This window comes from Mucilaginibacter litoreus, assembly GCF_042676805.1.
Lineage (GTDB): Bacteria > Bacteroidota > Bacteroidia > Sphingobacteriales > Sphingobacteriaceae > Mucilaginibacter > Mucilaginibacter litoreus.
Genome location: NZ_JBHTHZ010000014.1, coordinates 572458 through 687800, shown reverse-complemented (window position 1 = coordinate 687800; position 115343 = coordinate 572458). Strand labels below are relative to the sequence as shown.

Sequence of the window (115343 nt, the reverse complement as noted above, 5' to 3'; positions counted from 1 at the left end):
CAGTGAAAACAGGATGATAGCATAATACTCAGCAATATGGTTGCTGATGCGTTCAAAATATCCTTTGGAAAGCAGTAATATCAATATAGTTGAAATTATACTGATTACCGAGAATGCAACAGAGTAATTATTGTATAACAGCATGCCGCTGTAAATAGGTTGGGCATTGTTATTCCATTGCATAACCGATGTTATGAGCGCTGCTAATAGGCCTAAAACTGCTACAGGTAATAAAGCTTTCTGAGCTTTATATAAACCCAGGTACAAAAGCACTATGGGTAAAACAGATATGATAATTATAGTTAACATATAAAAATTCTAAAAACCAAATTCTAAATCCTAAGTAAGAACTATAGTTTATTTTCTTTTATCTTTTCAAGTATGGCACCAAATATTTTGGTTAATTCTATTGTTTCTTGTATCAAAGCTTCTCGTTCAGTTTCCATGAACACTCCCAAATCGATCAGCTTTAACCATAAACGGCTTTCCTTAGCCTCTTTTCTGCATATCTTAATCCGGTGAGCATAATCGTTACGACTAAAACTTTCGTTTGCTTCTATACAATTAGCGGCAACAGATCCGGATGATCTTATAAGTTGCTTATAATATTCTATATTATGTATCGACCTATCAATCCCTTTCAAAAACTCTTTACAATGCTTAGCAAAGTCAAATGTTCGCTCTTCTAAATCATATTTTTTTGTAGGAGCATCCATTAATTAGAATTTAAATCTTGGGATTTAGGATTTCATCTTTTTAAAATTTCCCGGCTGAAAATTTAGCCGATACTACGTTCATCAAATTTATAACAGACGCTTCTGATAGATGTAAAAGCGGTTGAGGGTAAACACCAATAATTATAATCAGTGCGCAAATAATACCCAATACCAGTTTTTCCGAGCCATGTATATCAGTAAAGGTTGCTGTTAACTCATTTACTTCCCCCTGCATTACATGTTTGTACATGCGCAGCATGTATACTGCACCAAAAATGATGGTTAAGCCGGCAACTGCGGCAAATACTATTGTGTAATTATAAACACCTTTCAGCAACAGAAACTCACCAACAAAACCGTTGGTCAATGGTAATGCTATGGTACCTAAAACAATAATTAAAAATGCTATTGAAAACTTCGGAGCTACTTTAGCAATACCACCCATTAATGTGGTGTCGCGGGTGTTTAAACGACGACTGATGATATCCCATATAAAGAATAAGCCAACCACGTTAATACCATGACTAACCATTTGTATCATGGCACCTTGTAATCCCTGTAAACTCCAGGCAAATATACCAGCTGCTATCAGGCCAACGTGTGCAATTGATGAATAAGCAACCAGGCGTTTTCCATCCTTTTGTTTAAAAGCTATTATGGAAGCGTAAACAATCCCGACTACCGATAAAATTAACACCAGGTACTGCCATTGCATAAAACCTGCAGGTACATTTGGTATCAACCATCTGATTACACCATATATACCCATTTTAAGCATAATACCTGATAACATCATGGTACCTGCCGAAGGTGCTTCGGTATAGGTATCTGGCTGCCACGTATGGAATGGGAATATCGGCATCTTGATAGCAAAGGCAATAAAGAACGCCCAGAAAACCCATGATTGTTGTTTCAATGTTAAGGTTACATCGTAAAACGCCTTGATATCATACACCTTATTACCAGTTTGCAGGTAAAGGTAAATGATACCTAACAACATAAATAACGAACCGGCAAAAGTATAAATGAAGAATTTGATGTTGACACGTATGCGGTTTTCGCCACCCCATAAAGCGCAGATAAAGTAAATAGGTATAAGTGCCGCTTCCCAACCTACATAAAATAAAAATCCATCTAAGGCAGTAAATACTGTTAGCAAGCCTGCCTGCATAAATAAAATCAAAGCATAAAAAGCCTTTGCATATTTATATTGATGTTGGTAGGTGGTTAATATGATAAGCGGGACAAGCACAGTGGTTAGTAGTACCATAACCATACTTATGCCGTCAATACCGGCGCTAAAGTAAACGCCAACCTGTGGTATCCACGGAACATCAATAGCATATTGTACTGATGCATCCGGCACAAAACCTGCAACAAAGGACAAGGCCAAAGCTAACTCCGCAACAGAAAAAAACAATGCAGCGTGTTTAGCAAAATCATTTTTAAAAAACAGCACTAAAATGGCTGCAACAATCGGTAAAAAAAGTAAAATGCTAACCGTCATTTTATAACTAAACGCGCAGGCGCTATATTTTAATTAAACTGTATACTAAAATGGCAATAATGCCTACTACCATCATAAATATGTAGAAACCTACGTTACCTGTTTGCAGCAGGCGCAGGCCTTTACTTGTTTCAATTGTTCCTTTTCCTAATCCATTTACAAAACCGTCTATACCTAATTGCTCAATCACACGATATAGAAAACCAGATAAGGCGTCGAGCGGCTTGCGGATTACTTTATCATACAATTCATCAATATAAAATTTGTGGTATGAAAGATTGGCCAAAGCCGGGCGCTCTTCCTGATCAGATACGGGCACATGTCCACCTTTTACATATCTGCTGTATGCGTAGCCTAAGGCCAGCAGGGCAATCAATGCTGAGGTACCCATTAATATCCATTCGGTATTGTGGCTCAGTTCATGTTCGCCCAATAGTTTCGCAGAACCTTCAAACACCGGTGCAAGATAAGCGCCCAACTCATGGTGGCCTCCCATAACAGATGGTACACCAATGAAACCACCGATTGCTGAAAGTATAGCCAGGATAATCAAAGGGATAGTCATGCTGGCTGGCGACTCGTGCAAATGATGTTCTTGCTCGTGTGTACCTCGGAATTTTCCCCAAAAAGTAAGATACATCATCCGGAACATATAGAATGAGGTTAAACCCGCAGTAATAACTCCGATTACATAAAATACGGTACTGTGCGTAAAGGCCGCAGCCAAAATTTCGTCTTTAGAGAAAAACCCTGAAAATGGCGGGATACCTGCTATAGCAATAGTGCCTATCAGCATGGTTATAAAAGTCACTTTAATGTTGCCTTTCAAGCCACCCATCTTGCGCATATCCTGTTCGCCGCTCATTGCGTGTATAACCGAACCCGCGCCTAAGAACAATAAAGCTTTAAAAAATGCATGTGTCAGCACGTGGAAAAACGCACCAGTGTATGCACCTACACCTAACCCTAAAAACATGTAGCCTAACTGCGATACCGTTGAATAAGCCAGTACTTTTTTGATATCCGTCTGGCTAAGGGCTATAAGCGCTGCAAATGCCGCGGTTGCAAGACCAACAATGGCAATAACATCCATAGTAGTTGGCGCCAGGGTAAACAATATGTTAGAGCGGGCTATCATATAAATACCGGCCGTAACCATTGTTGCCGCATGTATGAGCGCAGATACAGGAGTGGGGCCGGCCATTGCATCCGGCAGCCAGGTAAACAATGGTAGCTGGGCCGATTTACCAACCGCGCCTACAAACAGTAATAAAGTTATTAAAACAATAGGAGCACCGCTTGATACCGCACTAACCGCTTTAGGGAATATATCTGCATAGGCAACGCTTCCAAAGGTGTTCATTAAAAGGAAAATGCCTAATAAAAAGCCTAAATCACCAATACGGTTCATTATAAATGCTTTTTTTGCAGCATCGGCATAGCTTGGGTTGGTATACCAGAAACCGATAAGCAGATAGGAGCATAAACCTACCCCTTCCCAGCCTATAAACATTACTACATAGTTGCTGCCCATAACCAACAGCAGCATGAAGAAAACGAACAAGTTTAAGTAAGCGAAAAATTTGCCAAAACCAGCATCATCATGCATGTAACCTGCAGAATACAGATGGATAAGAAAACCTACTCCTGTTATGATCAGCAGCATTATTGAGCTTAACTGATCGATGAGGAAAGCCATCTGGATATTAAAATTACCAACGCTTATCCAGTCAAAAAGGTTAACATTTACTGGTACCCCGGTAGATTTAACCTGGAAAAATGTAGCGATACTTAAACCAAATGATGCTAAAACCAGCAAACTGCCTATGAAGCCGATTACCCCTTTGGAAAAGGTATTACGACCCAATCCGTTGATAATAAAACCGGCTAAGGGTAGTACAGGAATAAGCCAGATGAATTTGTCCATTTATATTCTATTTCTCGCGTCCTTGCTCAGTTTCAATCAATCTATTAAAAGATTGGTTCGTTACCCGCACGACGCGTATTGTTGTTCTCTCTTTAAATCTGAAATCGTAAATCCAAAATCAAAATTTACACTACCATTTCAGCCTATTCAGTACGTTAATATCAATCGAGTTAGTATTTCTGTATATCATTACTATGATAGCTAAGCCTACAGCAACTTCTGCCGCTGCCAATGCCATAATAAAAAATACGAACACCTGGCCGGCTGCATCACCACGATACACGGAAAATGCAGTAAGCAGCAGGTTTACCGAATTAAGCATCAGCTCAACCGACATGAAAATAACTATAGCATTACGTCGAAGTAAAACGCCCATAACACCTATCGAAAAAATTATAGCGCTTAAAAGTATGTAGTGGTTAAGCGGAACCGCTTGAATGGTATTTGTTAAACTTTCCATCAGATGGTTGCTTTTGGTTCTCTTTCTTTAGTTGCAAGTAATACTGCGCCTACCATTGCCGATAACAATAATACCGACGACACCTCAAAAGGCAGCAAAAACTCGTTAAATAATACCTTCCCCAAATTTTTCACCAAACCCAGGTCCGGATTTTTTAATACTACAGGGTCTGATACGCCTAATGATTTTAAAGATGATATTAAAGCAACGGCTAAAATTCCGCCCCCAAATATCGCCGCTATCTTTACCATGAAAGGTTTAACAGGTTCGGCTTCCTTATTCAGGTTAATCAGCATCAGCGTATATAAAAACAACACCAGTATGGCACCCATGTAAACAATAAAGTTTACGATTGCCAGAAACTGGGCGTTCATTAAAATGTAATGAATGGTGAAAGTAAAAAAGGTAAGTATAAGGTACAGTATGCTATGCACCGGGTTTTTTGCAGAAATAACCAGTATTGAAAAAAATATGGATAAAAACGCGATGAAGTAAAATGTACTCATATTAATATTACATATACCTTGCCTTGCTTAAAGCTGGGCAAAGGTATAAAACTTTGTTTATTGATTTAAAGGTGCCTCTACTAATTTATCCTTACCGTATATAAAATCTTTACGCAGGTAATCTGCCGGAACAATATCCCCATCCAGGTAGATAGCTTCTTTAGGGCAAGCTTCTTCACACAAACCGCAAAAGATGCAACGTAACATATTGATCTCGTAAACTGCTGCATACTTTTCCTCGCGGTACAAATGCTCTTCGCCTTTCTGGCGCTCGGCAGCTATCATGGTGATGGCTTCAGCCGGACATGACAGTGCACATAAACCGCAGGCTGTACAGCGTTCGCGGCCCTGTTCATCACGCTTAAGCGAATGCATACCACGAAAATTCTCTGAAAACTCCCGCTTTTCATCCGGATAACTGATTGTCACCGGCTTGCGGAAAAAGTGTTTTATGGTTATTGATAAACCGCGCAAAATGGCAGGCAGATATGCCCTTTCCCAAAAATTGAGCGGCTTAACTTCTAATTGTTTCTTCTTATTACTTAATGATTCCATTAACTAAAGTCCTACTTATTTAAAAAAAGTAATAAAAACGCCTGTTAAAACGATGTTTGCAATAGCCAATGGTATAAGGGTTTTCCAGCCCAGGTCCATTAACTGATCATACCGGAAACGCGGGATAGTCCAACGGATCCACATAAAGAAAAATATAAACAGGAATATTTTTATGAACAATGCCACCACCCCTAATATGGCTACAAGGTTTGGCGAGTGTATCATATCCATAAACGGAAAGTTATAACCACCAAAGTAAAGTGTTGCCATTACTGCCGATGAAACAAACATGTTAATGTATTCTGCAAACAGGTAAAAGCCCAGTTTCATGGATGAATACTCGGTATGGTAACCGCCTACCAGCTCTGTTTCGCACTCCGGTAAGTCAAAAGGTGTACGGTTTGTTTCTGCAAAGGCGCATACAATGAACAGCAGGAAGCCTAATGGCTGCTTAAATACATTCCAGGTGAAATAGCCATCCGCCCAAAATCCATGCTGTTGTTTAGCGATCTCGCCAAGACTCAAGGTCCCGGTAACCATCAATAAAGCAATGATAGACAAGCCCATTGAGATTTCGTAGCTGATGTTTTGTGATGCCGCGCGGATAGCTCCCAACAAGGAGTATTTATTGTTAGATGCCCAGCCACCTATCATAATGCCGTAAACACCTAATGATACTACACCAAAAATGTATAATATACCAACGTTGATATCAGTAACCTGCAAAGGTATTTGCCTGCCTCCAATTTCAAGCGTTGAGCCCCACGGAATAACCGCAGAACCAATACAAGCTGTTAAAATTGCCAGCGATGGGCCTACTATAAAGAGAAAGCCTGTTGCATTGGTAGGAATGATCTCCTCTTTTAAAAACATTTTACCACCGTCGGCAAGGGGCTGTAAAATACCCCATGGACCGGCCCGGTTAGGGCCCAGCCTATCCTGAAAAAAAGCGGCAACCTTACGCTCTGCATAGGTAGAGTACATGGCTACCACCAGGCTTATCGCAAAAATAATTACGATCAATACAACTTTTATAATGAGGTCTGTCAATTCCATTACAGGCGTGTCTCCCTTTCAAATTGTTCTTTATTTGCTTCCTGCAATACCGGGTTGGTTTTAACTACCGGCAGCGGTTTTAGCGTTTCATAGTGGTTGGCAGCAATAACCGACTTGTTTGATATGTTACGCGGGCCTTCAATAACCCAGTCTGCTGTTTTCTTTTTATCAAAGCGGCAGGTATTGCAAATGAAATCCTCTACCTCGCCATATTCATCTTTGCGGCCGGTAACACGAAGCACGTCTTCGCCTTTATACCAAAGTGTAACTTTGCCGCAGCATTTATCACAATCGCGATGTGCTTCAACCGGTTTAGTAAACCAAACACGATTTTTGAAGCGGAAGGTCTTGTCTGTTAATGCACCAACAGGGCAAACATCAATAACATTTCCACTAAAATCGTTATCAACAGCTTTTTGTATGTAAGTTGATATTTCTGAGTGGTCGCCCCGGTTAAGTATACCATGTATGCGATGGTCTGTTATCTGGTCGGCAGTAAAGACACAACGGTAACACAATATGCAACGCGTCATGTGCAATTGTATCTTATCGCCTATATCAATCTTTTCAAACGTACGGCGGTCAAATTCGTAACGGGTTTTTGCAGCGCCATGCTCATAGCCTAAATCCTGTAGGTGGCATTCACCGGCCTGATCGCATACCGGGCAATCCAAAGGGTGGTTAATAAGCAGCATTTCTACAACACCTTTTCGCGCTTCAATCACTTCCGGCGAGGTAATATTTTGCACTTCCATCCCATCCATTACTGTAGTACGGCAGCTGGCTACCAGTTTTGGCATAGGGCGGGGGTCTTTTTCAGATCCTTTGCTCACTTTAACCAAACAAGTACGGCACTTACCGCCACTACCCTGCAATTTAGAGTAATAGCACATAGCAGGCGGAACAATATCACCACCTATCATCCTTGCGGCGTTCAGGATGGTGGTTCCCGGCTCTACTTCTATAGGAAATCCGTCTATTGTAACTTTCATTGACTTCTCGTCCTTTATTTCTTTCGTCTTTTAAGACGACTAATTCATTATAATGTAATTGCGAGCGGCAGGGCTGCAATCTTAGCATATGTGAATGTCCTTTGAGATTGCTTTGTTCCTCGCAATGACATCATTTATAATTTTTGACTAACCTGCAGCCGTTTCTAAAACAGGTAGCGGGTCTGCATAATGAGCCAAACCGTAGTTACTTGTTAAGGCAACTGCAGGGTTGGTTACATGCCATTCAAATTCATCCCTGAAGTGGCGGATAGCGCTGGCCACCGGCCATGCTGCTGCGTCACCCAATGGACAAATGGTATTACCCTCTATCTTTTTACTTACATCCACCAACAGATCGATGTCGCTCATTTTACCATGGCCAAATTCCAGTCGATGAAGTACTTTCTCCATCCAGCCGGTACCTTCGCGGCAGGGTGAGCACTGTCCACAGCTTTCATGATGATAGAACCTGGCGAAGTTCCAGGTATTACGTACGATACACTGATCTTCATCGTAAGCTATGAACCCGCCCGAACCTAACATGGTACCTGTAGCAAATCCACCGTCTGATAAGGACTCGTAAGTCATTAAGCGGGCTTCGTTGTTAATAGTCTTTAGTATCAGGTTAGTTGGCAAAATTGGTACTGATGAACCACCCGCAACAACAGCTTTTAAGCGTTTACCATTTGCAATGCCCTGGCAATAATCATCACCATAAATAAACTCTTCAACAGGTACACCCAGCTCAATTTCATAAACGCCGGGCCGTTTAAGGTTACCACCGGCAGATATAAGCTTAGTACCAGTACTGCGGCCTATGCCAATTTTTGCATACTCATCTCCACCAATATTTATGATAGGTACAACTGCAGCAATAGATTCAACGTTGTTAACTACTGTAGGGCAGCCATATAAACCTGCAATTGCCGGGAACGGTGGTTTGATCCTCGGGTTACCACGTTTCCCTTCCAGCGACTCCAGCAATGCGGTTTCTTCACCGCAGATGTAAGCACCGCCACCTGGCTGTACATAAAGCTCCAGGTCGTAACCAGTGCCTAAAATATTTTTTCCTAAAAAGCCCGCGTTTTTTGCTTCGGCAATGGCTCTTTCAAGTATACGTATCTGCGGCATCATTTCGCCACGCAGATAAATATATGATGTATTTGCACCCAACGCGTAGCTCGCTACGATCATGCCCTCAATCAATAGGTGAGGGATGTGTGTCATTAAGTACCTGTCTTTAAATGTTCCTGGTTCAGATTCGTCGCCGTTGCATACCAGGTAACGTGGCACACCTTCCGGCTTAGCCAAAAAGCTCCATTTCATGCCGGTGGGGAAACCGGCGCCGCCACGTCCACGTAAACCCGACTTTTTAACTTCTTCCACCACATCCTCAGGCGAAAGACTTTTAAGTGCTTTTTCAACAGAAGCATAGCCGCCTTTTGAACGGTATACATCAAAAGTGTTGATGCCGGGTACGTTTATATGTTCTAATAAAAGTTTGCGTCCCATTAGTTATTCGCCTTTCCTTTTAAATCGCCAATCAGCTGATCAACTGATTCGGTAGTTAAATTTTCATAGAAAGTATACTCAGGGCCTATTTGTAATACAGGGCCATAACCACATGCAGCCAGGCACTCCACGCCCCGCCAGCTAAATAAGCCATCAGGAGTAACTTCGCCTTCTGGCACACCAAGCGTTTTTTCTATGTGGTCCATTATTTTACTGGCACCAACAATTTCGCATGGGCCTGTACGACATACCTCAAGCACATATTTACCTTGCGGCCTTAAAAAATACATAGTATAAAAAGTGGCCACCTCATAAACCTCAATTGGTTCTATATTGAGATATTCGGCTACTTTATCCATCGCCGGTGCGCTAACCCAGCCATATTCAGCCTGCACCAGGTGAAGTACTGGCAACAATGCAGATTTTTGCTTACCCTCCGGGTAACGGCTAACTATCTCGGCAAATTTGTTAAGCAGTTCCGGCGAAAAAGTTACCGGCGCATCAGTATGTTGTACACTAAGCATCTAATTCTCCGGCTATAATATTTAAACTACTCATGTTAATAATCGCGTCAGACAAAAGCATACCCTGGCTCATTGGCGCATACATCTGATAATTGATGAAGCTTGGCCTGCGGAAATGCAAACGGTAAGGTGTACGCCCTCCATCGTTAACCAGGTAAAAGCCCAGTTCACCGTTGGCGCCCTCAACTGCGTGGTAAACCTCAGCTTTAGGAGTTTCTACCTCTCCCATCACTATTTTAAAGTGATAGATCAGCGCTTCCATATTGTTATAAACTTCCTGTTTAGGAGGCAAATAAAACTCAGGTACATCCGCGTGAAAAACGTCTGAAGGCTCTTTCCCAATTTTATTAAGCGCCTGTTCAATTAAACGGATACTCTGCCACATTTCCTCGTTACGTACCAGGAACCGGTTATACACATCGCCATTTTCACCTACAGGTACTTCAAAATCAAATTCATCGTATGATGAATAGGGTTCCATTGCGCGCACATCGTAATCTACACCGGTAGCTCGCAGTATAGGGCCGCTCCAGCTGTAGCTTAAAGCAGTTTCAGCAGTTACCGGGGCAATACCTTTTGTTCGGTCAACAAATATGCGGTTTCGGTTAAAAAGCGTTTCAAACTCTTTTAAAACTGCAGGGTAATCTTTTACAAATTTGCGAATCTTGGCAAAGGCAATATCATTGAAATTACGTTCAAAGCCACCAATACGGCCGATGTTGGTAGTCAGTCGCGAGCCGCAGATCTCTTCATAAATCTCATAAATGTTTTCGCGCCATTGCATCATGTAGGTAAAGCCGGTAAGGGCGCCGGTGTCAACACCCAAAATGGCATTGCATACAATATGGTCGGCAATACGGGCAAGCTCCATCACAATGATGCGCATATAGTCTACCCGTTTTGGCGTTGTAATATTTAAAAGCTTCTCAACCGTCATGTGCCAGCCCATGTTGTTAATGGGCGATGAGCAATAGTTCATACGGTCGGTAAGCGGGGTTATCTGGTAAAAAGGGCGATGTTCAGCAATTTTTTCAAAGGCCCGGTGTATGTAGCCAATGGTCGATACTCCGCTTACAATTCGCTCGCCATCCATCTGCAGAACATTCTGGAACACACCATGTGTTGCAGGATGTGTAGGGCCCAGATTGAGCGTAGAGTATTCACTTTGCGGATCGTTATCGATATATACGGGATGGTTCTGCATTTCTATCTTCCGAAAAAGTAATCTTTTTTATCAACGCGATTAGGGTCTTCAAGCGGGTACTCTCTCCTCATCGGGAATACGGTCATATCATCAACGTTCAATATTCGCCTTAAATCCGGATGGCCATCAAATATCACCCCAAAAAAGTCGTAAGTTTCCCTTTCCATCCAGTTAGCGCCATCCCAAAGGATTGTTGCAGATGGTATGTGCAAATCGTCAATTGGCAAATAAACTTTAACACGTAAACGTGTATTTGTTGCCAAGCTATGCAAGTGATAAATTACACCTATCGGGTTTTCCCTTTCAGGATAATGTATGGCGGTAAGATCAGTCAGAAATATGAATTGCAGCGCAGCGTCTGTCTTAAGATAAGTCAGCACTTCTGTAATTATTTCCCTAGTTGTTTCTACGGTAAGCAATCCAAAGTCGGCACCGGTTTGTACAACCTGGCCCGAAAATTTTTCGCTAAGTTTTTGTAAAAGCTCTTCGTTAGCTATCTTACCCATTTTATTGTATTCCGTATTTAGCAAGTAAGGCCTGATACTTAGGCTCGTTTCTGCGTCGTAAAGACTCCGTTTTAACCAGCTTTTGTATATTCATAAAGCCATCGATAATTCCTTCCGGACGCGGAGGGCAACCCGGCACATAAACGTCTACAGGTATAACCTCATCAATACCCTGCAACACCGAATAGGTATCAAATATGCCACCGCTTGAGGCACAGGCACCAACGGCCATTACCCAGCGCGGTTCGGCCATCTGCAAGTATACCTGCCTGAGCACCGGAGCCATTTTTTTTGATATTGTACCCATTACCATAAGCAGGTCGGCCTGGCGTGGTGAGAAGCTTAAGCGCTCGGCGCCAAAACGGGCAAGATCGTAATGTGAACCCATGGTTGCCATAAACTCAATACCGCAGCATGAAGTGGCAAATGGTAGCGGCCACAATGAGTTGGCACGGGCCAATCCTATAGCCTTATCAAGAGAAGTAGCGAAAAATCCCGATCCCTCAACACCAGCAGGAGCTTCAACTATTTGTATATCACTCATTAAATTTTCCTCGTAATGAAGTTTTAACCAGTTAACACTGATACGCAAATTTACAATAAATACGCTGTAACAAATACACTATGAGTACCAGTGCAACATATTTAGAATCAGTCTAAACTAATCCCAATCCAAAGCTTTCTTTTTTATAACGTAGATGAAGCCTGCAAGCAGTGTGGCCATAAAGATAAACATCTCTATCATCCCGGTTTTACCCATATCCCTGAAATTTACAGCCCAGGGATACATAAATATTACTTCAACATCAAATAACACAAATAATATGGCTACCAGAAAGTACTTAATTGACATTGGAGTACGGGCGTTACCAACTACTTCAATGCCCGATTCAAATGGTGTAAGCTTATCTTTCGTTTTGCGCTTAGGGCCAATTTTATGCGTTACAAACATTGTTGTAACCACAAAACCAATTGCTACAAGCATTTGAAAGATAATAGGCAAATAGTTAACGGGTAAACTTTGAGCTTCCATGCTGCAAATATATTAAATGCGACATATAATACAAAAGCCCCGCATGCGGGGCTTTTGTATTACAAATTTATATCTGTAAGGATTATTTCCCTTTGGCGCCTCCGCCTTTTCGACTGAAATAAGCAGCGGCCTGTTTATTTGCAGGATCATACTCCCGTGCCTTGTTATAATTCTCAGCAGCTTTGGCATCATCTTTTTCTTTAAACTCATAGATAGTTCCAAGATAAGCGTAAGCTTCTGCCAATCCCCTTTTGGTCTGATCGTCAGGCGTACCACCTTTTTGAGTTACAACTTCTATATATTTTTCATAGTACGGTTTTGCATAACCTACTATATTATTGCGGTCTTTATCTTTTAACTCGTTAACACGGGCACGATAAAGATATGCCATAGCAGTTGTTGGCGCTTTTTGGATAACATAACTTAGGGCAGAATCCGCTTTTGTTAAAACCGAATCTGCATTTGGCGATTTTTCGTCATAGCCATAGTAATAGCTGATTCCTTCATAAAAATAATCAGTCAGCTTTACACCTTTGCCTTTTTCCGTATACTTTTTATACGCGTCTCCTGCTTCAACATATTTTTTCTGGCCATAAAGCGCTTTTGCTATTTCAGCATAAACATCTACGTTACTTGTATCCAGTTCAGCTGCTTTACGTAATGAGGCCACGCCTAATGAATCCTGCTTAGACTCGATCTGCAATTTACCCAGGTATACATAATCGCGAGGGATAATACGTTTTGGGTCTGCTTTGGTGATCCAGGTATTCATCGCTTTTAACCCGGCAGCATAATCTTTATTTTCATACGCTGCATAAGCTAAATAGCGGTATACTTTTAAATTTTGAGCGGCATCTTTAGAAAGTGCTGCGGCTTCGGTTTGTAAGGTCTTATAATCACCAGATAGTAACAAGAAATCTGCAAAACGTAATCGCGATTCAAGTGACATATCGGTTAATGACAGATACTTTTTATACTGATCTGTTGCTTCTTTGATTTTTGCAGAAGCCATCCTTGGGTCTGAAAAAGCCCAGCGCACATCTGTTTCTGCCCATTCACGGTATGCAGGGCCATAGTTAGGGTCAATAGCTAACGCGGCTTTGTATTCATTCTCTGAGGCCTCAAAATTATTTGCATACTTCCAAATAACGCCGGTAGCCACTTTAGCATGAGCCAGTTTTGGATCGAGATCCAAAGCTGCCTGATAGTTACCAAGCGCTTCGGTATTTTTACTTTGAGTACGGTATGCATCACCTAACGCAACTAAAATTTGAGCATTCTTTTTATCAACATCTTTGCCTTTTGTTAAAACAGCTATAGCGGCGTTAGCATCTGCAGCCGGAACTTTGCCATCAACATCATTAAGCAAATAAGATTTGCCTACATACAGGTATGGCTCGCCTTCTTTGCCGGCCAGCGAAACTGCCTGGTTGAAATTGGTGGTAGCGGTACTTCTATCTTTATTCTGTAAAGCTACAGCGCCCAAACCTGCATAATTTAAAGCTGATTTAGGGTTAACAGCAATCCCTTTTTGAAATATTGTTTTTGCAGAATCCGGATAATCCTGTAAAACGTATACCCAACCATAATAAAAGAAATTTTCATCTTTATTAGCCTGGGTAACGGTTAAATTTTTAAGCATCGACTTTGCTTTTTCATACTGCTCGGCGTCGATCGCTTTTTTGGCATCAGCCAAACTTTGTGCGAAAGCAGATGAGCCTACTACCGTCAGCGCAAGTACGATCTTACTGATTTTACTGATCATTTTCATCTTAGTTTATGTATGTGTATATAGTTAGTGTACTATGTTAATTTCCCGCTGAGGTATTGAATCAGGCAGTAATCCTGATTTTAAGATAATTCTTTGTCCACGTTCGCTTGCTAAAAACGAGGCAAAGCCGGCACCTAAACCTTTGCGGCCGCTGCAATCAACAATATATAGTGATCTGCTCAGCGGATATGTATGTTGGACAAGGGTTACCTGCGATGGTTTAAAATACTCGTTAGGTGATGTTTTGCTATTTTCATCCTTTACACCTACTAATTTTACTTTATTAACCGCCTCCGCATAGTCCTCATCCGGATCATTAAGCCAACTAAAGCCGGTTATCCCAATAGCATTATTATGTGTACTAACGTATTTTATAACCTCTTTATTTGACTTCAATGCATAAATATTCTTCGCATTTAACTCATTATTACCTGATAATTGCTTCAAATATCTTACCAAACTCGAGTTAGGGTTGTCAAACACTATACTTTTATCGACGTTTGATTTACCATTCAGCATTGCTTTAATTTCACCTACTGAAATTGTAGTATCAGTTGATGCCTGATTGACAATTATAGCAACAGCATCAATGGCAAATTTGTTTATATCTGCAGTTAATGCTCTTCTTTTTAAAACTCCTAATTCGGCTGTATCCAGCTCACGCGCTAATATAGCAACCCTCACCTTGTCATTCAGCAGATCCCCTATAACCCCTGTTTCCGGCTTATAGGTAATAACCGGGTTAGCTTCGGTAAATAATCCTTTAAAAACAAAAAGTTCTTCATTTACAATCGGCGAAAACGATTCGTCTGCTGTAAAAGGTGCAGTGCCTGTTGTAAACCCATCAAGCTTCTTCCCACTTTTAGTTGAATTGCCCTGATTGCACCCTTCTGTAACAAGAAATAGTGCAAGCGCATACACCAAATATTTAAGATTGGTTTTCATTAGGCTTTTTGTTTAAGTAGCGCGAAAATCTAAGTACTGCGTACAATAATATTATCGAGCCAAAAATAGTACGGCGGGATTGGGGCATATCTAATGGAAAATTATCCCAAAAAATGATCATTAAACCCAATGCGATAAAACATATAAATGCGGTAACGCCTAAAATAAGCAAAAACCGCCTTTTGGGCGATTTTTGCTGTTGATTGTTATCTGATAACATTTATTTTTACTCCTCTGCTAATGCAAAGTTTACAGGTATGCTGTATTGTACACGTACCGGACGGCCGTTTTGAATACCAGGTTTCCATTTAGGAGAACTCTTAAGTACACGGATAGCTTCTTCATCTGTACCGCTTCCTAAAGAACGGATAACTTTTATGTCAGTCAATGATCCGTCGCGCTCTACCACGAAAGTCAAAACTACACGACCCTGAACGTTATTTTCACGGGCAATTGCCGGATAACGCATGTTCTTTTGCAGGAATTTACCAAAAGCGCCCTCACCACCAGGGAAAGTAGGAGCTTGTTCTACTGCCTGAAAGATTTGGTTGGGGTTTTCTTCCACAACCTGTTTCACATCAGAGTTACCTACAGGTTCCTCAATTCTGATCTCCTGGTTGGGGTCACCCTTTTGGTCTTTCGGGCCAGGGTCGGCAACCTCAAGTTCTTTAACGGTTGGCGGTTCTTTTTCACGCACCTCGTTATCCGGTTTTACTACCGGAGGCGGAAAACGTACCTGGTCAACCTTTGGTTTAGGTGGCTCTGGTGGTGGTGGTGGTGGTTTTTGTTGTTCATTTACCGGAGGCGGAGGTAAAACCACTTCGGTCACCTTCACTTTTTCAGGTGCCTTAGGGATAATACCCTCAATTGCATTGATGATTGTTTTTAAGGATATAAGAAAAACAAATACTACTACGCCTATCAGAAGCGCCCTGTTAGTATGACGAGGGTTTTGCTTTCTTAATTCATAAGCGCCGTATGCTTTATTACGACCTGAAAAAACAACGTCAATCCATTGTTGGTTTAATATATCTAATTTTGATCCAAACATTGTTATAACGTTAGTTTACTGTTAATAATCAGTTAGTAGTTACCATCACGCTTCAGAAGCTCAACTTCCTGAGGCAGGATGTCGCCTATAGAGTATGACTCTATGTTTGCTATCTTCATTTCGTCCAAAGCGTCAACCAGGTTTTTATAAGTTGATTTATCGCTTGGCTTGATAAGCACAAACATAAATTTACCCGTGCTCTGCTTTACTTCCTGAGCTTTTTCTATAAGGGTTTTACGCAAACCGTTTTTGCCATAACCCTCAGTAGTAGGCTGGCTTTTTCCAGGCTCGCCTATAAACCACTCAAGTTTATTATTAGCGCCAAGCAACAATGTCATAGATCGCGAAGCGGCAATTGGTAACTGATCTTTTATAACTTCATCCTTATCAGGCATGGCTATATCCATAGCCTTGGGTTTTGCCAGCGTGGTGGTAAGCATAAAGAAGGTAATCAGTAAGAATGCAAGGTCAACCATTGCGGTTAAATCCACACGTGTCGAAGCCTTTTTACTTCTTACTTTTCCGCCCTTTTTCCCCCCGCCGGAGGAGGTATCTAATTCTGCCATTTTACTTTAGTTTTTTGGTGCAGCACGCAGCGACGTAATTAAATTAAATTTGTTTATTTTTTGTTTCTGCAAAACAGTGATCAGATCTTTAATAACCGGATACTCTTCTTTACTATCTCCTTTGATAGATACGTATAAAGCTTTTTCATGCAATGCACGTGCAGTTTTACGGGCTTCACGGATCCAGTCTGACAGCTCGTTACTATTTGTGGTATCGCGCGGTATGCCTGGCTGCTGATATTCTTTACGCTGATCTACATCGAGCGCTAAAAATTGCTTCAAACTTCCAATTGGTACGCCAAATACAGGTATACCAGAAAATTTCTCCTGCTCCTCTGGCGTAAAATTGATTTTATACTTCTCACCCATCTGAATTAGCGTTTGCTTACGGATGTCGTTACCATCAACACTAAAGAACACTTTTCCTTTACCAACAGTAAGCACAAGCGTATTGTCGTCCGGAACGGGCTGTTCAATTGAAGAAGCAGGAATGTCAACAGGAACCGGATCTTCTGTCCTCGGTTTTGCAGTTAATATGAAGAAAGTAAGCAACAGGAAAGCTACGTCGCACATGGCGGTCATATCTATTGAGGTGCTCTTTCTTGCGACTTTTACTCTTGGCATTTTAATTCCTTTGTTTTAATAATGTAAATATAAAGACTTTATTTAAATAACCAAATTAAATTTGGTTAAATTTTCTCTAAAGAGAACTTTATTTTACGATTATCTGTTTTTGTGTGATGCAGCAAATGTTTGAACGATGCTGAAACCAGTTTCGTCGATAGCGTAAGTCAGTTTGTCAATTTTTGATGTAAATATGTTATACATTACAATTGAAACAGCTGAAGTACCGATACCTAACGCTGTGTTGATAAGAGCCTCAGAAATGTGAGATGAAAGCTCGGCCTGGTTAGGAGCACCTGATGCAGCCAGAGTTGCAAATGCACCGATCATACCGATTACCGTACCTAACAGACCGGTTAATGTACCGATTGATACCAGGGTAGCTATGATAGTTAAATTTTGCTCTAACATTGGCATCTCTAAAGCAGTTGCTTCTTCAATGTCTTTCTGGATAGCTAAAGTTTTTTGATCTACGTCAAGATTTGGTTCAATTTCCATTTCACGGTATTTTTTCAAACCAGATTTGATAACGTTCGCTACAGAACCTTTTTGCTTATCGCATTCTGAGCTTGCAGCATCAATGTTGCCTGCGTTCAGGAAAGATTGAACTTTTCTAACGAATGCATCTACGTTACCAGTACCAGATGCTTTACCGATAACTACGAAACGCTCGATTGAGAACACGATAACCATTAACAGGTAAGACATGATAATAGGTACAATTACACCTCCTTTGTGTACAGTACCGAACATATCTACTGGCTCATTAGCAGGATCGCCGCCTTTGTAATGGCTTGGGTGACCTAAGATGAAGATGAATATACAAATTGCCACTGCCAAACAGATTGGAATTACCAAAGTTGCAAATGCGCCCGATGCACTTGAGCTTTCTTTTTTTACAGGAGTAGTTGGTTTTGTTGGTGCGTTTGCCATTACTTTTTAATTTTTAGTTTTCGTTTGTTGTTTATAATATAAGTTAATAAAAATGTGTGCGCAATAAGCGAAAAACAAAAATAGAATTTCTATGAAATAAAAAAACTATTTATGCATTTCTTTATAATAATTTAATATACAGCCCAAAGCGTTTTTTAAAATGGTGATTACATAACGCTTTAAAGCACAAAAATTGTCTATTCAACAGACAATTTTTTACAATAAAACCGATAATTTTTAAAAATAGCAAGTTATAACATATAAAAAGTGTGTAACTAAACTGATATAAATCAGTCTAACACCGCTTTTAACCTACTGAACCTACTCATTTTAAACACATAATAATAATTGGCATATTCTGTAAAAAAGGTAACAAAATTGGGTAACAACTTGTTTCACTTTAATAAAATTGTTTATTCAGTTGAGTTTGATAATCAGCCTCCGGCTTTTTTCACCTTATAGCCGTCTGTTAGAAGCATATTTAATACTTTATCCCTGAAATCACCCTGTAAAAGTATCTCATCATCCTTTACAGAACCACCAGTGCCACATTTGGTCTTAAGTTTTTTTCCAATTATATCCAGATCAGTGTTAGCACCAACAAAACCACTTACGCGTGTAACCAGCTTATTGCCCTTCATTCTGTCTAAATAAATCTTAAGGTTTTGCTGCTGCGGGGGCAAAGTTGTGAGTCCACTGCTGCTTTCTTCCTGAAACTGAAAATCAGGGTCAGTTGAATACATTATACCATTATAGCTTTTTTTTGCCATAGCCTTAATATTTATACAAACTGCCAACTATTACTTTTAGTGTATGCGGTACAATATTAATATTGATATCGATACCAGCCGACTGTGGTTCGCCATCCAGATGTATGGGGCCGGGTTGTGTGCGTACTATATTAATATTACGGCCTTTTATGATTTCTACGAACTTAGACCTATCGGCCGTTTTAGTAAACATCCTTAACCCCATCTCTGGGAAACGCCATAGCGGAAAAGGCCTGATGATACAAACATCCAGTAAGCCATCCTGTACAGATGCCTGTGGCGATACATGAGCATTATTGCCATACTGGGATGAATTGGCAATACTTAACATAAAGGCTTCGCGGTTATAATACCGGCCATCTATTTCAATTCGATAACTTTGCGATTTATACCGGGCTATCTCCTGCAACGAAGATTTAAAATAATTAAAAAAACCGCGTTTCTCGCTCCCATGTGCAAATACATGGCTGATGTGAGCGTCAAAACCCATCCCCGCCATATTAAAAAACCATTGCCCGTTTGCTTTTCCAGCATCAATAGTTACAATGCGGGCGGCATTCATGGTTTTAATGGCGCCCTGTGCATCCATAGGAATTGATAAAAACCGAGACAAGCCGTTGCCCGAGCCGTATGGAATAACACCTAAAACGGTATCAGTTTCTGCAATGGCCGATGCTACCTCGTTAACGGTGCCATCACCTCCAACCGCAACTACAACATCATACTCCCCAACAGCTGCCTTAGCCAGGTCATGTGCATGAAATATACCTGTTGTAAATTCAACGTCATATTCAAAAACATTTGGGTCAAGGTAGTCCTCTACTATTTCCGGCACGCCATCCTTCTTTTTACCTCCCGACACCGGGTTTATTATAAATAAAGCTTTCCTTTTCAACTATATATGTTTGAGCCGCCAAAAGTAAATGTTTTTCGGCTTTGTGGAAAATTGTTTTATTTTTGCCACCCGAAAGTGGACTGATTTAATGCCCATAATAATGGCTGGATTGCAACCACGTAAAAAAGTGCTAACCCATGCTCTCCTTTTACAACGTTTCAAATAAATCCTTACCTTTCGGCTTAACGTTATTATATAAAATAATATGCCATATTTATTTACATCAGAGTCTGTTTCCGAAGGACATCCTGATAAAGTTGCGGATCAGATCTCAGACGCGTTAATTGATAACTTCCTTGCATTTGACCCAGAATCAAAGGTAGCCTGCGAAACATTAGTTACCACCGGGCAGGTAATTTTAGCTGGCGAAGTAAAATCAAAAACATATTTGGATGTTCAGAAAATAGCCCGTGACGTTATTAACCGCATAGGTTATACCAAAGGCGAATATATGTTTGATGGTAACTCTTGCGGAGTTCTTTCGGCTATTCATGAGCAATCACCGGATATTAACCAGGGGGTTGACCGTAAATCTAAAGAAGAGCAGGGCGCGGGCGACCAGGGCATGATGTTTGGCTATGCCACCAGCGAAACCGACAATTACATGCCATTAGCTTTAGATATTGCACATGCACTATTGGTTGAACTTGCTGCTATCCGTCGTGAAAACAGTGATATTAAATATCTGCGGCCGGATGCTAAATCGCAGGTTACTTTAGAGTATAGCGATGATAACCAGCCTCAGCGCATCGATGCGATAGTTATATCAACCCAACACGATGATTTTGCTGAGGAAAAAGCAATGCTTGATAAAATTAAAGCGGATATCATCAATATCCTTATCCCAAGGGTTAAAGCTAAGTATCCAAAATATGCGCATTTCTTTACCAACGATATAAAATATCACATTAACCCTACAGGTAAATTTGTAATTGGTGGCCCTCATGGCGATACAGGCTTAACCGGCCGTAAGATCATTGTTGACACGTATGGTGGCAAAGGCGCGCATGGCGGCGGTGCATTCTCGGGTAAAGACCCATCAAAGGTCGATCGTTCTGCAGCGTATGCAACCCGCCATATTGCTAAAAACCTGGTAGCAGCCGGCCTTTGCAGCGAAGTGCTCGTACAGGTATCATATGCCATTGGTGTTGCACAGCCAATGGGTGTATATGTAAATACTTATGGCACTGCCAAGGTTGAACTTACAGATGGCGAAATTGCCCAAAAAGTAGGGTCAATTTTTGATATGACACCTTATGCTATTGAAACACGCTTTAAATTGCGCAATCCTATTTATAGCGAAACAGCCGCTTATGGCCACTTTGGTCGCCCGAACCAAACAGTTACAAAGTCATTCAATGCGCATGATGGCAGCGTAGTGACCCGTGAAGTAGAACTTTTCACCTGGGAAAAGCTTGATTATGTCGACCACGTTAAAAGCGCTTTTGGATTATAATTAATTAACCAGTAATTTTACGAAAGGCGCATTCTAAGATGCGCCTTTCGTGTTATAAATCCAACCCAAAATGCCAAACACCACGCTAAATAAAGCTGCATCACCCGCCCTCGTAGCTTTTGCTTTTTTTAGTATCTATATTATATGGGGGTCTACATACTTGGCTGTTATTTACGGGCTAAAAAGCTTTCCACCTTTTATTTTGGTTGGCCTGCGCTATTCTATCGCCGGAATCATACTCTTTGCATGGTGTAAATTTAAAAGAGAAAGCCTGCCTGAGTGGAAATATCTTTGGCGGCATGCTTTAAGCGGCACAATGATGCTGGTTGGGGGCACCGGCATGATAGCCTGGGCAGAGCAATACATCAGCTCTGGGCAGGCAGCTATATTAGTAGCAACAGAACCTTTGATATTTTTACTGGTTGATAAAAAGCGCTGGCCCGAATATTTTTCAAATAAATATATACTAAGCGGATTGATTATTGGCTTTACCGGTATATTCTTGTTTCTTAAACTGGGGGTTACCCAAACCAATACATCAGCAATAGCCATTATAGCCAGCGTAGTAGTTATTTTCAGCGCGCTGATATGGGTGCTTGGTTCATTGATAACAAAAGATAATAAGGGCAATAGCTCTACCGTCATGAATACTTCTGTACAATTAATAGCCGGAGGAATTGCATGTGGCATAATTGTGGTGTGCAAAGGTGAATACAAAAGTTTTTCTTTTAATCATGTGTCGTTTGAAGGTTGGGGCGGTTTAATTTTTTTGATTGTAATGGGCTCTTTGGTCGCCTACTTGTCATTTGTATGGCTTATAACTATAAAACCGCCAGCAATTGTGAGTACACATACTTATGTTAACCCCGTTGTAGCCGTTTTTTTAGGTTGGTTGCTTATTGATGAGCCTGTAAACCGCGCGCAACTTTTAAGTTTGCTCATTATACTGGCAGGGATACTTTTAGTGAATATACCGGGGTATTTAAAGAAGAAGCAAGGTGTACAAACCGGGTAACATAATCAGGAACAAAAATATAGTCTTGTTTGTAATGTAAATAAATGCCATTGAAATGAAAGATCAGGACTTTAGAGAACTACATCAGCCCTTGCACGTGCCGGCACATTATGATCAATCTGCGCCCCTGAAAGAGAATCTTGCTTTTGCGCTTGCAGATTTAGGTGAGGGCACTGCTGATGAAGTAATAGCACATTTAAAAAAATTATCCGGCGACAATGACACGGTTGAAAGTGATCATGCCTGCGAGTTACTTGAGCTTTGGTATAAAAACGGGATGGTTACCGTTAATGAAGAAGTTAAGCCTCGCAGATATAATCTGCATAAAATAACCCAGGCAAATACCGGTAGTGTAAATCCGAGGTTAATTGCACCTGGCCTGGATTGAAAATAATTAATGTATATACCCCGCTTTCGTTAATCGTAGGCCAGTTTATTATCTTTACGGTATGTATCACCCAAAAGAAAACCCCTGGCAAATTAAATCGGAAGCAGAGATATATGATAATCCATGGATAAATGTTACCGAGTACCAGGTAATCAATCCATCTGGCAATCCGGGAATTTATGGCAAGGTACATTTTAAAAACATCGCAATTGGTATTATACCTCTTGATGAAGAAATGAACACTTACCTGGTTGGGCAATACCGGTTTACTCTTAACCAGTACAGCTGGGAAATACCCGAAGGCGGCGGAGCTTTAAATATCGACCCGCTTGAGTCGGCCAAACGTGAGTTGCTTGAAGAGACCGGGCTTAAGGCATCTGAATGGAAAGAGATACAACGTATGCATCTCTCTAATTCGGTTACTGACGAACTTTGCATAATTTATTTAGCAAAAGGCCTGCAGCAGTTTGAGGCAGAGCCGGAGGATACTGAAGACCTGATTGTAAACAAAGTGCCCTTTCAGGAAGTATATCAAATGGTATGTAATGGCACTATTACCGATTGCCTTGCAGTTGCTGCTATACTAAAAATACGTTTAATGCAGTTAGAGAACACTTTATAAACGAAACGCTTAGCAAATTCTTAAAATTCTTTAAATTTGCCGGTTCATTATGAGAAAGTTTTTAGGATACATTCTGTCTCCGTTTGCTATTGCCGTATTCTTTTTATTTCTGTTAATATTTCATCCGTTACAATGGCTGTGCTTACATCTGGGTGGTTATTCGGCCCATAAACGCTGTGTTGACATTCTAAACTTTTTTCTGATCACCTCTGTGTATATATTAGGCAATACAGTAACTTTTATAAATAAGCAAAATTTGCCTGCAGGCAGGCCAATTATATTTATGGCTAATCATCAAAGCTTATTTGACATACCGCCGATGATTTATTTTTTGAGGAAATATCATGCGAAGTTTATTTCTAAAATTGAACTTACCAAGGGCATCCCCTCAATTTCATACAACCTTAAACATGGCGGCGGCGCCAATATAGACAGGAAAGATCCACGCCAATCAATCATGGAACTATCCAAATTTGCTACCCGTATGAAAGAAAACAACTGGGGCGCAATGATCTTCCCGGAGGGCACACGCTCTAAAGATGGCCGCGTTAAACCATTTCAGGGGGCAGGAGTGGCAACACTCTTAAAGAAATGCCCCAACGCTTTACTTGTCCCGGTTGCTATTACAGATAGCTGGAAGATGATTCGTTACGGTTTGTATCCTCTTAATACTTTTACAGCTATGAAGTGGGAAGTACTTGAACCTATTGAGCCCGCTGCCGGTACTGTTGACGAACTGGTTAAGCTTGCCGAAGAACGTATAAGAGCAAGGGTGGAAAATATGGAATAGCTATTTCATGACTGATTAATTCAGCACTCCTGAAATTAAATAAGATTAAAACCTTTACATTTCAACAGATTGACTTAAAAGATGCCGAAACAAATCCAGCATGAATATTAGCTATTTATTGGCATCTGTTACTCTAGATCTGCAGCGGCAAATGTATTACCCTGCTTCACATCTCCCGTTTCGTAACCTTTTTTAAACCAGTACATGCGCTGTGCACTGGTGCCATGCGTGAAGCTGTCTGGGTGCACTTCGCCCTGGTACTCCTGCTGCAAACGATCGTCGCCTATTTGGTGCGCGGCATTAAGTGCCTCTTCAATATCACCGGGGTCAAGTACATTTTTTAGATTTTTTTCGTAATAGGCCCATACACCCGCATAAAAATCGGCCTGCAGTTCCAGCTTCACCGAAAGTTTGTTGTATTCGGTTTCGCTCAGTTGCTGACGCGCCTGCTCCATTTTGGCGGATAGTCCCAACAGGTCCTGTACATGATGCCCAACTTCATGCGCTATCACATAAGCCTGCGCAAAATCGCCTGCTGCACCAAATTTGTCAGAAAGCTCCTTAAAAAACGACAGATCGATATACACTTTCTGGTCGCCGGGACAATAAAATGGTCCGGTTGATGACCCTGCCTGCCCGCAAGCGGTATTAACTGCGCCTTCAAAAAAATGAAGGGTAGGTTCATCATAGCTGCGCCCCATATCGCTGAAAAGCTTGTTCCACACATCTTCGGTATCGGCAAATACAACCTTGGCAAATTTCTTTTCGCGTGTATCAGGGACAGCCTGTTGATTGTTTTCCTGCGGCGCACCGCCAGACTGTACACCGTTTAAAATAGCGGATGGATCAATACCCGTAAAAAAGTAAATTGCGGCTGCTATTATACCAACCACGCCACCACCTAAGGCAAGCCCGCGCCCCCCGCCGGCGCTGCCGTCTTCTGTATTACTGCTTTCTCGTCTGCCAAACCATTGCATAGTATCTGTATTAAATTAGCTTTTAAACATCAAAGCCCAAACGTTTGTTTGGGCTTTGATCAGTCTTACCATATTTGTTTATCGCTCAAGCTTAGGTATGCGAGTAGGTGTATCCTGTCCGGCAATAATCGACTTGGAGCTTAACGCTATTGCCCTTATCGTAGCGGTTATATTTTTAACATCAAGGCTGCTGAATTCATCCTTAACTGTATGATATAGTTTATCGGTTGGTATCTGGTCGGTAGATATGGTATGCGCTGGTACGCCCACAGCGGCAAGGGACGCATTGTCGCTACGATAGAACAGGTTTTGCTCTGGGTATGGGTCTGGATAAAACTTAAACGCAGTACCTTCCAGGTTGCGCTGTAAGATTGGACCAAAGTCTGAACGTTCAAAACCGGTGATAAAAGCGGAATTTTCTCCAAATTTAGCGGCCTTGCCAATCATCTCAATGTTAAATAAGGCAATCACCTGATCGGGATTAATCTTTTCGGCAAAATATCTGGAGCCAAAACCACCAATTTCTTCTGCAGTAAACGCAACAAATACCAGCGTGCGGGCATTATTGTTTAACTTTTTATAATACTTGGCCAACTCAATTACGGCGGTAGTACCAGATGCATCATCATCTGCACCATTAGCTATGCTATCGCCTTCCATCGGCTTAATAATACCAAGGTGATCATAATGCCCGCCAAAAACCACATACTCATTAGGTTTTGACTTACCGGGGATAACACCAACTATATTGCTTAACGGCAGTTCCTCTGTTTTTACCTCACAGCTTACTTCAAATGTCTTCGGTTCGGCTTCGCCAAGTACATAAACCGTAGGTTGCGTTTGCCCGCCGCTGCTTATGCTGCCTTTAACAGCCCTTTCACGAAAGCGCTTGAAGAGATCGGCCATTGAAGCATTGAATATTACCAAAAGTTTTTTTCCACTACGCATAGCGGTACCCAACTGCATACGATAGTTTTTCTCGTCTGTCAGGTTAACCACTTTTATGGTAGTATCACTTTTCCAGCTAAAGGCGGCGCTGGTGTTAACGGCCACTTTTTCATCAGAAACTGTTTTACCATCAAACACTACTTTAGGGTTAACTGGCGTTACGCGCGTTTGCGAAAATGTTTGCCTGTAACCTTTATTACCGGGCATTGGCGCTAACCCGGCAGCTTTAAATTCGGCTTCGATAAAACCGGCTGCTTTTTCAATACCTGGCGTAAATGTGCCCCGACCTTGCATATCATCGGCACTCAGGGTTTTAATCACACGTTCAACATCGGCCTCTTTGATCAGTTTATTTACATCCTGGCCAAAACTTGTTCCCGGTGCAGCAAATAGTGCAGCCGCAATCCATACTTTGATCTTCATATTATTTTACTTTTGAGGATAACCACTTGCTGCGGAAATCCTTTTGTTGTTGGGTTAATTCTTTACCGGCCTTTTCATAGGTTACAACCTGCAGGGCCGGGCTTTCTTCCAGCACTATTACAGCTTCATGGTCGCCGGTGCGATTTTTATAGTTTACAGTTAGTTTATCGCCCGGCTTTTTATCTTTCACCATATCAGCCAGTGCCGATTGATCTTTTATTTCTTTGCCATCAATTTTTATAATGATGTCATCGGCATCCAAACCGGCTTTGTAAACAGGCGTATTTGATACAGTTGAACCGGTTATCATAAAACCTCCGTTGGCCGGGCGGCCTTGTATACGCCCCATCCAGCCTTTCCCTGGGGCAAACTTTTGTAATATCAATCCGGCCTTATCCAGCAAACCGGCATAATCGTTTTTCTTAACGCCGTAGATATAGTCGTCAAAAAAAGCCTTGGCGAATTTTGGATTTGTTAGTCTGCCCAGTATGTTTTGCAGATCCGGAATAGTATAGGGCTTTTCGGGTTTGCCATGCGCCAGCCATACCTGCCTCATGTAATCATCAAGCGTCAAATTAAATTCAGCCCTCAGACGCAAGTCTAGCGCAAGGGCAGTAGCACCTCCGTAATAATAATAGCTGGTAATAATATTACTGTAATTGGTAGCATCAATAGCTACCCCGGCGTCAACAAATACAGCGTAGCGGCTCATTTGAGTAGGCGGGTACTTACCTGGCGCAGGAGTGGCCAGCACCGAGTTAACCAAACCGCCAACTGTACCTGTATAATCATCAATTGAATTAATACCGGCGCGCACCAGCAGCATTTCGCCGTAGTATTGTGTAAACCCTTCTGCAAACCAAAGCTCGTTACTCATGTTGGCATGCTCAAAATTAAATGGCTCTAATGATTTTGGCCTGATGCGTTCTACGTTCCAGCTGTGAAAAAACTCATGCGCATAAGTGCCTAACAGGTCCTTTTCATTACCTGCAATTTTCTCGCCGCGGTCTACAATACTGGTAGAGTTGCGATGCTCCATCCCATCGCCAAAATCTGTTGGATAGATATCATCAAGAAAAGTATAACTGCCATAATCATAATCCGGCTGTTCGCCAAACACTGCCTTTTCTTCAAGCACTACCTTTTGAACCTGCTTTGCAAAAGCATCAACTACCGATTGATCATCATCACTGTGAACGGCAATAGCCATTTGTTGCTTTTTACCATTGGTATTTACCACCTCCCATTTGCTTGTCTTGAGGTTTGACAGCTCTACAGGGCTATCCATCATGTATTGCAGATTGGGTGCACTGTAAACATTATCTGCCTCGTGTTTTAATTGAGTGGCTACTTTCCAACCGTATTTATCAAGGTCGTTAAATTCAAATTTAACGGGACGCTTAACCATATCCGAGCCTGTTACCCACATAAAGGCGGCAGGCATATTCAAATGAGCATGACTGGCGTCGATGCCAACATAAGTACCATCGGTATGGTTACCAAAAAGGGTATAGCTTACCTTTACAACATCCGGATGATCGCTGATCTCATAAACATCACCTTCTACCTGTTTCACTGATAGCGGATTCCCCTGGGTATCGGTCGCCTTTACGTTATAAATATTTTTACCAAACTCGTGCGTTGCGTAACGGCCAGGTGATGAACGGCTCATCCTTACGCGGAAGGCCCCGGCAGGAGCATCGGGTATAGTCATGCTTATTTCTGCCTCATGATGTATGGCATTAGGGAAAGAAACAGCGTAATAAATAGTATTACGGAACTTATTTGAATTGTTTTGAGCAACAGCCGTTACTGCAAGGCATACTGCAGTAGCCATTATAAATACTTTTTTCATGTATCAGTATACTTCAGGTGCTGAAAATACTATTTATAATGGAATTATCTGCCTATCAATTTTATTACAAATCAAGGCATGCAGCAACAACAATTTTCCTGCGTTTCAAAACGACTCAATCATAAGTATGCCGGCTCAAATCATATTCAGATTGTCCCGTTATAATTTGTTTTCGCCGGTTAATATCCGCTTCAAGGTTATGGTCGTAAGTGCTATCGGTTACATTAATATCCCGCTCTTTATCCCTTTCTGCAAAATGAATGTTTGCTTCGGCCAGTTTTGCAACGGCAGTATCATAAGGCCCTTTAGGAGACATCAACTTTACAAAAACCGGCAAACATTCAAAAAGTATAAATAAATAGCCAATAAAAGAGATAGCCATATAAGTATCCAGATCGCGCGATCCGTCAACATTGTAAGAGAGCTGTCCTAAAGCCCAGTTGCGATCGGCAAAGCCGGCTACATTGGCCAGGCTATCAAGCTGTTTTTCAGAAAACAAACGGGTTGAATTTACGCCTTCGTAATCTTTTCGCTGGCCCAAGTATTGCTCATTTTGGCCAAGGTTATCGGTAACTACTTTTAACCTATCCTGCTTTTCCTTTAATACGTCTGCTTTTTGCTTGGCATAGGTACCATAACCTATAATCCCGGATGTCTGGTTGGTTTTATCGCCAAAGACTTCCTGATTTAGCTCATACCTGGAACGATTGATATCCCGCTCAAGCGAATCCTTTTCTTTCTTAAGATCGTTATTCTTGACAATTTCCTGCGCATATTTTTGGTTATAAGTACGCTGCAGACTATCAATTTTTGTATGCTGCCCCTTGAGGTATGCTGTTTTAAGCTTCTGCCGAATCTCTTTGTCAAATATTTTCAGTTCCAGCGGACGCGAGATTACTACCCCGATCATAATAGCCAGCAAAATGCGGGGAGTAGCCTGCAAGATTTGTTGATTGATGCTTCCTTCTTTATTGATGCTGGATACAATGTACCTATCCATATTAAAGATTGCAGTACCCCAAAGCAAACCAAACAATATGGCAAACCCAACAGCAAAAGCATTGCCACTGAACACAAAATACATGGCATATCCGCCGGATAACGATGCAAACAGGGCGGTAAAAAATATGGTAGCACCGATGCCTACATATTTATTATGTTCTATCGGGTATTTTTTCAGCGTGTCTATGTGAGCGCCGGAGCAAAACCAAAAAAACCTGTTGATTTTTTTCATTAAACTTTAATGTATAACTATACGTCACTTATTAAAACGCACTTAGGTTCTCTTTGTTACAAAACTTGCTTAAATATTTGATACAGAAAACCCTACCTTTGGCTCTATAATTACACCCAAGATGAAAGAAATAACCGTACAGGAATTAAAAGAAAAACTGGATAAAGGCGAAGATTTTCAACTGATAGATGTTCGCGAAGATTTTGAATACGAAACATCAAACATTGGTGGACAGCTGATACCCTTAGGGGGCATCTTAATAGAAACAGATAAGATATCGCACGATAAACCTGTTGTAGTAATGTGCCGCAGCGGCAAGCGCAGCGCTGCTGCCATTATGCAATTAGAGCAACAAGGCTATACCAACTTATATAACCTGCAAGGCGGCATCTTAGCCTGGAAAACAGAGATTGATCCTGAAATTAATGTTTACTAATCAATGGGCAAAAAAGTAGCGCTAAACGTATTTTATAACATAGCTATTTTTGCATGCCTGGCCATAGTATATACTGCCTGGGAGCATCAACGATGGGAGTATGTACTTGGCTGCTCTTTTTTGGCCGCCATGTTCATTATTTTTAAAATAAAGCTTATAAAAGAAGTGCGCGCCTTACAGCGTAAAAAGTAACCTGACCACCTAACCTTTCCTTACCTTATGTTTTTAGCCATTGTTGGTATAATTGTATTTGTTATAAGTACAATACTTAAGCGTTCGGCACAGCCCGGAGCGCGTTTTAGCAATATTGTTAAAATTGCCGGTATTGGCATGATTGCCATAGGCCTGTTGACAGCCATGTTTAAGGTGATACAACCGGGGAAGGTTGGCGTACAGGTATTATTTGGGAAAGTACAAGGTAACGTGCTTGAAAGCGGTTTGCATATTGTTAATCCGTTAGTAGATATAACTGATTTTAATGTACAAACACAAAATTATACCATGAGCGCCACACATAGCGAGGGGGAAGTGCAGGGAGATGATGCTATAAGAGTATTATCATCAGATGGGCTGGAGGTTACTATTGATTTATCTGTTTTATATAAAGTTGATGCTGTTAAAGCCCCTTTTATTTTGCAGAACATAGGCATGGATTATGTTGATAAGATTGTACGCACGGTATCGCGTACAGCCATACGGGATAATGCGGTGGCTTACACAGCTGTTGATTTATATTCAACAAAACGGCAGGAGTTTCAGGAAAAGATCAACCATACCATTGCAGTAAGCTTTGCTAAAAACGGACTGATGGTACAGCAAATATTGATACGCAATATCTCTTTACCAGCCTCTGTAAGGGCAAGTATCGAATCAAAAATACAGGCCGAACAGGATGCCCAGAAAATGCAGTTCGTTTTACAGAAAGAACGCCAGGAGGCAGACAGAAAGCGCGTAGAAGCACAAGGTATTGCCGATTATCAAAAAATCCTTTCAACCGGTTTATCTGATAAACAGCTGCAATACGAAAGTATAAAAGCGCAAAAAGATATTGCGCTTTCGCCCAACACCAAGATAATTATAATGGGTAATAGTAAAACGCCTGTCATGCTAAGTGATAAATAATATTATCTTAAAAAGAACCAGGCACTTATGCCCGGTTCTTTTGCTATCTGACCGACTTTCTGCACCGGTAATTATTTAAATAACTGCAATAAAGTTTGTTTAAAATTACTGAAGCCTCTTTAAGTCAGTACATATCCGGATTTATGTTGAACACTTGTTACAATAACTCAATATTACGTATTTTGTGAATCAACATTTACCCTGAATGAGGAAAGTATTCACTAAAACATTTTCGCTATTTGGTTTGATCTGGGTCATTTGCATCAATACCGCAATGACACAATCGGTAAAGGTTGCAGTTGCTGCTAACCTGCAACCTGTTATGAGAACAATAAAAACAGATTTTAAAAGCAGTACTGGGGTAAACATCGACATAATTTCTGGCCCATCGGGTAACCTGGCCGCGCAAATACGCAATGGAGCGCCATTTGATGTTTTTTTATCTGCTGATACCGATTTCCCATTATCCCTGCAGCATGATGGCTTTGGATTAACGCCCGTAAAGATTTATGCCCAGGGAGTGCTTATTATCTGCAGCAAACAAAGGCTTGATCTTAGTAAGTGGCAGCAGCTTGTATTAACTGCGGGCATTAAAAAAATTGCCATTGCTAATCCTGCCATTGCACCTTACGGAAGGGCGACAAAGCAGGCGCTTAACCAAATGAATATGTATGATAAGCTAAAAACTAAGCTTGTATTTGGCGAAAGCATATCGCAGGTAAACACTTATGTTATAACCGGCACGGTGCAGGCAGGGTTTACAACTTTATCGCTGATAAAAGATGCATCTAATAAAACGCCGCTTTACTATAGCGTTATCAGCCCCAAAAGTTATACGCCTATAGAGCAAGGAATGCTTTTATTGAAACATGCCAGGGGCAACGCATCTGCCGAAAAATTTTATAGATATATACTCAGCTCTTCGGCAAGAAAGATATTTAAACAATTTGGCTACCATATATAATCAATGGATTTTTCACCTATATGGTTAACCCTGCAACTTGCTGCTGTCACTACGGTACTGTTGCTGATATTAGGCTTGCCATTGGCTTTTTGGCTATCAAAAAAGCGCTCATTTTTTAAAATCATCACAGAAGCTATAATAACCATGCCGCTGGTATTGCCACCTTCGGTATTAGGGTTTTACTTGTTGCTGGCTTTTAGCCCACAACATGGGCCCGGGCGCTGGTTGCAACAAGTTTTTAATGTACAGTTTGTGTTTTCTTTTCAGGGCCTTGTATTGGCATCTGTTATCTATAGCCTGCCATTTATGGTAAGTCCAATTAAGTCGGCCTTCCAGCAATTGCCCGTATCGCTTACCCAAGCATCTTACACCCTTGGAAAAACCACCTGGCAAACATTCTGGCATGTTTTACTCCCTAATATAAAACCATCATTACTTACCGCCGCTGTACTTACATTTGCACATACCCTGGGCGAATTTGGAGTAGTGTTGATGATAGGCGGCAACATACCGGGAGTAACAAGGGTTGCATCCATAGCTGTTTATGATTCTGTTGAACAAATGGATTATGCTGCAGCCAATAATTACTCATTTGTATTATTCGCCATAACATTTATATTGGTTACGGGCGTTTTTGTTTATAACCGTTACCAGGTAAAAAGCCCGTTGGAATGATAGCTGTTGATATTGAGAAAAAACTAAAGGCTTATAGCGGGCAGCAAGTGCTTAAAATAAAGAAAGAATTCGGCACGGGCGTTACCGGCATTACCGGCCCTTCCGGGGCAGGCAAAACAACATTATTAAAAATGATTGCCGGACTGATTGTGCCCGATACCGGCTCTATCAGCTTCAATAACGTATCCTGGTTCAATTCATCTTTAAAAATCAATTTAAGCCCGCAACAAAGGCATATCGGCTTTGTATTTCAGGACTATGCCTTGTTTCCTAACATGACGGTAAGGCAACATCTGGAATACGCGAGCACTGATGCAGGCTGGATAAATAGGTTGCTAAAACTTGGAGGACTTGAAGATTTCGCCACACATAAGCCTGATTACCTATCAGGTGGACAGCAACAACGTTTAGCCATTTTAAGGGCTTTGGCTATAAAACCAAAATTATTATTAATGGATGAGCCCTTTTCGGCATTGGATAGTAAAACTAAGGCCGGATTAATAACCCATTTGCAAAAGCTATTTACCGAGCTTGGTGCGACAGCTCTTATTGTTAGCCATAACCCGAAAGAAATTGATGGCATTAGTACTGACAGCCTTGAAATAAAATAATATTAGTTATTAAATTTAATTTACCTGCTTCACTTCAATCCTGGTCAGGTTATGCAGGTACCTGCGGCCGGTTTTAAAATCTGATGCCGATGTCATCTGCAAGCTTTCAGGCATTTTCTCTGCCATGATACCATTCTTTTCCGTAATGATATAAACCTGATTGCCAACAGCAGTGTTATACAATTCATTCCAGGAGTATACCACTTTGTAACCATCCGATGCCTCGCAAATGAAATAAAAACGACTTAAAAGTTTAGGGCTGGCGGCTTTATATTTTGAATGCGATAGAACATCTTTCAATAGCACTCCCTTTAATTTATCGTCCTGATGTTTAAAATTCCCTAAATGATCGGTCACCTTTATATCGCCTATTTCAACTGATTTATATTGTTTTAGCGAGTCGAGCGTTATAACAGTTGCTTTCTCAATTTCGCCGTTGATAGCAAACTGCAAAGTAGCTCTGGCCTTTTCCTGTGCATACATTACCAGCGGAGTTATCAAAAATATCAGTATTAACCTTTTCATAAAATGTTTATGCCAAGATATACATTTAAACCAGGCCGATAAAGCAATGATGCAAAAGCTTTATATTTAAACAAAATATGAAACTTAAAATCTGCTTTATCGCTATTGCATTAGTTTGTTTTACCAATTCTATCTATTCGCAAAATTTAGCTCCCCAAAAAAACTTTGATGTATTTTGGAATATCTTCAACAATAACTATGCGTTCTTTGAGCTTCATAAAGTCAACTGGCAGGAATCATATAAAAAATATCGCCCGCTTGTAACCAACAGCATCAGTAACGACAGCCTTTTTAATGTGATGAGCACTATGCTTAAGCCATTGGGCGACTCGCATGTAAACCTGATTGATGCCGCGCATAAAAAGAAATTTAACGCGGCTGGTCCGTCGCATTTTGCAGCCGAATTTAACACAGACAGCCTAAAGGCAGCGTTTTGGCAAACTGCAGACAGTACGCTTATGAAGAACGGCTTTGCCCGTATAAAAGGTTATGGCTCCATATTCAAAGGCAAGCATCTTTTTTACTTCAGTGAATCAGCCAATTTTGGATACCTGCGTTTTAGCCGATGCTTTGCTAAAATAAAGGATGGCGAGTTGGACGAAAAAGATTTTGAAATGGAAATACTCGATTCTATTATGGCACAGTGTAGTAACCTTAAGGGGATGATCATTGACGTTCGGGCTAACATAGGTGGCGATGATAAATTCAGTTACGAAGTTGCGGGCCGGTTTACATCAAAACCAGTAATTGGCCATTACAAGCGGGAGCGCATAGCCGGCACCAACCGTTACACTAAAACACAAAAATGGACAATAACCCCTAAAGGCAAGTTTGCGTTTACAAAACCGGTAATAATCCTTACAAACGATAAAACAGTCAGCGCGGCAGAAGTATTCACACTGGCAATGAAGCAGCTTTCACAGGTATCAACCATTGGCACAAACACCGAAGGGAACTTATCTGATATGTATGAACAAGAGCTGCCTAATGGCTGGACGATTACTTTATCTAATCAAAAATATTATTCGCCAAGAATGGTCTGCTATGAAGGCATTGGTGTCCCGGTGGACGTAAAAGTAAGTAACATTAAACAAAGCCTGCTTACAATGAAAGACCCGGTGTTAGATACAGCCATCTATAAATTGCATCGATTTTAGTGATAATGCATTATTTGCAATGAAGTCTGTATCAATTGGTTCAAAATCTTAACTTTGTTGCCTCAAAAATTAGGTAAATAATGTTTGAAAATCTTTCGGATAAACTCGACAGGGCGTTTAAGGTACTGAAGGGTCAGGGATCAATTACAGAAATAAACGTGGCCGAAACCATGAAGGAAATACGCAAAGCCCTTCTGGATGCCGACGTAAACTATAAAACAGCTAAAGCCTTTACTGATGATGTAAGACAAAAAGCACTTGGCCAGAATGTATTGACTACAATTTCGCCAGGGCAGTTATTAACCAAGCTAATGAATGATGAGCTGACAGAATTAATGGGCGGTACCACTTCTGAGCTTGAGCTTAAAGCATCGCCTACCATCATATTGATTGCAGGCTTAAACGGTGCTGGTAAGACCACTTTTACCGGAAAGCTGGCCAACTTTCTGAAGACCCAGAAAAATAAAAAGCCTTTACTGGTTGCCGACGACGTATACCGCCCCGCGGCGATAGACCAGCTGGAGGTATTAGGCCAGCAAATAGACATTCCTGTTTATGCCAACCGCGAGTCGAACGACCCGGTAGCCATTGCTAAAGAAGGTATTGCGCAGGCAAGGCAGAATGGCAATAACGTGGTAATTATAGATACCGCCGGCCGTTTGGCTATTGACGAGGCCATGATGGTGGAGATAGAAAATGTAAAGGCAGCCACTAACCCGCATGAAATTTTATTTGTGGTGGATTCCATGACCGGTCAGGATGCTGTAAATACCGCTAAAGTATTTAACGATCGGCTTGACTTTACAGGCGTGGTATTGACCAAGCTTGACGGTGATACCCGTGGTGGTGCGGCGTTATCTATCAAATCGGTAGTTAACAAGCCGATCAAATTTATTGGTACCGGCGAGAAGATGGAAGCGCTGGACGTTTTCCACCCAGACCGTATGGCATCGCGTATCCTGGGCATGGGCGACGTGGTATCGCTGGTAGAGCGCGCCCAGCAGCAATTTGATGAAAAAGAAGCCGCTGAGTTACAGAAGAAAATACGTAAGAACAAGTTTGACTTTAACGACTTCTACAGCCAGATACAGCAGATCAAAAAAATGGGTAACATGAAAGATTTGATGGGTATGATACCTGGTGTTGGTAAAATGATGAAGGATGTTGAAGTAAGTGACGATGCTTTTAAAGGTATCGAGGCGATTATTCAATCCATGACTCCAAAGGAAAAGGAAAATCCTGACCTGATCAATCAAAGCCGTCGCATACGTATTGCCAAAGGCTCTGGTACCGATATACAGGAGGTTAACCGCTTGATGAAGCAGTTTGACGATATGCGCAAAGTAATGAAACAGATGAGCAACCCTGCAGCTATGGCCGCCATGATGCGCAGAATGCCTAAAATGTAATTTACATCATCCCATAATTTAAACGCCCTGCAACTATTGCGGGGCGTTTTGTTTTAAGCTGTTTGCAGTTACTGTTATTTTAGTTATTATTACTCATGCGAAGAAATATACTTTTTACAGCGCTGTTAGCTTTAACCAATATAGTAAGTGCGCAACAGCTACCATCAACCATTGATGTACAACATTATAGGTTTGCTATAACTCTTACTGACGCAACTAATGTTATCAAAGGCGAAGCAACTGTTACAGCTAAAGCTACAAATGCAATACCAGCCATAAACCTCGACCTGATTAAAAAGCGCGCTGATGGTAAAGGCATGACGGTGCTTGCTGTTACAGAAAATGGCAAAGCGTTAAAATTTTCGCAGGATAGCAGCAAGCTTACCATTAATACACAAGCTGATGCCGGCAGTGTGCACAATTATAAAATTGCATACGAAGGCATACCGGCTGATGGTTTGATCATATCTACCAATCGGTACAACCACCGCACTTTTTTTGGCGACAATTGGGCTACCCGCGCTAAAAACTGGCTGCCCTGCGTAGATGATCCGGCTGATAAGGCATCAGTAGAATTCATAGTTACTGCACCCGCTAAATACACAGTTGTGGCTAATGGCTTAAAGGTTTCTGAAAATGTTTCCGGTGATAATAAGGTTAGTTATTGGAAAGAAACAGCATTGTTGCCTACCAAAGTAATGGTGATAGGTGTTGCCGAATTTGCAGTAGAACAAAGTGGCCAGCCTGATGGTATACCAATATCTACTTACGTGTTCCCTGAAGATAAGGAAGTTGGTTTTAAAAGCTACGCAGTAGCTGCTAAAATAGTGCCCTGGTTTAGTAAACGCATAGGCGCGTTCCCATACAAAAAGCTGGCAAACGTACAATCTAAAACGATATTCGGTGGGATGGAAAACGCAGGTGCGATCTTTTATTTTGAACAATCGGTTAAAGACAGGGGCATAGAGGCGTTAATGGCTCATGAGATAGCGCACCAATGGTTTGGCGATGCCATAAGCGAAAAAAACTGGTGGCACGTGTGGCTTAGCGAAGGCTTCGCCACTTACATGACCAATTTGTACATAGAAGGCCAGTACGGTACCGACAGCCTTAACAAACGCCTTGATGAAGACAGGAAGGCAATATTTGGATTTGAAAAAAAATATAAAGCGCCGGTTGTCGACTCAGCATTTCATGGACAGATGATGGAGTTGTTAAATACTAATGCCTACCAAAAGGGCGGCTGGGTATTACACATGCTGCGCCGTAAAATTGGCGATGATGCTTTTTGGAAAGGTATAGCTGCTTATTATAAAAAGTATAACGGCGGCAACGCAACTACTTCAGATCTGTGCAACATAATGGAGAAAGCAAGCGGGCAGCAACTTAAACAGTTTTTTACACAATGGCTACGCACCTCGGGCCACCCACAATTAGACATCCGCTGGCAGTATAGTCCATCTGCAAAACAAACAACGTTAACTGTAAAGCAGCTACAGCCAGAGCAATACAAATTTAACCTGGAATACAGCGTTGATGGCAAAACTTATCAAAAAGAGATCAATGATGGGATGGTGGTTATAACTGTGCCCTCATCAGCCACTCCAGATCTAAAGATCGACCCGAATATTAATTTACTTGCCCAGTATAATGTCACTCAGGAAAAGGACTGACCAATCATAATTTAATTTTGCCGTTTTATTAACTCAATCGCTTTTATTTTGATTTATAAAAATATTTAAAACTTTATACCTTTTTTAAATATTATTCGTATAATTGAATAAGGTTGCCAACCGGGACAGACAGCCCGAAAAGTTAACAAATTGTTTCACTTAAATTATTAGCGTTATGACAAAGGCCTATCAATCAATTTATGTAAAACTTTACAGGTGGAGCTTTAACATCTTCGGTTCCGGCAAATTGCCCCAATTTAAATCATTATTTAATGTTAGCTTTTTGCTGATGATCGTGCTCACAAATGCAATGTTATTTACAAAATTGCTGCTTAAAGCACAACTGATAACCATAAACATGAGCAGCCTTATGCTTATAACCGGCTGCGCATTTATATTTCTGTTATTAAGTCATTTTATATTACTTAATAATAAAATGCTTAAGTCTGTTAATATGCGTTTGGCAACTATAAGCCGCCACAACAAAAATTTATTCAGCATGGTATTGCTTGTAAATGTTATGTTCGCCTGCGCACTTTGCTTTGTATAAGATCAACTAATCAGTTATAAACCAAAGGCTCCGTTAATCGGGGCTTTTTTTTATTTACACCAAAAGATATCGTGAAGCATTTAATTTACCAGGTGGCTTCCTAACTCCGTTATTAATACTTGTAATTATTCAATCAATCTACAAAAGTCTTTAAAAAAGTAAAGCCCCTGATGGGCAGGGGCCTTTACTAACCAATTATAAACCTAAATTATGAGAAGAGCTGTAGGAGAAGGGGTCGAACCTTCAAGGAGTGGTTATTCTTATCGCTAAGAGTTTCCCATAATCTCCGCCACCGGGACAAGGAGGTGTGTCTGCCAAAAATTTCACCATCCTACAGTGTTTAAGTTTTTCAGTGTTGAGTCATTAGTCTAAAGTCCACTTTCGACTCCGAACTAATACTTCCGACTTAGAACTTGCTGTTGGGGAAGGGTTCGAACCTTCAAGGAGTAGTTAGCCCGCTTCGGGTTTCCCATAATCTCCGCCACCGGGACAAGGAGGTGTGTCTGCCAAAAATTTCACCACCCAACAGTATGTTGTTTTTGTTAAAGAACGTTAAGCATTTCCTATTTGCTTATTACAAAAGTAAAAGACCTGACAATTTCTTGCAAATATTTCAACAATATATTTTTATTTTTATTTTAATTTTAATTAAACTTGTATTTGAATATAGATATTTAAAATTATGCCTCACAGGAAACCTCAAAATTTAGAAATTGATAATCTTGATATACAGATTTTATCAATTTTGATGAAAAATGCAACCACTCCCTACACAGAAATCGCTAAAGAACTAATTGTATCAGGCGGGACCATACACGTACGTATGAAAAAGCTGGAAGAGATGGGTGTAATTAAAGGCGCCAGTCTTGAAGTTAACCCCCAAAAGCTGGGATACGATGTTACTGCTTTCTTAGGGATATTTTTAGAAAAAGGTTCGCAATATAACGAGGCTGTTGTGCAGCTAAAGAAAGTGCCTGAAATTGTTGAATTGCATTATACTACCGGCAGTTGGAGCATTTTCGCCAAAATAGTATGCCATGATACCAATCACCTGCGCGAAGTATTGAACGAACAGATACAAAGTGTTAAAGGTATACAACGCACCGAAACATTTATATCGCTGGAAGAAAGCATTAAACGTCAGATCAGCCTGGATTGATTTTACTATAAATTTCCTGCATATCTATATCATTGCAATAAGCAGTAATGAATTAGCAAAGCAACCTGTTATCCGTGCTAATAAGGTTAACAGGTTGCTTTGCCGTTTTAAATAAAAGCGTACTACCAAACCCTGCAAAGCAATCCTTTAAGATACTCACCTTCCGGGAATGATGCACGTACGGGGTGGTCCTCGGGTTGTGTAAACTGATAAATAAATTGTACCTGTTTACCTGCATCAAGCGCGGCCCACGCCAAAACCTGCTTAAATGTTTCCATATCCATAGCCCCCGAGCAGGAGAATGTTGCCAGCAAACCGCCACTGTTAAGTAACTGCATCCCTAAGCGGTTAAGGTCTTTATAAGCACGAGATGCACGATCTAATGCTGAGCGCGATGGAGCATATTTAGGCGGATCCAGTACAATGATATCGAACTTTTCGTTGTCCTCTTTAAATTTTCTTAACTGCACATTAACATCAGATTTGATTGCAGAGTGGTTAGCCTCGCCAAAGTTGTTCAGGCGGATGTTTTCCTGAAGTGTTTCAATAGCCAGGGCAGAACTATCTACACTTGTTACTGATGCCGCCTGGTTACTTAAACAATTAAGTGTAAAGCCACCTGTATAGCAAAAGCAATCTAACACTTTTTTCCCTTTGGTATGCCTGGCCAGGATATGCCGGTTATCGCGCTGATCGCAGTAAAAGCCTGATTTCTGCCCCTCTGCTATATTGATACCATAGGTAATGCCGTTTTCCTTAACCAGCACCAGTGCGGGCGGTGGGGTGCCATATAATAGCGCGTTAATGGTATCAAGCCCTTCATGCGCACGCGATGCAGCATCGCTTTTATCAAAAATACTTTTTGGCTTAAGTAATTGCGTTAGTTCATCTATAATTATAGGCATAGCATTTTGCATGCCTGTGGTCAACACTTGTACGGCAAGGTGATCGGCGTATTTATCTGTTATAAGTCCTGGCAGATAATCTGATTCGCTGAAAATCAAACGGCAGGTATCTGTTTGCCCATCATTTAATATGGCAGAGCGACTGGCAACAGCCATCCTTACTTTATTCCGAAACCAATCGTCATTAATAGTTGTATCTTCATCCCACTCCAGCAGCCTTACGGCTACGCGCGATTGAGCATTGTAAAATCCGTATGCCAGGAAAGACTTTTTTGCGTCAACAAGACGTATAATTTCTCCGTTAGCCGGCTTTCCCTTAACATGCTCAATAGCCCCTGAAAATACCCAGGGATGCCGTTGCAGCACCGCCTTCTCTTTACCTTTCTTTAAGATAACATCAATCATGCGGCAAAGGTAATGATATAACCGCTATTGTTTATCCCGCGAGTTGGGAGGAATAGGCGTATGTTTTAATGCTATGGCAACAGCTACTAAATTTTCAGCAGCAGCCCTACCTGTTTTTATCGACCAGTCTTTACGATAATTACTTTCCAGATAGTTATCACCCGGGCCGGGGCCATTGTTCCAATAAGTATATGACTGAGGAGCAATAGTAAACCCTACATCCATCAAAGCGCCGGCAATTTCCGTAACCACATGCCGTGCGCCATCCTCGGCACCGGTGACTATAAAGCCCGCCACCTTATTAAATGTTACTGGTCTGCCTTGTTCATCACGGGTGGGATACAGTCCGTTTAACCGTTCAAGCACCTTCAGCGCCTGGCTGGACATGGTGCCCATCCATGTAGGTGTTGCTATAATAAGTATTTCGGATGACAACAGCTCTTTCAGTATTGCCGGCCAATTGTCACCATCTCCCAGATCAGATTTTATACCCGTAATGATATTATAATCTGCCACACGGATAAAGTTCACCTCTACGCCAAGCCGCTCCAGTTCAACTATAACTTCTTTTGCCAGTGCCCCGGTATTTGACGGCTGCGGGGAAGGTTTAAGCGTGCAGTTAAGCACAATTGCTTTCATAGGGTTAATCTTGCGTTATCATTTCATGATGTGCATGGCAAGCCTCTGCGCACTGCCTGCAGGCATCGGCGCAAATTTGACAATGGTCGTGCTCATGCATGCCGCACTCATCGGCACACATACGGCAAATTTCTTCGCAAAGCAGTAAGTATTGATGCGCTAACTCAGATTTACGCTGAAGCAGCCTTGCAGCCTGCGAACAAATGTCGGCACAATCTCTGTCGAGGCTTATGCACCTTACCATCGGCTTTACATCTTCTTCGTTTAAACAGGCTGTTGCACAATTTTCGCATGCGGCAACACAAGCCAGCAGCTTTTCTAAGAGTACGGTATGATCATGATTTTCCATAGCTGTAAGTATTGATGCTCTTAATATCAATAAACCATGGTTAAAAATGTTTTGTATAATTTTAATTTGCGGTTAAAACATCTTAATTAATCAGCCTGATTTGTTGATGCCGGAAAGCTAAGATAAAAAGTTGTGCCTTGGTTAGTAATGGTATCAAACCACACCTTACCATTAGCATTTTCTATTGAGTTTTTAACAAAGGCAAGGCCAAGGCCGGTACCTGAGCTTTTTGTAGTAAAGTTTGGCTCAAATATCTTTTCACGCATGGCCTCGGGTATACCGTTACCATTATCCTTTATAGTGAGCAGGATATTTTTGGTTGTAATAAGATAATTTATCTCGATTTCGCACTTTCTATCTTCAGGTGTCGCTTCAATAGCGTTTTTAAGTAGGTTATTAAAACAACGCAACAACTGGTCGCGGTCGGCATCAACAAAGAAAGGCGTATCAAGGGATTGGTAAACAATATTCACATTGTCCATTTGCTTGAAAATGGTTATAGCCTGGTTTAGTATCTCAAATACATTTAACCGCTCTATCCTTGTATCAGGCATCTTTGCAAAAGCCGAAAACTCTGAGGCAATGGAAGAAAGACTTTCTATCTGCTCTACAAATGATTTGCTAAACCGTTCAAACTTCTGATCAAACTTTGGGTCTTTGTCCCGCCATGATTTTTCAAGCAGTTGCAAGCCAAGCTTTAGCGGCGTAAGCGGGTTTTTAATTTCATGAGCAACCTGTTTGGCCATTTCGCGCCAGGCGATTTCCCTTTCAGATTGTGCAAGTTTTAACGCACTGTGTTCCAATGCGGCAATCATATTATTATATTCCTTAACTAACGCCCCGATCTCATCATCCCTTTCCCACTTTATTGGTTCATTTTTTTTGCCATAAATGGTTTTACTCAAATTGTATTGTATAAAATTTAATGGGGCCGTTATCTGGCGGGCAATAACAATTGCAAATAAACCAATGGCTATAAAAACCAATGCGTATACATTGATCATGATATTAAGTAAAGCTCCTATACGCTCAGAGTAATCTGCTGTGTTAGAAAAATAAGGCAGTTGTAAATAAGCAATAGTTTCGTGCTTTAAATTACGTATAGGTGTATAAGCAGCCTTGTAGGTAAGCAAACCAATCCTTTCTTCGCTAAGAAACTCAGATTTTTGCATCCCATTTAAAACGGCAAACGCCCGCCCGTTAATCCTTCTGTTTAAAAGACCGTAATCATAAATTTTAGGCTGGGTAGTTAGTAACAGCGCCCCATTTAAATCATATAATGACAAGTCGGCGGCATAGGTATTAGCCAGTTCATCAAAGCTTATGCGGTTTTGTTCAGTAATATAATGCAGATGTTCCTTAATTGGCCCGACTTCAAAAGCGGCGGCAATCTGCATAATCTTAGACCGAATGATTTTATCCTGCTGTGCCTGGTATTGCTTGCTTATGGAAAAAAATGTGATAAAACCAACCAGGATAAGTGTTACTACTACTGCAAATATTACAGAAAACTGTATGCGTGTGCGATACAATATTCTACCAAAATTAACCTTAAAACTCCATTTGATACGATTGTTATTGATGTTTAAAATCTTTACCCGTACCCATATCAGCCGTATAAGCAATATAAACGCACTAAAAGCAAGTAATACGACAAAAAAGAAGGTAAGAGCGGTAAGGTTTGATAAAAACGGATTCTTCTCCTGGCTTACAACAATAAGGTTACGTTCGCTCGGCTGGTATAACAGATGGCTATAACTGGTAAAACTATCAAAAAAGCCGTCTTTATTACTACTGGTAGACTGTGTGGTGTATTGTTTCAGCCTACCTTTGAACTCAGAATTCCGGATGCTATAAACGAATGTGCCACTTTGCGCAACAAGGCGGTTATCAGAGTAAAATGCAAAAGAGTAATTTTTAAACTCATCATTGCTGCTTTTTACCTGGCGGTCGATTAGTAGATCCGGGAATGAGCCAGGCGTCAATAACGGTTTCGATTTAAGTTCTATAACAATAGTTCCTAAATTGTTCCCACTATCAATAACCGGCAACATGGCAAAATAACTTTGAAACCCAAAAGATTCATTTTCCCGGTAAAAATAATCAGACACCTTAAATGAGCTTAACATAACCATATCCTTGAATATATCAAGCGTATAGCTCTTATCTACAGATATAGGGTTACCGTTTACATCATACTCATGGACTTTAAAATCGTATTTAGAAAGATACCTATCAAAATACTTCTTTTGTAAAAGCATTTCCAGGTAATCGCTGCTATGATCTGCACTTTTATAGTAATTAATCAGTAGCGGATCAATAATTATCTCTTTTTCTATTTTTTTAAATAACCCATCAGCCGTTTCATCATCAGGGGTTTCAAGCCTTTGTATTAATACCTTACGTAATTGTTGCTCTTTTATCGATTCAAAGTGGTTTAATTTAATAGAAGAGATTACTGCGCATATCAAAATTATGGCTATAAAAGATCCTGCTGTAAACTTTCTTTCGTAATAAAGGAAAGCATATCCTCTTATAAGAACCATTGTCATCCATAACAAGTGGAATAGGCTAAATTCCCGGTAATAAGTAGTAACAACAGTAAAAGCAATTATAGTTATTACAAATATTACCCCCTGACGCATCAATGGAATATTGAGCTTTAAACAAATAGTAATTACTATTTCACTCAATAAAAAAAACATTAAGAAGCTTAGGCACAGCATGAGTACACCTAAAATGCTAAAACCCGAAAGGTTAAGTACGTTATTAACATCAAAGCTAATGTTTGAGTTAATAACCAATCCATAAAAAACTCTTAATAAGCCATCAGCTGTAAAAATGAGTATGCCCATTAAGGCAGCAAAAATTACATAGCTTAATTTTTGATTGGAAATATGAGGTATAAGTTTGTTACGATAAACATAGGTGAAGCAAATAAACCATAACAGGCACAATATATTTATACAAAAATCTCCAAGCGATTTAAAGAGCGGCGTTGATGCATATACCTGCGGATTAAAAAGCGATAACTCTTTTGTAAAGCCCGGTAACCCAAAATGCAGGTTAATAAACCTTGATAATACAATAAAGGCAGATAAAAACAATAAAGCCAGATATACTTTGTTTTTTTTTGCCAGATAGTTTGCAATATTATTTATAAGCAGGCAAAGCGTTAATATGGCAACTACCCAAAAGCTGGCAACTAAATAAAAAAACCTGTGATTAACGCCCTTCAATAACTTTAGCGAAAACAGATAAACGCCATTAATATCATGTACAGGATATATTTCTTTATCGGTAAAATCGGCTATGGCTATATTTTTATCTGTTGTAAGATCTGGCGTAAAAACATTTTCAAGATACTCGTTGGTAAACGCGTAATTAGCTTTAACAGGAATGAAAAATATAATTGATATTTTACCCTGAGTTTTCTTTATGGTTTCATAATACCCGTTGGGTTGCCTAATAAATGAGGCACCTTCTTTTAAGCGGGTGGCATTAGCTGGTATTATTTTGGCTCCAGTCCAGTAATTTAAAACATCGTTTTTATATACAAGTATCCAGATGCGTTTATTAAGGGTATATTCATCGATGTATTGTAAAGCCTTTTCAGGATTATTACGCAGCCGGCTAATTTCATTAAATTTTTGCGGATTGTTAAGCAAGCCATATACTATGGCCTCTTTTTGGTGAAGGTTTTTCTCAAGCAACCGGGCGGTTTGTACTAAATTATTGGCCGGTGTATAGGTGTTTTCAATAGCTATTGCTGTAAATAGCAAGCTGGCAAACAACAAACATAATAATACACGTATTTTTCCGGCGGTAGACAAAGCTTCGGCTCCTATTAATTTAAATAGCCATTGCTAAGCAATGGCTTTATGCGTTATTTATAAAGTGGCGCTTGCTGTAGCCACCTCACGATTGACCTTTTTTACCAAACCTTGTAATACCTTCCCAGGGCCAACCTCAGTAAACGAGGTTGCACCATCTTCAAGCATATGCTCTACGGTTTGTGTCCATCGTACCGGGCCGGTCAACTGGGCAATCAAGTTATGCTTAATATGCTCAATATTAGTATATGGCTTGGCATCAATATTTTGATAAACAGGGCAAACCGGCTCTTTAAACTCTGTTTTCACTATAGCTGCTTCAAGCTCTACACGTGCAGCTTCCATTAATGGAGAATGAAAAGCACCGCCTACATTTAGTTTCATAGCACGTTTTGCACCTGCAGCCGTCATTTTTTCGCAGGCAGCATCAACACCGGCTACTGTACCAGATATTACCAATTGCCCGGGGCAGTTGTAATTGGCAGGCACCACTACATCTGTTTGCTGCTGGCAGATATCTTCAACCGTAAAGTCATCTAAGGCCAAAATAGCAGCCATAGCGCCGGGTTGTATTTCGCAGGCCTTTTGCATGGCGTTTGCACGTGCGGCTACCAACCTAAGCCCATCTTCAAATGCCAGTGCTCCTGAAGCTACCAGGGCTGAAAATTCCCCTAATGAATGCCCGGCAACCATTTCGGGTTTAAATTCATCACCCATTACTTTGGCCAGAATTACTGAATGAAGGAATATAGCAGGTTGTGTCACATTAGTTTGCTTCAGGTCTTCTTCAGTACCTTCAAACATGGTATCTGTTATGCGGAAACCCAAGATGTCATTTGCCTTTTCAAATAGCTCTCGAGCTTGTTCGTTTTGCTCGTAAAGGTCTTTACCCATTCCCGGAAACTGGGCACCCTGGCCCGGAAAAATATAAGCTTTCATTTGTTAGTAATTGGTTGATTTAGTTGATTGGTGGATAGTTGATTATAACCACTCAATCGCCCATCGCTATTAACTTATTCTTGACGAGATAAGGTTTAAAAATTCTGTCCTTGTTTTTTCTTTTAAAAATTCGCCGGTAAAAGCTGATGTTGTAGTAACCGAGTTTTGCTTTTGTACGCCTCGCATACTCATACATAAATGGCGGCACTCTATTACCACACCTACCCCAATAGGGTTAAGCGTTTGCTGTATACAGTCGCGTATCTCATTGGTCAACCTTTCCTGAACCTGCAACCTGCGCGAAAACACATCAACCACGCGTGGTATTTTACTTAACCCAACCACATAGCCGTTGGGTATATACGCTACGTGTGCCTTACCAAAAAAAGGCAGCATATGATGCTCGCACATCGAGTATACTTCAATATCTTTTACAATAACCATCTGGCTATACTCTTCCTTAAACATGGCAGAGGTAAGTATTTCTTTGGCATCCAGGTCATATCCATGTGTAAGGTAAAGCATTGCTTTGGCTATACGCTCGGGTGTTTTTAACAGGCCCTCGCGCTCGGGGTTTTCACCTATCTCTTTAAGCACCTCATAATAATGCCCGGATAGGTTATTTATCAGTTCGGGGTTATAGCGATCTACCTTTTGGTATCCATTAATACCAGCATCCCTGTCAGGGATATTTTTGTCATTTATCATTTATAATGGTTTAACCGCCAAAGTATTCGGCAGAGTTATTTTCTGTTTCGTACAATTTAACCGAGTGTAAAAACACCCCTTCGAATGCCTCAATTGGCCCCTTCAACTGGTTAAATATTTCAATGGTAAGTAATTCGGTAGAAGCCATTTTACCCGCCATAAAATCAACATCCTTATTAATGTTCTTATGGTCAAGCTTCTCTATAACATGCTCATTAATAATCTGCTTAAGCTCTTTCAGGTCAATAAGGTATCCGGTAGCATGCGTAACCTCGCCCTTTACAGTCACAAATAGGTTATAATTATGCCCATGCCAGTTTGGGTTGGCGCATTTTCCAAAAACCTCAAAGTTTTTATCTGCGCTCCATTCTTCGCGGTACATGCGGTGTGCCGCGTTAAAATGCTCTCGGCGCGTAATGTATATCATCATAACAATTAATGGTGCAAATATACAAAACAAAAACAGGCCAGTTGTTTTAACTTAGCATGCAAAAATATAAGCTATGCGAGTATTGTTTGTTGCGGCAACGCCTTTTGAAGTAAAAAGTTTAAAGTCAGCCCTTTTAAACTTGCCACCCACCGGCTCAGAGCTTAGTACCAACAAGTTTAAACTTATCATATCCGGCGTAGGTATGGTTGCAACAGCTTACACCCTTGGTAAAGAGTTATCAATAAATAAATATGACCTTGCTGTAAACTTAGGCATTGCCGGCAGCTTTGACAGAACTATACCACTTGGTGATATTGTTGAAATTATAGAGGATAACCTTGCCGAGCTTGGCGCTGAAGACGATGAAAACTTTTTATCAATAAGCCAGTTAGGTTTTGGAGAAAGCCTTTTTAATGCTACTGCAAATATTATTGATTTTACACAAACGCCCCACGTAAAAAAAGCTACAGCAATAACTGTTAATACCGTTCATGGCAATGAGGCGTCTATATCAAAGTTACAGCAACGGCATAATGTTGGGATTGAGAGCATGGAAGGTGCTGCTTTTTTTTATGCCTGCCGAGAAGCCAATGTGCCTTGTATGCAAATAAGGGCTATATCAAATTATGTAGAAAAACGCAATCGTAGTAACTGGCAAATAGGATTGGCCATTAAAAACCTGAATGACTTTGCTATTTCATTATTAAATAAATTGAACAGTAAAGATGGCAATTAAACAGCTGTCCATATCGCGTCAATAAACCAGTTTTTGCTATCGAAAAAGCTTTTGGCTGGTTTAAAGCCGGCTTTATTGGCCATTATGTTTATTTCATTAACGTTATACTTTTGAGATATCTCCATGTAGATATATTCGTTTTTTAAAAAGCTGATAGTTTGATCACCCACCACCACTTCCTGATCATCAAGACTTATCAGATAACTCTTGCATGCGCCCGTTTCAGGGTCATAAGTAGCATAATGATCAAATCGCTCTATAATAAAATTACCTTGCAGCTCTCGGTTGACCCGCTCTAATAAATTTAAATTAAAGCGCCTGGTTATGCCTTCTTTATCATTATAAGCTGCAAGAACCGTAGCCGGGTGTTTTTTAAGATCAATACCTATCAATACCATATCTCCTGGAGATAAATGATTACGCAATTCGCGACAAAAAGCTTTTGCATCTGTTACAGGCATATTTCCGATGTTTGAGCCTAAGAACATGACTACTTTACGTCTTTTTGATAGGGAGGCCGCCTTTTTTAGCATTTTAAAGTACTCGCCATTCAAGCCTTCTATTTTTATCCCAGGCAGGGTAGCCGGCAAAGTAACATTAAGATAAGATATCACATTTTCAGAAATATCTATTGGCAGATAGGTGAAATCGGCCTTATTATGAATCAAGTATTCCAGTAGTTTTATTGATTTTTTTGCATCACCTGCCCCAAGTTCTATCAGGTCAAAAACGTCCCCATTATCTATAAGCGCCTTACATATCCTTTCTGTTTGAGTGGTAAATATCTCCATCTCGCAATTAGTAGGATAATACTCATCACAGTTCATCAACTCCTGAAAAAGTTTATCGCCCTGCGCATCATAAAAATATTTTGAATCCAGGTGCTTAGGCTTGGCTGTTAATCCGGCAATAACATCTTTATAAAACTGATTGTCCAAATTATTGCCGGTAGTTGGTAGGGTTTCTGTTAAGATTTGGGTTGTCATAGGTATAATGTGAGTGGTAGATTGCTATTTAGCTAAACGTATGCCAGTAAATTGCCAGCGCAGTTCGGGTTGAAAAAAATTACGATAAGTTGCCCTGCTATGCCCGGGCGGAGTTGCTTCTGATGCGCCACGCAATACTTTTTGACCTACCATAAATTTACCGTTATACTCGCCAATTGCTCCCGGAGCTTTGGCAAAACCAGGATAAGGCAGGTATGAGCTCTCCGTCCACTCCCAGCGCAGGCCCCATTTAAACTTTGATGAAGCTACTTCCCATTCAAATTCTGTTGGCAGCCGCATGCCTTTCCATGAGGCATAGGCGTAAGCCTCATAATAGCTAATATGAGTAACCGGATCATGCATGTGAACAGGTTGCAAACCCTGAAAAGTATAATTATGCCATTGCCCGTTGATGTTATACCAGTACATTGGCGCCTCTATTTTATTAGTATTCACCCAATCCCAACCGGCGGCATGCCAGTAACGGAAATCATGATAACCGCCCGCCTCTATAAACTCAAGGTACTCAGCATTAGTGGTTAAATTGGGGCTGATCTCAAAAGCATTCAGGTAAACCTTATGGCGGTTAAGTTCATTATCAAAGCAAAACCCTTCGCCTGAAAAACCAACTTCATAAACGCCTTCATTAACATTTATCAATCCTCCGTCAATGCCTTCAGCTTTCGGAGATATGTAATCATGCGAATAGGCCGGGAACAGCGGATTATTACCGAGAATGCATTTAATATCTGTTAACAATAGCTCCTGATGCTGCTCCTCATGGTTAAGGCCAAGAATAAACAGCTCTTCAACATCTTTGCTGATATTGCCACAGGCTAAAAATTTAAATATCGCATCGTCAACATATTTACGATAGCGCTTAATGTCAATAACCGTAGGGCGGCTCAAATTGCCCCTGTCTGTTCGGATAACCCGGTTACCTACGGCTTCATAATAGCTATTAAAAACATAGTTATAATTAGGGTCAAACTCCTGGTATTCGGCATAATACGGCTTTAGTATAAAAGTTTCAAAAAACCAGGTGGTGTGCCCAATGTGCCATTTAGGGGGGCTAACATCAACCACAGGTTGCACTACATAATCTTCGGTTTGCAGGGGCTCGCAAATCAGCTCAGTTCGCTGGCGTACCTTTTTGTAACAGTCGGCTAAATCCATTGCTTATCAATTACTGCTTAAATAGCGTTTAAGGTCTGAAATTGTTTTAATATGCAGTTCATTCGCCTGCTGCTTTCTCATCATTAGTGCATACGCATTATTAAAGCCAATGGGTTTTAACCATTTAATATTATAGCGCTTTTTAAATTCGGCCTTAACATACTGGTAAGTACTATCTTTGCTTGCCTGCAATTTTTGCACAATACCAGGCGCCGCCTGTAAAATAGCCATCAACCCGGTACCTGTATACTCGGGGTACATGTCTATCTGGCCATTTGTCATGGCATCAAAAACAATTTTGGTACCACCCAACCCGGTTTTGGTGGCGACATTATAATTGGTGTAGCCTTTTATCAGCATGCTGTAAATATTGGTTAATATGTATTGCTCGCCAAATATTTTTGATCCAATACGAATTATACCGGCATTACCGCTGCGGCTTGCTTTATAAAGCCCCTTAGCAACTAAAAAGTCTTTTGCAACCCTTTCCGGCGTTTGGTGAAGATAATCGGTACGATAGTTTAAATCCGTCATCACCGAATCATTTATTAGGCCAGACAATAAATTGAGGGTCTTTTCCAACTCAGGAAACTTTTGTAAAGCATCTTCCCGTACTATTGGAGCCGCATAATATGGCGGAAAGATATTTTTATCATCATCAAGCACTATAAGGTCATACGCCTTTAAGCGCCCATCGGTTGAGTAGCCACTTATCACGTCAAGCTCTTTTTCCTGTGCGGCTTTATACATCACAGCATCGCTGATCACAATAGTATGAATCTTCAATCCGTACCTGCTTACCAAGCCCAGGTTACCATCCTGCCTGCCCATAAACTCCGGTGTAAAACCAGCCGTAAGCTTACTACCATATGCCGAAGGGATCAAGTAAAAACATGATAATAACAAAAGTATAACAGGAGCAGCTTTAACTACGCCTTTAATCTTTTTAAAATTGAGCTTTTGTACCAAAGACAGCAGTGAATCAAAAACGATAGCTAAAAAAGCCGCCGGAATGGCGCCGGCAAGTATCATATTGGTATTGTTAAGCGATATCCCGCCAAAAATAAACTCGCCAAGGCCACCTGCTGCTATGTACGATGCCAGTGTGGCCACACCTACATTAATAACCGTAGCTGTACGCACGCCAGCCAGTATAACAGGCATAGCCAATGGCAGCTCTACCTTGAATAGTATCTGCCACTTATTCATCCCCATGGCTAAAGCTGCCTCTTTAACAGCGCTATCTACACCAGTTATACCAGTATAGGTATTGCGTATGATAGGCAATAATGCGTAAAGCAAAAGCGCCACAATGGCTGGTTTAGCGCCTATGCCCAGTACCGGTATCATAAAGCCAAGCAGGGCTATACTGGGTATGGTTTGTAAAATACCAGCAATGCCAAGCACTAATCCTGATAATTGCTTTTTCCTGGTTATATAAACACCTAATGGCAAGCCAATAACTATAGCTATTAACAGTGAAATAAAAGTAAGACCGATATGCTGCAGCGTTTGTACAAACAATTTATCGCTTTGCTGCTGCATAAATCCCCATAAAGTTTGCTGATGCTCATTCATGCGGCTGTCGGTTTTTATAATGTGAATAGGCGGTCATCAGCTGATCGAAAGTAACAGGGCGCACTTCTTTTGTTTGCTGGTTAAGTATGTTAAGGCTTTCGCGCGGATAAAACTTAAATCCTTCCAGCGCATCCCAAATACCTGAAGATGCCGGCAACAGCGATGTATTTATTTTTCTTCCATTAGCTGGTAATATATCCCAAACATCCGCAAGTTTAATTGCTTTAAGTTCCAGTTGCAGGTGCTGATCTTTTAAAAAGTCTCTTACAAAATCGCTAACTGGATTAAATAACAATTCGGACGGAAGTCCAATTTGTATGATCTTGCCCTGGTGCATCAGCGCAATCTTATCAGCCAGTTCAAAAGCTTCCTGCACATCATGGGTTACCATGATGATTGTTTTACGAACAAGCTCATCAAGCGCTTTAAATTCCTTCCGGATTTTTGAGCGTGTAACGTTATCCAATGCACCAAAAGGTTCATCCATAAGCAATACTGGTGGATTAGCTATTAAAGCACGTGCAAGGCCAACCCGCTGTTGTTGTCCGCCACTCAGCTCTTTCGGGTAGGCCGTTAATAAATTATCAGACAAATGCAGCTTTTCAAGCAACTCCCTTATCCGGGCACTTGTTTTAGACTTGTCCCACTTCAATAAATTGGGCACAAGTGCTATGTTTTCAGCAATGGTATAATGGGGAAACAGTCCGTTATTTTGCAGCACATAACCAATGCCCCGACGCAGGTTTTCTGCGGATTGTTCAAAGACATCCTTGCCATTTATGGATATTGATCCGGCATCCGGCTCAATTAAGCGGTTAAGCATTTTAAGGGTAGTAGTTTTCCCGCATCCGCTTGTACCCAACAGGGCGAGCGTTTCGCCCTGCGCAATTTCAAAAGAAATATCATCAACAGCCCTTACTGCACCAAAAGACTTTACCAGATGCTCTACCTTTATCATAAATACTACTAATCTTCCAGGGCCATAAAAAGATTGTTCAACGATTCGGAATAGGTTGGGTGTGCAAATACACAGTATCTTATCCGGTCATAAGTAATACCGCCCTCCATAGCCATTTGCAGCACGCTCATGATCTCGCCGCCTTCTGTACCAACAATCGCGACACCTAAAATTTCACGGGTATCCGCATCTACCACTGCTTTCATTAAGCCTCGTGTATCGCCTGTTTCAATAGCCCTTGCCACGTGCGACATTTGGAGCTTGGCAACTTTATAATTCAATCCCTTTTGCTTTGCTTCTGTTTCAGTTATTCCCACACGGCCAAGCTCAGGGTCGGTAAACATACAATAAGGTACAGGCCGGTCATTAGTGCTTAAATTCTCGCCTTCAAATAAATTACGGTAAACTATTGTATAATCATTGTAAGAAATATGCGTAAACGCCGGGCCGCCTTTTACATCGCCCAGGGCATAAATGCCTTCAATATTGGTTTCCAGTTTATCATTAACTTTTATAAAACCTTTTTCATCGGTATTTACACCTGCTTTATCAAGCCCAAGCGTATCTGTTTGGGGTTTCCGGCCTATTGCAAGCAGTACATGGCTGCTTTTTATTTTTTCTTCACTATCACTAATCTTCACAAACGAGGTTATTTTTTCACTTGATTTTTGCTTGAAGCGGGTAACTTTTGCACTGGTATGGATCGTGATATTTTCCTGTTGCAAAATGCGTGTCATTTCCATGGATATATCTTCATCCTCGTGCGCAAGTATGCGCTCCGACCGTTCAATAATGGTAACCTTACTGCCAAAACGCGCAAACATTTGTGCAAACTCAAGGCCTATATAATTTCCACCAATTATCAGCAAATGCTCCGGCACTTTTTCAAGTTCAAGAATGCTGGTTGATGTTAAATAATTGACATCATCAATACCTTGTATATCATGTGGTATTACAGGTTTACCACCTGTGTTAATGAAAATAAGTTCAGCCGAAAACTTTTTAACATCCCCTTTTTTTGTAGCTACTTTTATGGTTTTAGCAGCCGTGAAAGTTGCATCGCCAAAAAGCACATCAAGGTTCTCTGTGCTTTCGGCAGCCTGCTGGCTGCCGTTACGGGATTTAAGGACTATCTCGTCTTTATGCTTTTTAATCTGCCGCATATCAACCTTGTAGCCTTTTATGGTAACGCCCATGTCATTACATTTACTTGCCAAATAGGCCATGCGTGCACTTGCTACCATAGTTTTGGTTGGGGTACAACCATCGTTTATACAAGTGCCTCCATACACCCTCTTTTCAACTATCAATGTCTTTTTTCCGGCTTGGGCAAGTTTCTTTGCAAGCGGCGCGCCGGCTTGCCCCGATCCAATAATTATAGCATCATATTTTTTCATGCATGTTGGTTTTTACTTATGACAGCATCAGGCAGATACAGAACTTCTATAAATATACCTTGCAGATATAGCATTTATAAATGATTAAGCGTATTTTTTGTTTGTTAAGGATAAAATTTTGCATTGGAAATCAGCCTGTTAAATTTTTTATAAAAATTTATTTTTAAATAATGATGAAACGGTTATCTTTGCAATCCCAAAACAAAGGGAACGGTTTACACCGAAAACTTTAAAAATGGCCCGTTCGTCTAGGGGTTAGGACGCAAGATTTTCATTCTTGAAACAGGGGTTCGATTCCCCTACGGGCTACTAAAGCCGCTTTACTTGCGTAAAGCGGCTTTTTTATTTCAAAATTCTGCTCAAAACTCAAAACTTTTTACTGTAACCAAACCGGTTGTGTAAAGGCACCGTTTGCTGCTATGTCCCACAACTCAATCCTTACCCATTTACGGCCCTTCATATTGGCTTTAAATTCAAATTTACTTTTGCCGAAGGCTTTTGTATAATTTAAGTTTACCCTTTCGCGGTAAACTTTATTGCCATCTCCTGAAATTATTTCTGCAAAACTTAAAGGGAAGGTCCAGTTTGCCGACAGCACAACTTTAGTTACTCCTGAACGATCAACCTGAGCAATCTCGCCTGATTTTTTACCATTGACAGTAAAATCCGGAAGTAGTACCTCGCCTGTAGAAACAAAAAATCTCCCTTGGCGCATAGCATCAAGCACCGGTTTCCAGCCATCCTTGAAATCCGGAAGTTTATCCAACTGCAGATAATTTACATTCAAGTGTGCATACATCTCGTTTTGTTGAGTAATCGAAAAAATGTCCGATTCGCCAATGACGTGCTTTTTCAATCCCCAGTTTGACATATCGTCTAAAAGATTAAGCACCCGCTTGCTCAACGTTGGCAACGACAGGTCGGCAGGAATTGCTTTCCAGGCAGCACCCATAAAAGTTGCAGATTTATAAAACGATTCATCTTTATAAGCATCAGGATAGCCGGTAGATGCTTTTGTGCGGGCATGGGCAGTCCAGGCGAGGCCGTTTTCCATTTCCAGCAGCTTCAACATCTCATCTTTATTGGCTATTCGGTACACCTTTCCATACATCGGATCAGTTGTAACGAATGGCGTACCTTCCTTCCTCGACATGATCCAGTTAACTGGTTTAGGGAAGAAGCTTAGCCAATGGCCACCATAAAAGTTATTAGGTTCTTCGCCAGGCAGGAGCAGGAAATCATCATCAGACAGACGCGCACATTGTTCATGAAGTGCATGCAGCTCTTTCAGGCGTTCTTCATCCGGGCCTTGAGGATGGCCCGGACCGTGAAATTCGGCCAGGTGCACAATATTTACACCTGTCTTTTTAAATACTTCTTTAAATTCAGGATTTTCGGGAACGGGCAGTCCTTTCAAAACCACATCCATTATAAACTCATTATGAAAATGGCTGGCCATAGTTTTATGTCCCGGTATAGGAACATAAGTATCGCCATGTGTAAATTTTTTGACCTCTTCTAAAATTTGAGCTGGTGCTTCGGCACCAATAAGGCAAAAAAAGTTTAATCGCTGAAGGGTTTCAGGAGGCGCGTTAAACCAGGGCACATATCGCTTATCTCCAAGAGGATCCTGCCGGATACCTATACCAAACCCAGGAATTTTGCCGCCATAATTTTGCCCGTACCAGGTGAACTTTAAATTAAACGCCTCATCAAGTGGATAGAAGTACTGGTGTGGCGGTGGAAACAACGCAAGGCTGCCCTTTTTACTTTGCCCTATAATGGTACGGTATTTTACTTCCTGATTTATTGCCGCTTTTTCTTGCTTTACCGGGGTTGTCTGCAACTCATTCTTTACATTGGCCCAGGATATATTTTGCCAGGTTTGCCCCTTACTTACAAGGCCGGCATCGTAAAGGATAGCAGTAGAATCGGCTTCTGTAGCCATTACTGCAGCTACATTAAACAACGGGGAACCATTGTAAAGGGTTATCTCGAGAGCACCCTTAAATGTTGATGCGTGCATATCAGAAATCCGGATGATTGTGTGGGAACCCGAGCTAATAACACTTGCGGAATGCTTATTAAACTCAACCGGATAAGATTGATATGGCTTTAATGGAACCCTGTCAAAAAAGACATCCCAGCCACCGCTTTTAGGGTCTAAGGTTCTTTTGCCAATTGTAAGAATGTAAGCAGGATCAAGCCCCGAAGCGATTTCCTTAAAGTTTGAGCCTTTGCTTAAGCCAATGCTTTTAAATAAGGGCATTGCTTGCTCCAGATCCAGAATTAATTTTCCATCTCCAACTTTACCTGCAGGCCAATTAATATTTATCAGTTGCTTTGATGCCTTTACCGAAACGCCACTCATTTTATCAAATTTTGAAAGATCAATTAAAGGCTGTGCGCCTGATCTTTTACAAATTACAAGTAGTAGTAAAATGGCGATACTTTTCAAAAAATTGTAGTTCTCACTGCTGCGGTAAAGTATCATAGGAACAGGTTTAATGGTTATGGCTACGTAATAACGTTTGATGCATTTCGAAAGTAGTTGATAAGTTCAACTATTCAAAGCCCATTATTGATTAGCCTATCATAAAAGCCGGCCAGCAACACGCTAAATTGATCGCTTAAAAAAAGATGATTCTTTGAATTTCACAAATATTTGATTGAATCAATCAAACGTACACTTTGTTATCAAACTAACTTTGTATCAATCAAAACCAATAAAATGACAGCAAAAGAAAATAAAGTTGCCCTTATTACCGGCGGCAGCCGTGGGTTAGGCAGGGACATGGCTTTACGTATTGCAGAAAAAGGCCTGGATGTGATAATTACCTATAATAGCAATACAGAGGAGGCAGATAAGGTTATAGCTCAAATTCAGCAAAGTGGCAGAAAGGCTGCGAAACTTCAGTTGGATACAGGTAAGATAAGTGGCTTTAGTACATTTAAACAACAATTGAATGAGCTACTGAACAAAGAATTTAACGCCAGTCATATCGATTATTTAATAAACAATGCCGGGATTGGCGGTTATGAACTGATAGAAGATGTAACGGAAGAGTTTTTTGATGAACTGATGAATATCCACTTTAAGGGTGTTTATTTTTTAACCCAGCAATTGATCCCGTTAATGAATGACGGGGGAGGCATTGTTAATATCTCAAGCGGCCTTACCCGTGTCAGCTATCCAAAATCATCGGTTTATGCTGCAATGAAAGGCGCAGTTGAGGTGTTTACCCGGTACCTGGCCAAAGAACTTGGTGCAAGAGGCATAAGGGCCAATACTGTTGCCCCGGGTGCTGTAATGACCGATTTTGGGAACGCTCATTTACGCAACAGCGAGGAATCACAAAAAGCTGTAAGTGCAGTAACCGCACTGGGAAGACCAGGCGTTGCAGAGGATATTGGTGGCGTAGTTGCGTTTTTATGCACAGATGATGCCCGCTGGGTTACCGGCCAACGCATTGAGGTTTCGGGCGGCATGCTGATATAGCTTAATGGGAATACACTGGCGGCTATTTGCCGCCAGCTTTGTAACTGTTGCCATTATTAGCTCATTAATTAAAAGCAGGAGAATTAAAGTAAATTTAACGCTATATACTGCGAGGCTTTTTCTACGATCAAAAAGTAATAAAATGGAAAAGATAACCAGCTCAAGCCTGGAAGAATTTTATAAACGAAATGGCGCTGCATTGCCAGAGCGGATTATAGAAGAAATTGGGCACTTTAATATTTTTGAAAGTGAAAAGCTTTTTAATAAAGAGGATGGCACCCGACAGATGCCATACAGCCGCAGAAGTTATTATAAGATAAGCTTACTTCGTGGTAAAAGCGATGCAGAATATGCGGACAAAACCATTCACATTAACGGTAACGCATTACTATTTGCCACACCAAAAATTCCTTATAAATGGAACCCTGCAGATGCTGACCAAACCGGGATGTTCTGCGTTTTTACTCCCGACTTTTTACTGCCGTCCAAATCAGGCGTGATACTTGAAGATATGCCTATCTTTCAGCCTGGGGGCATCCCCGTTTTTGAAGTTTCGGCAACACAAGCAACGGAGATTGAATACATTTTCCGTAAGATGCAGAAAGAAATAGCTGCTGATTACAAATTCAAGTACGATCTGTTAAGAAATCTTTTACTTGAGCTTATCCATTTTGGGCAAAAGCTTACTCCAATGGCAACATTGAGCAACACACAGAATGCGTCTGAAAGAATTGCATCTCTTTTTGTTGAATTGCTTGAGCGGCAATTCCCCTTACAATCGGCTAATCAGCGTTTGAATTTACGAACCCCACACCAATACGCCGAACGCCTGGCAGTGCATGTAAATCATTTAAACAAAAGCTTAAAAGAAGCTACCGGGCAGACAACCACAAACCTGATTGCCATGCGTATAATACAAGAGGCAAAAATTCTCCTACGCCAAACTGACTGGAACATCAGCGAAATCGCATGGACCTTAGGCTTTGATGACATTGCCCAGTTTTCAAACTTTTTTAAAAAGGATACATCCTATTCGCCTTCAGCATTCAGATTAAATTAACCTGATACCGTTAGTGCCTACTTACAGTAAACCCTATTTTTTAACCCACCAGATAAAAAATCCGGTAATAGGCAGGCTGGCGCATATAATACAAGTTAGAAATGCCAGTATTTTGGTAAAAAACCCTCCTACAGACCCAACATGCAGATCGTAGTTAAGGCGCATAAACTTATCACCGCCGTTTTCGGGCGCTTTAGATAGTTTCTTAAGCGTAAATTGCTCATAAAATGTTGATTTTTCGCCAACCCTGCGGCCAATTTCAGGAGCAAGGGATACGGTCCATGGCCCTTTTTTGCCGAAAGGGTAACCAAAAGTTAGTACCTGCCAATAAATATCAGTTTTGCTGCTTACCAGATCGTTAAATAATTTATCTTCTTCGCCGGTGGTGTTAATGTCCTGCGGTTTTATGGCTTTGCGGCCATTTCCATTGCTTTTGTCTTTACCTTTAACCTTTGGTTTTTCAAACGCAAAATGCTTTGTTTTTGTACCGCCCGATGCAGTAAAGTAAACCGCATCAGAAAACCACTGCATACCATACACCATACCAGTAAGCCCCAGTATTAATGCTATGCTTAATGTATAAAAGCCAAGTACGTTATGGCTATCGTAATTAATGCGTTTGGTATTGCCGCTTAATTTGATCTTAAAGCTGCGGTCGCGGGTATTTTTAGTCCATTTTTTTGGCCACCATAGCACCAGCCCGGTAATTAATGTAATAATGAATATTAGTGTAGAATAAGATACAATTGGCCGGCCATACTCGCGAGGTAGCCAAAGGTTATAATGCCCCTCTAAAACAATGCGGTAAAAGTCGTTTTTAAGCATTACCGATTGCAGCACCTTACCCGTATACGGGTCAATATAGATCAACTGGTAGCGCTTAGGGTCGCCATAATAAGGCACTACTGCCGAGCGGTTTTTACCCTGATAAACCACAGCCGATACTGTAGGAAGTTTAAACTGCTGCATCGCCACCTTCTTGAGCCTGGACGGCGGCAGATAAGCCTTGCCATGCCCCTCAACCGTTTGATAAGGTTGCAGCCAAACACGCAGTTCCTGTTCAAATACCAATATTGCGCCGGTTATGCTTACAATAACAACCACAATACCGGTAATTAGCCCCAACCACAAGTGCAGCCAGGCAGATATGCGGTAAAACAACGATCGTTGCTTCTTTTTCTTTTTAACAGCTGATCTGCGCCTTACAATAGGCCGCGGAGACGGTAGGGCTTCAACACTCATCGGTAGAGAATTTTAAACCGTAAGCCATATCGGGCTTACGGTTTATAAACCAAGATTAATTATTTTAAACGCCCAATACCGCCAACAAAAGATGCTTCAACTACTGCGCCCTTGGTTGCCTTGGCTGTAGCAATGTCAATTTGATATATATTGCAAACGCCGTTGACTGTGGCTGCTGCATAAGCTTTTCCATCGTCATACATAGCTGCAAAGCTCCGGCCACCGTTACCAGAAAAAGTAGGTGAGTTTTGAACAGCAGTAATGGTTTTAGCAGCAAGGTCAACAATAGCAAATTTCAAATTATCATCTGCCCATTGGCTGGCTTGTGCGCCTGTACTGATCTCTGCAAATAATTTGTTATTGCCTATGTACATTGCATGAACAATTCTGCCACCATTAGCAGCTGTCGATGTATTGAAATAGTAAGACGCATCAAATGCAGTAGTACCGTTGGCAATTTTTAAGATGCCCGCGTCTTTAGTAGATTTAGAGTAACCATAGCCATTATGCGCTACAGTATAAATATCACCAGACTCGGTTACAAAGATACCTGAACGTGTACCAAATGAACCTGCAGGGCCTGTACGGTCATCAGTGATGGTTTTTTGGTAAACAAAATCAGGATAGCTGTAAACAGCTACGTATGCATGGTCAGTGTTCTTTGTTGCAAAAGTAGTAGCGTTTAACGGATAAAACGTTTGGAAAGCCTGGTTACCTCTAACCACAATGCCGGTATGCAAAAACCAGTCGTCACTGGTGTTGTAAACAGCGCTCATCGGGACAGATACTTTTTTAGTAACTGCGTTTGTAGCAACATCAACAATAGTAAATTGCTCAGCAGTACCGGCAGTAGGGCCACTCGGAACAAACGTTGCTAATAAGGTTTTTCCCTTTCCATCAACATCTTTAATATCTGATGCCGGATTTTCAAAAGTTAAGCCGGATTTAGTAGCAAGATTGCCTGATGCATCAAGCGTTAAAACGTTAACATCGTTCACACCTAAACCACCAATGCTCATAAAGCTGTTGTTAACTCCTAAAAAGTCGCGGTAGCCAACTTGCAGCAAACCCTGGCCTTTTAACGAAAGGGTGCCGTTCATCAGATCGTTGGTTGCCAGCACATAATTTGTAGTGGCTTCAGTAGTAGTTACCCCCAATCCAAGTGCGTACACCTTATCTCCCTCAGTAGGCTGGGGTGCATCGTTTTTGTTGCTGCAGGATACAGCGGCAAAAGCAAGTGCTGAAAGTATGCCTGCTTTAAAAAAATGTCTGAAATTATTCATGATTGAAAAGTTTGTTGGTTTATATTATTTAGTAATGAAATAGCGTAGTTTTAACCATACCGAGCGCCCGGGCTTTTGTAACCTGAAGTTGTCGTATAAAAGATTATCAGTCAGGTTGCGGCATTCCAGTGAGACATTGTATTTGCCGTTTCTAAGGCTGTAATCGGCAGAAACATTGTGTGCGATCTGGCGAGGTATCTCATCATCATTACCAGCGCCTAACTGATTAGGCGTCAGGTAATAATTCTGAACAACGTTTAAGCTATAGTTGATGCCAAGGCGGTTGTTTTTTGCACCAACATCAGGTATCTGCGCGCCTAAATTGAAATTACCGAACAGGTAAGGAATATTTGGCAGGCGATAACCATAATTTTGATTTTTTGTGACAATGGTACCGGAAAGATTACTGCTTTTCAAAAATTGCGTACTGTCAACTATGTTCTGATAGGTTGCATTAACACTTGCATAAATCAATCGTTTCCATGAGTATCTTATCTCACCTTCTACACCGGTAGTAACTACCTTACCCACGTTAGTTAACTGACGACCAGTCGGCTGATTTTGCCCCTGAAACGGGCGTATGTAATCCCTGGCATTGCGATAAATAAAATTACCTTCAATATCTACCCGGTGGCTTGCCGATTGATAAGCTGTATAAATAGCGCCCACGTTGAAGTTATGGCTGCTTTCCGGATTTAACCGGGGGTTTGCAATTACATATAAGCCATCGCCTAATATTTCAGATGCATCCGGCATACGGTATGCTTTTTCGTAAGAAGCTTTTACCTGCAATTGCGGCAACAGGTAATAAGCGCTGGCCGCACCGTAACCAAGATAGTTTTTATTGGTAGATACCACCTGGAAAACAGGATCGAGGTTTGTAGAAACGTTTTCTGCCGATTTGGCTTTAAATAGATAAGCCTTTCCAAATACATTTGCCGTAAAAGCACCGTAAGTAGCCTGCCAGCTTATACCCATATTTTGTTTGCGCACTCCTTGCGGAAACTCATAAATAAGGTTTTTATCCGGGTCTGCTGCATCACTGCTTTTCCTGGTAAAATCAGAAAGGATGTAGTTATATGTAAATGCGTGATGATCGTTTAATTTATAAGACAGGTTTGCGGTAATCAACGCTTCATGATCTTTATTTTTAAGTAAAGAAAAACCTTGTTCACCGCGACCACCATTAGAAACCAGCTGAGTTTCGCGCAGCCAGTTGTACCTATAGCGTGATGTATCTATAAACCGGTTGTTAGATATGTTATAAGCCGAGTATAGATTCAAATCCAAGCCCTTAGCCAAAAAGTTATATTTCTGGTATTTAAGTGTTGGTATTATCGTATTGCTTTTTGTGGTACGTTTACCATAAACCTGCTCCATGGTAACACCGGTTTGTACATCCTTATCGTTCCCGGATGCTAATAATCCTAATAATAATTTATCTGCATAGCTGGTTCCACTAACCCCAACTTCTATCTGCCCACCTGCCGATTCGTAATTGTCATGAAACCTTTTCACATCCCGTGCAGGGAGTTTTTGATTGGTTTCAAAATCAATCGGCTCTACTCTTACTTTATAATTATTATCCGAATAGTTGTAGAAAGCATTTGCCCTTACCGTAAAATGCGTTTTAGGGTCATAATAACCGGCGCTTATTGCGGGGCGGTGAGTATTGAAAGAACCAACCGAGTACGATACATCCAGGTAATTTTTGTTACTGCGGGTAATTATATTTACCGCTCCGCCAAGTGCATCCGTACCTAAACCTACCGGAACAACACCTTTGTAAACCTCAATCCGCTCGGCAATGTTAACCGGAAGATTATTTAAGGTAAACGATGAGCCAAAATTATCCATCGGTATACCATCCAGGAAAAACTTTACCTGGTTGCCGCTGAAACCATTAAGTGAAAAATTAAAATTGGACCCTAACCCGCCTTCTTCGCGTATACGAACACCTGTGGTGCGGTTAAGTACCTGGTTTAAATCAGACGTGGTGTTGTATTGCGCTTTCAGATCGATGGCATTTACCTGGAACCCTTGCTCTTTAATTACCTGGGCTTTGGTTTTTCCGCTTACCTGCACTTCTTGCTGCACAGCAGAGTTCGTCAGTACTTTGCGGCCAAGTTTAAGCCCAGTAATACCAACGGTGATTTCAGTTTTCTCTGCTTTAAAACCAACACGGGTTATTTCCAACTCATATTTACCGGGAGGAACTGACAGGGTAAAGTGGCCTTCAGTATCCGTTTCTGTATGGTAGGGTGTCCCCTTAAGTACAACATTCGCCATATACACCGGCGTACCATCCTGGTCATAAACTTCGCCGGTTATATTTGGCTGTGTTTGAGAAAATGCGTTTAATGAAACAAATTGAAATAAAAGAAATGCTACCAGGAAAGAGAAATAACGGAACAAGTAGTCAAGGCTCATCTTTAATCAAATGTGCCGCAAATATATTTAATCTTATTTAGATTAAATATAAATAATTGATTTTATTGAATGAAAACCTTTCTTACAGCATTAAATAGCATTTGGTCAGCGCTTACAATAGTTTATTCCCAAACGCCATTTTTCTCAGTCAGTATGATGGGCAAGTCATCAGTAACAATTATGGTATGCTCATGCTGTACTGCAAAACCACCTTTATCGCCTACTAATGTAAAACCATCGGGCTGTTCTACAGCCCAGGACGAGTTTGTTGTTATGAATGTCTCAATCGCTACGACGGTGTTTTTTCTGAATCGGCGTTGGTCAAGTTTGTCTTTGTAATTCAAAAGCCCGTCGGGCTGCTCATGCAGGCTTTTGCCTATGCCATGGCCTCCCAGATTCTTGATCACTTTATAACCGTTTCGCTTGGCTTCGTTTTCTATAAAACCACCAATCTCATTGATCTTAACCCCGCCTCTGATTGCCTCAATAGCCTTTTTAAGTATCGCCCTGGATGTATCTACCAGGTGTTGTTGCTGATGGATATCCCTGCCAACAACAAACGAGCTACCGTTATCAGACCAGTAACCGTTTAGTTCGGCAGAAACATCGATATTCAACAAATCGCCTTCCTGGATAATTTTCTTATCTGATGGGATACCATGACATACTTCATTATTTATGCTTATACACGTATGCCCCGGAAACTGGTAAACCAAATACGGTGCAGACCTTGCGCCAAACTCACTAAGTAGCGCCCCGCCGTAATCGTCTAATTCTTTGGTGCTCATCCCGGGGCGTGCAAAGGCGTGCATTTGCTTTAATGTGGATGCAACTATATCGCTGATCATTTTTAATCCGGCGATCTCTTCTTCGTTTGTTATTATCACAATACCTGCATTATAATTTATCCTCAAAATTAGTCACTACAACCCCTGGCCAACAGTATAATTTGGACATTTACTACCTTTGTTCCTGTGCCCATCAATTTTTTTAAAGATATAGCTTACCCGCATGATGATCATGTTATCAAAATTGCACCTCCAGATTCGGTAAAGGAGTTTGTGGAGGGTTACTATTTGTTTAACACCGGTCGCTTAGAAAAAAGGGCGTTATTTTTTAACGATGGCTATCCTGTTATTGCTTTTATGCAAAGCCCGGATGAAAAAATGAAGTTAAGTATAGAAGGAACAGCAAAGCAGCTTGACAATATTTGGGTTTGTGGAGGTATGCTGAACAATGTTTATTGCGAGTCGCCTGCATCTTACGGTAATTTATTCGTTGTTCGCTTTTACCCGTTAACTTTTTTTAAACTGTTCGAAGTGCAGCATAATTGCTTTGAAGAAGATCAGGTTTTCAACTTGTCGGAGATTGTTGGGACCGGTATTAAAGAGTTGAATGATGGATATTATAATTCTTTATCTATTGATAGTCGAATAGAAATAATTTCCGGTTTTATTGCTCAAAAGGCTAATTCCTGTTCTTATCCTAAGCTATTAACAGATCTTCTAAATTACATAGACCGGCAGGATGTATTTACCGTAAAAGATCTTCAAACAAAATATGCTACCCGTTTAAATTATAAATGGCTGGAGCGTAATTTTAAAGCCTTTACAGGTCTTTCTCCTAAAAACTATTTCCTGATCAAGCGCTTTTTGAACGCTTATTTAGACCTGCATTCATACACATCAAAAGATCTTATTCAAGTGGCCATTGATAATGGTTATTACGATGATAATCACCTTATTAAAGACTTCAAGCGATTTGCGGGAATTTCTCCTAAAAAATACTTTCAAGAGATTAATAAATTTAACTAAAATTCGCAATAACAGAAAAGCCTCCCTATTGAGGAGGCTTTCAGAGAAAAAGAAAAAACAAATTAGAATGTTAATTCAGTTAGCACCGGGAAATGATCTGACGGGAATTTACCGCGGTAGCTGTCAGTTAATATACCCCAGCGTTTAACATCGGCTTTTCCGGTTATAAACACATGGTCAATAATACCATCCTTATTTAACGCCCTGCCAAAACTATTAAAAGAGGCGTTAAAAATATAAGGGGCCTTTGCCAGGGTATAGGTATCGGTTAAATAACCTGAAGTAGCCAGGCGCTGGTACCAGGTGCTGTTGTGGTCGCCGTTAAGATCGCCGGTGAAAATAGCTTTTTCGTTGCCGGCAATCTCTTTTATTTTTTGCAAAATCAGCTTACCGCTTTCTTCGCGGGCTATCTTTCCCTGATGGTCAAAGTGGGCATTAAAAAAGTAAAACTTTTTTTTGCTTTGCTTATCAAGCAGGTATACCCACGAGCATATACGGTTGCAGCAGGTAGCATCCCAGCCTAAACCTGGTTTGTCAGGCGTTTCAGACAGCCAGAAATCGCCTTTCTTTAACACCTGAAAACGATCTTTTTTAAAGAAGATAGCCGAGTGTTCTCCACCATCTTTGCCATCATCACGGCCAAGGCCATAGCGCTCATATTCTGGCAGGGCGTTGCTCAGATCGTCCAGCTGATTTTTAAGGCCTTCCTGAGTGCCTAATATATCAAAATCATGAAAACGAATCAGGGCTGCCGCCACCGGCGCGCGTTTAACCCATAGGTTGCCGGTATCACGCGGGTTATCAAAACGCAAGTTGAATGTGCCTGCAATTAAGTGCTGTGCCTGTGTGGCACCACAAACCAATAATAGCAGTAATGTGATATATAAGTTTTTAAATTTCATTGTGTTAAACATTAATAATTAATTACCAGCCCGGATTTTGCCCAAGCTTGGGGTTGATCAGCCTGTCTGCTTCAGGTATCGGATACAAATAGTATTTATCATCCCATTTGCGCTGTACGTTTGAAAGCCAGGTAAGCTCGTTATCACTATTAAGGCGCTGAGGATTAACAGATCCGTTTGCAAGATTATCGCCAACGCTCACATAGGTAACCCCCTTTACAGGGTCAGATGGCATGGTACGATAAAAGGCAACGTCCGGTTTACCATCAGCATTCAGGTCAAGCGGGGTATTAAGTTCAGGCACGTAGAAGCCATTCCAAACCTGGTCCATCAGCGGGCCGCGCTTCCAACGAACGATGTCATAAAAACGAAAACCTTCAAATACCAGCTCAATACCGCGCTCTCGCCTGATCTCTAATAGCGAAGGATCGGTTATGCCCGGGAAATAGTTAGTTTGCAGGTACTGATCAATAGTAGTTGGCCTGGTTGCTGTATTACCGGTTATACCTGCCCTGCGGCGTAATGCCCCAACGGTCATATTCCAGTCGGCGTCTGTAAAAGTGCCTAACTCCGCTTTAGCCTCGGCATAATTCAGCAATACTTCGGCGTATCTTATTGATGGTATCGAGTTGGTATTGCGTGATCCGCCATCCATAGATGCATCATCCTGAGTAAGCTTTATTGGCTGATAACCGGTGTAGGTATATGAGAATACCGGTGGTGCCGCCTCCTGGGTTGCACCATTTAAACGGGTATAATTGCCCATGCGTATGGTTTGCTGCAAGCGCATATCACGGCCTTTAACCTCTTCTACAAAAGGCATGGTTTTATAACCTGGGGTGGTGGTAAATGGCGTACCATCAATATTCAGATAAGTATTAACAAACGTGCGTATCAGGCTAAGGCGGTCGCCGTAAGTGGCGCTTGTCCAATACCAGTTTGCATCATTAAAAACCCCTAATGTAGGGTCAACAACAGCTGCCAGTAACACCTCATTAGTGTTTGGAGTTGTACTGTTGAACAGCGCACGGTAGGCTTTATCGGTACCACCTGCTGTGTTCAGGTTAAATGTACCCGCATCTATAACTGTTTTTGCCGCATCGGCAGCTTGCTGCAGTAGGCCGTTAGCTGATGAACCTAAATCATATTCGGTATGATATTTACGGAAAGTACCTTCAAAAAGGCACACCCTTGATTTAAACGCATACACGATATTTTTAGTAATCTGTGTGCGCGATGCATCATTTGTTGTCAGGATATTCTTGCTGGCATAGTCAAGATCAGCGATGATTGAATCAACAACAAGTGTACGCGGATCACGTGCTCCGTATAATTTAGGATCGTCAATATCCATTGCCGAATTTATCCATGGTACATCGCCAAAACGCTTCAGCTTATCAAAATAAAACCAAGCCCTGAAAAAACGGGCTAAACCATTAAAATGGTTGCGCTGTTCTACCGATACATTTGTCCTTACGTTATTAGCTAAGAAATAGTTTATATTACGCAAAGCGTTCCAAGTCCAGCCGGTACTTTGCTGCGGGCTGTAAGCTCCCGGCCTTAAAAAATCGGGGACTGAAGTACGGGCGGCATAGTCTGCCATAGCATCGCCACGTACCAATGCACCTGCATCAGGCAGTATCTCATAAAAGGAATTGGCATACACCTGCAACCCATTTACACTACCGAATACAGCAGGGTTTGTTGCACTGGATTGAGGCACCTGATCAAGTTTTTTACAGCCAGTGGCTATAATACCTATTACTGCTAATGAAAACAGTAACCTGGTATATTTAAATTTTATTGAAAACATATTTAACCTGATTAAATTGTTTGTTAGTTATTTTAGATTAAAAGGTTGCTGTTACACCAAGTGTTATGCTTTTAAGTATAGGGTAATTGTTACCGTTACCGCTGCCACCGTCTGTTAACACCCTGTCAGATCCGTTAATGCTTTCAGGATCGATATCCTTGGTGATCTTGTAAAGCGGCGACCATGTTAACAGGTTCTCGCCGGAAACGAATACCCGCAGGTTGCTCAGTTTTATTTTTTGTATAAGCGGCAAAGGCAGGTTGTAGCCTATTTGCACATTTTTAAGGCGCAGATAAGCTGCGTTTTGCAGATACTTGGTTTGTGCCTGTGTTAATTCTCCAGAGCCGTTTTGCGCCGAATAACCACGATATCGTGGGAAATAAGCATTAGGGTTATCTTCGGACCAGATGTTACCTAACATGGATTGAGGTATCTTGTTATATGGCCTGTTGTATTGGCCCCAGAACACGCTGGCCTCAGCACCCGGGTACCAATCCCGTTTACCAACACCCTGCAAGAAAGCCGAGAAAGAGAAGTTGTTCCAGTCAGCATTCAGGCCTATTGAATAAACATAACGGGGAGTTGAATTACCTATTACCCTGCGGTCACCCGGATTATTTGCGGTTTGCGCGCCGTAATCTATCACACCATTACCATCCAGGTCGGCAAATTTAATATCGCCCGGTAGTAACTGGCCTGTGGTTGATGCCTTGGTAAGTATTTGTTTTGGCGAGTTGGCAATATCTGCAGCGGATGTGAAATAACCCAAAGTAGTGTAGCCCCATATCTCGCCAATGGTCTGGCCGGTGTAGTAATCGCTCAGTCTCTTATCGCTGTTGTTATATTTGGTAACTTTCGCCAGGTAATCAGACAAGGTAAGCCTTACACCATAGTTAAATGGCTTGCTGCCTACTTCGAAACGATCATGCCAGTTTACACTTAACTCCCAACCCTTGTTTTGCAGGTCGGCATAGTTACCTTTCGGTGGGTCGGCACCAAAAACTGCCGGTAGGGTTGGCCCTACAGTATACATGTTTTTAGTATCGCGTATATAGGCATCGGCACTAATGTTCAGGCGGTCATTTAACAAACCAAAATCTACACCGAGGTTTTTAATACGTGTTGTTTCCCAGGTAAGGCCATCAGGCAGCACCGGGCCAATACTTGTACGCTGTGGTAAAACACCGTTGATTATCCTGCCTGATCTTGTAATGCCAAAAGTTTCCTGAAACGCGTATGAGTTAATACTGCCATTACCTAATGAACCGTATGAGGCACGGATTTTTAAGTTGCTGATCAGATCTTTAGATACTTTAAAGAAAGGCTCCTCAGATAACCGCCAGCCTGCAGATACAGAAGGGAAGAAAGCATAGCGCTGATCTGAAGGAAATTTAGACGAACCGTCATAACGGCCGTTAGCTTCAATTAAATACCTGTCCTTATATGAGTAGTTTAAGCGATAAAAGCCACCCATTATCGCCCAGCGCTCCCAGCCACCGGCTGTAGTGATCGATTGACCAAGAGCAAGGTTAATATCAGTTGCATCTTCCTGGATTAATCCATTGCGCAATGCCGATAAACGCTCAAAGGTTGATTGCTCATAGTTGTAGCCAGCCAATGCCTTAAAATAATGTCCGCCTTTTAGTTTAGGCTCATACTCGCCATAAACGTTGGTAGCAATATAATTTGTACTCTGATCGATCTTTTGAAGATCGTTATAGGCTGTACCAACGTATTCTATTACTCCAGGCTTACGGCTATAAGGTACCGGCACACGTTTCTGATCCTGATTGTTATCTGTGTTCTGGAAGGTAAAGTCGCCTTTTACACGGAACACATTGTTTAAAAAGCGCGCGTTAAAACTGGTGGTATTACGGAACACACGATTATTCATATCGATACCATTTTTACCATAATAGTAGTCACCTACAGAGTAAGCTGCCGAGTAAGTCAAAGTTCCGTCGGGGTTAAACAACGGCACCATGGTATGGCCTTCATCCGCAATGTTGCGCCATATACTACCTCCTTCGCCTACGTTAAGCGGATTGTGGTACTTCATGCTTGAGTAATCGGCATTATTAGCTATAGTTAACCAGGGGTATACCTGTAAAGAGCCTTTAGCCCTTAAGTTGTAGATGTTATAGTCATCACTATTATACCTGAACAAGCCGTCTTGAGAAAAATAACGGCCTGTGATTAAGAAATCGGCCTTGCCGCTATTACCAGAAATAGCCAGGTTATGCTCACGGGCACTGTTGTGATCTTTGTAAAGCAATTTATACCAGTCGGTATCGCCATAGTATTCATACTCGCCGGCAGCATTTACAATGGTAGTCGGCAGCGAGGGATCCTCATTATGTCTTTTAAGTTCTTCCAGATAGGCCTGAGAAAACTTTACCGTCTTATTGATGTTTTGCGGGGTTTGCGAATAATCGTTCCAGGCGCTCCAGGCGTCATTGAACATGGTGGCAAATGTGTATCCGTCTGTAACAAACTTAGGTACAGTAGTTGGGCTTTTTATCGACTGATTGAAAGAGTAAGTTACGCTCGTTTTTTCTTTCGAAGGGTTTTTTGTTGTGATCAACACAACGCCGAAAGCACCGCGCGCGCCATAGATTGCAGCAGAAGAAGCATCCTTTAATACCGATACGCTTTCTACGTCGGCCGGGTTAAGGCGGCTTGGATCACCTTCAACACCATCTACCAGAACCAGCGCGTTACCACCCTGACCAATTGAGGTGGTACCACGCACATTGAATGTTGGCGATTGTATTGGCTTACCATCCAACGGAACAATGTTAAGATTTGGGATAGTTCCCTGCAGCCCTTGCGCAAGGTTAGGTAAAGAACGGTTTTCCAATACCTTTGAGCTCACCTGATCTACCGAACCGGTAAGGTTTGCTTTTTTTTGCGTACCATAACCCACCACCAGCACCTCTTTTAAAGTACCTGTTTGGGCGGTAAGTACAATAGTATTAAGCTGAGTGGTTTCACCAGCCTTTATACGTATACCTGGTGTACGCTTTGTCTCATACGTAATAAAACTTGTAACCAGTGTATATAAGCCTTCTTCAGCCTCGATAGTGAACGAGCCATCGGCCTGTGCCTGTACACCTTTGTTAGCTTCCAGCAGCATAACGGTAGCGCCAGGCAAGGGCTCACCCTTTTCATCAACAACCTTACCCGAGATCCTGCCAGGGGCAGCAATTGGTTTTCCCTGTTTTTTAAACAGGGTAATGGTACCTTGCACTTCTTCTTTAAAACCAATTGGCGTATTGCTCAATAGTTTTTTAAGTACATTGTAAATGCGTTCGTTATTAAAATTATAATTTTTAACGCTGATACCTTCAAGGTTAACCATTTGCGGGTCATAGGCAAAATCTACCTTTCCGGCTTGCTCAACTTTTTTTAATGAGGCGGCAAGCGTTTCATTTTTTAATGAAACGCTCACACGTTTTTCAAAAATCTGCCCGGCTGATGGTGAAGCGCTTAGCACTCCCGAGCACATGATTACTGCGGTGTAAATCAGAAACGTAATACGCATAGCTTTATTTAAGCGACGTAAATTTTTTTTCATACATTTGATTTCTTTAGTGAAAATTTAATTAAGTAACTAAGGGCAAAGCTGTTAGGGCTCAATCTGTCAGCTATGCAGGCACAGGCCGGGGCTGCTTCAGTTCCGGCTTTTTTTATTCTATCAATAAATAATTACTTCATCATCATTCCTCCTATAATGGTTTTGATGGACAGAGCAGATGACACGCAATGTTTCTTCAAGCGTGCGCGATGTATTGATATTTATGTTATAGCGATAATTACCGGTAGCTTTGTTTTTACTTACGAGGTTAATCCCATAAGTATTTGCTACGGCAAAAGCCAACTCTTTAAATGTTGCTTCATTAAAAATCAGCTTACCTTCTGTCCACGCCCTTGCTGATAAGCCATTGCTGCTTACAACCTTAGCATTCCTATTGGCCGGATAGTAGTTTACCCGCATGTTGGGTGTAAGCAAGGCAACCTGCCTTTTATTATCATTAACCTGCACCTTGCCCGTGCAAACTGTAACACTGCTTTGTTTTAATTGACTGTACGACCTTACATTGAATGACGTGCCAAGCACGCGGGTAGTAATGGTTGGTGTTTTTACAAAAAACGGCCTTTCAGGATTTTTTGTAACCTCAAAAAAAGCTTCACCCTCGTCAAGGTAAACCCTGCGTTGCCGAGCGTTTTGAAAATTATCACCAATGCGTAAAAGGCTTTTAGCGTTTAGCCACACCCATGAACCATCCGGAAGAGCAATCTTTTTTATTTCTCCCGCCTTAGTTTGGATCGATGTAAAACTTTCACTGTTTTTGGCTGATATAACTGATGGTAGATCTTTTTTGCGGATAAGTAGGGTAATGGAAACAAACGCTATAGCTATTATAGCAGCATAACGCATTAACCTGATAACACGTACCTTATCACTCCGATGATGAATGGTGCCTGATAAACGTGCATAAATTTCTGCCTTTAGTTGCTCATTATCAGCTGCACTATCGTTGGCCGGGCTATCTGCGTAAGATGAATACCAGTCGTCAACCAGGTGTTTTTCATCATCGGTAATATTTCCGCTGATGTAACGGTCAATCAGATCTTTGAGCTCGGCTGGTGTCATGCAGTAATTATGCGTTTATAATCAAGTTGCACAACTACCGCATAACTACTTCAATTTTAAATGAACATTCCGTTAATTTTGTGTAAACAACAGTGCTATTAGGCTAAAGCAACCTACATAACGCTCGGGATATTCTGTTTTTATGCGTTTTTTAAGGCGCTTAATTGCCTCGGTAATATTATTTGATACCGTTTGCTCGGCCAGATTAAGGCTGCCGGCTATCTGCTTTACCGAATAGCTGTCGTTTCGAAGCAAAAAGCTTGTTTTCATATTTTGCGGCATTTCATTTACCTCTTCGCTGATAATGCGTTCCAGATCAAAATAAGAAGATAAATTATAATGCGAATGCATCAGCCATGAAATTCGTTCAAGTGCGTTGTCAAGTACCTGTTGTTTGATATTTTCGGACCGGTAATGGTGCAGTACTTTCATTTTCACGGCGCCATGCAAATATTGTTTCAGGCTGGTCGTAATTTCAAACTTGCTCCGTTTTTGCCAGATGTCGATAAAAACATTCTGTACAATATCTTTAGCAACTTCTTCATCATTTACCCTGCTGTAGGCTGCATGGTAAAGGGCTTTCCAATAATTGTTGTATATGCGGTCAAAAGCTAAAACGTTATCATTTTTTAGCAGCTGTAGTAACTCTTCTTCACTATCCACTTGATTACTGATTTGCATATGGCAAATTTAGCAGCGGTACATAAAGTGAATGTTAAATCTGAAACACTGATGCAGTTTTATTACAGCACATGGTCAACTATCAACCCAAAGTAAGGTTCCTATATTTTATCTCGCTTTGTAATTGCAATAAGATCGTATAATTAGAATATTAGTTTTAAACACATATTTGTCCGCTCCAAATATTAGCGTTTACCTGAGGCGTTTATTCGCAACGGGCATTTCGAATGTTTTTTTGCCGGCTGTATCTTAACCAGTGCAATAAACTCAAGTGTAAGGCCCAGGCCAGTTAAAAAGCCTCTTAAATAATCAGGTAGTGAAAACTGGCGGCTGATAATAGGGGTAAGAATCGTTATCATTAAGCCTGTAATAAGATAAGCCAGGGCGGGTTTTAAAATGTTGCTTATTTTCATGTTATTGAAGTTGCTTTAATATTATTGTTAGCCGGTCGCGGGTAGCGTTTAGTTTTTCGGTGTCTTTTTTAAAAGATCGTGGCCGCACAATAAACCAAAGCACACTTACATAAACCAGCACGGTAGCGTAAATTATAATTAGCCATAAAGGGTGTGTATAGGTAGGCTCGTAAAGGTATAAGAGCAGCCCGACTGACCATAGCAAGACAAGGACTAACATAGTTTTTTTGTAATAGAACATTTGATTTTGACGGGTTTGCTCTATAAAGGCGAGGAAATCCACGTTATTATAATCATCCAGCTGATAAAAACGGCCAATCGACTTTAAGTTTGTTGCTGCCAGCAAAAGGCTCGCAATAGCCATTAATCCACCACCTATGTACGTTATTGATAGCTTAAACTGAGTTGTGACTAATACTGTAATAATTATTGATGACAGAATGTTAGAAGCTATAATTATCAGCCATTTTTTCCGCAGTTTCTGGTTCCGAAATCTTTTAATCAGATGCAGCATTTCCTTTGATGTTGGCAAGACATCCGTTTTGGCGCTGAGCCAAATTGCTTGTATATCAACTGAATTGTTCATTTGCTTTAAATTTAAGTGCCAGCTTTTCTTTTATCCGGTGGATTTTAACTCTTATATTTCCATTACTTAACCCTACAATGGCAGCAATTTCAGCCTGAGGTAAACCTTCAAGTTCAAGGGATATGATTATTCGCTCAGCTTCTTCCAACTCAGCGATACACAGGTATAAATATTTTAGCTTTTCTTCAGGCGACTCATTTTCAATGTCGGCTAAATGGAAGGGTATTTCCGCCAAGGGCATACGTTTTGCTACCTCTAAAGCACGCAGACAGTGGTTTGTTGCTATCCTGAATATCCAGGTACTCAGTTGTGATTGTTTACGAAAATTGCTTAAGTTTTTCCATACAGAAATAAAAGTTTCCTGAACCAGATCTTTTGCCTGTTCAGCATCATTAGTATATCCTAAACATACCCTGTATATCTGCGGAGCGTATCGGCTGTATATATCTTCAAAGTTTGTCATACTAATAAGCCCGGCACATTATTTATATGTGAGGGGTTAGATACGGAGCTTAAATAAATGTTACACTGCAATTTAATTGCAATGTATAATAAAAAAAACGCCTTTAGATTACTCTAAAGGCGTTTTTTTATTATTACTTAAATATTTCTGGTTATTCGCCTGATTCTTCAGCGGGATCTTCATCTGTTGATAAGCCTACAACTTTATAAACTTTTTTATTGTCTTCATCCCGTTGCTCCTGGAAATAGGTACCATCTGGCGATACATAAAGCTTTTCGCCATTCACAGTTATCTTACGGCTGTCCTCTGGCAATGTGGTTAATATATCACCTACCTGGTAAGGTTGCTGGTAATCACCATCCTGGCCTTCCGCGTTGCCTGTTTCTAATTGTCCGTCTTTACCGGCTACTTCGTAAACCTGGCTGCCGTCGTCTTTAGTAACTGCCCTGTAATAAACACCGTTCGATTCGTAGAACTGCTCGCCATTAATGGTTATAGGCTCGGCTTTAGATGGTAAAGAGTTTACCTGTGCGCCAACCGGTGGTTCAACTACAGTATACTGGTTGTTATCATATTGGTAATACAACCCATCGCTGTAATAATACTGGTAATTATTCCACCAGAATGGATAGTAACCAACCGGCAATACGCCTATGCTGAAACCTATACGTGGCAGGTAATAAGCACTATAGTAACCACGGTAATTGTAAAAACCATAATTAAAGTAACGTGGGCCATAATAACGATACCTGTAACCATTGTATGAACGGTATGCATAAGCGCGGCCGTAATAACCCCTGCCATAACGGCCAAAACTTGATGGACGGCCGGCATAAGGGCGACCTACAGACGGACGCCCAAATGAATTTGGACGACCCGAAAAGCCATTAGGGTGGCCTACACCAGCTGATGGACGGTTAAAGCCCCCCGAAGGCCTGCTCATGCCTGCCTGCGGGCGATTGAAGCCTCCTGAAGGACGGCTCATCCCTGATGAAGGCCTGTCGAAGCCACCGGATGGACGGCTCATGCCTGCAGATGGCCTGCTAAAACCACCGCCTGATGGGCGACTAAAGCCGCCTCCGCCACCACCCATCGATGGGCGGCCTCCGCCACCACCAAAACCACCGCTTGGGCGGCCTCCGCCGCCACGATGCTGAGCGTTGGCAGATAAGCCTAAGCCGGTCATCATGATACCGCTTAAGGCTAAGGTTAATAATTTTTTATATGCTGTCTTCATTTTGAATTTATAATCAGCAGCTTTTTTATTGCTGTTGTATTGTATACTTAAGACTGAAAATAAGCTTAACGGTTTAATTATGTATTAATTATTTTTTCAATCCACTAAGTTCACAACAGCTACATTTCCTCTGCAATAAAGATAAATGGGCTATCAAATTTCAACGATAAAAAACCATCCTGTATTGTAGTTATCTTATTACCTTCCCGTTGATAATAGCCGCTTATACTAAGGCCGGTGCTATCAGTTAATAATTGTACAATATCACCTGCTGGTTTCCATTTGCTAAAACCACTTGTTATGGCATAAGTTTTTTGCCCGCCAGAGTAAATAACCTGGTTTATTTTGTCAACAAATTCTTCAAAATCCTTCAGAACAATATCATCTGCAACCACATTTACTGCCTTATAGCCGCTATGGGTAAGATAGCCCAACGCAGCCTGGATTGCCGGCTCCGAACCTGGTGCAATACGTTTAACATCAGCCTGTAGCGCTTCGTCAATAGTATCGGCAATTATATAATCTATTTTTATAACCTGCGCATTAAGTTGTTCTGCAACATCCGGAACGGTAATTACTGTAGGGCTCCATTCCAGTAACTGCCCGAGTAACTCGTCAGAAAAGTGTTTAAGGCCAAGTACCACAAGGGCTGGCTCTTGTTTTTCGCGAACAATATGATGAGAAGACATATATCGGTTACTGTTTGCCAAAGGTAACTTAAATTAATAGTTTTGGTTGAATATAACGCCAAAGCAATGCAGGTAAAGCGGAAAATCATCCATATAGATATGGATGCATTTTATGCATCAGTAGAACAGCGCGACAACCCGGAATATCGTGGAAAGCCTTTAGTTGTTGGCGGCTTACCAGAGGGCCGTGGCGGTGTTGTTGCTACCGCCAGTTATGAAGCCCGCAAATTTGGTGTTCGCTCGGCTATGCCATCCAAACAAGCCTTAAAACTTTGCCCGCAAGCCATATTTGTAAGGCCAAGGTTTACAGCTTATAAAGAGGTATCACAAAAGATCCGTGAAATTTTTAGCCGTTATACAGATCTGATAGAACCGCTTTCGTTAGATGAAGCCTACCTGGATGTAACAGCCGACAAGCAGGGCATAGGCTCGGCCATTGAGATTGCACAACAGATAAAGCAAGCAATTAAAACCGAGCTTAACCTTACCGCATCCGCCGGGGTATCGGTGAATAAGTTTGTAGCTAAAATAGCCTCAGACATGCAAAAGCCTGATGGGCTTACTTTTATTGGCCCTTCATCTATTGAGCGGTTTATGGAACAGCTTCCTGTAGATAAATTTTATGGAGTAGGAAAAGTAACTGCTGCCAAAATGAAGCAGCAGGGATTGTTCACAGGCGCTGATCTAAAGTACTTAAGCGAAGCAGAGATGATTTCGCGCTTTGGCAAGGCAGGCGCTTTTTATTATAAAATAGTGCGCGGCATTGATGACCGAGAAGTACAACCACACCGGGAAACAAAGTCTGTGGGAGCCGAGGATACTTTTGCGTTTGACTTAACTATAATTGAGGAGATGAACGCCGAACTGGAGAAATTAGCTCAAAAAGTGCACGAACGCCTAATAAGATATAATTTAAAAGGCCGTACTGTCACTATAAAAATAAAATACAGCGATTTTAAACAAATAACCCGAAGTATTTCGCTTGCAGAACCGACAAACGCTTTAGAAACAATTATTAAATCGGCAAAAAACTTATTAAATGCTTCTTTTACCGATGATTGTTATATCAGACTATTGGGTATAACCGTTTCAAATTTTCAAATCTCACAAAATCCAAACGTTCTAACTTCAGATCAGCTCGATCTTTTTACCAATTATAAATAACTTCGTTATACATTTCATGCTAATCATAAACTAACTTGTAAAAGGATTACATCTTCTAAGTATTTGCTAATAAAATCAATTTTTAATTTTTATATCTGAATATTTTGCAAAAATTTTTAATAAAAAAGGATTTTTCTTGATAAAATCATTTTAAAATTATTATTTTAGCATAAGAAATTTAATAAAAGAATAATTTGACTTCATTTAAGTGAGTCTATTTTGCAAAAACAGAAAACAAAAGCGACTTTTTTTAAAAATTTACACTGAGCAATAGAATTGAGAACAAAAAAGCTGTGAGGATTTATAAAAATTAAGTTTTATTTTAATATTTCAACCAAATACAAATACTATAACACCGGGACGATTATGCCAAACTATTATTAGGCTGTACAGCAGCGATAAGCCGCCGTACAGCTAATAAAACGCAGCGATTATAAAAGATTTTTACTGACTAACTAATACTAACTAATTGATTAACTAAACTTTATTAACTAACAAAATGAAAAAAGTTTTACCTTTTCTGATCCTTGTTATCGTGGTGATACTTGCACTTATGTATCCAGGTAACAGCGGTGCCGCCAAACCCGCCGAATTTAACTCGGCAGATGTTGCATGGTTATTGATCTCAACCGCCCTAGTGTTATTAATGACCCCCGGTCTCGCCTTTTTTTACGGCGGTATGGTTCGTAAAAAGAATGTGATCTCTACAATGCTGCAAAGCTTTGTTTGTATGGGTCTCATCACCATTATCTGGGTAGTTTTTGGTTTCAGCCTTGCATTTGGCGAAGACATAGGCGGCGGCTTTTTAGGCAACCCCAAAACGTTTTTCATGATGCAAAACACCATTGGGGTAGCATGGGGCACAATTCCGGTAATTTTGTTTGCAATGTTTCAGTTAAAATTCGCTGTGATTACACCAGCCCTTATTACCGGTGCATTTGCAGAGCGTATCCGTTTTAACTCGTACCTGATATTTATAACGCTGTTCATCATTATTATTTATGCCCCGCTTGCGCATGCTACCTGGCATCCTGATGGATTCTTCTTTAAGATGGGCGTGCTTGACTTTGCCGGCGGTACCGTTGTGCACATGTCGGCAGGATGGGCAGCTTTAGCTTCTGCACTGTATTTGAAAAAACGTAACGAAGTGCCAGAGTCTCACGTACCCGCGCGCATCAGTTACGTAATATTAGGTACAGGTTTACTTTGGTTCGGCTGGTTTGGCTTCAATGCCGGTTCAGCTCTTGGTTCTGGCGAATTGGCTGCAACGGCATTAGCTACTACTACCACAGCATCAGCAGCCGCGGCTATGTCATGGATATTTTTCGATATGCTGAGAGGTAAAAAACCATCTGCTGTAGGCGCTTGTATTGGTGCTGTTGTAGGCTTAGTTGCCGTAACTCCTGCCGCTGGTTTTATTACGGTATCAAGCTCATTAATTGTGGGCATTGTAGCAGCCGTGGTAAGTAACCTGGTAGTAATCTGGAGAAGCCGTACTAACATAGACGATACTCTTGACGTATTCCCATGCCACGGTGTAGGCGGTATGATGGGTATGCTGTTAACCGGTGTTTTTGCTACTAAAAGCGTTAATGCTGCCGGTGCAGAAGGTCTATTTTATGGCGAGACATCTTTATTTGTAAAACACCTTATAGCGCTGGTTGCCGTATCAGCTTTCGCTTTCATAGGTTCTTTTATCCTATTGAAAGTAACTGACCTGATCAGCCCGCTGCGTGTTACTCCTGAAGATGAACTTGTTGGTTTGGACGTTTCCCAACACGATGAAGAATTGTAACTAACTTAACTACATACTAACTAACGGGAAAGGGGTGCTATAGCATCCCTTTTTTTGCATTATTAAACGCCCTGCATTTGTTTTTTATGTGTTTTGTGATGAACAGCCCCTCTGATCTTTCTTGCCTTCGACTTGGTCTTTTTCCGTTTACCCAACCAAATTATAAAGCCCGTAACAGGCAAGCTGGCGCAAATTAAACTTGTGATAAATGCAATGATCTTGCCCGGAATACCGATTATCTGCCCAACATGTATATCATAGTTCATTTCATTTAACTTGAGGCCGGGGCTTTTTTTATCATAAATGTATTCCTTTAATAATTTGCCGTTGTACTTGTCAAACTCAAAGCCATCCGCATGTGAATAGTGCATTGACTTAGCGTAAGCCCCCACACCAATAGCACCAGAAACAGCAGGATCATTATGTATCATATACATTTGCGCCGCAGGCACATGCTGCCTTGCATAGGCAAACGCAATATCTACAACAGGCTGCTTAGCTATGCCTGTCAGCTTCAGCGAGTCTGACTTTGGCTCTTCTATTTCATTTTTAACATCAGTACCCAGGTTAGCTACATTATATATACCCTTGCTTACGGGCTCAAATGCAATTGCAAGGCCTGTAATAGCCAGTATCAAAGCAATTGATGTTGCGTAAAACCCTAAAACGTTATGCAAATCATAGTTTATCCTGCGCCAGCGGCCGCCCCACTTTATTGTAAAACTGCGTTTACGGTCGCTTTTACGTTTTGGCCACCAAAGTATAATACCTGTTATCATGATAACCACAAAAATGATAACTGCTATACCTACTACCCATTTACCTATTGCTGGCGGAAGCAACAAATACAGATGCAGGTATTCTACAATAATAAAAAAGTTGGTCTGTGGATTTTCATGATAGGTAATTTTACCCGTGTAAGGGTTTAAAAATACATATTCGTACCCCCCATTGCCCACATTAGCCAGCACACTGGCAGGCCGGTCAATACCATAATATATAATAAAATCTGGTGAAGCTTTCGGAAAATCCTTTTTTACCGCATCAATAAGCGCCGATGGTTGCACATAGCCCCTGCTTTGCGGTTCTACATGCCGATAGCTGTACATAGCATCCTGTATCTCGTCCTGAAAACAAAAGATACATCCAGTTATACTTACTACAAATACAATGATACCACTTATAAAACCAAGCCACCGATGGCAAAAGAGAATAACTTTTTTAAGTGGAGACATGAAATTGATGTTATTAAGACTAATTATAAATAATAACAAAAATACATTCGGCTGGCCTTATTTCCAAAAATATATACACGGTTAACACACTGCGGATATATTTGAAACATGAAAAGAATAGCTATTGACATGGATGAAGTTGTGGCGGATGCTCATGGCCGTTTTGCCGAATGGTATAAACGCGATTATGCCATTGAGTTTACACCCGAGCAATTATCGTCAAATAAAATTGAAGACCTTTTTTTGAAAGAACACCATCACCGCATCAGAGAATATGTTTTTCATGACGACTTTTTTAAAGACTTATCCGTAATACCAGGTTCCAAAGAGGTAATACGCGACCTGCATGATAAGTATGAAATATTTTTTACTACGGCTGCTATGGAGTTTCCCAATTCCTTACTGCCTAAACTTGCCTGGCTTGGCGAACATTTTCCATTCATATCCTGGACCAACATTGTGTTCTGCGGGGATAAAAGTATTATAAATGCCGATTATTTGATTGATGACAACGTACGTAATTTTAAAGGCTTTGTTGGCCAGGGGGTACTTTTCACCGCATCCCACAACAGGAATGTTGAATGGGATGTGCGCGTTAACAACTGGCAGGAAGTAAGAGCTATGTTTTTATAGTTATTTACCCGCTGGCTTTACTATGCGCGTTGCGTTATCTTTTATGAATGTTTCCCAGCCCGAATAAGTCTTTTTGCTTTTACCGCTTTTAGTAGCCTTAGTATTTATTTTTTGAAACGAATGGCAAACAGCCACTGCCAGCCCATCCGTAGCGTCTAAAAAGTCGGGCGTTTCGCTAAAACTTAGAAGGGTTTGCAGCATAGCAGCAACCTGCTCCTTAGTAGCGTTACCGTTACCTGTGATGGATTGTTTTATTTTACGGGGCGAATACTCTGTTATATCAATACTTCTTGAAAGCGCAGCAGCCATACAGATACCTTGTGCCCTGCCCAGTTTTAACATTACCTGTATGTTTTTACCATAAAAAGGGGCTTCAATAGCCAGGCAATCGGGCTTGTAATTATCAATAAGCGCTACTGTTTTTTCGAAAATACGCTGCAGCTTAAGCATGTGGTCATCAAGCTTATCCAGCTTTACCACACCCAGGCTTATCAGTTCAACTTTAGGCCCTTTTTCAATCACCAAACCGTAACCCATAACAGCGGTACCCGGGTCGATACCTAATATTACGCGTTCTTTTACATTAGCCTGCTCCATCAGCACAAAGCTAAGCTTTATTAAGGTTGGTACTATGCAACAACTGCATATAATCTTCGCGGGTGATCATTCTTGCGCCCATAGATTCGAGGTGCTCTGTATGTACCTGGCAATCTACAAGCTGAAAATCTGTATGAGTACAAAGCCATATGAGCGCGCTTTTAGAGGCGTTACTTACTTTGCTGAACATACTTTCGCCGCAAAATACTTTGTTTACCGCCACGCCGGATAAGCCCCCTGCCAGTTCCTCATCCTGCCAAACTTCAACAGAATGTGCGTAACCAAGTTTATGCAAGTTAATATAGGCCGATTTCATTTCTTCGGTTATCCAGGTACCATCCTGCCCGGGGCGCTGCATCGTTGAACATGCATGTATCACTTCAGCAAAGCTTTGGTTTGATGTGATTGTAAACGCTCCGGATTGCAAAACCTTACGCATGGATTTTGATATAACGAGCTCATTTGGATATAGCACAAACCTTTCATGCGGCGAATACCACAAAATGGGATCATCTTCGCTAAACCAGGGGAATATCCCATTCTGATAAGCAAGCAACAACCGCTCAGCCGAAAGATCACCGCCTACCGCGAGCAAGCCATCCTCTTCGGCCAATTGCGGGTTTGGAAAAATTAAGCGCTCATCAAGCCTGAATATCATCGGCGGTAAATTTAAGATTAAACCCACAAGTATCTATCATGTCATACAATAATGAGCGATATCAGTAAAATAAAACACTTGTACGCCCGGGCCGGATTTGGCTTGCAAGTAAGCCATATAAAAATGGCTGAAAGGCAAACTTTAGAAGAAGCGATTGAGCTGATTTTTAAATCGTCTGAAGTTAAACAGCCATTATCGCTTTTCAAACAAAACATCAACTATAAACAGATCAGCAAGACCGATTCGCTAAGCAAAAAGATGTTCTTAAAACAGCAAAGGCAAAAGGAAAAAGAGTTAAACCTTGCCTGGATAAATCAAATGAGCAGTACAAATGCCATATTGCGTGAGAAAATGACGCTGTTTTGGCATAATCACTTTGCCTGCCGTACACAAAATCCGTGGCACGCACAGCAATTAAATAATATACATCGTCAATATGCACTTGGCAATTTCCGCACATTGTTGCTTCAGGTATCACAGTCGCCCGCAATGCTGCAATTTTTAAATAACCAGCAGAACAAAAAAGGGCATCCCAATGAAAACTTCGCACGTGAACTGATGGAACTTTTCACCATTGGTCGTGGTAATTATACCGAGCAAGATGTAAAAGAATCCGCAAGGGCCTTTACCGGCTGGGGGTTTAATAACAACGGCAACTTTATCGAGCGCGGTTTTCTTCATGACGACGGATCCAAAAAATTCATGGGTCATGCAGGCAGTTTTAAAGGTATAGATATTATTAATATGCTGCTGGAAAAAAAGGAAACAGCCCGGTTTATATCTGCCAAGTTATACCGCTATCTGGTAAACGACACACCTGATGCAGTACATGTTAATGAAATGGCCGATGTATTGTATAATAACAATTATGAAGTTGCGGCATTGCTGCGCTATGTTTTTAGCGCCGATTGGTTTTACGCGCCTGCCAACACAGGCAATCTTATTAAATCTCCGATTGATTTACTTGTTGGCCTTAACCGGCAGTTTGATATAAATTACGACAATCCGGATATTATGATGCAGTTTCAGCGTGCATTAGGGCAGGTGTTGTTTTACCCCCCGAATGTAGCCGGCTGGCCGGGCGGCCGAAACTGGATAGACAGCTCGTCATTAATGTTTCGTCTTAAGATACCGGCTACAATATTAAATAACGGAATCATTGATTTCCGGGGCAAGGCAGATCCTGAAGACGAAGCTTTTTTAGCGGTTATGCCTAATCAACCTAATAAAGTAAAAGAGCAAGCCCTTAGCCGGCCCCATTGGGATAAACTTACCGGTGCAATCTATAAAGGCTTATCAAATATGGATATAGCGCAAACTATTATAGCTCCTAAATTAAGCAGCGGTTTAATGTCAATTATCAAACAATCGGCTGATATGAAAACAATGATCATAGAGTTGGTTTCTACACCCGAATATCAATTATGTTAATATGAACAGACGCGATTTTTTAAAACAAAGCACGCTGGCATCGGGCGCATTCCTGATACCATCGTTTGTAAAGCCGCTCGAGGTGATGGCTCCTTCGCAGATATCTGGCTATAAAAACCTCGTAATTATACAATTATCCGGCGGTAACGATGGCCTTAATACTATCGTTCCCTATGGAAACGATATCTATTATCAAAAGCGCGATACCATCGCCATTAAGCAACCGGAAGTTATTAAACTTGATGACATGCAGGGCCTAAATCCAAACCTTAGCGCACTTAAAGAAATTTACGACCAGGGATGGATGAGCATAATCAATTCGGTAGGATACCCAAATCCCGACAGGTCGCATTTCCGCTCAATGGATATCTGGCAAACCGGTAGCGCATCAAATCAATTTTTAACAACAGGCTGGATAGGCAGGTATCTGGATGCAAACTGCACAACCAACAAAAGCCCTTTTACCGCCGTTGAAGTAGACGACACCTTGTCGTTGGCGCTTAAAGGCGAAAAATTGAAGGGAATAGCCGTGCAAAATCCGGCTAAACTATACCGTTCCACCCGCGAGCCGTTCTTTAAGCAACTGGTTGATGATCATCATGAGCATTTAAATGAGGACAACCTGGGATACTTGTATAAAACCATGATAGAAACCTGTTCTTCGGCCGACTATATTCAGCAAACGTCTAAAACGTATAGTACTAACGCCGTATATCCACAAACCGCTTTTGCTAATCAGCTAAAAAGTGTAGCTAAATTTATTAACTCAGGACTAAAAACCCGGGTGTATTATGTATCCTTAAGCGGTTTTGATACGCATACCACACAGCTTAAGCAACAGGGGCGGCAATTAAAAATCTATGGGGATGCTACCGCCGCGTTTATAAAAGACCTGAAAAGTAACGGCAGACTTGATGATACGCTGGTAATAACGTTTTCTGAATTTGGTCGACGTGTTGCACAAAATGCGAGTAATGGTACCGATCATGGAACCGCAAATAACGTTTTAATATTCGGCGGGAAACTCGGCAAAGCTGGCATTTACAACACCTCCCCTGATTTAACAGGCTTGGATAACGGCGACCTTAAATATGAAATTGATTTTAGAAATGTATATGCTACCCTGCTTGACAAATGGCTTGATGTAAGCAACAGGCAGATATTGAATGAAAATTTTGACGGTTTGAATTTTATATAAACCTTATAAATGATCCTCTGTTATTGCAATTATTGTTAGCATTTTAGTTAGCAATAGTTGTATATTAGATACTTATAGTAGTTATACCCCTCTGATAATTAATGGAAGATATTTACAAGGTAATTCTTGAGGAAGCGCTTGCGGGTTACTGGGATTGCTATTTTCAGGAAGACAAGGTGATGTATAGCCCCGCCTTTAAGGCCTTGTTTGGTTATCAGGATAACGAGCTACCAAATAATATTGCTACCTGGATAAATCTGATTCTACCTGAGGACAGGCCAAAGATGGATAAATGCCTTAGGGAACATTATGACAGTCATGGCGAAAAAGCTTTTAATATAGATGTAAGGTACAAACATAAAAACGGTTCTATAATATGGGTTAACAGTACAGGCCGGGTTATTGAATGGGAGGGCAATACACCTATACGCATGGTAGGTTGCCATATAGATATTACCGGTAAAAAAAATGCCGAACACGAACTGGAAGTACAAGAAGAGACCTTTAGAAATGCCTTTGAATACTCACCTATCGGCATGGTGCTGGTATCTACCGACGGTAGATTTTTAAAAGTGAATAAAAGCATCTGCGATATGCTGGGTTACAGCGCCGCGGAGCTTACTCAAAAAACATTTCAGGAAATCACTCATCCCGACGATCTGCAAGCCGATATTGAGCTTGTTCAGAAAACACTGCGAAAAGAGATCAGCGCTTACAAAATGGAAAAAAGGTATATCACAAAAAGCGGCAAGGCTTTATGGATATTACTTCATGTAGCGTTGGTATTTTCAGGCAATGGGGAGCCATTGTATTTTGTATCTCAGGTAAAAGATATCACTGAGCGCAGACTGGCAGAATCTGCATTGCGCGAAAGCGAACGGCGCTGGATATTTGCTTCTGAAGGTACCGGCGGCGGCATTTGGGATTACGACCTGCGAAATAATACTATTTTCCACTCAAAAGCCTGCCTGGCCATGATAGGATTGGAAGAACATGAATTTAGTAATGTTCCCGGAGAATGGACAAAAAGGGTGCATCCGGATGACCGGGAGGCTTATATCAAAGAAGTAAGGTGTTATATAAGCGGCGAATCTGAAACTTACTCAAACCAGCACCGTGTTTTATGTAAGGACGGTTCTTACAAATGGATATTAGACAGGGCTAAAGTTATTGAGTATAAAAACGATGGCAAGCCTGCCCGTATAATAGGGACACATATTGATATCACTGAGCAAAAACTGCAGGAACAACAATTACAGAAAACACTTGATATTGTAAGCGGACAAAACAGCAGGCTCCTTAATTTCGCTTACATCGTATCTCATAATCTGCGTACTCATTCCAGCAATTTTAATATGATTATGGATATTGTGACCGATCCGTCTACCAGCGAACAGGAAAAACAAGAGTTATACAATCATTTGAAAAAAGTGTCAGATCAGCTGAACGACACTATTATAAATCTTAACGAGGTCGTATCTATACAAACTAATATTGGCATACAAACCGCCCAGATCAACCTGCGCAGCTATGTAGAACGCTCGGTAGAACTATTAACGAACGAGATAAAAACACTGGGTGTAGAAGTTGATAACCGCATAGCGGCTGATTATGTGTTATCTTATAACCCCGCTTATATGGAGAGTATTATACTTAACCTGTTAAGTAACGCTATAAAGTATCGGTCCCTAACGCAACGTCCGCACGTTATCATCGATCACTTAGCAGATTCCAGCGGCCGGAATGGTTTTATTATAATAGATAACGGCATAGGTATCGACCTGAAAAAACATGGCAGCCAGCTTTTTGGCATGTATAAAACCTTTAACGGCAACCGCGATGCCCGTGGCATGGGGTTATTTATTACCAAAAACCAGGTTGAGGCACTTGGCGGCAAAATTGAAGTAGAAAGCGAGTTAGGTAAAGGTACTACCTTTAAAGTATACCTTAATTAACAACTCCCTTTAGGTATTGCAATATCTGTTCGCCGGTTAGTTTTTGCTGCTCGCCGCTTTCCATATTTTTGAATGCAAGCAGCCCACTTTGCATTTCATCGCTGCCAATTAACACCGTGTAAGGAATCTGCTTGTTATTGGCATACTCCATCTGTTTTTTAATTTTCGCACCTGCGGGATAAAGCTCAGCATTAATATTTGCATCGCGCAGGTTTTGCAGTAGAGGTAATGCAAAAGTTTCGCCCTGCGCATCAAAGCAGCATATCAACACCTGTGTACTTTGCTCAGCCGAAGCAGGGAACAGGTTGAGTTCTTCCAGCACATCATAAATCCTATCGGCACCAAAAGATATACCGGCACCGGTTAAACCTTTAAGGCCAAACATGCCGGTAAGGTCATCGTAACGTCCCCCGCCACCAATGCTGCCCATGGCAACTTCATTAGTTTTTACTTCAAAAATGGCGCCGGTGTAATAATTTAAACCTCGGGCAAGCGTAATGTCCAGCTCCAGCTTGGCAGTAAGCGGCTTGCAGGCAGCAACATAATTAAATACGGTTTGTATTTCGTCGCATCCGGATAAACCAATTTCAGATGTTTGCAAGGCAGTGCGTAAACTGGCCAGCTTTTCATCGTTAGTACCGTCAAGTAAAATAATCGGCTTCAGTTGATCAATGTCGGCATTGGTAAATCCGCGCTCAATTAATTCTTTTATAACCCCGTCAAGACCAATCTTATCCAGCTTATCAATAGCAACGGTAAGGTCAATAATACTTTCAGGCTTATTAATTACCTGCGCAATGCCGGATAGTATTTTACGGTTGTTGATTTTAATGGTAAAGTCTTTTAAACCAAGTTTACTTAAAGCCTCATCATATATCATGATGAACTCGGCCTCATTCAGCAAAGATGCCGAGCCTACAACATCTGCGTCGCACTGGTAAAATTCGCGGTAGCGCCCTTTTTGCGGCCTGTCAGCCCGCCAAACCGGCTGCACCTGAAAACGCTTGAACGGAAAGGCTATTTCGTTTTGGTGCTGCACTACATAGCGCGCAAAAGGCACGGTAAGGTCATAGCGAAGCGCTTTTTCCGAGATTGAACCGGTCACTAAATTTGAGTTGCGGGTTGCCAGTGCCTGCTCATCGGCCTTAGATAAAAAATCTCCGCTGTTTAAAATTTTAAATATCAATTTATCCCCCTCATCACCGTATTTACCGGTAAGGGTACTCAGGTTTTCCATCGATGGCGTTTCTATCTGCTGGTAGCCATATTTCCTGAATACGCTTTTAATAGTATCAAAAATAAAGTTACGTTTGGCCATCTCGGCCGGAGAGAAATCGCGTGTACCCTTTGGTACAGATGGTTTGATGGATGCCATGCGACAAAGGTACAAAAAACAGCCTTATGCCTGCATCTGCAACCGTCATCAAAAAGCAAGTCCCCGTTGCTAACGCAACGAGGACTGATTAACTATTAAATCTCTTGATTACATTTACTGACCTGCCTGTTGTTTGGCTTGGTCTTTCATGGCCTGGTTAGCAACAATCACTATTTCTACCCTGCGATTTTGCGCGCGGCCTTCTACAGTACTATTATCTGCAATGGGCTCACTTTCGCCTTTACCACTTGTGCTTAAACGTGATGATGCCACATTATTAGCTGTGATAAATGATTTTACAGCTTCGGCCCTGCGTACAGAAAGGCTTTGGTTATAAGAGTCGCTACCTGTGTTATCAGTATGTCCAACAACTAAAATATTGGTTTGCGGGTTATTTTGTAATGATGTAGCCAAATTAGCAAGGTTAGTACGGGCGGCGGCTTTAAGGTCAGATTTATCTGTGTCAAACAATATACCCGAATCAAATTTTACTAATATACCCTCGCCTTCGCGTGTTACTGTAGCCCCTGGTACGGTTTGTTTGATCTCGGCAGCTTGCCTATCCATATTACGGCCAATAAATGCACCGGCTGTACCACCAACGGCACCACCGATAATAGCGCCAAGGGCAGTGTTACCTGCCGCTTTACCTATAAACGCACCAATGGTACCACCGGCACCGGCGCCTATAGCAGCACCTTTCTGTGTTTTTGTCATAGAGTCGCAACCGGAACCTAAAATACCTAATGAAGCTAATGCTATACTGTATGTAGCGATCTTTAATTTAAATGTTTTCATCGTAAAATTGTGTGTTTGTTAAATATTTGCAAAGCAAGTGCCAAAGCGCCAAAAATATACACCGCTTAAATAGCCGCAACAATTGGAAAATTATTATACCATAAAACAATATAATTTAATGCTTGCGAAATAAATGTGCTTGCTTACCAATTTATCTGGCAGATAGCTTACACGGCTGACTTTTATTTAGTACAGCTTAATTTTTGCCAGGTAGCTTAACAACGCTGTGAGGAAACGTTATAGTAAAAGTACTGCCTACACCCGGCTCTGAAACAACACTTATATCAATTTGATGAAACGCCGCTATTGATTTAACTATTGGCAGGCCAAGCCCAAAGCTTTCATGTGATAAGGATTGTTTAAATTTCTTAAAACGGTTAAATATATAGGGCAGTTCTAGGGGTGATATACCGATACCGGTATCTGCAATACTGATGGTGTAGCTCTCTTTTACCCATTGGGCTGTTACGGTTATCTCGCCATCCTGACGATTATATTTAATGGCGTTGTTAATTAAGTTAAACAACAGGTTAAACAGCAAAAACTTGTTAATTTTTACTAATTTAATATCATCAATTACAAGCAGTGCCAGGCTTATATTTTTGTCCTGCAACCTTATGGATATTTCGTCATATATATCCTGTAAAAGCTCGCGCACCTGTATACTATCTTCTTTCAAAAACTGATCGTTTTCTATCTGCGAGATTAGTAACAGCGTTTTTGTGATGCTTTTAAGCCGGTTAAGTATCTTTTGCATTTCCAATAGCCGCACTTTGGTGTCGTCGGTTATATCTTCCTGCTCAAACATGTTCTCTATTTTTGATTGCAGGATAGATATCGGGGTCATCAGCTCATGCGAGGCATTGGAGATAAACTCCCGCTCTTTCTGAAAAGCACTTTCAATGGTTTCAACCATTTTATGGATACTAATGTCCAGGTCCTGAAAGTCGGTTGTAGAGGTTTTAACCTCTTTATAAGCCGTAAAGCTTGGAAACTTTTTGCCTGTAAGCTTAGTACGAATAATGGTATTTAACGGCTGCAGGATGTAGTTGCTGTATATCTGGTCGGCCAGTATGGTAAGCAGCACCATCCCCAATAAAAGCAAAAAAGCTATGGTTTGCAATGGGCCTGTTGTATCGCCAATGGTTTCGGTACTTTTACCGATTTCAAGCAGGTAGTTTTTTTTTCCAACCCTAAACGTATGGCTTAGTATGCGGTAATCAATAGTATCCCGCTCAACAAGGCGCCTTTCATCCTGTATGGTATCTAAACGGTAACCAGGGTCAACAACGTCCAGACTGATATATTCTTCTTTAAGCGGCAGGTAGCTGCCATAGCTTTCATCATTTTCTATGTAGTTTTTTATACCTTTTTCGCGCACAATTTCAAGCAGTTTATCCTTTTGCTTTATAAGGCGGCTATCTGTATAACTTCTGTTAATATTTTCAATGATGTTTGGAAGCAACAAAACAAACAAGGTTACAATAACCAGTTTTGATATGGCATTGAACAGGGTAAGTTTGGTTTGAAGCTTCAAATTATTTAAGCGTTTGTTTTGATACGATAACCCAGGCCGCGCACAGTTTCAAGCCAATCGGCAGGGGCAAATGCGCTAAGCTTTTTCCTGATGTTTTTGATATGGGCATCAATAAAGTTAGAGTCGTAATCGTCGTTGATGACGCTACCCCATATATGCTCGCTTAATTGCGCGCGCGTCAGGGTACGGTTTTTATGCAGCAGCAGATAAGCCAGTAAGTCAAACTCCTTTTTGGTTATAGTGTTTACCGGGTTAACATGATACAAAATAGTGCGTTCGGTAAGGTTTACTAAAAACCCGTCCAGATCAATCACATTTTGGGCGATACCAAACTTGCGCCGTGTAATAGCCTGCATCCGGCTTTGCAACTCTAACAAGGAAAATGGCTTAGGCAGGTAATCGTCTGCACCTAAATCCAGGCCCTTAACCCTGTCGTTAACTTCTGCCCTGGCCGTTAGGATAATGCAGGCTGCTTCGGGGTTAGATACTTTTGCTTCCTTTAACAGATCAAGCCCTTCATAATCAGGTAGGCCCAGGTCTAAAAGTATAAAGTCATAAAGATTTACAGCTATCTTTTCTGATGCTGTAGCACCGGTATAACAAACTTCGCAGATATAATTATTTTTTACCAGAAAAATTTCAAGTTCATGGGCAAGTGCCTTTTCATCTTCTATGATCAGTACGTTCATCCTAATAAAAAACGTAATAAAACGTGAGATTAAAAAATGATTCTCTATGGTTTTTTAATATACCCTCAACGTTGACCGGGATAGAATATTTCCAGGAGGCTTCAAATGTGTAATGCGGCATATTGTAGGCAACCGGTATTTTAAAACTGTAATTAAGCATGTTAAACCTGGCGTTTGCACGGGCGCGGCGTGCGTTTTCCATAGGCTGATAAATGTTATCAAACTCCAAACGATGCTCATGGTCCAATGAATACCGCTGCACAAAATTCTGGGTTCCTAAAATTGTACTTACCGATGGATTGATCGAGATGAAATCCTGATCATTGAATACACTGAAACTGCTTTCAATATATTTGGAAATATTAACAGTTGTAAAAATATCGTACGACTTACCAAAAAGATAATCGGCAGTAAGGCTTGTTTTAAAGGCTTTCCAGTCGTAAGTATTTTTCCAGTTAATATCATTAGACGAGGCTGATTTTATGATCAGAGCATCTTTATTAAAAATAAATCGTGTGTAGCTTATTACCCCGTTAAATTTTTTTGAAAACCGATAATAATATCCTCCACCAACGTCAATCTCATCTACAAGCGGCTTGTAGCCCAACACCTTTAAAGCAGAACCATATACAAAAAGCCCCTGTTTACTATTAAATATAACATCCGTAGACATGAAAGGATATTTAACAGGCCCAGTACGGCCAAAAAACAATACATCACTACCATAACTTATCCCTGCGGAGACCGAAGCTTTGCGAATTATAGTATCTGTATCAGCAACAGCGTAGTTGTTTCTGCAGGCAATTAAACCAGGGTTTACATGAGCTGCGTTTACAACGCTGCAAGCAAAAATTAATAAGATGAGGCTAATATATCTCATTTAATACTGCTCTGTTTAAATTAATCGTTCCGTCTTGGTATTTCTGGTGGCCGCTCAACCCCTTCCGGCCGGCGCTGGCGTTTAGGCTTTGTGGGTACATCCTCTATCTTTTCGGGCTTTGGCATTTTTTTGGCCCGGGCTACCTCCTTTATCTTTTTTTTATCTTCTTCTGATGATTTCTTTTTCCCTTTTACTAAAGTGGTATCCTGTTGAAACGCATAATTAATGTTCAATGATATAGTTTTTATATCATTTAAACAGATCTGGGTGCGAATATTATCAGTTTTAGCATACAACAAAAGCGGTGCAACAAGTATCAAGAGTACAATATACCAAAACCGCTTTGTCATTATAAATGGAAGAATACACTAAATATGCAAATATAAAAGGCTGTGTTATTATTGCAGTTTATTGTTATGTTATGTAAAAATGCGCTAAGCGTTAAGGATGGCACCTTAAAACTTAGCGCAGATCATAATTAATATACCGCAGCCTTACTGCTATATTATAATTTAATATCTTTTGAGCTGTACACGCGTTCGTGGTCATCCACTGCTATACAAGCTATCTGGTTTAATTTATTTATCAGGTATAGCCCAGTGTTAATACCGGTACTAAAAACAGTCTGTGTCATGGCAAGGGCCAGTTCGGCAGTTGGCGCAATAATGCTTACACTCCTGATATTACTTACAGGGAAGCCGGTTACAGGATTAATATCCCCCTTTTTTATTGTTATGCCTGCATTGTATGATGTAGCAATAGCCATGTTACTTATTTCAACATTGGCAAAAATACTGTCAGCCTTAGAGCTGTCGGCTGCGCCTATTGTCCACGGTGCATTACCTGGCTGTAATCCCCAAGCCAGCAAATCGCCACCAGCATTAATAACGCCACTGCTAACGCCTTCCATTTGCATAACATATTTAGCCCTGTCGGCCGCGTAGCCCCTGCCAACCGCACTAAAACCAATACGCATATTTTTGTCTTTCAGAAAAACCGTTTGCGCGGCATGATCAAGCACAATATTGGTGTAATTTGTTAAGCTGATTTCCTTTTTCAGAGTTCTAACGGGCGCAATGGCTATTACGTCCCCATCTTCATCAGTCGCCGGTATAGCATAGGCAATATCAAACGTGCCATGGGTAAGGGCCGATACCTGCAATGCCCTGTCAATAAGCTTAAAGGTTTCGACATCAACCCGAACCGGCTTAACCGATGCATTGCGGTTAATGTTATTTACCGAACTTTCCTCATTAAACGTGCTTAGAAGTTTTTCTATGCGCGTTATTTCTTTAACTGCGCTTTCTATACGCTGCAAAGCCCATGCAGGATTATCAGTCACCAAACTAAATTCAAACTCTGCACCCATTAACCGCACCTCGCGGCTAAATATGGTTGTGTTTTCTGCTAAGGTTTTTACTGCCAGCATCATAGGGTAGCGTTATATGTTTAACTTATTGCTTTTAACCTATTACGTATTGCAACGGTTAAATGCAACTCTACAAACGCTAAAATAAATTGCCATTATGAAAATGACATGAAATGCCTTGAGTTACAATAAAAAAAGCACCTTAAAGGTGCTTTTTTTATAAAGTAGCATAAATTATGCTACTGTTCCTTCTTTTAACTTTTCTGCATTTTCTGCAAACTGTAATGCTTCCATTATTTCTTGAAGGTCGCCGTTCATAACGCCCGATAGATTATAAATGGTCAGACCAATACGGTGCTCTGTTAAACGCCCCTGCGGATAGTTATAAGTACGCACCTTTGCAGATCTATCGCCAGTAGACACCATCGTTTTGCGCTTTTTAGACGTTTCTTCAAGATGTTTTTGGAGTTCCATTTCATACACCCGCGAGCGCAATACCTGTAATGCTTTATCGTAGTTTTTCAATTGCGATTTCTGATCCTGACACTGAGCTACCACGCCTGTAGGTATGTGTGTTAACCGAACGGCAGAGTAGGTAGTATTTACCGATTGCCCGCCCGGACCTGAAGCACAAAAAAGATCTTTGCGTATATCTGCAGCGTTTAGTTCAATATCAAACTCATCAACTTCGGGCAAAACCACTACTGATGCAGCAGACGTGTGCACACGGCCCTGCGTTTCGGTATCAGGAACACGTTGTACCCTGTGTACGCCAGATTCATACTTAAAATTACCATAAGCATCCTCGGCATTCACGTTAAAAACAATCTCTTTGTACCCGCCTGATGTTCCTTCAGTGTAATCAACCAGTTCGGTGCGCCATCCCCGTTTTTCGCAATATCGCATGTACATACGGTAAAGATCGCCCGCAAAAAGGGCGGCTTCATCTCCACCGGTACCGCCGCGTATCTCTACAATGGCATTTTTAGAATCTTCAGGATCTTTTGGTATCAGCATAAGGCGAATGGTTTCTTCCATTTCGTCCTGCTTGGTTAAAAGGGCATCCAGCTCTTCTTTAGCCATCTCACGAAATTCCTCATCTTTTTCAGTTGAAAGAATTTCTTTGTTAGCGTCGATATTGCTCATCACATTTTTATAAATGTGATATTGCTCTACAATTTTGGCAAGATCCTTATATTCTTTATTAAGCTGGGCAAAGCGCTTCATATCAGCCATTGCTTCGGGGCTGCTTAACTCGGCTTCAACGTTTTTCCAGCGCTGGTATATTAACTCTAACTTTTCTAACATTTTGTGATGTATCAATTAAAACGCAGCAATCATTCAATAAATTATCTACTTATAAAGGAATGTGTTGATTTATGGCTGCGCAAAAAACATGCAAAAATACTGAAATTAAGGGACATATTAATTCAGTAAAAAGTAAAGAGATTATTGCGCCTTTTCAAAATACTTAAGCTTAAGTTCTGTACCGTCAAATACAGCGTAAGTATTGTAATTAACCCACTCGCCAAGGTTGATATAGCGGCTGTTACCGGGCAATGCAATATCAAGCGGAAGATGCCTGTGCCCAAAAACAAAATAGTTGAAGTACCTGTTTTTTAAAACTTCAATAGAATAGGCCTCAAGCCATTCCTGTTGATGTTGTATCTTATATTCATCTTTTGCACCTGCGATACGGCTTTGTTGAGACCAGGCATTAGCAATACCTACACCTAAATTGGGGTGTATCCGAGCAAAAAGCCATTGGCAAAACCCGCTGCGAAATATCTTTTTTAAGAACTTATAAAATTTGTCGCCGGGGCCAAGTCCATCGCCATGATGCAGATAAAAGGTTTGGCCACTCCGCTCAATAACTAACTCGTTGGTAATAATGGTTGCGCCAAGCTCCTTTACAAAGTAATCGAACATCCACATATCATGGTTCCCCTTGAACAAATAAAGCTTCACACCTGCATCGGTAAGTTCCGCAAGTTTACCTAAGAAACGTATGTAGCCTTTGGGCACTACTGTTTTATATTCAAACCAAAAGTCGAACACATCGCCCATCAGGAAAAGTTCCGCTACATCATCTTTTATACTATCAAGCCAGCGTATAATACGTTTTTCGCGCTCGCGGGATGAAGCGTAGCCGTTAGCGCCTAAATGAAAATCGGAAGCAAAATATAACTTTTTACCAGTGGCCATAGAATAGCCAAAAGTACATATTGTTTTGGTGTGTTTCCAATTGCCTTTTCACCTAACAATCCGTTGCTATAATAAAAAAGCGGCGTCCTCATACGAGAGACGCCGCCAGATAAACCAACTTAACCAATCTTAGTAACCAGGATTTTGTTTTAAATTAGGGTTAACATTAAGTGTATTTAAACCAATTGGAAATATTTGTGTGTGATTATCACCATCAGGCTTTTTATCCCACCAGGTACCGGTATTAAAAACGCCCCAACGGATCAGATCTGTCCTGCGGCGGTTTTCGCCTAAGAACTCTCTTCCCCATTCGTCCAGCATTTCTTGATCGGTAAGCTGGCTGCCGTCTGATGTATACAGGCTTGGAGAACCATCCGGAAAATTGCGCTTACGTACCTGGTTGAGTAGTGATGCTGCCCCGGCCTTATCGCCTTTACGGTATAAGCACTCAGCCAGTGTATAATAAATTTCAGACAACCTGATCTCTGCATAAGCGGATGTAATACGGTTAGGATCAGGTGTAGGATATATCGGATATTTAACCATAAATATGCCTGAGTTATGATCGGCATGGTTCATGTTCGACTCCTTGTCGGCAATGGTAGTGCCCGGCTTGGCGTCCAGAAAATATCCTACCTGGTCACGAATATATAACGGGTATGGGCCTTTGTTACCTTTAACGGTATCTATACGCTCATTACCATTTACGGTATGCTTATAGGGCAGATAGCCGTACAAAAACATCCCCTCCCGTTTACTGTCACCTAAATTTTTGTACTTTTTCAATCTTAGGTCATCAGGATACTTCTGGAATTTTCTAAATGGCTTACCCAACTGAAATGAATATTCGTTGCCGTCCACATCAAGCCCTGGCTGCAATGCGAAACGCGGGTTTGACTGGCCGAAATCTGTAAAGCCGCAATATAACGGGCCCGCATCATACGTCATACCCCACCAAAACATACCCCCATCATACTGCCAGTGCGTACGGGCTAATGTACCCGGGAAACCGTAGATCACCTCAGAGTTAAGGGATGTATTGGTATAATCAAAAGGCGCATCCCAGCGTGTATCAAGCGTATAACTTCCGTACTTCCCGCTGATGATGTCGCGGCAAACAGTTTCGCATTCGGCATATTTGTCTGTACCTATATACACTTTGGCATTGAGGTAAAGCCTTGCCAGTAAAGATGCAGCACCGGCTTTAGTCCACCGGCCTATGCCTTTAGCGCCTAACTGGTCGCGTGTTGGCAAGCCAGGGATAGCCTCTGTCAGCTCTTTTTCAATGTATGCAAAAGTCTCTTGTGGTGTAGACTGGGAGCCGCCCTGAGTAGTGTTCTTTACATCCTCTACAATCACTATATTCCGATAAAAGTCAAAGGCTCTTAGATAAAACCAAGCCCTTAATGTGCGGAGCTCTGATTTAAAATCAGCCAATTCTTCTGGTGTAATATCTAACTTGGCAGGGTCGGTTATGGCTTGCATATCCTGATAAGAGTTCGTGGAAAGCACTATTCCCTGGTAAAAATTTGCCCAGGCACCGTTGGTAAAGCCATCATTGGGTGTCCAGGTGTGATAGTGCATGCGCTGATAATAGCCGCCATCCTGCCAGTCGCCCTGACGGTTAAAAGTACCTATCTCATCCGTTGAGTTTTCACCTACGGCATATACATCATTTCCTTGTATACTCCAATACCCATGTTCAAACGGGCGCAGGAAATCCCGGATTACATCGTCTCTGCGCGTAAGAAAGCTTCCGGCGTCTATCTGATCATAAACATGTTCATCCAGCTTGGTGCAACTGCCGCCAACTAAAGCTGTAAGCAACAGGCCGCTTATATATAATTTTTTTCTTTTCATTTCTTTAAACTTTAAAATGTTGCCTGCAAGCCAAAAATCAGCTGCAAGGTTGAAGGGTAATAATCTAAATTTGCGTTACCATTACCATCGGTTCTTAAACCCGGTGTTAAACCGTTGACCTGTATCAGGTCAGGGTCGCCGCCGGTATAACCTGTAAAGGTATGCAGGTTGCGCCCAACGGCGTACAAACGCACCGATTTAAGGTATTTGGACTTCAAAGGCTGTGTATACCCCAGAGACACATTATCAATCTTAACAAATGAGCCGTTTTCCAGGTAATAATCTGAGGTTCGGTACTGGGTTTTATCATTTGTCAGCTTCGAATATTTACTATCACTATCGAAAGCAGATTTTAACACGTTAGCATCTGACTGGCTTGCAGGTGTACCCAAATAAAATGCCGGTGTATTAAAGATTTTATAACCAAACGCGCCTCTTAAAAAAATATTCAGGTCAAACCTTTTATAGCGGAAATTATGGCTCATAGATGCAATAACCTTTGGTAAGCCACTGCCTACATATTGCCTGTCATCATCAGAAGCCTCATTAGCGGGAACGATGCTGCCATCCTTTTTGTAGACTAACAGTGCTCCGTCATCACTAACACCTGCAGATTTTAGCATGTAGAACTCGCCAATACTACGGCCTTCTTCTATACGCTGAGTATATCCAGGTGAACCTGGGCCTGTAATATTGGCGACATTATCATAAGTACCACCAAAATAAAGTTGGTTTGAAAATGAAAGAAACTTATTCCGGTTAAATGAAAAAGCAAGGTTTGTATTGTAGCTAAAGTCTTTGTTTTGAATCACAACGCCGGTCAAAGCAACCTCGATGCCATAACTTTTCATTGAGCCTACGTTAGCAGTTGTTGTTTCCTTAAAGTTTGGAGGTTGTGGTACGCGATAGTTTGCTATCAGATCTTTGTTTGTACGAACGTAATAATCTATAGAACCACCCAAACGATTATTTAATAAAGAGAAATCTACGCCGGCATTAAAATTAACAGCTTCTTCCCACTGCAAATCTCGGTTAACGTTTTGTGATGGCCCATAAACCTGGTACCAGTTTCCGTTAAATGGAAAATATCCGGCACCGGTATAAAGAATCAATGAGTTGTAATTTCCAAAGTCTTGGTTACCTGTTATACCATAATCAGCCCTGATTTTTAAATCATTTAACCATGATACGTTGTCCTTCAAAAAGCTTTCTTCCGATATCCGCCATGCACCAGATACTGCAGGAAAATTACCCCATTTGTGGTTAGCGCCAAATTTAGATGACCCTTCGTGCCTTAAGCTTGCTGTCAGAATGTACTTGTTATCAAAATCATAATTTAGTCTCCCAAAAAAAGAAATAAGTGTAGATCCATTCTGAGTTGAACTTACAGCGCCTTGACCCTGACCTGCAGCTCCACCATTATATAAGCCCGAACCTAAGTTGTTCCATAAGAAGGTATCGAAAGGAAAATCATAGTTTTGCGCGTAAAACTGTTTGTAGTTATACAATGAGTAGGAATAACCACCTAACAGTTTAAAGTGATTACGTTTAAGATTAAGAGAATAATTACCAATCCACTCCACATTTTTCTGATCGTTCTCCTGCTGTTCCTGCGAAGCAAAGTTGGTCCTAGTTGTTTGCCCGGAATGAACAATGGTTGAAAGCGTTGACGGAGTAAAATTGTTATTATGGGCTGAGCGGCTTATTTCTGATATAGTTACCGTAGTGCTCAGATTCTTCAAGATATTAGCTTTTAAAGACGCACTGATATCCAGCTCTTTTATTTCAGCTTCTGACTTTCTTAAGTTACCATTCTCTACCGGGTTATTAGAAAAGAACCCGGTATTTATAAAATTATACTTTCCAGCTTCATCAAAGATAGGGTAAGTAGGGTTAAGTGTTAGCGCATTATTAAAGTTACCCTGATCGGAGTTGCTGGTTTTCATGTACCTTGGCGCAACATTCAGTGTAGCAGTTAAAATGTTATCATCTGTTGTATGGTTGATAGTTACCCTTGCACCGTACTCTTTTTTATGTGCCCTGAGATCGATACCATCGGCATTACGATAATCTCCAGAGGCAAAGTAATTGGTCTTGGCTGATCCTCCGGACATTTGAACCGTATGTTTTTGGCTGAAAGCCGGTGAATTAGTCACCGCATCAAGCCAGTTGGTCTTAGCCCCATAATCCTGGCCCTTACCGTTTTGCACACGGTACTTAATGAAATCATCAGCAGAAAGATTTTCAAGACGATTGGTTACATAATCAAAGCTGGCGTATCCGTCGTAAAACAGCCGTGATTGTGAGGTACCTTTTTTTGTGGTGATGATAATTACACCATTACCGCCACGTGTACCATAAATTGCAGAAGCCGCACCACCTTTAAGCACGTCGATACTTTCAATATCATTTTGATTGATATTATCTATGTTACCACCTGGTACACCGTTTATAACATATAGAGGGCCAAGGCCTGCACTACGAGAGGATACACCTCTTAACTGTACACTTGGAGTAGAGTTCGGGTCGCCACTGGATGTATTTGTAATACTTAAGCCAGGAACTTTACCCTGCAGCGACATTAATGGGCTATTAGCAGATACAGGCAATAGTTCTTTTGCAGACACGTGTGTTATAGCGCTGGAAACTTCTTTTTTATCAAGCGTTCCATAACCTACACTTACAACTGTAACCTCGTTAAGTGTGTTGCTGGCTTGTGTAAGGCCAACGTTAAGTGTTGATGATGATGTAAGCGTTACCTGCTTTGTTGAATAGCCAATAAATGTAAAGGTAAGGCTTTGCGCTGTCGGCGGTACACTTAAACTATAATTACCGTTGGCGTCAGAAGTGGTACCTGTAGTAGTACCGGTTACAACAACGCTCACACCAGGCATTGCTGAGCCGTCCGCGGCATCGGTTACTTTTCCGGTTATCGTGCGGTTTTGAGCCAGCACTGTACCGCAAAGCGACAACAGGAGCACAAACGTGCTCATACTGAGTAAAATTTTTTTGTACATAAGTTTGATTGGTTGGTTAATAGATGGTTTTGCCGGTACCAGGCCCCGGCCATGGCTCAGCACGCACTATAAGGTGGCGCTTTTCCACTAATCGCTTTTTTCATATTAAGAGTTGGTAGTTATCCCGGACGACCTCCGGGGGATGTAATTGGTTTATCGTGCAAATAAGTCCTGTTTAGCTTTAATTGCAAGCAATAAGAAGATGTAGAAACAAAAATCTAAGTGCCAAAAAAAATAACTGTCTGTTTTACAAATATTTAATAAGAACAATGTCTTCAAAAATCCAACGCCATATTTACTATACCCCTGATATTTGAATACCCATGATGCGTTGCTCAAAATCATCTGCCGGTACAAGAGCCCTGGTGCGTAAACGAAAGCGGTAAGTATAAACAGTGCTGACCGTATACTCTAAAATAGCGGCTATCGTTTCGTTATTATCAATACCTAATCGCATTAACGCAAAAATGCGAAGCTGGGTATTAAGCGTACCTGTTGCCTTAGGTTTAAACTGATCCTCTTCGGGCAGCATGTTGTTAACCGCTTCAACAAAATCCGGAAACAGCTTTAAAAATATCCGGTCGAAGGTATGGAACAACTCCCGGCGTTCGGCCTGTATATTTACATTGTCCAGTTGCCGTAAAGCGTCATCGGTACTACCCGACTTTATTTTACGCTGTACGTTATTCTTTAGTTTATCCAGCTTTACAATATGCCTTGACAATTCGCCGAAGAAGAAGCCAATATATTCTTCCTTTATCCTGCCTTCTTCCCATAATTGTTGATTTTTTTGAGCCAATAGCCGGTTATTTTCAAGAATGATGCGTTCGCCTGCCCTCACTTTTTTAAGCTGAATAAACACGATGAAAGAAATAAGGCCGGCTATAACGGCCACCACCATTACAGTAACCATGTAAATCACAAATCGCTGTTGTTCCTGTTCTGCCAGTATATCGCGCTTGGCTGCTACTACCGGAAGCATGCGGGCTACCTGGTAGCGTTGCAGCCTTGCCCCAAATTTATTGGCCTGGCCCATTGCCTGCTGCAAAAAATAATAAGCGTCGCTAATCTTCCCCTGTTCAAAAAGCGCGTTGCCCAAGTCAAGCATGGCCTGCGCGCGATAAGTAGAGGTACGAATATCAGTTATAGCCGCAATAGCCAGTAACCGTATTTTTTCGTCCCCTGTGCGATATCTGCTTAATCCGGTTACCACCATCGCCTCTTCATGAGCCGAAAGTTTTCGTTTCAACAACTTTAAATAATAATAAACCGGATGAGGCCCTGCGCCGGGCTTACGTTGCGCTTCAAGTATAAGACGGCTAAATGTACCGGTTTTAGAAAGCGCTATGGCCGAATCCAGATATATAAACTTTTTGTTCTGATCCTGGGGCGCATAAAAACGATCGCTGTTATATTTCGCCAGGTCAGAGTATGCCCATGAATACAGTACATAGTATGACTGTTTCATTTCGGGGTTAAGCAAATGGCTATTTGTTGCCTTAAGGCAGTCAAAAGTTTCTTTGAACATGCCTGAAGTGATTAATGTAGTACCTAAGCGCAAGCGGTTTTCCGCAAGCTTTTGGCCGTCATGCAATAGTGTGCTTAAATTAATGAGTTGTTGTACATAATGAAAAGTTGAATCGAACCGGTAATCTTTATAAGCCTCAAAAAGCGCTAATGTCGCATCATATTTATCTTTTTTGTCGATACTATTAGATAATTTATTCCTTAAAGCTGCAAGCTTTTCCTCCTTTTGCCTGTCATAAACAGCTTTTTTAGCAATTTCTGACCGCAACACTTTAAGTAAACTATCGGCAGTATTATAACACATTGCCTTTACAGGGAAAAAAAGAGCAATAAGGGCATATAAAATGATTTTCATAACGATGCTCTGCTACAGGTAAAATGCAAAGCTAAGCGAATTACTGTATATTAGACGGTTGTTGAAAAATTGTTCAAACATGTGTTATTTAGTCTGACGCATTTGAATCAAGCATCAATAAACTATCTTTAATTTACAACGCTTATCCTGACATTGTCATGAAACATTCGATCATTCCACGGCTGGAGCTGGAAGCCTTTGCTGCAGATGGGTATAAAACTTCTGTGTTAAATGTGGAACATTATCCCTTGAGCTCAAAACATTTTGTGATTGAAAACCGTAACAATTATCCTGTAAAAGATTATATATCCCCCCACCGCAGAAAGTTTTATAAAATATTCCACATGACAGCCGGTACCGGTATACTTACTATCGGCCTGAACAGGTATGAGATGGGACCGGACGAGATTGCATTTTTGCACCCGGATGAACTGATGTCGTGGCAAACCACATCTGAAGAGACCGGAGGCCACTTTTGCCTGATACATCCTGATTACTTTGGGCAGGATGCAGATCATGTATTGCAATTATTCCGGCAGTACCCATATTTCATTCCTGATCGTGCTGTGGTTCAGCTCACAGCCGGCCAGTCTGCTGCCATTAATGGCTATTTTGAAATAATGCTAAAAGAGGAACGCGGCAATAGCGACGACAAAAAGCAAGCTATATTATTACAATTACAAATGTTGCTATTGGAGAGCCGCAGGGCTGGTAAAAGCAAGTTGCAGAGTGCGGTTTCAGAAGGTTATGGGTATATTTATCGCTTTCTTTCGCTGCTTGAGTCTTCTTTCCAGGTGCAGGAACATAACTCAATTGCTAAGCTAAAAACCGCTGCGGAATTTGCAGATGAACTGCACGTACACCCCAATTACCTGAATGCACTTGTAAGAAACCATACCGGCAAAACCTTAAGGGAGCACATACAGGACAGGCTTTTACATGAGGCGAAATCGTTGTTAGTGCAAACCGACTGGGGTATAAACCAGATCAGTGATGGACTGGGGTTTTCAGGGCAGGCTGCATTTACCTCGTTTTTCAGGAAAAAGGCTAATCTTTCGCCATCCGAGTTCAGGAAGGCTACGGTTTAGTCTTTAATATTTGAAAATCGCAAATATCCCTATGATCTGAATAAGGCCCTCCTGCGGCTTTGTAGCTTCCTTTGTGCCATACAATTCAATAATCATTATCATGAAAACACAAAAAGTATGGTTCGTTACAGGAGCCTCAAAAGGATTAGGTTTAACATTAGTAAAAAGATTATTAAAAGAAGGTTACAAGGTAGCTGCAACTTCTCGTAACGCAGAAACATTACGCCAGGAAGTTAATAACCACACCGCCGACTTCCTGCCCCTGCAGGTTAACTTAACAGACAGTAATAGTGTAAAAGATGCCGTAAAGCAGATCATTACTCAGTTAGGTGCAATTGATGTAGTGGTAAACAACGCGGGTTATGGGCAATTAGGCACACTGGAAGAATTAACTGATGAAGAAGCCCGCCTTAACTTTGATGTAAATGTATTTGGAACCCTGAATGTCATCAGGAATATCATGCCTCATTTTCGCGAAAAGAAGGCTGGCGCATTTTTTAACATATCATCTATTGCGGGTTTCTTAGGAACCTTTCCTGGCTGGGGTATTTACAATGCCACCAAGTTTGCGGTTGCAGGCCTTACCGAAGCTTTATCGGCAGAAGTACAATCTTTAGGCGTTACTGCAACTATCGTTTATCCGGGTTATTTTAAAACCAACTTCTTGCTGCAGGGCTCGCTACGTACTGCGGCAAACCCAATTGCTGAGTATAAAGAAGCTCGTGATCTGGAAGTGATCCATAACGAGCAGATCATAGGCAACCAACCCGGCAATCCTGAAAATGCCGCTGCTGCGTTTATCCGGTTGGCAGAAATGGAAAACCGGCCGTTGCACCTTTTCTTAGGATCGGATTCATTCGGGATGGCAAAAACCAAGATAGAGGCGGTTGAGAAGGATCTGATGGCTTTTGAAAGCATAAGCAGATCAACTGATTATAAAAATTGACTTTAAACAAAAGCGCCCGATTAACTACCGGGCGCTTTCATTTAAAAAACACAGGGTTTAAACCCTTCAGGAAAAACTAAAAGGGGGACTTTGGTGTGTTCAGCAAGCCGTTGTGTTATGCTCGGAGAAAACAGGCCATGCTTTAAATGTGTAATGGCTAAAATATCCAGTTGCCCATTATCGGTAAGCCATTTAAGACCTTTTTTTACGGCTTCGCTTTGCAGGCCGCGATAGTAGATACGCGGATAATCTATCTTATTGGTTACCTTATTTAAAAAAGCATTTATCTGTTCTTTATCCTTTCCGGGAAGGTCAACTACATGGGTAAGCAATATTTCTGCATTGAAGTGGCGGGCCAGCGAAGCCAGCATTTGCAACCTGTCAATATCACCGTCATCAAAATTAGTGGCAAAAGCTATCTTTTTAACAGGCTTGTAACTGTAATCTTTAGGAACGAGCAATAAAGGGAAATCAGCCTTATCGATAAGTGCTTTGGTGGTGCTGCCAACTATCAGCTTTGAGAACAGGTTAGCGCCAGACATTCCCATGATCACCAAACTGGCTTTGTCGTCGCTAACCAGGTTACGTACCAGATCAGTAGCGCTCCCTATACCAGTAGAATGTGCGATAGCCGGATGATAGCCAGTCCCGGTGTTGCCATCTGCCGACAGGCTGTCCTCAAGATAGGTAAGCTCCGTCTCTGAAGCCTCTTTAAGGCTGTCCAGGTCTTCCAGCGGCCAGGCTATTTGTGCGGAAAAAACGGTTTCTGCGGGTACTTGTATAGCATTGCAAAGCTTTATCCCTGCATGTATCCGCTTAGCAACCTGGAGCGCATATCTTGCAGCGTTAGTAGCGGCTGGCGAAAAATCGGTGGGCACAAGTATTGTTTTCATAATTTTTAAGTTATGTGTTACAAATGTCTGTCAAAAGAGTGTTTAAAATAATGATGGCGGTCATTAATGGTTATTTGCCACGTTAAGCGTAGCATCATCGGGCGCGTACATTAACCCGTCCAGTGCTTTGTCAAGGTTGTAGATATCATCATATTTTACCAGCACACCATCCTTCATTTCACAAGTTAGGTAGGTGATATAAACAGGCACCGGTTTTTTGAGATAAAAGTTTTTGGTGATGCCTTTCTCAATAGCATTTTCCATATCCTTGATCTGGCTGCTGTTATTATCGTTCGTTAACATCAGGGCTGCCAGCCGCTTTGGATTTTGCACCCGCACACAACCATGGCTTAATGCACGGGCTTTACGATAAAACAATGCCGGCTCCGGCGTATCATGCAAATACACATCGTAAATATTAGGGAACCGGAACACCAGTTGCCCCAGAGCATTATCGCAACCAGCAGATTGTGTGGCGCGATAACGTCCCGGTGATTTTAAAATTGCTTTTAGATACAATGTGTTGGCACTGATCAGCACGCCTGCATCATTGTAAATACTGTAATGATTATTAGTTAAGTATGCAGTATCTTTAATAGCCTTAGGCAAAAGCTCCTTAACAAATATTTTTTGAGGCACCCTCCATTCCGGCGAGGTGGTAAAGTATTTAATTGCGCTTTGCAGCGTTGGTGTTGGGTTGCCTGGTTTACCTACTACCACGCGGAAAGTATCTGTCTTACTGCCATGATAAAAGCTAAGTTGGTAAGAGGGAATATTTACCTGCACATAATTATCGGTATCGGTAGCCGCCCAGCGCAAACGCTCCATATTAAGGGCCATTTTACGTACATCTTCTTTCGGAAACTCGTAGCAGTCGCCCAACTGCACACCTGCAACTATATGCATCTGATTTTGGAGGCCTTGATAAAGTTTGTTTTGAGGTTGAGCGGTCGTGATTGCCAGCATGAAATCTTTACTGGTTAATGCCAACTGAAGCAGGGAAGCAGCATCAAATACCTCTACACCTTTATCAATTTTGCCGGCCGGATACTGCGGGTTATATTTACCAAAATGCAGGTAATTAATAAAAGTAAGTACTGCATCGGTAAGCACAATCTCAAAACGCGCTTTTTCGGTTAAACCAACATTACCCGGCTGCTCCAAAATTTCATGAAGCGTGGAATACAATAATTCGCCGGGGTGGTAATCTGCACGGTTAAGTCCGTATTGCAAAACACAATCCATCATCAGCATAGCCGCCCATGTATTATCGGCATGGTTCTGATCAACAATCCAGTTAGGTACAAACTGCCTTTGCGCATATAATCGCCTTACAGATGCAGGAAATTTAAGTGATAGGCTACCGCTGTTTAACTGCCTGGCTATCTCTTCGGTCAACGCCTTATCAACTGGTTTTACATCCGTTTTGACCTGTGCCCCTGCCCTAAAAAAAGCAAGCGTCAGAATAAGCAGAAAAACGCATGCAAGCAGTAGGGTATTTACGCTGTATGCGTGCCGGCTGTGTTGATGAAGTGCAGTATGCTTTTTCATGATCGTTGGGTTTAACGATACAAAGTTGCAATGTACCGCTTGCTTAAAATGTGACTGCCGTCATTCAATACATTGATTGTTAGCACCAATCAACAATTGATTTAACGATGCTCAAACAGCCAGCTAAATGGTTTAAACTTGCGGCGCGGCTTTAAGCCAAATTGCTTTATGCTTTTTTCTTTGATTAGCTCAGCAGCTTCGGCTATATCATCAGTAACCAGGTAAAAACGCTCATCCTGATCGCCGATAGTGCCATCGCGCTTCATTACCTGTATGTGTTCCAGCAGCTCCTTATGATACGCTTTCCCGAAAATGATGATAGGAAAATCTTTTATCTTTCGTGTCTGTATCAGGGTCAATGCTTCAAAATATTCATCCAGTGTACCATACCCGCCGGGCATTACAACAAACGCGAATGAGTATTTCACCAACAATACCTTGCGTAAAAAGAAATGGCTCATGTAAACCCATTTGTCAAGATATGGGTTTGGCTTCTGCTCTACAGGTAGTTGAATGTTGCATCCTACCGAATATCCGCCAGCATCCCGGGCGCCGCGGTTAGCTGCCTCCATTAAGCCTGGCCCGCCGCCTGTTATGATAGTAAAACCCAGCTTTGAAAATTCGGCAGCGGCTTTACGGGTAAGTTCATAATAAGGATGATCTTCCTGAAACCTGGCTGATCCGAAGAAAGTAATACAGGGGCCGATGAAATGCAGCGCCCTCAAGCCACGTATCAGATCAAACATAGTCTGGATGGTAAACTTAAGCTCTTTTAAACGCGAATGAGGGCCATCTAAAAATTGAATTTCGGAACTGTTGGTCATAACGGTTAGTTTATAACCAAAGATGAAAAGCGCCGGTTGGCCAAAAGATGATTTACGGCACTTTTTGTGATGGCGCTCGTCAATAATATCAGTGCTATCGCATTGGCGGCTTTAAACATGACTTATATCACTTTTATAACTGAATCATGTTACATTTGAAACGGCATCCGGTCATGATATTTGCAGTTGTAAGCGGCAAAGGCTTAATTTAGCTTATGGAAAACGCAGTTTTACTTAACGCCATTATTGAAAATGCTATTGATGGCATCATTACTATAGACGATAGAGGCTTGGTGGAAAGCATCAATCCGGCTGCGTGTTCGCTGTTTGGATACACCCCTGGCGAGGTGATCGGAAAAAATATTTCCTTTTTGATGCCCCCGCCAGATCGCACACATCATGATGAATATATACAACGGTATCAGCATACCGGCGTACCGCATATCATTGGCATTGGCCGTGAAGTAAAGGGCCTTAGGAAGGACGGATCCGTATTCCCGTTTATGCTTGGTGTAAGCGAGGTTACACTCTCAGGAAGAAAGATCTACGCCGGCTTTATCCATGACCTCAGTCAGCAAAAGCGGGCCGAGGAGCAGCTGAAAGATTATGCCACACATTTAGAGGAAATAGTGGATGAACGCACCTTCTCGCTGCAGGAAAGCGTGGAGGCGCTGCAAAATGCAAAAGAGGAAGTAAGCCTGTCGCTGGAAAAGGAAAAAGAGCTGAGCCAGCTCAAAAGCCGGTTTGTATCCATGGCCTCGCATGAGTTTCGCACACCGCTGAGCGCCATACAATTATCAGCATCATTGATTGATAAGTATGCCCAGCCGTTTAAAAGCGAGCATATAGCTAAGCATGTTGGTAAAATAAAAAACGCGGTAGGCAACCTTACAACCATACTTAACGATTTCCTTTCCCTCGAAAAATTAGAGGCGGGCCGAGTTGAACCCTCTTTTGCACCCTTTGACCTGGTAAAGCTATCGGAAGAGATAACAGAAGAGATGCAAATGGTGGCCAAGCAAAATCAGCATATCATTTACCAGCATACCGGCAAAGAAAGCGTAGTGACGCTTGACCAAAACTTATTGAAGAACTGCATATTTAACTTAATAGCCAATGCCATCAAATACTCTGGCGAAAACACCTTTATTGAATTTAATACCGAAATAACAGGCAATGCAATTACCATTGTGGTGAAAGACAATGGCATTGGCATCCCGGAGAAAGATCAGAAACATTTATTCGAGCCTTTCTTTCGCGCGCATAATACCGGCAGCATTCCCGGCACAGGCCTGGGCTTAAATATAGTGGCCCGTTATACCCACCTGATGAACGGCAGCGTGGATTTTAAGAGTATTGTTAACCAGGGCACATCATTTACCATTTTATTTAAACGACATGAGTAAACAAGTTTTGATCATAGAAGATAATAGCGATATCCGCGAAAATGTTGTTGAGATACTTGAGTTGGCAGATTTTGCTGTTTTACAGGCTTGCAACGGAAAGATTGGAGTAGACCTTGCCATAAAACATAAACCCAATATTATACTTTGCGACATCATGATGCCTGACCTGGATGGCTATGGTGTGTTATACATGCTTAGCAAAAACCCGGATACGGCCGCTATTCCCTTTATTTTTCTGACGGCTAAAGCTGAGCGTGTCGACTTAAGAAAAGGCATGGAAATGGGTGCCGATGATTACCTCACCAAGCCATTTGACGATATAGAATTGTTAACCGCTATTGAAACCCGGTTGAGAAAGAAAGACCAGCAGGAAGGCTTTTACAGCCGCTCGCTTGATAAAATCGGCAGCCTGGTAGCCAGGAATAATGGCCTGGCCGAATTAAAGAAAATTATAAGTGAGCGCAAAAGCCGCCTGATCAAAAAAAACCAGGTATTATATTATGAAGGCGATAAGGGTAACGGGCTTTACATTATTCTGAGCGGCAAAATTAAAACCGTAAAACTCGCCGAAGACGGCCGTGAGCTGATGACAGGCATACATGCCGCCGAAGATTACCTTGGCGTAAATGCCATGCTTGCTAATGAACCTTATGCTGATACGGCAACCGCCCTTGAAGATTCGCAGTTATGCTTGATACCAAAAGAACAGCTTGACGAACTGATCAATCAGTATCCGGATGTCGCCCGGGAATTTATTAGAATACTGGCCAATGACGTACGCGATAAGGAAGAACAATTGCTTCACCTGGCTTATAATTCGGTACGCAAACGCATGGCCGAATCATTGTTACGCCTGCATAAACAAAACAGCAACTCCCCAGGATTTAAGATAAGCCGCGAAGACCTTGCAGCGATGGCTGGCATGGCTACAGAAACCGTAAGCCGGACACTTACCGACTTTAAGGACGAAGGGCTTATTGAAAAAAAAGGCAGTTTAATAACCTTATTAGATGAGCAGCGCCTTTTTAAAATGAAAAACTGACGAATATCACTTTTTACGTTGACTGCAAGCAGGTAATGAGCCTGCACACCGTGGTAACTTTGATACATCAAAATATTGCGGATGAAAGTAGTAGCGTATAGTATTAAACCGTTTGAAAAGGAATTTCTTTCAAAAGCCAATCAGAAAAAGCACGACATAACACTTATATCCAATCCTTTAAGCTTGGAAACCTCTGTTTTTGCAGAGGGTAAGGATGCTGTTGTAGTGTTCACCAATGACGATGTTTCTGAACCGGTTATAAACAGGCTGGGCGAGCTGGGTATAAAATACGTGGCCACACGCTCGGCCGGTACAGATCATATCGACCGGGATGCGGCAAGCCGGTTGGGCATCAAAATAGCTAATGTACCTTACTACTCACCCCAGGCAATTGCCGAACACGCGGTAGCGCTTGCCTTTGCACTTAACCGTAAAATAACCAAGGCAGATAGCCATTGCCATCAGTTTAACTTCATTAACGACGGTTTAATGGGCTTTAATTTTGCAGGTAAAACGGTTGGGCTTATTGGCTTGGGCAAAACAGGCATGGCCGCCGCTACCATCTTTAAAGGTTTAGGCTGCAGGGTTATTGGTTATGATATGATCTTCCCAGAAAACGATATAATTGAAGCCGTGTCACTTGCCGATCTGTATGCAGAAGCTGATATCATTTCGCTTCACATACCGCTAACGGCGGCTAACAGGCACTTCATCAGTCATGAAGCTTTAAGCAATATGAAAGATGGCGTAATGCTGCTTAATACTTCGCGCGGTGCCCTTGTAGATACTACTGCGGTTATACAAGCCTTACAAACAGGCAAAATAGGTTACCTGGGACTCGATGTTTATGAATTTGAAAAGGGGTTATTCTTTGAAGATCATGAGCAGGACCACGTTAAGGACACCTTGCTAAGCCAGTTAATGCAGTTTGATAATGTGCTGATCACCCCGCACCAGGCGTATCTGACCCGCGAGGCACTGCAAGGTATTGCCGACCAGACTATAAAAAACCTTGACCTGTGGCAGCAAAATAAATGTGTAGGCAAAGCCTGCGTATGCGCAAAAAACTGTCGTGCTGCGGCAGGATAATTTTTTAATTATGAAACCAGATCTTACTCAAAAATATAACGTGGCCGCTCCGCGCTATACCAGTTACCCAACCATGCCTTATTGGGATGTTGACAACTTTAATATTGCAGGATGGGAGAGCTCAGTAAAAGCATCTTTCGAAGAAAGTAACGAAAAAGAAGGCGTAAGCATTTATGTGCATCTGCCTTTCTGCGAAAGCTTGTGTACTTATTGCGGCTGCAATACACGCATCACCAAAAATCACGCGGTAGAGCTACCTTACATACAAGCGGTATTAAAAGAATGGCAAATGTACAGGGCGCTGATGGGCCACAAACCTTATATACGCGAGTTACATTTAGGCGGCGGTACGCCTACATTTTTTAGTGCCGAAAACCTCAAAATGCTCATTTCCGGATTGCTTGAGGATGCCTATGTGCACCCCCAGGCCGAATTTAGCTTTGAAGCGCACCCAGGCAATACTACTTCTGCGCATCTCCAAACGCTGTATGATTTGGGCTTCAGGCGGCTTAGCCTGGGTATACAGGACTTTGATCCTGCAGTGCAACTGATCATCAACCGCCATCAAACACTTGACCAGGTACGTGATGTTACCTATGCGGCCCGAAAAATTGGTTACACCTCTATTAATTACGACCTGATCTACGGCTTACCCCTGCAAACCTTAAACGGCCTTGTAAACACCATGCACCTGGTAAGCGAGCTGGTGCCCGACAGGATAGCTTTTTACAGTTACGCACATGTGCCATGGATAAAACCCGGTCAACGCAAGTTTACCGAAGCAGACCTGCCAGATGCCACTACCAAGGCCAAGCTGTATGAGGTTGGCCGCAGCCTGTTAAAGAACTATGGTTATGTTGAGGTTGGCATGGATCATTTTGCCTTACCTAACGACCAGCTGGTTACAGCAGAGAAAAACGGCGACTTGCACCGCAACTTTATGGGATACACCCATCAGCATACGCAGTTACTGGTTGGGCTCGGCGTATCTTCCATCGGCGATTACTGGTATGCGTTTGCTCAAAACGAAAAGAAGCTGGAGGACTACCTTAAAGCCATTGAACTCGGAGTTTTACCCATAGCGAAGGGGCACCTGTTAACCGATGCGGACCTGGCTATCCGTAAACACATTCTTGAAATAATGTGCACCGGCAAAACCAGCTGGAACCATCACATTGAACCGTTTGATGAACTGATAACCGGTATTGAACGGTTAGAGCCACTTGCACAGGACGGCCTTATTGAACTCTGCTCGTGGGGTATCACCGTTACCGATACCGGGCGTCGCTTTCTGCGCAATATCTGTATGGCCCTTGATGCAAGGCTTTGGGCCGACAAACCCGCAACACAATTGTTTAGCATGGCCATATAAGTACTTTAAAAAAGGCAAGGCCGCCAGTAATTTGGCGGCCTTGCCTTTTTAGTTATATGTTGATTTTATTAGGGGTTAGCAATTTGTAATACTATACGGCCGTTGATATCGCCCTTACGCATATCATCAAATACCTTATTGATATCCTCAAGGCTGGCGGTATGGATATTAGCTTTTACTTTGCCTTCAACAGCAAAGGCAATAGCTTCCTGCATGTCCTTACGTGTGCCAACAATTGATCCCCGGACGGTATAACGGTTCAGCACGGTTTCAAAGATCGGAAGATCAAAGCTTCCTTTTGGCAGGCCATTTAAGGCAATGGTGCCTTTGCGCCGCAACATGGCCGTACCCTGCTCAAAAGCAATTGGCGATACCGCTGTCACCAGCACGCCATGCATACCACCCGTTTGCTGTTTCAGCACTGCTGCCGGATCGTTTAATTTTGCGTTTACAGTTATATCGGCGCCAAGTTGTCTGGCCAGCTCCAGCTTGTCATCCGCAATGTCAACAGCGGCAACATGCATGCCCATTGCTTTGGCGTATTGTACCGCCAGGTGCCCCAGGCCGCCAACGCCTGATATGGCTACCCACTCGCCGGGTTTCACCTCCGTTTCCTTCAATCCTTTATACACGGTTACCCCCGCGCAAATGATAGGCGCCATCTCTGCATAGTTAATCCCTTCCGGAAAATGGGCTACGTAGCGGGCGTCGGCCAGTACATACTCGGCAAAGCCTCCGTTAACGCTATACCCACCATTCTTTTGCTCTTCGCATAAGGTTTCCCAACCGGTGATGCAGTATTCGCAGCATCCGCACGCACTGTGTAACCAGGGCGCACCAACAATATCTCCTACTTTTATATGCTCCGCATCGCGGCCTACAGCTACTACACGTCCTATAGCTTCATGTCCCGGTATCAGGGGCAGCGGCGGCTTAACGGGCCAGTCGCCATTTGCGGCATGTAGATCGGTATGGCAAACGCCGCAGGCAATTACCTTTACCAG

The 115343-nt window shown here is 41.5% G+C and carries 105 protein-coding genes and 2 tRNA genes (2 of these 107 only partly in view); 32 read left to right on the top strand and 75 right to left on the bottom strand.

Going from position 1 to position 115343, the window contains the following annotated elements:
- The 23 genes from ACFQZX_RS18910 to ACFQZX_RS18800 form a co-directional block, all read right to left on the bottom strand.
- On the bottom strand, positions 1-309 hold the 5' end (the start) of the coding sequence (locus tag ACFQZX_RS18910) for an NADH-quinone oxidoreductase subunit N (RefSeq protein ID WP_377118360.1). 1071 nt of this gene lie to the left of the window's left edge; the window shows 309 of its 1380 coding nt (coding positions 1-309); it begins with the start codon at positions 307-309; its stop codon lies off the left edge, out of view.
- A 41-nt stretch (positions 310-350) separates the two neighbouring features.
- Positions 351-716, bottom strand: coding sequence for a four helix bundle protein (locus ACFQZX_RS18905; protein WP_377118358.1), 366 nt, complete (start codon positions 714-716; stop codon positions 351-353).
- A 40-nt stretch (positions 717-756) separates the two neighbouring features.
- Complete coding sequence (locus ACFQZX_RS18900) at positions 757-2223, bottom strand: complex I subunit 4 family protein (RefSeq protein ID WP_377118356.1); 1467 nt, start codon at positions 2221-2223, stop codon at positions 757-759.
- Between the two features lie 22 nt (positions 2224-2245).
- Positions 2246-4150, bottom strand: a complete 1905-nt coding sequence (gene nuoL, locus ACFQZX_RS18895; RefSeq protein WP_377118354.1) for an NADH-quinone oxidoreductase subunit L — start codon at positions 4148-4150, stop codon at positions 2246-2248.
- A 130-nt stretch (positions 4151-4280) separates the two neighbouring features.
- A complete protein-coding gene (gene nuoK, locus ACFQZX_RS18890) occupies positions 4281-4610 on the bottom strand; it encodes an NADH-quinone oxidoreductase subunit NuoK (RefSeq protein ID WP_146381293.1) in 330 nt (109 codons plus the stop codon).
- Positions 4610-5116, bottom strand: a complete 507-nt coding sequence (locus ACFQZX_RS18885; protein WP_377118351.1) for an NADH-quinone oxidoreductase subunit J family protein — start codon at positions 5114-5116, stop codon at positions 4610-4612. The genes nuoK and ACFQZX_RS18885 overlap by 1 nt, the downstream gene beginning before the upstream one ends.
- Before the next feature lie 57 nt (positions 5117-5173).
- Positions 5174-5671 (bottom strand): NuoI/complex I 23 kDa subunit family protein, encoded by a 498-nt coding sequence (locus ACFQZX_RS18880; RefSeq protein WP_377118348.1) that lies wholly within the window; start codon positions 5669-5671, stop codon positions 5174-5176.
- Between the two features lie 15 nt (positions 5672-5686).
- A complete protein-coding gene (gene nuoH, locus ACFQZX_RS18875) occupies positions 5687-6727 on the bottom strand; it encodes an NADH-quinone oxidoreductase subunit NuoH (RefSeq protein ID WP_377118346.1) in 1041 nt (346 codons plus the stop codon).
- A complete protein-coding gene (locus tag ACFQZX_RS18870; RefSeq protein WP_377118344.1) occupies positions 6727-7719 on the bottom strand; it encodes a 2Fe-2S iron-sulfur cluster-binding protein in 993 nt (330 codons plus the stop codon). Before ACFQZX_RS18870 ends, nuoH begins: the two co-directional genes overlap by 1 nt.
- Before the next feature lie 147 nt (positions 7720-7866).
- Positions 7867-9231, bottom strand: coding sequence for an NADH-quinone oxidoreductase subunit NuoF (gene nuoF, locus ACFQZX_RS18865; protein WP_377118342.1), 1365 nt, complete (start codon positions 9229-9231; stop codon positions 7867-7869).
- Positions 9231-9755 (bottom strand): NADH-quinone oxidoreductase subunit NuoE family protein, encoded by a 525-nt coding sequence (locus ACFQZX_RS18860; RefSeq protein ID WP_377118340.1) that lies wholly within the window; start codon positions 9753-9755, stop codon positions 9231-9233. Before ACFQZX_RS18860 ends, nuoF begins: the two co-directional genes overlap by 1 nt.
- Positions 9748-10959, bottom strand: a complete 1212-nt coding sequence (locus ACFQZX_RS18855) for an NADH-quinone oxidoreductase subunit D (RefSeq protein WP_377118338.1) — start codon at positions 10957-10959, stop codon at positions 9748-9750. The genes ACFQZX_RS18860 and ACFQZX_RS18855 overlap by 8 nt, the downstream gene beginning before the upstream one ends.
- A 2-nt stretch (positions 10960-10961) precedes the next feature.
- Positions 10962-11465: an NADH-quinone oxidoreductase subunit C gene (locus tag ACFQZX_RS18850; RefSeq protein ID WP_377118336.1), complete on the bottom strand. Its 504-nt coding sequence runs from the start codon at positions 11463-11465 to the stop codon at positions 10962-10964.
- 1 nt (position 11466) lies between these two features.
- Positions 11467-12009 (bottom strand): NADH-quinone oxidoreductase subunit B, encoded by a 543-nt coding sequence (locus ACFQZX_RS18845; protein WP_377118334.1) that lies wholly within the window; start codon positions 12007-12009, stop codon positions 11467-11469.
- A gap of 117 nt (positions 12010-12126) precedes the next feature.
- On the bottom strand, positions 12127-12498 hold the full coding sequence (locus ACFQZX_RS18840; RefSeq protein ID WP_377118332.1) for an NADH-quinone oxidoreductase subunit A: 372 nt from the start codon (positions 12496-12498) through the stop codon (positions 12127-12129).
- 82 nt (positions 12499-12580) lie between these two features.
- Entirely contained in the window at positions 12581-14263 is a 1683-nt protein-coding gene (locus ACFQZX_RS18835) for a tetratricopeptide repeat protein (RefSeq protein WP_377118330.1), read from the bottom strand.
- A 30-nt stretch (positions 14264-14293) separates the two neighbouring features.
- On the bottom strand, positions 14294-15214 hold the full coding sequence (locus ACFQZX_RS18830) for a PstS family phosphate ABC transporter substrate-binding protein (protein WP_377118328.1): 921 nt from the start codon (positions 15212-15214) through the stop codon (positions 14294-14296).
- Between the two features lie 226 nt (positions 15215-15440).
- The gene (locus ACFQZX_RS18825) at positions 15441-16265 is read right to left on the bottom strand and encodes an energy transducer TonB (protein WP_377118326.1); all 825 of its coding nucleotides are present in this window, start codon (positions 16263-16265) and stop codon (positions 15441-15443) included.
- A gap of 32 nt (positions 16266-16297) precedes the next feature.
- A complete protein-coding gene (locus tag ACFQZX_RS18820) occupies positions 16298-16831 on the bottom strand; it encodes an ExbD/TolR family protein (RefSeq protein ID WP_377118324.1) in 534 nt (177 codons plus the stop codon).
- Between the two features lie 6 nt (positions 16832-16837).
- On the bottom strand, positions 16838-17455 hold the full coding sequence (locus ACFQZX_RS18815) for an ExbD/TolR family protein (RefSeq protein WP_377118322.1): 618 nt from the start codon (positions 17453-17455) through the stop codon (positions 16838-16840).
- Between the two features lie 99 nt (positions 17456-17554).
- Positions 17555-18388 (bottom strand): MotA/TolQ/ExbB proton channel family protein, encoded by an 834-nt coding sequence (locus ACFQZX_RS18810; RefSeq protein WP_377118320.1) that lies wholly within the window; start codon positions 18386-18388, stop codon positions 17555-17557.
- A 434-nt stretch (positions 18389-18822) separates the two neighbouring features.
- On the bottom strand, positions 18823-19158 hold the full coding sequence (locus ACFQZX_RS18805; RefSeq protein WP_377118318.1) for a translation initiation factor: 336 nt from the start codon (positions 19156-19158) through the stop codon (positions 18823-18825).
- A gap of 4 nt (positions 19159-19162) precedes the next feature.
- Positions 19163-20053: a diacylglycerol/lipid kinase family protein gene (locus tag ACFQZX_RS18800; protein WP_377118316.1), complete on the bottom strand. Its 891-nt coding sequence runs from the start codon at positions 20051-20053 to the stop codon at positions 19163-19165.
- 205 nt (positions 20054-20258) lie between these two features.
- On the opposite strand from ACFQZX_RS18800, the gene metK reads away from it, so the two are divergent.
- From metK to ACFQZX_RS18775, 5 genes are all read left to right on the top strand, one after another.
- Entirely contained in the window at positions 20259-21509 is a 1251-nt protein-coding gene (gene metK / locus ACFQZX_RS18795) for a methionine adenosyltransferase (RefSeq protein WP_377118313.1), read from the top strand.
- 70 nt (positions 21510-21579) lie between these two features.
- A complete protein-coding gene (locus ACFQZX_RS18790; RefSeq protein WP_377118311.1) occupies positions 21580-22524 on the top strand; it encodes an EamA family transporter in 945 nt (314 codons plus the stop codon).
- A 55-nt stretch (positions 22525-22579) separates the two neighbouring features.
- A complete protein-coding gene (locus ACFQZX_RS18785) occupies positions 22580-22912 on the top strand; it encodes a hypothetical protein (RefSeq protein WP_377118309.1) in 333 nt (110 codons plus the stop codon).
- A 61-nt stretch (positions 22913-22973) separates the two neighbouring features.
- Positions 22974-23534 carry an NUDIX domain-containing protein gene (locus ACFQZX_RS18780; RefSeq protein WP_377118307.1) on the top strand — a complete coding sequence of 187 codons (561 nt, stop codon included), beginning with the start codon at positions 22974-22976 and terminating at the stop codon, positions 23532-23534.
- A 49-nt stretch (positions 23535-23583) separates the two neighbouring features.
- Complete coding sequence (locus ACFQZX_RS18775) at positions 23584-24324, top strand: lysophospholipid acyltransferase family protein (RefSeq protein WP_377118305.1); 741 nt, start codon at positions 23584-23586, stop codon at positions 24322-24324.
- 128 nt (positions 24325-24452) lie between these two features.
- Here the strand turns inward: ACFQZX_RS18775 and ypfJ are convergent, their stop codons facing one another.
- The 4 genes from ypfJ to ACFQZX_RS18755 form a co-directional block, all read right to left on the bottom strand.
- The gene (gene ypfJ / locus ACFQZX_RS18770) at positions 24453-25301 is read right to left on the bottom strand and encodes a KPN_02809 family neutral zinc metallopeptidase (protein WP_377118303.1); all 849 of its coding nucleotides are present in this window, start codon (positions 25299-25301) and stop codon (positions 24453-24455) included.
- Between the two features lie 78 nt (positions 25302-25379).
- On the bottom strand, positions 25380-26672 hold the full coding sequence (locus ACFQZX_RS18765; RefSeq protein ID WP_377118301.1) for a M20/M25/M40 family metallo-hydrolase: 1293 nt from the start codon (positions 26670-26672) through the stop codon (positions 25380-25382).
- Position 26673: 1 nt separating this feature from the next.
- On the bottom strand, positions 26674-28527 hold the full coding sequence (locus ACFQZX_RS18760) for a M61 family metallopeptidase (RefSeq protein WP_377118299.1): 1854 nt from the start codon (positions 28525-28527) through the stop codon (positions 26674-26676).
- A 115-nt stretch (positions 28528-28642) separates the two neighbouring features.
- Entirely contained in the window at positions 28643-29761 is a 1119-nt protein-coding gene (locus tag ACFQZX_RS18755) for a DUF4407 domain-containing protein (protein ID WP_377118297.1), read from the bottom strand.
- Positions 29762-29882: 121 nt separating this feature from the next.
- On the opposite strand from ACFQZX_RS18755, the gene ACFQZX_RS18750 reads away from it, so the two are divergent.
- From ACFQZX_RS18750 to ACFQZX_RS18725, 6 genes are all read left to right on the top strand, one after another.
- Positions 29883-30197 carry a rhodanese-like domain-containing protein gene (locus tag ACFQZX_RS18750; RefSeq protein ID WP_377118295.1) on the top strand — a complete coding sequence of 105 codons (315 nt, stop codon included), beginning with the start codon at positions 29883-29885 and terminating at the stop codon, positions 30195-30197.
- A gap of 3 nt (positions 30198-30200) precedes the next feature.
- Positions 30201-30389, top strand: coding sequence for a DUF6358 family protein (locus ACFQZX_RS18745; protein ID WP_377118293.1), 189 nt, complete (start codon positions 30201-30203; stop codon positions 30387-30389).
- 27 nt (positions 30390-30416) lie between these two features.
- Complete coding sequence (locus ACFQZX_RS18740; RefSeq protein WP_377118291.1) at positions 30417-31319, top strand: prohibitin family protein; 903 nt, start codon at positions 30417-30419, stop codon at positions 31317-31319.
- Between the two features lie 205 nt (positions 31320-31524).
- On the top strand, positions 31525-32283 hold the full coding sequence (gene modA, locus ACFQZX_RS18735; RefSeq protein ID WP_377118289.1) for a molybdate ABC transporter substrate-binding protein: 759 nt from the start codon (positions 31525-31527) through the stop codon (positions 32281-32283).
- Between the two features lie 3 nt (positions 32284-32286).
- Positions 32287-32958, top strand: a complete 672-nt coding sequence (gene modB, locus ACFQZX_RS18730) for a molybdate ABC transporter permease subunit (RefSeq protein WP_377118287.1) — start codon at positions 32287-32289, stop codon at positions 32956-32958.
- Entirely contained in the window at positions 32955-33569 is a 615-nt protein-coding gene (locus tag ACFQZX_RS18725) for an ATP-binding cassette domain-containing protein (protein ID WP_377118285.1), read from the top strand. The genes modB and ACFQZX_RS18725 overlap by 4 nt, the downstream gene beginning before the upstream one ends.
- Before the next feature lie 15 nt (positions 33570-33584).
- On the opposite strand, the gene ACFQZX_RS18720 is transcribed toward ACFQZX_RS18725, so the two are convergent.
- Positions 33585-34094, bottom strand: coding sequence for a molybdopterin-binding protein (locus tag ACFQZX_RS18720; RefSeq protein ID WP_377118283.1), 510 nt, complete (start codon positions 34092-34094; stop codon positions 33585-33587).
- Between the two features lie 77 nt (positions 34095-34171).
- Here ACFQZX_RS18720 and ACFQZX_RS18715 point away from each other — a divergent pair, with 77 nt between their 5' ends.
- The 3 genes from ACFQZX_RS18715 to ACFQZX_RS18705 all read left to right on the top strand — a co-directional run bounded on the left by ACFQZX_RS18715 (position 34172) and on the right by ACFQZX_RS18705 (position 38333).
- Entirely contained in the window at positions 34172-35251 is a 1080-nt protein-coding gene (locus tag ACFQZX_RS18715) for a S41 family peptidase (protein WP_377118281.1), read from the top strand.
- Between the two features lie 80 nt (positions 35252-35331).
- Positions 35332-36660, top strand: a complete 1329-nt coding sequence (gene ffh, locus ACFQZX_RS18710) for a signal recognition particle protein (RefSeq protein ID WP_377118279.1) — start codon at positions 35332-35334, stop codon at positions 36658-36660.
- A gap of 95 nt (positions 36661-36755) precedes the next feature.
- Complete coding sequence (locus ACFQZX_RS18705; protein ID WP_377118277.1) at positions 36756-38333, top strand: M1 family metallopeptidase; 1578 nt, start codon at positions 36756-36758, stop codon at positions 38331-38333.
- Between the two features lie 966 nt (positions 38334-39299).
- Here the strand turns inward: ACFQZX_RS18705 and ACFQZX_RS18700 are convergent.
- Positions 39300-39411 (bottom strand) — tRNA-Asp (locus ACFQZX_RS18700).
- A gap of 154 nt (positions 39412-39565) precedes the next feature.
- On the opposite strand from ACFQZX_RS18700, the gene ACFQZX_RS18695 reads away from it, so the two are divergent.
- Complete coding sequence (locus ACFQZX_RS18695) at positions 39566-40042, top strand: Lrp/AsnC ligand binding domain-containing protein (protein ID WP_377118275.1); 477 nt, start codon at positions 39566-39568, stop codon at positions 40040-40042.
- Between the two features lie 122 nt (positions 40043-40164).
- On the opposite strand, the gene ACFQZX_RS18690 is transcribed toward ACFQZX_RS18695, so the two are convergent.
- The 7 genes from ACFQZX_RS18690 to ACFQZX_RS18660 form a co-directional block, all read right to left on the bottom strand.
- On the bottom strand, positions 40165-41352 hold the full coding sequence (locus ACFQZX_RS18690; RefSeq protein ID WP_377118273.1) for a class I SAM-dependent rRNA methyltransferase: 1188 nt from the start codon (positions 41350-41352) through the stop codon (positions 40165-40167).
- A 24-nt stretch (positions 41353-41376) separates the two neighbouring features.
- Positions 41377-41991: a flavodoxin family protein gene (locus ACFQZX_RS18685; protein ID WP_377118271.1), complete on the bottom strand. Its 615-nt coding sequence runs from the start codon at positions 41989-41991 to the stop codon at positions 41377-41379.
- Positions 41992-41995: 4 nt separating this feature from the next.
- Complete coding sequence (locus tag ACFQZX_RS18680) at positions 41996-42340, bottom strand: four-helix bundle copper-binding protein (RefSeq protein WP_377118269.1); 345 nt, start codon at positions 42338-42340, stop codon at positions 41996-41998.
- 86 nt (positions 42341-42426) lie between these two features.
- A complete protein-coding gene (locus ACFQZX_RS18675; RefSeq protein WP_377118267.1) occupies positions 42427-46122 on the bottom strand; it encodes a sensor histidine kinase in 3696 nt (1231 codons plus the stop codon).
- Between the two features lie 108 nt (positions 46123-46230).
- Positions 46231-47112: an ACP S-malonyltransferase gene (fabD, locus tag ACFQZX_RS18670; RefSeq protein ID WP_377118265.1), complete on the bottom strand. Its 882-nt coding sequence runs from the start codon at positions 47110-47112 to the stop codon at positions 46231-46233.
- 69 nt (positions 47113-47181) lie between these two features.
- Positions 47182-47820, bottom strand: coding sequence for a GTP cyclohydrolase I FolE (gene folE / locus ACFQZX_RS18665; RefSeq protein ID WP_377118263.1), 639 nt, complete (start codon positions 47818-47820; stop codon positions 47182-47184).
- 10 nt (positions 47821-47830) lie between these two features.
- Positions 47831-48247, bottom strand: coding sequence for a 6-pyruvoyl trahydropterin synthase family protein (locus ACFQZX_RS18660; RefSeq protein WP_377118625.1), 417 nt, complete (start codon positions 48245-48247; stop codon positions 47831-47833).
- Between the two features lie 76 nt (positions 48248-48323).
- On the opposite strand from ACFQZX_RS18660, the gene mqnB reads away from it, so the two are divergent.
- Entirely contained in the window at positions 48324-48986 is a 663-nt protein-coding gene (mqnB, locus tag ACFQZX_RS18655) for a futalosine hydrolase (RefSeq protein WP_377118261.1), read from the top strand.
- Here mqnB and ACFQZX_RS18650 read toward each other — a convergent pair.
- The 5 genes from ACFQZX_RS18650 to lpdA are packed head-to-tail and all read right to left on the bottom strand — an operon-like array spanning position 48983 to position 55081.
- Positions 48983-49972 (bottom strand): L-histidine N(alpha)-methyltransferase, encoded by a 990-nt coding sequence (locus ACFQZX_RS18650; protein WP_377118259.1) that lies wholly within the window; start codon positions 49970-49972, stop codon positions 48983-48985. The genes mqnB and ACFQZX_RS18650 overlap by 4 nt on opposite strands.
- 24 nt (positions 49973-49996) lie before the next feature.
- A complete protein-coding gene (gene egtB, locus ACFQZX_RS18645) occupies positions 49997-51148 on the bottom strand; it encodes an ergothioneine biosynthesis protein EgtB (RefSeq protein WP_377118257.1) in 1152 nt (383 codons plus the stop codon).
- A gap of 6 nt (positions 51149-51154) precedes the next feature.
- Positions 51155-52726, bottom strand: a complete 1572-nt coding sequence (locus tag ACFQZX_RS18640) for an ABC transporter permease/substrate-binding protein (RefSeq protein WP_377118255.1) — start codon at positions 52724-52726, stop codon at positions 51155-51157.
- Positions 52719-53684 (bottom strand): ABC transporter ATP-binding protein, encoded by a 966-nt coding sequence (locus ACFQZX_RS18635; RefSeq protein ID WP_377118253.1) that lies wholly within the window; start codon positions 53682-53684, stop codon positions 52719-52721. The genes ACFQZX_RS18640 and ACFQZX_RS18635 overlap by 8 nt, the downstream gene beginning before the upstream one ends.
- Before the next feature lie 8 nt (positions 53685-53692).
- Positions 53693-55081 carry a dihydrolipoyl dehydrogenase gene (lpdA, locus tag ACFQZX_RS18630; RefSeq protein WP_377118251.1) on the bottom strand — a complete coding sequence of 463 codons (1389 nt, stop codon included), beginning with the start codon at positions 55079-55081 and terminating at the stop codon, positions 53693-53695.
- Positions 55082-55318: 237 nt separating this feature from the next.
- Between lpdA and ACFQZX_RS18625 the strand changes: the two genes are divergently transcribed.
- Positions 55319-55390 (top strand) — tRNA-Glu (locus tag ACFQZX_RS18625).
- A 67-nt stretch (positions 55391-55457) separates the two neighbouring features.
- On the opposite strand, the gene ACFQZX_RS18620 is transcribed toward ACFQZX_RS18625, so the two are convergent.
- Positions 55458-57575, bottom strand: coding sequence for a hypothetical protein (locus ACFQZX_RS18620; RefSeq protein ID WP_377118249.1), 2118 nt, complete (start codon positions 57573-57575; stop codon positions 55458-55460).
- A gap of 237 nt (positions 57576-57812) precedes the next feature.
- Here ACFQZX_RS18620 and ACFQZX_RS18615 point away from each other — a divergent pair, with 237 nt between their 5' ends.
- Together ACFQZX_RS18615 and ACFQZX_RS18610 are read left to right on the top strand one after the other, a co-directional pair.
- Complete coding sequence (locus ACFQZX_RS18615; RefSeq protein WP_377118247.1) at positions 57813-58580, top strand: SDR family NAD(P)-dependent oxidoreductase; 768 nt, start codon at positions 57813-57815, stop codon at positions 58578-58580.
- Between the two features lie 142 nt (positions 58581-58722).
- Positions 58723-59640: a helix-turn-helix domain-containing protein gene (locus ACFQZX_RS18610; RefSeq protein ID WP_377118245.1), complete on the top strand. Its 918-nt coding sequence runs from the start codon at positions 58723-58725 to the stop codon at positions 59638-59640.
- A gap of 33 nt (positions 59641-59673) precedes the next feature.
- On the opposite strand, the gene ACFQZX_RS18605 is transcribed toward ACFQZX_RS18610, so the two are convergent.
- The 4 genes from ACFQZX_RS18605 to map all read right to left on the bottom strand — a co-directional run bounded on the left by ACFQZX_RS18605 (position 59674) and on the right by map (position 65482).
- Entirely contained in the window at positions 59674-60882 is a 1209-nt protein-coding gene (locus ACFQZX_RS18605) for a PepSY-associated TM helix domain-containing protein (protein ID WP_377118243.1), read from the bottom strand.
- Positions 60883-60941: 59 nt separating this feature from the next.
- The gene (locus ACFQZX_RS18600) at positions 60942-62165 is read right to left on the bottom strand and encodes a DUF4374 domain-containing protein (protein ID WP_377118241.1); all 1224 of its coding nucleotides are present in this window, start codon (positions 62163-62165) and stop codon (positions 60942-60944) included.
- A gap of 24 nt (positions 62166-62189) precedes the next feature.
- Positions 62190-64595 (bottom strand): TonB-dependent receptor domain-containing protein, encoded by a 2406-nt coding sequence (locus tag ACFQZX_RS18595; protein WP_377118239.1) that lies wholly within the window; start codon positions 64593-64595, stop codon positions 62190-62192.
- A 122-nt stretch (positions 64596-64717) separates the two neighbouring features.
- Positions 64718-65482 carry a type I methionyl aminopeptidase gene (gene map / locus ACFQZX_RS18590; RefSeq protein WP_377118237.1) on the bottom strand — a complete coding sequence of 255 codons (765 nt, stop codon included), beginning with the start codon at positions 65480-65482 and terminating at the stop codon, positions 64718-64720.
- A gap of 87 nt (positions 65483-65569) precedes the next feature.
- Here map and ACFQZX_RS18585 point away from each other — a divergent pair, with 87 nt between their 5' ends.
- On the top strand, positions 65570-66409 hold the full coding sequence (locus ACFQZX_RS18585) for a helix-turn-helix domain-containing protein (protein WP_377118235.1): 840 nt from the start codon (positions 65570-65572) through the stop codon (positions 66407-66409).
- A gap of 62 nt (positions 66410-66471) precedes the next feature.
- On the opposite strand, the gene ACFQZX_RS18580 is transcribed toward ACFQZX_RS18585, so the two are convergent.
- The 10 genes from ACFQZX_RS18580 to ACFQZX_RS18535 form a co-directional block, all read right to left on the bottom strand.
- Positions 66472-67311, bottom strand: coding sequence for an endonuclease/exonuclease/phosphatase family protein (locus ACFQZX_RS18580; RefSeq protein WP_377118233.1), 840 nt, complete (start codon positions 67309-67311; stop codon positions 66472-66474).
- A 22-nt stretch (positions 67312-67333) separates the two neighbouring features.
- The gene (locus ACFQZX_RS18575) at positions 67334-69124 is read right to left on the bottom strand and encodes a RagB/SusD family nutrient uptake outer membrane protein (RefSeq protein WP_377118231.1); all 1791 of its coding nucleotides are present in this window, start codon (positions 69122-69124) and stop codon (positions 67334-67336) included.
- A gap of 37 nt (positions 69125-69161) precedes the next feature.
- Positions 69162-72701 (bottom strand): SusC/RagA family TonB-linked outer membrane protein, encoded by a 3540-nt coding sequence (locus ACFQZX_RS18570; protein ID WP_377118229.1) that lies wholly within the window; start codon positions 72699-72701, stop codon positions 69162-69164.
- Positions 72702-72821: 120 nt separating this feature from the next.
- Positions 72822-73781, bottom strand: coding sequence for a FecR family protein (locus tag ACFQZX_RS18565; RefSeq protein ID WP_377118227.1), 960 nt, complete (start codon positions 73779-73781; stop codon positions 72822-72824).
- A gap of 72 nt (positions 73782-73853) precedes the next feature.
- A complete protein-coding gene (locus tag ACFQZX_RS18560; RefSeq protein ID WP_377118225.1) occupies positions 73854-74462 on the bottom strand; it encodes an RNA polymerase sigma factor in 609 nt (202 codons plus the stop codon).
- 185 nt (positions 74463-74647) lie between these two features.
- The gene (locus ACFQZX_RS18555; protein ID WP_377118223.1) at positions 74648-74875 is read right to left on the bottom strand and encodes a hypothetical protein; all 228 of its coding nucleotides are present in this window, start codon (positions 74873-74875) and stop codon (positions 74648-74650) included.
- A 1-nt stretch (position 74876) separates the two neighbouring features.
- Positions 74877-75461 (bottom strand): hypothetical protein, encoded by a 585-nt coding sequence (locus ACFQZX_RS18550; RefSeq protein ID WP_377118221.1) that lies wholly within the window; start codon positions 75459-75461, stop codon positions 74877-74879.
- Complete coding sequence (locus ACFQZX_RS18545; RefSeq protein WP_377118219.1) at positions 75445-75924, bottom strand: RNA polymerase sigma factor; 480 nt, start codon at positions 75922-75924, stop codon at positions 75445-75447. The genes ACFQZX_RS18550 and ACFQZX_RS18545 overlap by 17 nt, the downstream gene beginning before the upstream one ends.
- Positions 75925-76075: 151 nt before the next feature.
- A complete protein-coding gene (locus ACFQZX_RS18540; RefSeq protein WP_377118217.1) occupies positions 76076-77161 on the bottom strand; it encodes a DUF6515 family protein in 1086 nt (361 codons plus the stop codon).
- A 119-nt stretch (positions 77162-77280) separates the two neighbouring features.
- A complete protein-coding gene (locus ACFQZX_RS18535) occupies positions 77281-77850 on the bottom strand; it encodes a thiamine pyrophosphokinase (RefSeq protein ID WP_377118214.1) in 570 nt (189 codons plus the stop codon).
- A 66-nt stretch (positions 77851-77916) separates the two neighbouring features.
- Between ACFQZX_RS18535 and dinB the strand changes: the two genes are divergently transcribed.
- Positions 77917-79014, top strand: coding sequence for a DNA polymerase IV (gene dinB, locus ACFQZX_RS18530; RefSeq protein WP_377118623.1), 1098 nt, complete (start codon positions 77917-77919; stop codon positions 79012-79014).
- Positions 79015-79513: 499 nt separating this feature from the next.
- Entirely contained in the window at positions 79514-80809 is a 1296-nt protein-coding gene (locus ACFQZX_RS18525; protein ID WP_377118212.1) for an ammonium transporter, read from the top strand.
- 62 nt (positions 80810-80871) lie between these two features.
- On the opposite strand, the gene ACFQZX_RS18520 is transcribed toward ACFQZX_RS18525, so the two are convergent.
- Entirely contained in the window at positions 80872-82044 is a 1173-nt protein-coding gene (locus tag ACFQZX_RS18520) for a PepSY-associated TM helix domain-containing protein (RefSeq protein WP_377118210.1), read from the bottom strand.
- A gap of 108 nt (positions 82045-82152) precedes the next feature.
- Here ACFQZX_RS18520 and ACFQZX_RS18515 point away from each other — a divergent pair, with 108 nt between their 5' ends.
- Positions 82153-82677, top strand: coding sequence for a 5' nucleotidase, NT5C type (locus ACFQZX_RS18515; RefSeq protein WP_377118208.1), 525 nt, complete (start codon positions 82153-82155; stop codon positions 82675-82677).
- Here the strand turns inward: ACFQZX_RS18515 and ruvC are convergent, their stop codons facing one another.
- On the bottom strand, positions 82678-83274 hold the full coding sequence (ruvC, locus tag ACFQZX_RS18510) for a crossover junction endodeoxyribonuclease RuvC (protein ID WP_377118206.1): 597 nt from the start codon (positions 83272-83274) through the stop codon (positions 82678-82680). It lies immediately after the preceding gene.
- Between the two features lie 10 nt (positions 83275-83284).
- On the bottom strand, positions 83285-83932 hold the full coding sequence (gene aat, locus ACFQZX_RS18505) for a leucyl/phenylalanyl-tRNA--protein transferase (RefSeq protein ID WP_377118204.1): 648 nt from the start codon (positions 83930-83932) through the stop codon (positions 83285-83287).
- Positions 83933-83983: 51 nt separating this feature from the next.
- On the opposite strand from aat, the gene ACFQZX_RS18500 reads away from it, so the two are divergent.
- The 3 genes from ACFQZX_RS18500 (at position 83984) to ACFQZX_RS18490 (ending at position 88516) form a co-directional block, all read left to right on the top strand.
- Complete coding sequence (locus tag ACFQZX_RS18500) at positions 83984-85363, top strand: DUF1800 domain-containing protein (protein WP_377118202.1); 1380 nt, start codon at positions 83984-83986, stop codon at positions 85361-85363.
- 1 nt (position 85364) lies between these two features.
- Positions 85365-86561, top strand: coding sequence for a DUF1501 domain-containing protein (locus ACFQZX_RS18495; RefSeq protein ID WP_377118200.1), 1197 nt, complete (start codon positions 85365-85367; stop codon positions 86559-86561).
- Between the two features lie 101 nt (positions 86562-86662).
- Positions 86663-88516 (top strand): PAS domain S-box protein, encoded by a 1854-nt coding sequence (locus ACFQZX_RS18490; protein WP_377118198.1) that lies wholly within the window; start codon positions 86663-86665, stop codon positions 88514-88516.
- On the opposite strand, the gene hisS is transcribed toward ACFQZX_RS18490, so the two are convergent.
- From hisS to ACFQZX_RS18430, 12 genes are all read right to left on the bottom strand, one after another.
- A complete protein-coding gene (hisS, locus tag ACFQZX_RS18485) occupies positions 88509-89891 on the bottom strand; it encodes a histidine--tRNA ligase (protein WP_377118196.1) in 1383 nt (460 codons plus the stop codon). The two genes, ACFQZX_RS18490 and hisS, sit on opposite strands and share 8 nt — an antisense overlap.
- Before the next feature lie 114 nt (positions 89892-90005).
- Positions 90006-90689, bottom strand: a complete 684-nt coding sequence (locus ACFQZX_RS18480) for an OmpA family protein (RefSeq protein WP_377118194.1) — start codon at positions 90687-90689, stop codon at positions 90006-90008.
- Positions 90690-90885: 196 nt separating this feature from the next.
- Positions 90886-92226 carry a sensor histidine kinase gene (locus ACFQZX_RS18475; RefSeq protein WP_377118192.1) on the bottom strand — a complete coding sequence of 447 codons (1341 nt, stop codon included), beginning with the start codon at positions 92224-92226 and terminating at the stop codon, positions 90886-90888.
- A 5-nt stretch (positions 92227-92231) separates the two neighbouring features.
- A complete protein-coding gene (locus tag ACFQZX_RS18470) occupies positions 92232-92915 on the bottom strand; it encodes a response regulator transcription factor (RefSeq protein ID WP_377118189.1) in 684 nt (227 codons plus the stop codon).
- A 1-nt stretch (position 92916) separates the two neighbouring features.
- Positions 92917-93795, bottom strand: coding sequence for a hypothetical protein (locus ACFQZX_RS18465; protein WP_377118187.1), 879 nt, complete (start codon positions 93793-93795; stop codon positions 92917-92919).
- 20 nt (positions 93796-93815) lie between these two features.
- Positions 93816-94145: a hypothetical protein gene (locus ACFQZX_RS18460; protein WP_377118185.1), complete on the bottom strand. Its 330-nt coding sequence runs from the start codon at positions 94143-94145 to the stop codon at positions 93816-93818.
- A 155-nt stretch (positions 94146-94300) separates the two neighbouring features.
- A complete protein-coding gene (locus ACFQZX_RS18455; protein WP_377118183.1) occupies positions 94301-95227 on the bottom strand; it encodes an FAD:protein FMN transferase in 927 nt (308 codons plus the stop codon).
- A gap of 171 nt (positions 95228-95398) precedes the next feature.
- Positions 95399-96472 carry a peptide chain release factor 1 gene (prfA, locus tag ACFQZX_RS18450; protein WP_377118181.1) on the bottom strand — a complete coding sequence of 358 codons (1074 nt, stop codon included), beginning with the start codon at positions 96470-96472 and terminating at the stop codon, positions 95399-95401.
- Positions 96473-96613: 141 nt separating this feature from the next.
- Complete coding sequence (locus ACFQZX_RS18445) at positions 96614-97369, bottom strand: UDP-2,3-diacylglucosamine diphosphatase (protein WP_377118179.1); 756 nt, start codon at positions 97367-97369, stop codon at positions 96614-96616.
- Between the two features lie 129 nt (positions 97370-97498).
- Entirely contained in the window at positions 97499-99229 is a 1731-nt protein-coding gene (locus tag ACFQZX_RS18440) for a RagB/SusD family nutrient uptake outer membrane protein (RefSeq protein WP_377118177.1), read from the bottom strand.
- A gap of 11 nt (positions 99230-99240) precedes the next feature.
- Positions 99241-102246, bottom strand: coding sequence for a SusC/RagA family TonB-linked outer membrane protein (locus ACFQZX_RS18435; RefSeq protein ID WP_377118175.1), 3006 nt, complete (start codon positions 102244-102246; stop codon positions 99241-99243).
- A 298-nt stretch (positions 102247-102544) separates the two neighbouring features.
- Positions 102545-104128 (bottom strand): DUF6377 domain-containing protein, encoded by a 1584-nt coding sequence (locus tag ACFQZX_RS18430; protein ID WP_377118173.1) that lies wholly within the window; start codon positions 104126-104128, stop codon positions 102545-102547.
- A gap of 158 nt (positions 104129-104286) precedes the next feature.
- Here ACFQZX_RS18430 and ACFQZX_RS18425 point away from each other — a divergent pair, with 158 nt between their 5' ends.
- Both ACFQZX_RS18425 and ACFQZX_RS18420 read left to right on the top strand, forming a co-directional pair.
- Entirely contained in the window at positions 104287-105216 is a 930-nt protein-coding gene (locus tag ACFQZX_RS18425) for a helix-turn-helix domain-containing protein (RefSeq protein ID WP_377118171.1), read from the top strand.
- Positions 105217-105316: 100 nt separating this feature from the next.
- Complete coding sequence (locus ACFQZX_RS18420; RefSeq protein ID WP_377118169.1) at positions 105317-106162, top strand: SDR family oxidoreductase; 846 nt, start codon at positions 105317-105319, stop codon at positions 106160-106162.
- A 41-nt stretch (positions 106163-106203) separates the two neighbouring features.
- On the opposite strand, the gene ACFQZX_RS18415 is transcribed toward ACFQZX_RS18420, so the two are convergent.
- From ACFQZX_RS18415 to ACFQZX_RS18405, 3 genes are all read right to left on the bottom strand, one after another.
- Positions 106204-107055, bottom strand: a complete 852-nt coding sequence (locus ACFQZX_RS18415) for a universal stress protein (protein ID WP_377118167.1) — start codon at positions 107053-107055, stop codon at positions 106204-106206.
- Positions 107056-107118: 63 nt separating this feature from the next.
- On the bottom strand, positions 107119-108606 hold the full coding sequence (locus ACFQZX_RS18410) for a L,D-transpeptidase family protein (RefSeq protein ID WP_377118165.1): 1488 nt from the start codon (positions 108604-108606) through the stop codon (positions 107119-107121).
- Between the two features lie 101 nt (positions 108607-108707).
- Positions 108708-109430, bottom strand: coding sequence for an LOG family protein (locus ACFQZX_RS18405; RefSeq protein ID WP_377118163.1), 723 nt, complete (start codon positions 109428-109430; stop codon positions 108708-108710).
- 215 nt (positions 109431-109645) lie between these two features.
- Here ACFQZX_RS18405 and ACFQZX_RS18400 point away from each other — a divergent pair, with 215 nt between their 5' ends.
- From ACFQZX_RS18400 to hemN, 4 genes are all read left to right on the top strand, one after another.
- The gene (locus ACFQZX_RS18400) at positions 109646-110836 is read left to right on the top strand and encodes a PAS domain-containing sensor histidine kinase (RefSeq protein ID WP_377118161.1); all 1191 of its coding nucleotides are present in this window, start codon (positions 109646-109648) and stop codon (positions 110834-110836) included.
- A complete protein-coding gene (locus ACFQZX_RS18395; protein WP_377118159.1) occupies positions 110829-111878 on the top strand; it encodes a response regulator in 1050 nt (349 codons plus the stop codon). Before ACFQZX_RS18400 ends, ACFQZX_RS18395 begins: the two co-directional genes overlap by 8 nt.
- A gap of 81 nt (positions 111879-111959) precedes the next feature.
- On the top strand, positions 111960-112967 hold the full coding sequence (locus tag ACFQZX_RS18390; RefSeq protein WP_377118157.1) for a 2-hydroxyacid dehydrogenase: 1008 nt from the start codon (positions 111960-111962) through the stop codon (positions 112965-112967).
- Between the two features lie 10 nt (positions 112968-112977).
- A complete protein-coding gene (gene hemN / locus ACFQZX_RS18385) occupies positions 112978-114339 on the top strand; it encodes an oxygen-independent coproporphyrinogen III oxidase (protein ID WP_377118155.1) in 1362 nt (453 codons plus the stop codon).
- A gap of 68 nt (positions 114340-114407) precedes the next feature.
- Here hemN and adhP read toward each other — a convergent pair whose 3' ends face one another.
- Positions 114408-115343: the 3' portion of an alcohol dehydrogenase AdhP gene (gene adhP / locus ACFQZX_RS18380; RefSeq protein ID WP_377118153.1), read on the bottom strand. The gene runs 99 nt beyond the window's last position; 936 of the gene's 1035 nt are visible here — the last part of the coding sequence; its start codon lies off the right edge, out of view; its stop codon occupies positions 114408-114410.

Bases quoted from the DNA above. Each gene is read 5' to 3' on its own strand.
- ACFQZX_RS18905 (WP_377118358.1), bottom strand. From the start codon at position 716: ATGGATGCTCCTACAAAAAAATATGATTTAGAAGAGCGAACATTTGAC.
- ACFQZX_RS18900 (WP_377118356.1), bottom strand. From the start codon at position 2,223: ATGACGGTTAGCATTTTACTTTTTTTACCGATTGTTGCAGCCATTTTA.
- nuoL (WP_377118354.1), bottom strand. From the start codon at position 4,150: ATGGACAAATTCATCTGGCTTATTCCTGTACTACCCTTAGCCGGTTTT.
- nuoK (WP_146381293.1), bottom strand. From the start codon at position 4,610: ATGGAAAGTTTAACAAATACCATTCAAGCGGTTCCGCTTAACCACTAC.
- ACFQZX_RS18885 (WP_377118351.1), bottom strand. From the start codon at position 5,116: ATGAGTACATTTTACTTCATCGCGTTTTTATCCATATTTTTTTCAATA.
- ACFQZX_RS18880 (WP_377118348.1), bottom strand. From the start codon at position 5,671: ATGGAATCATTAAGTAATAAGAAGAAACAATTAGAAGTTAAGCCGCTC.
- nuoH (WP_377118346.1), bottom strand. From the start codon at position 6,727: ATGGAATTGACAGACCTCATTATAAAAGTTGTATTGATCGTAATTATT.
- ACFQZX_RS18870 (WP_377118344.1), bottom strand. From the start codon at position 7,719: ATGAAAGTTACAATAGACGGATTTCCTATAGAAGTAGAGCCGGGAACC.
- nuoF (WP_377118342.1), bottom strand. From the start codon at position 9,231: ATGGGACGCAAACTTTTATTAGAACATATAAACGTACCCGGCATCAAC.
- ACFQZX_RS18860 (WP_377118340.1), bottom strand. From the start codon at position 9,755: ATGCTTAGTGTACAACATACTGATGCGCCGGTAACTTTTTCGCCGGAA.
- ACFQZX_RS18855 (WP_377118338.1), bottom strand. From the start codon at position 10,959: ATGCAGAACCATCCCGTATATATCGATAACGATCCGCAAAGTGAATAC.
- ACFQZX_RS18850 (WP_377118336.1), bottom strand. From the start codon at position 11,465: ATGGGTAAGATAGCTAACGAAGAGCTTTTACAAAAACTTAGCGAAAAA.
- ACFQZX_RS18845 (WP_377118334.1), bottom strand. From the start codon at position 12,009: ATGAGTGATATACAAATAGTTGAAGCTCCTGCTGGTGTTGAGGGATCG.
- ACFQZX_RS18840 (WP_377118332.1), bottom strand. From the start codon at position 12,498: ATGGAAGCTCAAAGTTTACCCGTTAACTATTTGCCTATTATCTTTCAA.
- ACFQZX_RS18835 (WP_377118330.1), bottom strand. From the start codon at position 14,263: ATGATCAGTAAAATCAGTAAGATCGTACTTGCGCTGACGGTAGTAGGC.
- ACFQZX_RS18830 (WP_377118328.1), bottom strand. From the start codon at position 15,214: ATGAAAACCAATCTTAAATATTTGGTGTATGCGCTTGCACTATTTCTT.
- ACFQZX_RS18825 (WP_377118326.1), bottom strand. From the start codon at position 16,265: ATGTTTGGATCAAAATTAGATATATTAAACCAACAATGGATTGACGTT.
- ACFQZX_RS18820 (WP_377118324.1), bottom strand. From the start codon at position 16,831: ATGGCAGAATTAGATACCTCCTCCGGCGGGGGGAAAAAGGGCGGAAAA.
- ACFQZX_RS18815 (WP_377118322.1), bottom strand. From the start codon at position 17,455: ATGCCAAGAGTAAAAGTCGCAAGAAAGAGCACCTCAATAGATATGACC.
- ACFQZX_RS18810 (WP_377118320.1), bottom strand. From the start codon at position 18,388: ATGGCAAACGCACCAACAAAACCAACTACTCCTGTAAAAAAAGAAAGC.
- ACFQZX_RS18805 (WP_377118318.1), bottom strand. From the start codon at position 19,158: ATGGCAAAAAAAAGCTATAATGGTATAATGTATTCAACTGACCCTGAT.
- metK (WP_377118313.1), top strand. From the start codon at position 20,259: ATGCCATATTTATTTACATCAGAGTCTGTTTCCGAAGGACATCCTGAT.
- ACFQZX_RS18790 (WP_377118311.1), top strand. From the start codon at position 21,580: ATGCCAAACACCACGCTAAATAAAGCTGCATCACCCGCCCTCGTAGCT.
- ACFQZX_RS18785 (WP_377118309.1), top strand. From the start codon at position 22,580: ATGAAAGATCAGGACTTTAGAGAACTACATCAGCCCTTGCACGTGCCG.
- ACFQZX_RS18780 (WP_377118307.1), top strand. From the start codon at position 22,974: ATGTATCACCCAAAAGAAAACCCCTGGCAAATTAAATCGGAAGCAGAG.
- ACFQZX_RS18775 (WP_377118305.1), top strand. From the start codon at position 23,584: ATGAGAAAGTTTTTAGGATACATTCTGTCTCCGTTTGCTATTGCCGTA.
- ypfJ (WP_377118303.1), bottom strand. From the start codon at position 25,301: ATGCAATGGTTTGGCAGACGAGAAAGCAGTAATACAGAAGACGGCAGC.
- ACFQZX_RS18765 (WP_377118301.1), bottom strand. From the start codon at position 26,672: ATGAAGATCAAAGTATGGATTGCGGCTGCACTATTTGCTGCACCGGGA.
- ACFQZX_RS18760 (WP_377118299.1), bottom strand. From the start codon at position 28,527: ATGAAAAAAGTATTTATAATGGCTACTGCAGTATGCCTTGCAGTAACG.
- ACFQZX_RS18755 (WP_377118297.1), bottom strand. From the start codon at position 29,761: ATGAAAAAAATCAACAGGTTTTTTTGGTTTTGCTCCGGCGCTCACATA.
- ACFQZX_RS18750 (WP_377118295.1), top strand. From the start codon at position 29,883: ATGAAAGAAATAACCGTACAGGAATTAAAAGAAAAACTGGATAAAGGC.
- ACFQZX_RS18745 (WP_377118293.1), top strand. From the start codon at position 30,201: ATGGGCAAAAAAGTAGCGCTAAACGTATTTTATAACATAGCTATTTTT.
- ACFQZX_RS18740 (WP_377118291.1), top strand. From the start codon at position 30,417: ATGTTTTTAGCCATTGTTGGTATAATTGTATTTGTTATAAGTACAATA.
- modA (WP_377118289.1), top strand. From the start codon at position 31,525: ATGAGGAAAGTATTCACTAAAACATTTTCGCTATTTGGTTTGATCTGG.
- modB (WP_377118287.1), top strand. From the start codon at position 32,287: ATGGATTTTTCACCTATATGGTTAACCCTGCAACTTGCTGCTGTCACT.
- ACFQZX_RS18725 (WP_377118285.1), top strand. From the start codon at position 32,955: ATGATAGCTGTTGATATTGAGAAAAAACTAAAGGCTTATAGCGGGCAG.
- ACFQZX_RS18720 (WP_377118283.1), bottom strand. From the start codon at position 34,094: ATGAAAAGGTTAATACTGATATTTTTGATAACTCCGCTGGTAATGTAT.
- ACFQZX_RS18715 (WP_377118281.1), top strand. From the start codon at position 34,172: ATGAAACTTAAAATCTGCTTTATCGCTATTGCATTAGTTTGTTTTACC.
- ffh (WP_377118279.1), top strand. From the start codon at position 35,332: ATGTTTGAAAATCTTTCGGATAAACTCGACAGGGCGTTTAAGGTACTG.
- ACFQZX_RS18705 (WP_377118277.1), top strand. From the start codon at position 36,756: ATGCGAAGAAATATACTTTTTACAGCGCTGTTAGCTTTAACCAATATA.
- ACFQZX_RS18695 (WP_377118275.1), top strand. From the start codon at position 39,566: ATGCCTCACAGGAAACCTCAAAATTTAGAAATTGATAATCTTGATATA.
- ACFQZX_RS18690 (WP_377118273.1), bottom strand. From the start codon at position 41,352: ATGATTGATGTTATCTTAAAGAAAGGTAAAGAGAAGGCGGTGCTGCAA.
- ACFQZX_RS18685 (WP_377118271.1), bottom strand. From the start codon at position 41,991: ATGAAAGCAATTGTGCTTAACTGCACGCTTAAACCTTCCCCGCAGCCG.
- ACFQZX_RS18680 (WP_377118269.1), bottom strand. From the start codon at position 42,340: ATGGAAAATCATGATCATACCGTACTCTTAGAAAAGCTGCTGGCTTGT.
- fabD (WP_377118265.1), bottom strand. From the start codon at position 47,112: ATGAAAGCTTATATTTTTCCGGGCCAGGGTGCCCAGTTTCCGGGAATG.
- folE (WP_377118263.1), bottom strand. From the start codon at position 47,820: ATGATAAATGACAAAAATATCCCTGACAGGGATGCTGGTATTAATGGA.
- ACFQZX_RS18660 (WP_377118625.1), bottom strand. From the start codon at position 48,247: ATGATATACATTACGCGCCGAGAGCATTTTAACGCGGCACACCGCATG.
- mqnB (WP_377118261.1), top strand. From the start codon at position 48,324: ATGCGAGTATTGTTTGTTGCGGCAACGCCTTTTGAAGTAAAAAGTTTA.
- ACFQZX_RS18650 (WP_377118259.1), bottom strand. From the start codon at position 49,972: ATGACAACCCAAATCTTAACAGAAACCCTACCAACTACCGGCAATAAT.
- egtB (WP_377118257.1), bottom strand. From the start codon at position 51,148: ATGGATTTAGCCGACTGTTACAAAAAGGTACGCCAGCGAACTGAGCTG.
- ACFQZX_RS18640 (WP_377118255.1), bottom strand. From the start codon at position 52,726: ATGAATGAGCATCAGCAAACTTTATGGGGATTTATGCAGCAGCAAAGC.
- ACFQZX_RS18635 (WP_377118253.1), bottom strand. From the start codon at position 53,684: ATGATAAAGGTAGAGCATCTGGTAAAGTCTTTTGGTGCAGTAAGGGCT.
- lpdA (WP_377118251.1), bottom strand. From the start codon at position 55,081: ATGAAAAAATATGATGCTATAATTATTGGATCGGGGCAAGCCGGCGCG.
- ACFQZX_RS18620 (WP_377118249.1), bottom strand. From the start codon at position 57,575: ATGATACTTTACCGCAGCAGTGAGAACTACAATTTTTTGAAAAGTATC.
- ACFQZX_RS18615 (WP_377118247.1), top strand. From the start codon at position 57,813: ATGACAGCAAAAGAAAATAAAGTTGCCCTTATTACCGGCGGCAGCCGT.
- ACFQZX_RS18610 (WP_377118245.1), top strand. From the start codon at position 58,723: ATGGAAAAGATAACCAGCTCAAGCCTGGAAGAATTTTATAAACGAAAT.
- ACFQZX_RS18605 (WP_377118243.1), bottom strand. From the start codon at position 60,882: ATGAGTGTTGAAGCCCTACCGTCTCCGCGGCCTATTGTAAGGCGCAGA.
- ACFQZX_RS18600 (WP_377118241.1), bottom strand. From the start codon at position 62,165: ATGAATAATTTCAGACATTTTTTTAAAGCAGGCATACTTTCAGCACTT.
- ACFQZX_RS18595 (WP_377118239.1), bottom strand. From the start codon at position 64,595: ATGAGCCTTGACTACTTGTTCCGTTATTTCTCTTTCCTGGTAGCATTT.
- ACFQZX_RS18580 (WP_377118233.1), bottom strand. From the start codon at position 67,311: ATGAAATTTAAAAACTTATATATCACATTACTGCTATTATTGGTTTGT.
- ACFQZX_RS18575 (WP_377118231.1), bottom strand. From the start codon at position 69,124: ATGTTTTCAATAAAATTTAAATATACCAGGTTACTGTTTTCATTAGCA.
- ACFQZX_RS18570 (WP_377118229.1), bottom strand. From the start codon at position 72,701: ATGAAAAAAAATTTACGTCGCTTAAATAAAGCTATGCGTATTACGTTT.
- ACFQZX_RS18565 (WP_377118227.1), bottom strand. From the start codon at position 73,781: ATGACACCAGCCGAGCTCAAAGATCTGATTGACCGTTACATCAGCGGA.
- ACFQZX_RS18560 (WP_377118225.1), bottom strand. From the start codon at position 74,462: ATGCAAATCAGTAATCAAGTGGATAGTGAAGAAGAGTTACTACAGCTG.
- ACFQZX_RS18555 (WP_377118223.1), bottom strand. From the start codon at position 74,875: ATGAAAATAAGCAACATTTTAAAACCCGCCCTGGCTTATCTTATTACA.
- ACFQZX_RS18550 (WP_377118221.1), bottom strand. From the start codon at position 75,461: ATGAACAATTCAGTTGATATACAAGCAATTTGGCTCAGCGCCAAAACG.
- ACFQZX_RS18545 (WP_377118219.1), bottom strand. From the start codon at position 75,924: ATGACAAACTTTGAAGATATATACAGCCGATACGCTCCGCAGATATAC.
- ACFQZX_RS18540 (WP_377118217.1), bottom strand. From the start codon at position 77,161: ATGAAGACAGCATATAAAAAATTATTAACCTTAGCCTTAAGCGGTATC.
- ACFQZX_RS18535 (WP_377118214.1), bottom strand. From the start codon at position 77,850: ATGTCTTCTCATCATATTGTTCGCGAAAAACAAGAGCCAGCCCTTGTG.
- dinB (WP_377118623.1), top strand. From the start codon at position 77,917: ATGCAGGTAAAGCGGAAAATCATCCATATAGATATGGATGCATTTTAT.
- ACFQZX_RS18525 (WP_377118212.1), top strand. From the start codon at position 79,514: ATGAAAAAAGTTTTACCTTTTCTGATCCTTGTTATCGTGGTGATACTT.
- ACFQZX_RS18520 (WP_377118210.1), bottom strand. From the start codon at position 82,044: ATGTCTCCACTTAAAAAAGTTATTCTCTTTTGCCATCGGTGGCTTGGT.
- ACFQZX_RS18515 (WP_377118208.1), top strand. From the start codon at position 82,153: ATGAAAAGAATAGCTATTGACATGGATGAAGTTGTGGCGGATGCTCAT.
- ruvC (WP_377118206.1), bottom strand. From the start codon at position 83,274: ATGGAGCAGGCTAATGTAAAAGAACGCGTAATATTAGGTATCGACCCG.
- aat (WP_377118204.1), bottom strand. From the start codon at position 83,932: ATGATATTCAGGCTTGATGAGCGCTTAATTTTTCCAAACCCGCAATTG.
- ACFQZX_RS18500 (WP_377118202.1), top strand. From the start codon at position 83,984: ATGAGCGATATCAGTAAAATAAAACACTTGTACGCCCGGGCCGGATTT.
- ACFQZX_RS18495 (WP_377118200.1), top strand. From the start codon at position 85,365: ATGAACAGACGCGATTTTTTAAAACAAAGCACGCTGGCATCGGGCGCA.
- ACFQZX_RS18490 (WP_377118198.1), top strand. From the start codon at position 86,663: ATGGAAGATATTTACAAGGTAATTCTTGAGGAAGCGCTTGCGGGTTAC.
- hisS (WP_377118196.1), bottom strand. From the start codon at position 89,891: ATGGCATCCATCAAACCATCTGTACCAAAGGGTACACGCGATTTCTCT.
- ACFQZX_RS18480 (WP_377118194.1), bottom strand. From the start codon at position 90,689: ATGAAAACATTTAAATTAAAGATCGCTACATACAGTATAGCATTAGCT.
- ACFQZX_RS18470 (WP_377118189.1), bottom strand. From the start codon at position 92,915: ATGAACGTACTGATCATAGAAGATGAAAAGGCACTTGCCCATGAACTT.
- ACFQZX_RS18465 (WP_377118187.1), bottom strand. From the start codon at position 93,795: ATGAGATATATTAGCCTCATCTTATTAATTTTTGCTTGCAGCGTTGTA.
- ACFQZX_RS18460 (WP_377118185.1), bottom strand. From the start codon at position 94,145: ATGACAAAGCGGTTTTGGTATATTGTACTCTTGATACTTGTTGCACCG.
- ACFQZX_RS18455 (WP_377118183.1), bottom strand. From the start codon at position 95,227: ATGATGCTGGCAGTAAAAACCTTAGCAGAAAACACAACCATATTTAGC.
- prfA (WP_377118181.1), bottom strand. From the start codon at position 96,472: ATGTTAGAAAAGTTAGAGTTAATATACCAGCGCTGGAAAAACGTTGAA.
- ACFQZX_RS18445 (WP_377118179.1), bottom strand. From the start codon at position 97,369: ATGGCCACTGGTAAAAAGTTATATTTTGCTTCCGATTTTCATTTAGGC.
- ACFQZX_RS18440 (WP_377118177.1), bottom strand. From the start codon at position 99,229: ATGAAAAGAAAAAAATTATATATAAGCGGCCTGTTGCTTACAGCTTTA.
- ACFQZX_RS18435 (WP_377118175.1), bottom strand. From the start codon at position 102,246: ATGTACAAAAAAATTTTACTCAGTATGAGCACGTTTGTGCTCCTGTTG.
- ACFQZX_RS18430 (WP_377118173.1), bottom strand. From the start codon at position 104,128: ATGAAAATCATTTTATATGCCCTTATTGCTCTTTTTTTCCCTGTAAAG.
- ACFQZX_RS18425 (WP_377118171.1), top strand. From the start codon at position 104,287: ATGAAACATTCGATCATTCCACGGCTGGAGCTGGAAGCCTTTGCTGCA.
- ACFQZX_RS18420 (WP_377118169.1), top strand. From the start codon at position 105,317: ATGAAAACACAAAAAGTATGGTTCGTTACAGGAGCCTCAAAAGGATTA.
- ACFQZX_RS18415 (WP_377118167.1), bottom strand. From the start codon at position 107,055: ATGAAAACAATACTTGTGCCCACCGATTTTTCGCCAGCCGCTACTAAC.
- ACFQZX_RS18410 (WP_377118165.1), bottom strand. From the start codon at position 108,606: ATGAAAAAGCATACTGCACTTCATCAACACAGCCGGCACGCATACAGC.
- ACFQZX_RS18405 (WP_377118163.1), bottom strand. From the start codon at position 109,430: ATGACCAACAGTTCCGAAATTCAATTTTTAGATGGCCCTCATTCGCGT.
- ACFQZX_RS18400 (WP_377118161.1), top strand. From the start codon at position 109,646: ATGGAAAACGCAGTTTTACTTAACGCCATTATTGAAAATGCTATTGAT.
- ACFQZX_RS18395 (WP_377118159.1), top strand. From the start codon at position 110,829: ATGAGTAAACAAGTTTTGATCATAGAAGATAATAGCGATATCCGCGAA.
- ACFQZX_RS18390 (WP_377118157.1), top strand. From the start codon at position 111,960: ATGAAAGTAGTAGCGTATAGTATTAAACCGTTTGAAAAGGAATTTCTT.
- hemN (WP_377118155.1), top strand. From the start codon at position 112,978: ATGAAACCAGATCTTACTCAAAAATATAACGTGGCCGCTCCGCGCTAT.